The organism is Ruegeria sp. S84, from assembly GCF_056583445.1.
In genome coordinates this window covers 738,233-848,701 of record NZ_CM152618.1, presented here as the reverse complement: position 1 = coordinate 848,701, position 110,469 = coordinate 738,233, and the positions used below count along the sequence as shown (strand labels likewise).

The 110,469-nt window shown below is 57.8% G+C and carries 115 protein-coding genes, 1 tRNA gene, 4 pseudogenes and 1 riboswitch (2 of these 121 only partly in view); of the genes and pseudogenes, 62 read left to right on the top strand and 58 right to left on the bottom strand.

The genetic code is table 11. From position 1 onward, the window contains the following. Together AC1DFB_RS04350 and AC1DFB_RS04345 are read left to right on the top strand one after the other, a co-directional pair. On the top strand, positions 1–207 hold the 3' portion of the coding sequence (locus AC1DFB_RS04350; protein ID WP_170596018.1) for a 2Fe-2S iron-sulfur cluster-binding protein. The gene continues 117 nt to the left of window position 1, outside the view; only the last 207 of its 324 coding nucleotides appear in the window; the start codon falls outside the window, past its left edge; it ends in the stop codon at positions 205–207. Continuing rightward, the gene (locus tag AC1DFB_RS04345; protein ID WP_170735303.1) at positions 207–998 is read left to right on the top strand and encodes an FG-GAP repeat domain-containing protein; all 792 of its coding nucleotides are present in this window, start codon (positions 207–209) and stop codon (positions 996–998) included. Before AC1DFB_RS04350 ends, AC1DFB_RS04345 begins: the two co-directional genes overlap by 1 nt. Before the next feature lie 94 nt (positions 999–1,092). On the opposite strand, the gene purD is transcribed toward AC1DFB_RS04345, so the two are convergent. Beyond that, complete coding sequence (gene purD / locus AC1DFB_RS04340; protein WP_170393534.1) at positions 1,093–2,355, bottom strand: phosphoribosylamine--glycine ligase; 1,263 nt, start codon at positions 2,353–2,355, stop codon at positions 1,093–1,095. 74 nt (positions 2,356–2,429) lie between these two features. Here purD and xseA point away from each other — a divergent pair, with 74 nt between their 5' ends. Both xseA and AC1DFB_RS04330 read left to right on the top strand, forming a co-directional pair. Then, positions 2,430–3,914, top strand: coding sequence for an exodeoxyribonuclease VII large subunit (gene xseA, locus AC1DFB_RS04335; RefSeq protein ID WP_170404956.1), 1,485 nt, complete (start codon positions 2,430–2,432; stop codon positions 3,912–3,914). Between the two features lie 60 nt (positions 3,915–3,974). Beyond that, positions 3,975–4,580 carry a glutathione S-transferase family protein gene (locus AC1DFB_RS04330; protein WP_480922191.1) on the top strand — a complete coding sequence of 202 codons (606 nt, stop codon included), beginning with the start codon at positions 3,975–3,977 and terminating at the stop codon, positions 4,578–4,580. Here AC1DFB_RS04330 and AC1DFB_RS04325 read toward each other — a convergent pair. Next, positions 4,556–4,951, bottom strand: a complete 396-nt coding sequence (locus AC1DFB_RS04325; RefSeq protein ID WP_170421058.1) for a hypothetical protein — start codon at positions 4,949–4,951, stop codon at positions 4,556–4,558. The two genes, AC1DFB_RS04330 and AC1DFB_RS04325, sit on opposite strands and share 25 nt — an antisense overlap. A 141-nt stretch (positions 4,952–5,092) precedes the next feature. On the opposite strand from AC1DFB_RS04325, the gene AC1DFB_RS04320 reads away from it, so the two are divergent. The 5 genes from AC1DFB_RS04320 (at position 5,093) to AC1DFB_RS04300 (ending at position 9,320) form a co-directional block, all read left to right on the top strand. Further along, complete coding sequence (locus AC1DFB_RS04320; RefSeq protein ID WP_480922190.1) at positions 5,093–5,731, top strand: lysoplasmalogenase family protein; 639 nt, start codon at positions 5,093–5,095, stop codon at positions 5,729–5,731. Positions 5,732–5,789: 58 nt separating this feature from the next. After that, complete coding sequence (gene ftsY / locus AC1DFB_RS04315) at positions 5,790–6,929, top strand: signal recognition particle-docking protein FtsY (RefSeq protein WP_480922189.1); 1,140 nt, start codon at positions 5,790–5,792, stop codon at positions 6,927–6,929. Positions 6,930–7,017: 88 nt separating this feature from the next. Continuing rightward, positions 7,018–7,920: a DMT family transporter gene (locus AC1DFB_RS04310; RefSeq protein WP_170393546.1), complete on the top strand. Its 903-nt coding sequence runs from the start codon at positions 7,018–7,020 to the stop codon at positions 7,918–7,920. Between the two features lie 16 nt (positions 7,921–7,936). Continuing rightward, a complete protein-coding gene (locus AC1DFB_RS04305) occupies positions 7,937–8,542 on the top strand; it encodes an inner membrane-spanning protein YciB (protein ID WP_170393548.1) in 606 nt (201 codons plus the stop codon). A 109-nt stretch (positions 8,543–8,651) separates the two neighbouring features. Continuing rightward, positions 8,652–9,320, top strand: coding sequence for a Crp/Fnr family transcriptional regulator (locus tag AC1DFB_RS04300; RefSeq protein WP_170393550.1), 669 nt, complete (start codon positions 8,652–8,654; stop codon positions 9,318–9,320). A gap of 229 nt (positions 9,321–9,549) precedes the next feature. On the opposite strand, the gene AC1DFB_RS04295 is transcribed toward AC1DFB_RS04300, so the two are convergent. The 7 genes and pseudogenes from AC1DFB_RS04295 to rpiA all read right to left on the bottom strand — a co-directional run bounded on the left by AC1DFB_RS04295 (position 9,550) and on the right by rpiA (position 16,232). Beyond that, positions 9,550–10,992, bottom strand: a complete 1,443-nt coding sequence (locus AC1DFB_RS04295) for a Do family serine endopeptidase (RefSeq protein WP_480760313.1) — start codon at positions 10,990–10,992, stop codon at positions 9,550–9,552. Positions 10,993–11,171: 179 nt separating this feature from the next. Beyond that, entirely contained in the window at positions 11,172–11,366 is a 195-nt protein-coding gene (locus tag AC1DFB_RS04290) for a DUF2065 domain-containing protein (protein ID WP_170393554.1), read from the bottom strand. Further along, positions 11,366–12,262 carry a protease modulator HflC gene (gene hflC / locus AC1DFB_RS04285; RefSeq protein WP_480922188.1) on the bottom strand — a complete coding sequence of 299 codons (897 nt, stop codon included), beginning with the start codon at positions 12,260–12,262 and terminating at the stop codon, positions 11,366–11,368. Before hflC ends, AC1DFB_RS04290 begins: the two co-directional genes overlap by 1 nt. Continuing rightward, positions 12,262–13,403 (bottom strand): annotated as a pseudogene (hflK, locus tag AC1DFB_RS04280) (FtsH protease activity modulator HflK). The gene hflC and the pseudogene hflK overlap by 1 nt, the downstream one beginning before the upstream one ends. A 72-nt stretch (positions 13,404–13,475) precedes the next feature. Next, positions 13,476–14,834, bottom strand: coding sequence for a glutathione-disulfide reductase (gene gor, locus AC1DFB_RS04275; RefSeq protein ID WP_480922187.1), 1,359 nt, complete (start codon positions 14,832–14,834; stop codon positions 13,476–13,478). A 60-nt stretch (positions 14,835–14,894) separates the two neighbouring features. Next, positions 14,895–15,443, bottom strand: coding sequence for a hypothetical protein (locus AC1DFB_RS04270; protein ID WP_480922186.1), 549 nt, complete (start codon positions 15,441–15,443; stop codon positions 14,895–14,897). Between the two features lie 3 nt (positions 15,444–15,446). Next, positions 15,447–16,232 carry a ribose-5-phosphate isomerase RpiA gene (gene rpiA, locus AC1DFB_RS04265; RefSeq protein WP_170645840.1) on the bottom strand — a complete coding sequence of 262 codons (786 nt, stop codon included), beginning with the start codon at positions 16,230–16,232 and terminating at the stop codon, positions 15,447–15,449. Between the two features lie 167 nt (positions 16,233–16,399). Between rpiA and AC1DFB_RS04260 the strand changes: the two are divergent. The 4 genes and pseudogenes from AC1DFB_RS04260 (at position 16,400) to AC1DFB_RS04245 (ending at position 19,881) form a co-directional block, all read left to right on the top strand. After that, positions 16,400–17,102, top strand: a pseudogene (locus tag AC1DFB_RS04260) (glutathione S-transferase family protein). A gap of 1 nt (position 17,103) precedes the next feature. Further along, positions 17,104–18,477, top strand: coding sequence for an L-serine ammonia-lyase (locus AC1DFB_RS04255; protein ID WP_480922185.1), 1,374 nt, complete (start codon positions 17,104–17,106; stop codon positions 18,475–18,477). A gap of 27 nt (positions 18,478–18,504) precedes the next feature. Beyond that, entirely contained in the window at positions 18,505–18,921 is a 417-nt protein-coding gene (locus tag AC1DFB_RS04250; RefSeq protein WP_480922184.1) for a GFA family protein, read from the top strand. Positions 18,922–18,966: 45 nt separating this feature from the next. Next, on the top strand, positions 18,967–19,881 hold the full coding sequence (locus AC1DFB_RS04245) for a DMT family transporter (RefSeq protein WP_223118233.1): 915 nt from the start codon (positions 18,967–18,969) through the stop codon (positions 19,879–19,881). Here the strand turns inward: AC1DFB_RS04245 and AC1DFB_RS04240 are convergent. Beyond that, entirely contained in the window at positions 19,826–20,533 is a 708-nt protein-coding gene (locus AC1DFB_RS04240) for a thiamine diphosphokinase (protein WP_480922183.1), read from the bottom strand. The two genes, AC1DFB_RS04245 and AC1DFB_RS04240, sit on opposite strands and share 56 nt — an antisense overlap. A gap of 120 nt (positions 20,534–20,653) precedes the next feature. Here AC1DFB_RS04240 and AC1DFB_RS04235 point away from each other — a divergent pair, with 120 nt between their 5' ends. Continuing rightward, positions 20,654–22,327 carry a hypothetical protein gene (locus AC1DFB_RS04235; protein ID WP_480922182.1) on the top strand — a complete coding sequence of 558 codons (1,674 nt, stop codon included), beginning with the start codon at positions 20,654–20,656 and terminating at the stop codon, positions 22,325–22,327. 98 nt (positions 22,328–22,425) lie between these two features. Here the strand turns inward: AC1DFB_RS04235 and AC1DFB_RS04230 are convergent, their stop codons facing one another. From AC1DFB_RS04230 to nthA, 6 genes are all read right to left on the bottom strand, one after another. Next, positions 22,426–23,133, bottom strand: coding sequence for a YfaZ family protein (locus tag AC1DFB_RS04230; protein ID WP_170626079.1), 708 nt, complete (start codon positions 23,131–23,133; stop codon positions 22,426–22,428). A 79-nt stretch (positions 23,134–23,212) separates the two neighbouring features. Beyond that, positions 23,213–23,455 carry a DUF2842 domain-containing protein gene (locus AC1DFB_RS04225; RefSeq protein ID WP_170511086.1) on the bottom strand — a complete coding sequence of 81 codons (243 nt, stop codon included), beginning with the start codon at positions 23,453–23,455 and terminating at the stop codon, positions 23,213–23,215. Next, positions 23,455–24,747 (bottom strand): adenylosuccinate synthase, encoded by a 1,293-nt coding sequence (locus AC1DFB_RS04220; protein WP_170393577.1) that lies wholly within the window; start codon positions 24,745–24,747, stop codon positions 23,455–23,457. The genes AC1DFB_RS04225 and AC1DFB_RS04220 overlap by 1 nt, the downstream gene beginning before the upstream one ends. Before the next feature lie 219 nt (positions 24,748–24,966). Further along, positions 24,967–25,296, bottom strand: coding sequence for a nitrile hydratase accessory protein (locus AC1DFB_RS04215; RefSeq protein ID WP_480922181.1), 330 nt, complete (start codon positions 25,294–25,296; stop codon positions 24,967–24,969). Then, a complete protein-coding gene (gene nthB, locus AC1DFB_RS04210) occupies positions 25,293–25,970 on the bottom strand; it encodes a nitrile hydratase subunit beta (RefSeq protein WP_480922180.1) in 678 nt (225 codons plus the stop codon). Before nthB ends, AC1DFB_RS04215 begins: the two co-directional genes overlap by 4 nt. Beyond that, a complete protein-coding gene (nthA, locus tag AC1DFB_RS04205; protein WP_170511094.1) occupies positions 25,967–26,581 on the bottom strand; it encodes a nitrile hydratase subunit alpha in 615 nt (204 codons plus the stop codon). Before nthA ends, nthB begins: the two co-directional genes overlap by 4 nt. A 151-nt stretch (positions 26,582–26,732) precedes the next feature. On the opposite strand from nthA, the gene secG reads away from it, so the two are divergent. The 6 genes from secG to AC1DFB_RS04175 all read left to right on the top strand — a co-directional run bounded on the left by secG (position 26,733) and on the right by AC1DFB_RS04175 (position 31,098). Then, positions 26,733–27,101 (top strand): preprotein translocase subunit SecG, encoded by a 369-nt coding sequence (gene secG, locus AC1DFB_RS04200; protein WP_010439184.1) that lies wholly within the window; start codon positions 26,733–26,735, stop codon positions 27,099–27,101. A gap of 159 nt (positions 27,102–27,260) precedes the next feature. Further along, complete coding sequence (locus tag AC1DFB_RS04195; protein WP_170421030.1) at positions 27,261–28,904, top strand: CTP synthase; 1,644 nt, start codon at positions 27,261–27,263, stop codon at positions 28,902–28,904. Between the two features lie 102 nt (positions 28,905–29,006). After that, complete coding sequence (locus AC1DFB_RS04190) at positions 29,007–29,783, top strand: isocitrate lyase/PEP mutase family protein (RefSeq protein WP_170393586.1); 777 nt, start codon at positions 29,007–29,009, stop codon at positions 29,781–29,783. 71 nt (positions 29,784–29,854) lie between these two features. Continuing rightward, entirely contained in the window at positions 29,855–30,148 is a 294-nt protein-coding gene (locus tag AC1DFB_RS04185; protein ID WP_480922179.1) for a DUF1330 domain-containing protein, read from the top strand. Between the two features lie 41 nt (positions 30,149–30,189). Next, positions 30,190–30,639 carry a tellurite resistance TerB family protein gene (locus AC1DFB_RS04180; protein ID WP_170393590.1) on the top strand — a complete coding sequence of 150 codons (450 nt, stop codon included), beginning with the start codon at positions 30,190–30,192 and terminating at the stop codon, positions 30,637–30,639. 21 nt (positions 30,640–30,660) lie between these two features. Next, entirely contained in the window at positions 30,661–31,098 is a 438-nt protein-coding gene (locus tag AC1DFB_RS04175) for a tellurite resistance TerB family protein (RefSeq protein WP_170393592.1), read from the top strand. Between the two features lie 31 nt (positions 31,099–31,129). Here the strand turns inward: AC1DFB_RS04175 and AC1DFB_RS04170 are convergent, their stop codons facing one another. Both AC1DFB_RS04170 and AC1DFB_RS04165 read right to left on the bottom strand, forming a co-directional pair. After that, a complete protein-coding gene (locus AC1DFB_RS04170) occupies positions 31,130–31,708 on the bottom strand; it encodes a disulfide bond formation protein B (protein ID WP_170393594.1) in 579 nt (192 codons plus the stop codon). A 9-nt stretch (positions 31,709–31,717) separates the two neighbouring features. Continuing rightward, positions 31,718–31,837: a DUF5993 family protein gene (locus AC1DFB_RS04165; protein ID WP_480922585.1), complete on the bottom strand. Its 120-nt coding sequence runs from the start codon at positions 31,835–31,837 to the stop codon at positions 31,718–31,720. A 402-nt stretch (positions 31,838–32,239) separates the two neighbouring features. Here AC1DFB_RS04165 and AC1DFB_RS04160 point away from each other — a divergent pair, with 402 nt between their 5' ends. The 4 genes from AC1DFB_RS04160 to AC1DFB_RS04145 all read left to right on the top strand — a co-directional run bounded on the left by AC1DFB_RS04160 (position 32,240) and on the right by AC1DFB_RS04145 (position 35,570). Further along, on the top strand, positions 32,240–33,016 hold the full coding sequence (locus AC1DFB_RS04160; protein ID WP_170393596.1) for an ABC transporter ATP-binding protein: 777 nt from the start codon (positions 32,240–32,242) through the stop codon (positions 33,014–33,016). Between the two features lie 33 nt (positions 33,017–33,049). Next, positions 33,050–33,799: a transporter substrate-binding domain-containing protein gene (locus tag AC1DFB_RS04155; protein WP_170393598.1), complete on the top strand. Its 750-nt coding sequence runs from the start codon at positions 33,050–33,052 to the stop codon at positions 33,797–33,799. Between the two features lie 80 nt (positions 33,800–33,879). Next, positions 33,880–34,767: an ABC transporter permease gene (locus tag AC1DFB_RS04150; RefSeq protein WP_170393600.1), complete on the top strand. Its 888-nt coding sequence runs from the start codon at positions 33,880–33,882 to the stop codon at positions 34,765–34,767. Then, positions 34,764–35,570: an ABC transporter permease gene (locus AC1DFB_RS04145; RefSeq protein WP_170393602.1), complete on the top strand. Its 807-nt coding sequence runs from the start codon at positions 34,764–34,766 to the stop codon at positions 35,568–35,570. Before AC1DFB_RS04150 ends, AC1DFB_RS04145 begins: the two co-directional genes overlap by 4 nt. On the opposite strand, the gene AC1DFB_RS04140 is transcribed toward AC1DFB_RS04145, so the two are convergent. Next, positions 35,567–36,394, bottom strand: coding sequence for a M90 family metallopeptidase (locus tag AC1DFB_RS04140; protein WP_480503122.1), 828 nt, complete (start codon positions 36,392–36,394; stop codon positions 35,567–35,569). The two genes, AC1DFB_RS04145 and AC1DFB_RS04140, sit on opposite strands and share 4 nt — an antisense overlap. A 193-nt stretch (positions 36,395–36,587) precedes the next feature. Here AC1DFB_RS04140 and AC1DFB_RS04135 point away from each other — a divergent pair, with 193 nt between their 5' ends. From AC1DFB_RS04135 to AC1DFB_RS04115, 5 genes are all read left to right on the top strand, one after another. After that, positions 36,588–37,907 carry a glutamine synthetase family protein gene (locus tag AC1DFB_RS04135; protein WP_480922178.1) on the top strand — a complete coding sequence of 440 codons (1,320 nt, stop codon included), beginning with the start codon at positions 36,588–36,590 and terminating at the stop codon, positions 37,905–37,907. A 58-nt stretch (positions 37,908–37,965) separates the two neighbouring features. Continuing rightward, entirely contained in the window at positions 37,966–38,646 is a 681-nt protein-coding gene (locus AC1DFB_RS04130; protein ID WP_170404894.1) for a type 1 glutamine amidotransferase, read from the top strand. Further along, positions 38,646–40,004: a glutamine synthetase family protein gene (locus tag AC1DFB_RS04125; protein ID WP_170731847.1), complete on the top strand. Its 1,359-nt coding sequence runs from the start codon at positions 38,646–38,648 to the stop codon at positions 40,002–40,004. Before AC1DFB_RS04130 ends, AC1DFB_RS04125 begins: the two co-directional genes overlap by 1 nt. Before the next feature lie 12 nt (positions 40,005–40,016). Then, positions 40,017–41,321 carry an NAD(P)/FAD-dependent oxidoreductase gene (locus tag AC1DFB_RS04120; RefSeq protein ID WP_170662150.1) on the top strand — a complete coding sequence of 435 codons (1,305 nt, stop codon included), beginning with the start codon at positions 40,017–40,019 and terminating at the stop codon, positions 41,319–41,321. 112 nt (positions 41,322–41,433) lie between these two features. Then, positions 41,434–42,633, top strand: a complete 1,200-nt coding sequence (locus tag AC1DFB_RS04115; protein ID WP_170610082.1) for a DegT/DnrJ/EryC1/StrS family aminotransferase — start codon at positions 41,434–41,436, stop codon at positions 42,631–42,633. Between the two features lie 9 nt (positions 42,634–42,642). Here the strand turns inward: AC1DFB_RS04115 and AC1DFB_RS04110 are convergent, their stop codons facing one another. From AC1DFB_RS04110 to AC1DFB_RS04095, 4 genes are all read right to left on the bottom strand, one after another. Continuing rightward, on the bottom strand, positions 42,643–43,398 hold the full coding sequence (locus AC1DFB_RS04110; RefSeq protein WP_170801293.1) for a trypsin-like serine protease: 756 nt from the start codon (positions 43,396–43,398) through the stop codon (positions 42,643–42,645). Positions 43,399–43,406: 8 nt separating this feature from the next. Continuing rightward, on the bottom strand, positions 43,407–43,961 hold the full coding sequence (phaR, locus tag AC1DFB_RS04105; protein WP_170404880.1) for a polyhydroxyalkanoate synthesis repressor PhaR: 555 nt from the start codon (positions 43,959–43,961) through the stop codon (positions 43,407–43,409). A 135-nt stretch (positions 43,962–44,096) separates the two neighbouring features. Then, the gene (locus tag AC1DFB_RS04100) at positions 44,097–44,543 is read right to left on the bottom strand and encodes a phasin family protein (protein WP_029621740.1); all 447 of its coding nucleotides are present in this window, start codon (positions 44,541–44,543) and stop codon (positions 44,097–44,099) included. Positions 44,544–44,675: 132 nt separating this feature from the next. Beyond that, positions 44,676–46,478 (bottom strand): class I poly(R)-hydroxyalkanoic acid synthase, encoded by a 1,803-nt coding sequence (locus AC1DFB_RS04095; RefSeq protein WP_170393622.1) that lies wholly within the window; start codon positions 46,476–46,478, stop codon positions 44,676–44,678. A 111-nt stretch (positions 46,479–46,589) separates the two neighbouring features. Between AC1DFB_RS04095 and phaZ the strand changes: the two genes are divergently transcribed. Continuing rightward, positions 46,590–47,861 (top strand): polyhydroxyalkanoate depolymerase, encoded by a 1,272-nt coding sequence (phaZ, locus tag AC1DFB_RS04090; RefSeq protein ID WP_170404873.1) that lies wholly within the window; start codon positions 46,590–46,592, stop codon positions 47,859–47,861. Beyond that, positions 47,858–48,442 carry a DUF6151 family protein gene (locus tag AC1DFB_RS04085; protein WP_480922177.1) on the top strand — a complete coding sequence of 195 codons (585 nt, stop codon included), beginning with the start codon at positions 47,858–47,860 and terminating at the stop codon, positions 48,440–48,442. Before phaZ ends, AC1DFB_RS04085 begins: the two co-directional genes overlap by 4 nt. Here AC1DFB_RS04085 and AC1DFB_RS04080 read toward each other — a convergent pair. From AC1DFB_RS04080 to AC1DFB_RS04065, 4 genes are all read right to left on the bottom strand, one after another. Next, positions 48,439–49,149, bottom strand: coding sequence for an alpha/beta fold hydrolase (locus AC1DFB_RS04080; protein WP_170393627.1), 711 nt, complete (start codon positions 49,147–49,149; stop codon positions 48,439–48,441). The two genes, AC1DFB_RS04085 and AC1DFB_RS04080, sit on opposite strands and share 4 nt — an antisense overlap. Before the next feature lie 73 nt (positions 49,150–49,222). Continuing rightward, a complete protein-coding gene (locus AC1DFB_RS04075; protein ID WP_170406395.1) occupies positions 49,223–49,837 on the bottom strand; it encodes a hypothetical protein in 615 nt (204 codons plus the stop codon). 20 nt (positions 49,838–49,857) lie between these two features. Next, the gene (locus tag AC1DFB_RS04070) at positions 49,858–50,865 is read right to left on the bottom strand and encodes an alpha/beta hydrolase (protein ID WP_480922176.1); all 1,008 of its coding nucleotides are present in this window, start codon (positions 50,863–50,865) and stop codon (positions 49,858–49,860) included. Further along, positions 50,865–51,614, bottom strand: coding sequence for an alpha/beta fold hydrolase (locus AC1DFB_RS04065; RefSeq protein ID WP_170645819.1), 750 nt, complete (start codon positions 51,612–51,614; stop codon positions 50,865–50,867). The genes AC1DFB_RS04070 and AC1DFB_RS04065 overlap by 1 nt, the downstream gene beginning before the upstream one ends. A 216-nt stretch (positions 51,615–51,830) precedes the next feature. Here AC1DFB_RS04065 and thrS point away from each other — a divergent pair, with 216 nt between their 5' ends. The 5 genes from thrS (at position 51,831) to AC1DFB_RS04040 (ending at position 56,515) form a co-directional block, all read left to right on the top strand. After that, positions 51,831–53,789 carry a threonine--tRNA ligase gene (thrS, locus tag AC1DFB_RS04060; protein WP_170393633.1) on the top strand — a complete coding sequence of 653 codons (1,959 nt, stop codon included), beginning with the start codon at positions 51,831–51,833 and terminating at the stop codon, positions 53,787–53,789. A 221-nt stretch (positions 53,790–54,010) separates the two neighbouring features. Beyond that, complete coding sequence (locus AC1DFB_RS04055) at positions 54,011–54,313, top strand: BufA1 family periplasmic bufferin-type metallophore (RefSeq protein WP_010439128.1); 303 nt, start codon at positions 54,011–54,013, stop codon at positions 54,311–54,313. A 71-nt stretch (positions 54,314–54,384) separates the two neighbouring features. After that, the gene (bufB, locus tag AC1DFB_RS04050) at positions 54,385–55,242 is read left to right on the top strand and encodes an MNIO family bufferin maturase (RefSeq protein WP_480922175.1); all 858 of its coding nucleotides are present in this window, start codon (positions 54,385–54,387) and stop codon (positions 55,240–55,242) included. Next, entirely contained in the window at positions 55,239–56,000 is a 762-nt protein-coding gene (locus AC1DFB_RS04045; RefSeq protein ID WP_170510729.1) for an HvfC/BufC family peptide modification chaperone, read from the top strand. Before bufB ends, AC1DFB_RS04045 begins: the two co-directional genes overlap by 4 nt. After that, entirely contained in the window at positions 55,997–56,515 is a 519-nt protein-coding gene (locus tag AC1DFB_RS04040) for a DoxX family membrane protein (protein ID WP_170393639.1), read from the top strand. The genes AC1DFB_RS04045 and AC1DFB_RS04040 overlap by 4 nt, the downstream gene beginning before the upstream one ends. Before the next feature lies 1 nt (position 56,516). Here the strand turns inward: AC1DFB_RS04040 and AC1DFB_RS04035 are convergent, their stop codons facing one another. Together AC1DFB_RS04035 and AC1DFB_RS04030 are read right to left on the bottom strand one after the other, a co-directional pair. Continuing rightward, positions 56,517–56,885, bottom strand: a complete 369-nt coding sequence (locus AC1DFB_RS04035) for a hypothetical protein (RefSeq protein ID WP_170393641.1) — start codon at positions 56,883–56,885, stop codon at positions 56,517–56,519. Positions 56,886–56,927: 42 nt separating this feature from the next. Beyond that, on the bottom strand, positions 56,928–57,245 hold the full coding sequence (locus AC1DFB_RS04030) for an arsenate reductase family protein (RefSeq protein WP_480922174.1): 318 nt from the start codon (positions 57,243–57,245) through the stop codon (positions 56,928–56,930). Positions 57,246–57,459: 214 nt separating this feature from the next. On the opposite strand from AC1DFB_RS04030, the gene AC1DFB_RS04025 reads away from it, so the two are divergent. Then, positions 57,460–57,666, top strand: coding sequence for a cold-shock protein (locus tag AC1DFB_RS04025; protein WP_008758035.1), 207 nt, complete (start codon positions 57,460–57,462; stop codon positions 57,664–57,666). A 115-nt stretch (positions 57,667–57,781) separates the two neighbouring features. On the opposite strand, the gene thyX is transcribed toward AC1DFB_RS04025, so the two are convergent. Next, complete coding sequence (thyX, locus tag AC1DFB_RS04020; protein WP_170393643.1) at positions 57,782–58,693, bottom strand: FAD-dependent thymidylate synthase; 912 nt, start codon at positions 58,691–58,693, stop codon at positions 57,782–57,784. Between the two features lie 177 nt (positions 58,694–58,870). Here thyX and AC1DFB_RS04015 point away from each other — a divergent pair, with 177 nt between their 5' ends. From AC1DFB_RS04015 to AC1DFB_RS04005, 3 genes are read left to right on the top strand one after another with little or no spacing between them, the layout of a single operon-like run. Beyond that, entirely contained in the window at positions 58,871–59,299 is a 429-nt protein-coding gene (locus AC1DFB_RS04015) for a VOC family protein (protein WP_170404844.1), read from the top strand. Then, a complete protein-coding gene (locus AC1DFB_RS04010) occupies positions 59,296–60,000 on the top strand; it encodes a DUF1194 domain-containing protein (protein WP_480922173.1) in 705 nt (234 codons plus the stop codon). Before AC1DFB_RS04015 ends, AC1DFB_RS04010 begins: the two co-directional genes overlap by 4 nt. Continuing rightward, positions 59,997–60,767, top strand: coding sequence for a DUF1194 domain-containing protein (locus AC1DFB_RS04005; protein ID WP_480922172.1), 771 nt, complete (start codon positions 59,997–59,999; stop codon positions 60,765–60,767). Before AC1DFB_RS04010 ends, AC1DFB_RS04005 begins: the two co-directional genes overlap by 4 nt. Here the strand turns inward: AC1DFB_RS04005 and AC1DFB_RS04000 are convergent. From AC1DFB_RS04000 to AC1DFB_RS03990, 3 genes are all read right to left on the bottom strand, one after another. Beyond that, positions 60,714–61,211 (bottom strand): MarR family winged helix-turn-helix transcriptional regulator, encoded by a 498-nt coding sequence (locus AC1DFB_RS04000; protein WP_170393651.1) that lies wholly within the window; start codon positions 61,209–61,211, stop codon positions 60,714–60,716. The two genes, AC1DFB_RS04005 and AC1DFB_RS04000, sit on opposite strands and share 54 nt — an antisense overlap. A 77-nt stretch (positions 61,212–61,288) precedes the next feature. Then, entirely contained in the window at positions 61,289–61,546 is a 258-nt protein-coding gene (locus AC1DFB_RS03995; RefSeq protein ID WP_170393653.1) for a succinate dehydrogenase assembly factor 2, read from the bottom strand. Beyond that, the gene (locus AC1DFB_RS03990; RefSeq protein ID WP_170393655.1) at positions 61,543–61,935 is read right to left on the bottom strand and encodes a helix-turn-helix domain-containing protein; all 393 of its coding nucleotides are present in this window, start codon (positions 61,933–61,935) and stop codon (positions 61,543–61,545) included. Before AC1DFB_RS03990 ends, AC1DFB_RS03995 begins: the two co-directional genes overlap by 4 nt. 92 nt (positions 61,936–62,027) lie before the next feature. Between AC1DFB_RS03990 and AC1DFB_RS03985 the strand changes: the two genes are divergently transcribed. Both AC1DFB_RS03985 and AC1DFB_RS03980 read left to right on the top strand, forming a co-directional pair. After that, positions 62,028–63,230, top strand: coding sequence for a pyridoxal phosphate-dependent aminotransferase (locus AC1DFB_RS03985; RefSeq protein ID WP_170801318.1), 1,203 nt, complete (start codon positions 62,028–62,030; stop codon positions 63,228–63,230). A gap of 14 nt (positions 63,231–63,244) precedes the next feature. After that, positions 63,245–63,646 (top strand): hypothetical protein, encoded by a 402-nt coding sequence (locus AC1DFB_RS03980; RefSeq protein WP_170404825.1) that lies wholly within the window; start codon positions 63,245–63,247, stop codon positions 63,644–63,646. 4 nt (positions 63,647–63,650) lie between these two features. On the opposite strand, the gene AC1DFB_RS03975 is transcribed toward AC1DFB_RS03980, so the two are convergent. From AC1DFB_RS03975 to AC1DFB_RS03965, 3 genes are all read right to left on the bottom strand, one after another. Further along, positions 63,651–65,015: an MATE family efflux transporter gene (locus tag AC1DFB_RS03975; protein WP_170645810.1), complete on the bottom strand. Its 1,365-nt coding sequence runs from the start codon at positions 65,013–65,015 to the stop codon at positions 63,651–63,653. Between the two features lie 129 nt (positions 65,016–65,144). Then, entirely contained in the window at positions 65,145–66,074 is a 930-nt protein-coding gene (gene ppk2, locus AC1DFB_RS03970) for a polyphosphate kinase 2 (protein WP_480922171.1), read from the bottom strand. Positions 66,075–66,241: 167 nt separating this feature from the next. After that, positions 66,242–66,850: a carboxymuconolactone decarboxylase family protein gene (locus AC1DFB_RS03965; protein WP_480704427.1), complete on the bottom strand. Its 609-nt coding sequence runs from the start codon at positions 66,848–66,850 to the stop codon at positions 66,242–66,244. Positions 66,851–67,036: 186 nt separating this feature from the next. Here AC1DFB_RS03965 and AC1DFB_RS03960 point away from each other — a divergent pair, with 186 nt between their 5' ends. The 4 genes from AC1DFB_RS03960 to AC1DFB_RS03945 all read left to right on the top strand — a co-directional run bounded on the left by AC1DFB_RS03960 (position 67,037) and on the right by AC1DFB_RS03945 (position 71,194). Then, entirely contained in the window at positions 67,037–67,591 is a 555-nt protein-coding gene (locus AC1DFB_RS03960; RefSeq protein WP_480922170.1) for an NYN domain-containing protein, read from the top strand. Positions 67,592–67,728: 137 nt separating this feature from the next. Beyond that, positions 67,729–69,687 carry a DNA topoisomerase IV subunit B gene (gene parE / locus AC1DFB_RS03955; RefSeq protein ID WP_170465521.1) on the top strand — a complete coding sequence of 653 codons (1,959 nt, stop codon included), beginning with the start codon at positions 67,729–67,731 and terminating at the stop codon, positions 69,685–69,687. A gap of 8 nt (positions 69,688–69,695) precedes the next feature. Further along, entirely contained in the window at positions 69,696–70,658 is a 963-nt protein-coding gene (locus AC1DFB_RS03950; protein WP_480922169.1) for an MrcB family domain-containing protein, read from the top strand. A 254-nt stretch (positions 70,659–70,912) separates the two neighbouring features. Further along, a complete protein-coding gene (locus tag AC1DFB_RS03945; RefSeq protein WP_170511160.1) occupies positions 70,913–71,194 on the top strand; it encodes a hypothetical protein in 282 nt (93 codons plus the stop codon). 59 nt (positions 71,195–71,253) lie between these two features. Here the strand turns inward: AC1DFB_RS03945 and AC1DFB_RS03940 are convergent, their stop codons facing one another. The 8 genes and pseudogenes from AC1DFB_RS03940 to AC1DFB_RS03905 form a co-directional block, all read right to left on the bottom strand. Next, positions 71,254–72,024 (bottom strand): alpha/beta hydrolase, encoded by a 771-nt coding sequence (locus AC1DFB_RS03940; RefSeq protein ID WP_480922168.1) that lies wholly within the window; start codon positions 72,022–72,024, stop codon positions 71,254–71,256. Between the two features lie 58 nt (positions 72,025–72,082). Then, positions 72,083–73,228 carry an iron-containing alcohol dehydrogenase gene (locus tag AC1DFB_RS03935; RefSeq protein WP_480922584.1) on the bottom strand — a complete coding sequence of 382 codons (1,146 nt, stop codon included), beginning with the start codon at positions 73,226–73,228 and terminating at the stop codon, positions 72,083–72,085. A 67-nt stretch (positions 73,229–73,295) separates the two neighbouring features. After that, entirely contained in the window at positions 73,296–74,678 is a 1,383-nt protein-coding gene (locus AC1DFB_RS03930; protein WP_480921609.1) for an aldehyde dehydrogenase family protein, read from the bottom strand. A 128-nt stretch (positions 74,679–74,806) separates the two neighbouring features. Next, on the bottom strand, positions 74,807–76,159 hold the full coding sequence (locus AC1DFB_RS03925; RefSeq protein ID WP_170594908.1) for a glutamine synthetase family protein: 1,353 nt from the start codon (positions 76,157–76,159) through the stop codon (positions 74,807–74,809). 90 nt (positions 76,160–76,249) lie between these two features. Beyond that, positions 76,250–77,284 carry a TRAP transporter substrate-binding protein gene (locus tag AC1DFB_RS03920; protein ID WP_170391784.1) on the bottom strand — a complete coding sequence of 345 codons (1,035 nt, stop codon included), beginning with the start codon at positions 77,282–77,284 and terminating at the stop codon, positions 76,250–76,252. 51 nt (positions 77,285–77,335) lie between these two features. Beyond that, positions 77,336–78,656: pseudogene (locus AC1DFB_RS03915) on the bottom strand (TRAP transporter large permease). Beyond that, complete coding sequence (locus AC1DFB_RS03910; RefSeq protein ID WP_170625351.1) at positions 78,653–79,237, bottom strand: TRAP transporter small permease subunit; 585 nt, start codon at positions 79,235–79,237, stop codon at positions 78,653–78,655. Before AC1DFB_RS03910 ends, AC1DFB_RS03915 begins: the two are co-directional and overlap by 4 nt. Next, complete coding sequence (locus AC1DFB_RS03905; protein WP_170420971.1) at positions 79,234–80,025, bottom strand: N-formylglutamate amidohydrolase; 792 nt, start codon at positions 80,023–80,025, stop codon at positions 79,234–79,236. The genes AC1DFB_RS03910 and AC1DFB_RS03905 overlap by 4 nt, the downstream gene beginning before the upstream one ends. Before the next feature lie 122 nt (positions 80,026–80,147). Here AC1DFB_RS03905 and AC1DFB_RS03900 point away from each other — a divergent pair, with 122 nt between their 5' ends. Continuing rightward, positions 80,148–81,017 (top strand): MurR/RpiR family transcriptional regulator, encoded by an 870-nt coding sequence (locus tag AC1DFB_RS03900; protein WP_170391793.1) that lies wholly within the window; start codon positions 80,148–80,150, stop codon positions 81,015–81,017. Positions 81,018–81,861: 844 nt separating this feature from the next. Here the strand turns inward: AC1DFB_RS03900 and AC1DFB_RS03895 are convergent. Continuing rightward, positions 81,862–82,536: a TIGR04283 family arsenosugar biosynthesis glycosyltransferase gene (locus AC1DFB_RS03895; RefSeq protein ID WP_480922167.1), complete on the bottom strand. Its 675-nt coding sequence runs from the start codon at positions 82,534–82,536 to the stop codon at positions 81,862–81,864. A 73-nt stretch (positions 82,537–82,609) separates the two neighbouring features. Between AC1DFB_RS03895 and ygfZ the strand changes: the two genes are divergently transcribed. Both ygfZ and AC1DFB_RS03885 read left to right on the top strand, forming a co-directional pair. Beyond that, positions 82,610–83,347: a CAF17-like 4Fe-4S cluster assembly/insertion protein YgfZ gene (gene ygfZ / locus AC1DFB_RS03890; RefSeq protein ID WP_480922166.1), complete on the top strand. Its 738-nt coding sequence runs from the start codon at positions 82,610–82,612 to the stop codon at positions 83,345–83,347. 106 nt (positions 83,348–83,453) lie between these two features. Then, entirely contained in the window at positions 83,454–84,389 is a 936-nt protein-coding gene (locus AC1DFB_RS03885) for an ABC transporter transmembrane domain-containing protein (protein WP_480922165.1), read from the top strand. A gap of 43 nt (positions 84,390–84,432) precedes the next feature. Here the strand turns inward: AC1DFB_RS03885 and efp are convergent, their stop codons facing one another. Then, positions 84,433–84,996 (bottom strand): elongation factor P, encoded by a 564-nt coding sequence (gene efp, locus AC1DFB_RS03880; protein ID WP_170391801.1) that lies wholly within the window; start codon positions 84,994–84,996, stop codon positions 84,433–84,435. A 219-nt stretch (positions 84,997–85,215) separates the two neighbouring features. Between efp and AC1DFB_RS03875 the strand changes: the two genes are divergently transcribed. After that, positions 85,216–85,536 (top strand): DUF6280 family protein, encoded by a 321-nt coding sequence (locus AC1DFB_RS03875; protein WP_008757056.1) that lies wholly within the window; start codon positions 85,216–85,218, stop codon positions 85,534–85,536. Positions 85,537–85,609: 73 nt separating this feature from the next. Here AC1DFB_RS03875 and AC1DFB_RS03870 read toward each other — a convergent pair whose 3' ends face one another. Continuing rightward, on the bottom strand, positions 85,610–86,179 hold the full coding sequence (locus AC1DFB_RS03870) for a cobalamin biosynthesis protein CobQ (protein ID WP_480922164.1): 570 nt from the start codon (positions 86,177–86,179) through the stop codon (positions 85,610–85,612). A gap of 60 nt (positions 86,180–86,239) precedes the next feature. On the opposite strand from AC1DFB_RS03870, the gene AC1DFB_RS03865 reads away from it, so the two are divergent. Further along, positions 86,240–87,697 carry a cobyric acid synthase gene (locus AC1DFB_RS03865; protein WP_480922163.1) on the top strand — a complete coding sequence of 486 codons (1,458 nt, stop codon included), beginning with the start codon at positions 86,240–86,242 and terminating at the stop codon, positions 87,695–87,697. Between the two features lie 3 nt (positions 87,698–87,700). Here AC1DFB_RS03865 and AC1DFB_RS03860 read toward each other — a convergent pair whose 3' ends face one another. From AC1DFB_RS03860 to AC1DFB_RS03850, 3 genes and pseudogenes are all read right to left on the bottom strand, one after another. Further along, positions 87,701–88,438 carry a hypothetical protein gene (locus AC1DFB_RS03860; RefSeq protein ID WP_480922162.1) on the bottom strand — a complete coding sequence of 246 codons (738 nt, stop codon included), beginning with the start codon at positions 88,436–88,438 and terminating at the stop codon, positions 87,701–87,703. A 73-nt stretch (positions 88,439–88,511) separates the two neighbouring features. Further along, a pseudogene (locus tag AC1DFB_RS03855) lies at positions 88,512–89,929 on the bottom strand (TolC family outer membrane protein). 95 nt (positions 89,930–90,024) lie between these two features. Continuing rightward, positions 90,025–90,678 (bottom strand): protein-L-isoaspartate O-methyltransferase family protein, encoded by a 654-nt coding sequence (locus tag AC1DFB_RS03850; protein WP_170401191.1) that lies wholly within the window; start codon positions 90,676–90,678, stop codon positions 90,025–90,027. A gap of 225 nt (positions 90,679–90,903) precedes the next feature. Here AC1DFB_RS03850 and AC1DFB_RS03845 point away from each other — a divergent pair. Further along, positions 90,904–90,977: transfer RNA gene (locus AC1DFB_RS03845), tRNA-Cys, on the top strand. Positions 90,978–91,240: 263 nt separating this feature from the next. Here the strand turns inward: AC1DFB_RS03845 and AC1DFB_RS03840 are convergent. From AC1DFB_RS03840 to AC1DFB_RS03820, 5 genes are all read right to left on the bottom strand, one after another. Beyond that, a complete protein-coding gene (locus AC1DFB_RS03840) occupies positions 91,241–92,008 on the bottom strand; it encodes a citryl-CoA lyase (RefSeq protein ID WP_170420960.1) in 768 nt (255 codons plus the stop codon). Next, on the bottom strand, positions 92,005–93,192 hold the full coding sequence (locus AC1DFB_RS03835) for a CaiB/BaiF CoA transferase family protein (protein WP_480922161.1): 1,188 nt from the start codon (positions 93,190–93,192) through the stop codon (positions 92,005–92,007). Before AC1DFB_RS03835 ends, AC1DFB_RS03840 begins: the two co-directional genes overlap by 4 nt. After that, positions 93,182–94,693, bottom strand: coding sequence for a tripartite tricarboxylate transporter permease (locus tag AC1DFB_RS03830; protein WP_170391820.1), 1,512 nt, complete (start codon positions 94,691–94,693; stop codon positions 93,182–93,184). Before AC1DFB_RS03830 ends, AC1DFB_RS03835 begins: the two co-directional genes overlap by 11 nt. A 1-nt stretch (position 94,694) precedes the next feature. Beyond that, positions 94,695–95,177: a tripartite tricarboxylate transporter TctB family protein gene (locus tag AC1DFB_RS03825; protein WP_170401217.1), complete on the bottom strand. Its 483-nt coding sequence runs from the start codon at positions 95,175–95,177 to the stop codon at positions 94,695–94,697. 66 nt (positions 95,178–95,243) lie between these two features. Then, entirely contained in the window at positions 95,244–96,221 is a 978-nt protein-coding gene (locus AC1DFB_RS03820) for a tripartite tricarboxylate transporter substrate-binding protein (RefSeq protein ID WP_170391824.1), read from the bottom strand. Between the two features lie 108 nt (positions 96,222–96,329). Between AC1DFB_RS03820 and AC1DFB_RS03815 the strand changes: the two genes are divergently transcribed. From AC1DFB_RS03815 to AC1DFB_RS03805, 3 genes are read left to right on the top strand one after another with little or no spacing between them, the layout of a single operon-like run. Then, positions 96,330–96,998 (top strand): response regulator transcription factor, encoded by a 669-nt coding sequence (locus tag AC1DFB_RS03815; protein ID WP_170420955.1) that lies wholly within the window; start codon positions 96,330–96,332, stop codon positions 96,996–96,998. Next, entirely contained in the window at positions 96,988–98,355 is a 1,368-nt protein-coding gene (locus tag AC1DFB_RS03810) for a sensor histidine kinase (protein ID WP_170735384.1), read from the top strand. The genes AC1DFB_RS03815 and AC1DFB_RS03810 overlap by 11 nt, the downstream gene beginning before the upstream one ends. Continuing rightward, positions 98,334–99,332 (top strand): ABC transporter substrate-binding protein, encoded by a 999-nt coding sequence (locus AC1DFB_RS03805; protein WP_170401224.1) that lies wholly within the window; start codon positions 98,334–98,336, stop codon positions 99,330–99,332. Before AC1DFB_RS03810 ends, AC1DFB_RS03805 begins: the two co-directional genes overlap by 22 nt. 123 nt (positions 99,333–99,455) lie before the next feature. On the opposite strand, the gene AC1DFB_RS03800 is transcribed toward AC1DFB_RS03805, so the two are convergent. The 3 genes from AC1DFB_RS03800 to AC1DFB_RS03790 form a co-directional block, all read right to left on the bottom strand. After that, positions 99,456–100,067, bottom strand: coding sequence for a class I SAM-dependent methyltransferase (locus tag AC1DFB_RS03800; protein ID WP_170648128.1), 612 nt, complete (start codon positions 100,065–100,067; stop codon positions 99,456–99,458). Continuing rightward, on the bottom strand, positions 100,060–101,067 hold the full coding sequence (locus tag AC1DFB_RS03795; RefSeq protein ID WP_480922160.1) for a glycosyltransferase family 2 protein: 1,008 nt from the start codon (positions 101,065–101,067) through the stop codon (positions 100,060–100,062). Before AC1DFB_RS03795 ends, AC1DFB_RS03800 begins: the two co-directional genes overlap by 8 nt. A gap of 114 nt (positions 101,068–101,181) precedes the next feature. Next, a complete protein-coding gene (locus AC1DFB_RS03790; RefSeq protein WP_170391835.1) occupies positions 101,182–102,129 on the bottom strand; it encodes an NAD(P)-dependent oxidoreductase in 948 nt (315 codons plus the stop codon). Between the two features lie 144 nt (positions 102,130–102,273). After that, positions 102,274–102,480, top strand: a riboswitch (cobalamin riboswitch). A gap of 85 nt (positions 102,481–102,565) precedes the next feature. On the opposite strand from AC1DFB_RS03790, the gene AC1DFB_RS03785 reads away from it, so the two are divergent. The 7 genes in view from AC1DFB_RS03785 to cobJ are tightly spaced (at most 5 nt apart) and all read left to right on the top strand, a layout consistent with a single transcriptional unit that may run on beyond the window. Further along, positions 102,566–102,946 carry a DUF1636 family protein gene (locus AC1DFB_RS03785; protein ID WP_170391837.1) on the top strand — a complete coding sequence of 127 codons (381 nt, stop codon included), beginning with the start codon at positions 102,566–102,568 and terminating at the stop codon, positions 102,944–102,946. Next, positions 102,943–103,998: a cobalamin biosynthesis protein CobW gene (gene cobW, locus AC1DFB_RS03780; protein ID WP_170662098.1), complete on the top strand. Its 1,056-nt coding sequence runs from the start codon at positions 102,943–102,945 to the stop codon at positions 103,996–103,998. The genes AC1DFB_RS03785 and cobW overlap by 4 nt, the downstream gene beginning before the upstream one ends. Before the next feature lie 5 nt (positions 103,999–104,003). Continuing rightward, positions 104,004–107,297: a cobaltochelatase subunit CobN gene (gene cobN, locus AC1DFB_RS03775; RefSeq protein ID WP_480922159.1), complete on the top strand. Its 3,294-nt coding sequence runs from the start codon at positions 104,004–104,006 to the stop codon at positions 107,295–107,297. Then, complete coding sequence (gene cobG, locus AC1DFB_RS03770) at positions 107,294–108,421, top strand: precorrin-3B synthase (RefSeq protein WP_480922158.1); 1,128 nt, start codon at positions 107,294–107,296, stop codon at positions 108,419–108,421. The genes cobN and cobG overlap by 4 nt, the downstream gene beginning before the upstream one ends. Next, on the top strand, positions 108,421–109,050 hold the full coding sequence (locus AC1DFB_RS03765) for a precorrin-8X methylmutase (protein ID WP_170391845.1): 630 nt from the start codon (positions 108,421–108,423) through the stop codon (positions 109,048–109,050). Before cobG ends, AC1DFB_RS03765 begins: the two co-directional genes overlap by 1 nt. Further along, complete coding sequence (locus AC1DFB_RS03760) at positions 109,047–109,775, top strand: precorrin-2 C(20)-methyltransferase (RefSeq protein ID WP_480922157.1); 729 nt, start codon at positions 109,047–109,049, stop codon at positions 109,773–109,775. The genes AC1DFB_RS03765 and AC1DFB_RS03760 overlap by 4 nt, the downstream gene beginning before the upstream one ends. Further along, positions 109,772–110,469 carry the 5' portion of a precorrin-3B C(17)-methyltransferase gene (gene cobJ / locus AC1DFB_RS03755; protein WP_170609343.1) on the top strand. It continues 61 nt past the right edge of the window, so only the first 698 of its 759 coding nucleotides appear in the window; the start codon lies at positions 109,772–109,774; its stop codon lies beyond the right edge, outside the window. The genes AC1DFB_RS03760 and cobJ overlap by 4 nt, the downstream gene beginning before the upstream one ends.

Genomic DNA, 110,469 nt, shown 5'->3' with positions numbered 1-110,469 from the left:
TGCGGTGGCGCCTGCGCCTGCTCGACCTGCCACGTCTATATCCACGCAGATTGGGTCGAGAGAATCCCCGCCAAGGACGACATGGAAGAAGACATGCTGGACTTCGCCTATGAACCCGACCCGACCCGCTCGCGCCTGACCTGTCAGATCAAGGTCACCGACGCGCTGGATGGTCTGGTTGTGCAGATGCCCGAAAAGCAGATCTAATGCACTCTGATGCGCCGCGTCAGCCCAACCGCCTTTGGCACCGTCGGGCGCGCGGCGCTGTTCTGATGGTTTGCATTTGGCTAACGGGGAATATGCCCGCAGCCAGCGGCGAAACCAAAGTATCTGCGCGCTTCACGGAACCAACAACACGCTACGCCCATGGGGTGCTTGGCGACGCCGTCGAATACGGTGCTTTGGAAATCGACGTCGGAACAAGTATTTCCTCGGCGGCAAAGCGAAAAGCCGATAGCTCCAAACGCTCGACCGTTACAATACGTCTGCCCGAAGACCGCGTATTCGAAGATCTTGCCCCACGCCTGGCCGATATCGATCAGGACGGGTTGCCCGAAGTCATCGTTGTAGAGACCCAGCAGCATACGGGTGCTCAACTGGCGATCTATGACGTCAATGGTCAAAAAATCGCCGCCACCCCCCATATCGGCACGCGCAACCGCTGGCTCGCCCCCATCGGTGCCGCCGATCTGGACGGTGATGGTCATGTCGAGATCGCCTATGTCGACCGCCCACACCTTGCCAAAACTCTGCGCATCTGGCGTTACAAAGACGGTGAACTCATTGAAATCGCCACAATCCCTGGCCTTACCAATCACAGGATCGGAGAAGATTTCATTTCAGGCGGCCTGCACCAATGCGAAACGCACCCAGAGCTGATCCTCGCCAGCGCCGACTGGTCGCGGATCATAGGCGTCTCGTACAGCAAGGGCTGGCGACAAAAAGACCTCGGACCACTCAACAGTCTCACAGATCTTACCAACGCACTAAAGTGCTGATCCGATCTTCATCTGGCCATAAATACCTCGGGGAGCGCGAGGGGCTGGCCCCTCGCCCCGAAATCATCAAGCCGGGCGCAGCCCGACAGCTGAGTTAAAGCGCGCGCCAGCCGATGTCGCGACGGAAGAACCCTTCGGGCCAATCAACACCTTCAACCATGTCATACGCCCGGTCGCGTGCGTCTTTCAGCGTTTCCCCACGCGCAGTCACATTCAGAACGCGTCCACCCGCGGCCTGAACCTTTCCATCAGCCGCCTTTGTCCCCGCGTGGAATACCATGTTGCTACTATCCTCGGCCAGATCGCCCAGGCCGTTGATCACAGTGCCTTTTTCATAAGAACCAGGATACCCCTTTGCCGCCATCACGATCGTGATGGCGTGATCGTCGGCCCAGTTCACCCGCGTCTCAGCCAAGCGACCCTCGGCCGCCGCGTGCATCAGGTCCATGGCCTGAGCGCCAAGGCGCATCATCAGCACCTGACATTCGGGATCTCCGAACCGCACGTTGTACTCCACTAATCTGGGCTGACCATCCTTGATCATCAAACCTGCGTAGAGCACACCCTGAAACGGTGTCCCGCGCCGCTTCATCTCGGCCACCGTCGGACGCACGATCTGATCCATCGCAAGGGCCTCGATCTCGGCGCTCAGCACCGGGGCCGGAGAATAGGCGCCCATCCCCCCAGTGTTCAGCCCGGTATCGCCCTCGCCGACGCGCTTGTGATCCTGCGCTGTGCCGATCGACAGGATATCCTCTCCGTCACAGAGCACGAACAGAGACGCCTCCTCGCCCTCCATGAACTCCTCGATCACCACTTCGGCCCCCGCGCCACCAAAGGCTCCGCCGAACATGTCGTCAATCGCGTCCAGGGCGGTTTGCTCGTCCATCGCAACGATCACGCCCTTCCCGGCAGCCAGCCCATCGGCCTTGACCACGATCGGGGCCCCCTGCGCACGGATGTATTCCTTGGCGGGCTCAGCCTCGGTGAACCGGGCATAACCCGCCGTCGGCGCGCCGGATGCGTCACAGATTTCCTTGGTGAAACTTTTTGAGGCCTCCAGCCGCGCCGCTTCTGCCGAGGGCCCGAAAACCAGCACACCCGCTTCGCGCAGCCGGTCAGCAACCCCTGCAGCCAAAGGCGCTTCGGGGCCAACGATCACGAAATCAATCGCGTTTTCCTCGGCAAAGTTGACCACAGCACCGCCATCCTCGATATCCAACGCCGCGCACTCTGCGATCTGGGCGATCCCGGCATTCCCCGGCGCCACAATCAGGCGATCACATTTGGGGTTTTGCATCACCGCCCAAGCCAGACTGTGCTCGCGTCCACCGCTGCCGAGAATGAGGATATTCATGAAACGCTCCGATCTGCTTGGCCTTGCCTGCGCGGCGTTCTAAGCTGCGCAGAGATTTGACACAAGGCGCTGAAATGACCGACCTGCTAGATGACCCGATTCCGGGTCAGAACACCCCCGAATACACTGTCTCGGACATCTCGGGCGAGGTGAAGCGCACGCTCGAGGGCACCTTTGGCCGAATCCGTGTGCGTGGAGAAGTGGGCCGCGTGTTCAAGGCCCGCTCGGGTCATCTGTATTACGACATAAAGGACGACCGGAACGTGCTGGCCTGCACAACTTGGAAAGGGCAGATTTCTGGTCTTTCAGTTGTTCCCGAAGAAGGCCTCGAGGTTGTCGTCACCGGGCGCCTGACAGCTTTTGGAGCCCAGTCGAAATACAACCTGAATGTCGATGAAGTCGCCGTCGCCGGGCAAGGCGCGCTGATGGCATTGCTGGAAAAGCGCAAAAAGCAGCTCGAATCCGAAGGCTTGTTTGCGGCTGAACGCAAGAAACCCCTGCCCTACTTGCCGCAGATCATCGGCGTTGTCACTTCGCCCTCCGGTGCGGTGATCCGAGACATCTTGCATCGGCTGCGTGATCGGTTCCCGCGCAAAGTACTGATCTGGCCCGTCGCGGTTCAGGGGGCAAACTGTGCCCCCGAAGTGACCCGCGCCATCGAAGGCTTCAATCAACTCACACCGGGCGGGGCCCTCCCGCGACCCGACCTGATTATCGTCGCGCGCGGCGGTGGGTCCATAGAAGACCTCTGGGGCTTCAACGAAGAAAGCGTCGCGCGCGCGACTGCAGCCTCAGAAATCCCGCTGATCTCGGCCGTCGGGCACGAGACGGACACCACCCTGATCGACTATGTCTCGGACCGCCGCGCGCCTACGCCAACCGCCGCTGCCGAACTTGCCGTACCGGTCCGCATGGAACTGCTGGCTTGGACCAACGAACAAGGGGCCCGCCTGTCGCGCGCCTCAACGGATGCCGTGCAACGCCGCAGCCAGCGTCTGCGCGACCTGTCCCGAGCCCTGCCCCGCCCCGATACACTGCTGGAAAGCCCGCGCCAAAGGCTCGACCAAATCTCGGAACGCCTGCCCAACGCGCTGATCCGGGGTGTTCAGAACCGCCGCGTCAAACTGCTGGACAGTGCGGCGCGTCTGCGCCCCTCGACCCTGCGCAGCTTTGTCGAAACCCGCCGCGATCGCTGGCGCAACCTGTCCTCACGCCTGTCACTGCGCCCGATCCAGCGCGAGCTGGAAACACGGCGCGACGCTCTGAATCGCCTATCCGAACGCCTGAACACCGGGCAATCCACGCGATTGGACCGCCTGCGCCAGCAGATGGACGCCACCGACCGCCTACGTGAAACGCTGAGCTACAAGGCGACGCTCGGGCGTGGCTACGCCGTCGTGCGCGCCGAAGGAGAGGTCATCACAACCAAAGCTCAAGCCTCCGGTCACGCTGTTCTTGAGATCGAATTCGCTGACGGTCGCCTCAGGACCGGGGCTGCGGGCAAGGCGCCACCCAAGAAATCCAAACAGGCACCTCCTGATCAGGGATCGTTGTTCTGACCGATGTTGACGATCTGGGGCCGTAAAACATCCTCGAACGTTCAGGCCTTAATGTAGTGCGTGGGTGAGCTTGGCCTAGAATACCAGCGTCACGATCTTGGCCATCGCTTCGGCGGGCTGGACACTGCAGCGTTTCGGGCACTGAACCCAAACAAAACCATCCCCGTCCTGCAAGATGGCGACAACCCACCGCTTTGGGAAACCGGCGCCATCCTGCGATATCTGGCCACCCAATATGGCGATCAGGCATTCTGGCCTTCAGATCCTACCCGGCGCGCCACGATCGACAAATGGGCCGAATGGGCGAAACTCAACGTGGCGATGGCGTTTACCGTTCCGGTGTTCTGGCAAATTGTGCGAACACCCGTTGAACAGCAGGACCAAACAGCGATCCATCGGGCCGTCAGCGATTTGGAAATCAAACTGGCAATCGCAGACAAGGAGCTGGACCAAAACACGTTCCTTGCGGGTGAGCATTTTATACTGGCGGATATACAGCTCGGCCACGTCCTTTACCGCTACTACGATATCGACATCGTCCGCGCTCCGTTACCGCATTTGCGTCGATACTATGAACGGCTAACCGAAAGGCCCGCGTTTCAACATCACGTCATGCTGGACTATGAAGACCTGCGACCATTTCAGACCCCGACATCCGGTCCGTAGCACAACATCTCTTCGCCAATATCCTCGGCCTCGTACAACTCGGTCGCTGTCGGATCGCCCTCGAATTGCGCGATCAATCCGCCCCCAGATTGCCAGAAAACCCAGCATTGCGGCGCCAGTTGATCCTCATAGATGAAACAGATCTGATCTTCCTGCTCGTACCAAACTCCGTTCATGCAATTGCCATCCAGAAATGACCAGATGACTCGGCGGTCTGGCAGATACCGTTCGACCCCGTAGGCCTGCCCATCGAACCCGTAATACAAGGTTTTTCCACGCGTATACGCATCAAACTCAGGCCCTGTCAGAGGCGACTGCGCCGCAACGGGCTGAGCGAAAAGGGTCAGCAGAATCAAGCAAATTCGGATCATGGTCGCACTCTGTCAGAAGCAGCCCACAAGTGCCATTCAACCTTTCCACATTGCGACGATCGGCAAGATAACTCCACGTCACGCCTTGATGCACCGCCGAGATCATGGCGATGATTGCCTCAAAAACATCGGGGACGCACCATGACGACACTTATTTTCTGGATTGCGGCGGCCTGCGCGCTGGCCTACCTGCCACTTACCGCGCGCCCGGCCGGCACCCTGCGTAGCATGCTGAAAACAGCATCGGTCGTGCTGCTGGCAGGCGTCGCCATACTGGCAAGCGCGCCATGGCTCCTGATCCTCGCCCTTACCTTCTGCGCGATAGGCGATGCCCTTCTGTCGCGCGAAACCGACAGCACATTCATGGCAGGCATCGGTGCATTTGCTGCGGGGCATTTGGCCTATATCGCCTTGTTTTTGACGAGCCCCAGCAGCAACCCTGAACTGATCTTCGACCACCCCGCGATCTTCTGGTCCCTGATCATCCTGGGCATCGTTATGGCCACGCTGCTCGCCCCCCGCGCCGGAGACCTCAAGATCCCCGTCCTCGCCTATATTCCAATCATCCTGGGCATGGGCATCACCGTTCTTGCCCTTCCCGAAACTGGAGCCTTACGCTGGGCCCTTCCCGCCGCAATGGCCTTCATCGCCTCGGACCTGGCGCTTGCGACTGAAAAGTTCCTGCTACCTGACAATCACCCGGCCCTGAAGCTTACGCCCTATCTGGTCTGGCCGCTTTACTGGGCGGCCCAAGCCGGGTTTCTGATCGCCTTCACCTGACCCTTTGCAACTGCCTTCAATCCACATTAGGTGAGGGGAACACCTGCGGAGATCAAAAATGGCGTTTTTCTCAAAGCTCAAGGACAAGCTGTTCAAATCCTCATCGCGCCTCGAAGAGGGGTTGGATGCAATTGTCGAGGATGGCGGCGAGGAAACCCCAAATCCTGATCCGGTGATCCCCGAACCAGAGCCCGAACCGCAACCGGTTCCCGAAGTGCCGGAACCCGCGCCCGCGCCCCAACCGGTCGAGCCTCCCGCTCCGATCCCGGCTGATCCCACACCGGCGCCTCCACCCCCAGAGGTTCCGGAATCCAAGGGCTTGATGGGTCGCCTGTTCGGCCGAAATGAATCCAAGACCGTGGTCCGCCGCACGCTGGACGACGACATGCTGGAGCAACTCGAAGAGCTTCTGATCGCCTCGGATATGGGCGTCGACACCGCCTTGCGCGTTACGTCCAACATGGCCGAGGGCCGCTTTGGTCGCAAACTCTCGACCCAGGAAATCAAACAGCTGCTGGCGCAGGAGGTTGCCCGCGTGATGGAACCCGTGGCTAAACCCATGCCGATCTACCCCAAACGCCCGCAAGTGGTGCTGGTTGTTGGCGTCAACGGTTCGGGCAAAACTACGACAATCGGTAAGCTTGCCAGCCAGTTCAAAGACGCCGGCAAGAAAGTCGTCATCGCCGCCGGAGACACATTCCGCGCCGCCGCCGTCGAACAGCTGCAGGTCTGGGGTGACCGCGCAGGCGTGCCCGTACTGACGGCACCCGAAGGGTCCGACCCTGCCTCGCTCGCCTTCGATGCACTGACCAAGGCCCAGAGCGAAGGTGCTGACCTTCTGATGATCGACACCGCAGGCCGCCTGCAAAACCGCGCCGATCTGATGGAAGAGCTGGCCAAAATCGTCCGCGTCATCCGCAAGGTTGACGACACCGCACCGCACAACACTCTGCTGGTGCTGGACGCCACCACCGGGCAAAACGCCCTCAGTCAGGTCGAAACCTTCCGCAAACTGGCCGATGTCTCGGGCCTCGTGATGACCAAACTGGACGGCACAGCCAAAGGCGGCGTGCTGGTCGCCCTCGCCGACAAGTTCGGCCTTCCGATCCACGCCATTGGTGTCGGTGAGCAAATCGACGACCTCGCCCCGTTTGATCCCGAAGAATTCGCCGCCGCCCTGACGGGCCTACAATCCTGATCCGCCCCTTCATCTGGCCGAAAATACCTTCGGGGGGCTTGGGGGGCAGACAGCCCCCCACTCTCTCCGCCCAAGCGAAAGCCCCGATTTGAGCGACTGGCTGATCTCCCTCGAAGGCACCGAAGCAGGCCACCAACTCGCCCTCGCGCTCGCGCTGATGGCGGCCTTCCTGCATGCGGTTTTCGGTGCACTGCAAAAAGGCCGCCACGACCCGTGGATGTCGCGCGGGGCGATCGATGCCTGCTACTGCCTTATGGCGATGCCATTCGCCTTCTTTATCGTGCCATGGCCCGAACCATACATGTGGCCGATCTTTGGCGTCGTTTGGCTGATCCATATCGGCTATAAGGTGCTGCAGGCGATGGCCTACACCAAAGGCTCCTATACCGTTGTCTATCCGGTCGTGCGCGGTACTGGCCCGCTCTTCACCGTGATCGGAGCCTATCTTTTGTTCGGTGAAACCTTCTCGGCCATCCAATGGCTTGGAGTCGCGACGCTTCTTGCGGGTATCTTCGGCCTTGCCGCCTATAACCTGCGCTACCTTGAGACCAATCGAGATACGCTGCAAATCGCGCTGGTGCTGGCGGTCGTCACGGGCCTCTTCGTGGCGCTCTATACGACCTATGATGCCTACGGTATCCGCGCTACGGCCGACCCGTTCACCTTCCTTGCGTGGTTCTTCATGATCGACGGGGCCGCGATGCCGATCTATGCTGCGCTCAGATACCGCGCAATGATCCACCGCCCCGCGCTTGGACCTCTGATGCTTCGCGGGTTTGCGGGCGGCATCATCGCGCCGATGTCCTTCGGTGCCATCATGCTGGCCACGCGACTGGACAAGGTCGGAGAGGCGGCGGTCCTGCGCGAAACCTCCACCGTTTTCGCAGCACTCATCGGCTGGCTGGTGCTGAAAGAAACTGTCGGCCCCAGACGCATTGCGTTGATGGCATTGATTGCACTCGGCGCAGTAATAGTTGAAATGGGCGGGTAAGCAGCAGGTTGGAATCATGGCAGAGAAAAAAGACATCAACCCATTCCTCAAACAGGTACTGGAACTTGGCCCCCCACTGGCCTTCTTCTTCATCTACCTGCGCCTGCGTGATGACAATTTCGTGATCGGCGGCACCGAGTATTCTGGGTTCATCGTCGCCACCATCCTGTTCGTGCCGCTGATGCTGGCTGCCATGGGCATCCTCTGGTACCTGACGGGCAAACTCAGCCGTATGCAGATTTTCACCGCATTCATGGTGATTTTCTTCGGCGGCCTCACCGCGTGGTTCAATGACGAGCGGTTTTTCAAGATGAAAACAACGCTGGTCTATGGCTTCTTTTCCGCCATCCTCGGGATCGGGCTTTTGCAGGGGAAATCCTACCTGGCATATGTTCTGGACGAGATGCTACCCATGCAGCACGAGGGCTGGATGATCCTCACCCGGCGTCTGTGTGCCTGTTTCGCAGTACTGGCCGCAGCTAATGAATTGGTCTGGCGCACGATGTCAACGGACCTATGGGTCAAGATCGAAACCTTCGGCTTTCCCATTGCCTTGATGGCGTTTCTGATGATGCAGTTCAACCTGCTGCAAAGCTATATGGATGATCCCGACAAGCAATAACTGTTCTTGCCCAAGCGTAACAAGCTAACAAAATTTCTTGGCTTAAGCTTGAAGCTGTGAAAAGTTGGGTCACCACCCGCACCACTCAACCCCGGAGATCAGCGCCCGAATGATGGCATTTCCCAACAGTGGATTCCTGTCCGAAGCCTCTGAAGAGCTGCGCACCATGTTGGCAGCCCAGGCCACCGAAGTCACATTGGATCGGGGCGATGTCCTGTTCGAGCAGGACGATGAAGGCGATGCGCTCTATGCCATTCTTTCCGGTGCGCTCGAAGTGTCATTTCTTGCGTCGAGCGGGCGCAAGCTGTCTCTCAGCATGATGCGCCCAGGTGAGGTGTTCGGGGAAATCGCGTTGTTCGATAGCGGTCCCCGCACCGCAACCGTAACAGCAGCTGAGCCCTCCAAAGTCCTGCGCGTTCGCCAGAAAGACATGATGGCGCAAATCCGGGAACATCCTGACCTTGCGGTGGATCTGATCCGCTTGGCCGGTCTTCGCATGCGTTATATGGGCGCTCAATTGAACGAGCAGGTTTTCCTGCCGATGCCGATCCGACTGGCGCGCAAGCTTTTGCACCTGGCAGGACAACAGGACAGCCCAACGGCACGTATCACGCTTTCGCAGAGTGAATTGGCCGAATTTGTCGGTGCGACGCGTGAGGCAGTGTCAAAGACCATTTCGACATGGAAACGCGACAATGTCGTCGAAGCTTCGCGCGGCGGGCTGCAGATCCACGACTTTGACGCGCTGCGGCAACTGGCCGAATCCGATTTAATCTAAATTTTCGGCACAGATGTGATCCGCTTCACATACGCAGCTTTAAGATTGCCCTAAGGTCAATCCCGTTACCGTAGGAGGTCGGTTTTATCATCCCCGATATCTGTCCACCGACCTCTCCCTGTACAGAGCCATATGCCTTCCCCGGCATATGGCTTTTTTCTTAACGAAGTATGAAAAAGGCCGGGAAAATATCCCGACCTTCTAATTTCAGATCTGTTCGCTGAGTTTATTATTCTAGGCTCAGCGCTACGAACCGGGGTTCCCCGCCCCGCCGCACCAGCAGCAGCAGAGATTTGCGTCCTGCTTCACGCGCCTCATCCATCCGCGTCTCCAGATCAGTGATCGAAGTCACCTTCTGCTGCCCCGCCTCAGTGATAAGATCACCGGCGCGCAGACCCTTTTCAAAGGCTTCCGAGGATTCATCAACATTGGTCACCAACAATCCTTCGGCATCGGCATCCAGACCCAATTCCTCGCGCTGGCTATCCCCCAGCGGAGCGATGGTCAGGCCAAGAATATCCTTGTCTTCCTCCGTCGGCGTTTCGGCTTCCGGCTCTTCGCCGTTCTCGGCACGTTCGGCGTCTTCGCGGCGGCCCAGCGTCACCAGCACGGTCTGGGTGCCTCCATCACGGTGCACGACCACACGCACAGATTTGCCAACGGTGGTCTCTCCCACCTGCCGCACAAGACCGCGTGTATCCTCGACCTCGACACCATCAAAGCTGATGATCACGTCTCCGGCCAGCAGGCCCGCTTCTTTTGCCGGGCCGTCCGGTACATCGCTGATCAACGCACCTCCGGGTTTGTCCAGCCCCATCGCCTCGGCCATATCCTCGGTCACGTCCTGAATGCGCACGCCCAGCCAACCACGACGGGTCTCCCCGAACTCACGCAGTTGATCAACGACCTTGATCACCACGTTCGAAGCCATCGAGAAACCAATCCCGATCGAGCCGCCATTGGGCGACAGGATCGCAGTATTCACACCAATCACCTCGCCATTCATGTTGAACAGCGGCCCACCCGAGTTGCCCCGGTTGATCGCAGCATCGGTCTGGATGTAGTCATCATATGACCCGCTCAGCGCCCGATTCCGGGCCGAGATAATCCCTGCTGACACCGAAAAGCCCTGCCCCAGCGGGTTCCCCATCGCGATCACCCAATCGCCCACGCGGGCAATGTCGCTGTCACCGAACTGCACGTATTTCAGCGGCCCTTCAGCCTCGACTTTCAGCAGCGCGATGTCGGTCTTTTCGTCCCGGCCGATTACCTTGGCAACCAAATCTTTCGCGGGCTGGCCATCACCGGGAAAAAACTCGACCAAAATCTCATCGGCTTCGGCAATCACGTGATTGTTGGTGACGATATAGCCGTCTTCCGAGATCACGAAGCCCGAGCCCAGCGCATTGCTGCGACGTGGACGATTTTCATTGTCCCCGCCATTGCGATCCTGAAACTCTCGGAAAAAGTCTTCGAATGGTGAGCCCTCTGGCACGATCCCTTGCGGGCCAGTCTGGCCTTCGATCAGTGTCGACGTGGTGATATTGACTACCGCAGGGCTAATCTGTTCAGCCAGCGGCGCCAGGCTATCACCCCGCGCCTGCGCGGACACCGATTGAGCCAAAACCAGCAGCACCCCCACTAAGATCAGCCACATCAGCCGCATCTTCATAACAAAATCGTCCCGTCGGACGGACACACTGCGCGCCTTAGCCTGCACTTGGGGTCTCCTTGTTGACTAATTCTCTGTTGGCATCACCCGGATGCCCTTCTTTGCAACCAATGTAGTCAGTTTGTCCCGGCCCGCAACTCGGGATCGCGGGGAAATCACCGGTGCGTGAAACCATCGCATCAAAAACCGACCTGATATGCGCCCCACAGCAGCACCAGCCCGCTGACCACGCACAGCAGCCCGACCAGCCTCCGCGCCTGTTCCGGCAGCGCGCGCAGCGCCTCAAGCATGCGTTCTATAAGCGAAGGGGCCAGCGCATAGGCCAGCCCCTCGACAATCAGCACCAGCCCGAAGGCCAGAAGGATCATGCCCATCACTCGGCGGCCGCAGCTGCCGGTGCCCGACGCCCGGTCGGAGAAGCAAGGTAGTTGAAGAACTCCGAGTCCGGGCTCAGGATCAACGAGCTGTTGCTGCCTTGCAGGGCATTTTCATAGGCCGTCAGCGACCGATAGAATTCAAAGAATTCCGGGTCCGCACCATAAGCTTCGGCAAAGATCGCGTTGCGTTCAGCGTCGGCCTCACCACGAGTAATCTCAGCCTCACGACGCGCGTCCGACACCAGTTCAACCACGGTCCGGTCGGCCTGCGCCCGCACACGCTGCGCCGCCTCGTTACCCCGGGCGCGCTCGTCGGTGGCTTCACGCTCCCGTTCGGCCTTCATCCGGTCAAACGTCGCCTCAAGGTTCGCCTGCGGCAGATCAGTCGCCTTCAGACGCACGTCGATGACGGTCACGCCCAGCGCACGTGCCTCGGCAATTGCGCTGTTGCGGATACGCAGCATCAACGCCGCACGGTCCGAACTGAGGATATCACGAGACGATACCGAACCCAGTACTTCCCGCGTTTCAGCGCGCAGGATGCGGTCCAGACGATCTTCGGCCACCGGGATGCCCCCGACACCAACCGCTTGTCGGAACCGCTCCAGATCGGAAATCCGGTAACGCGCGAAGGCATCAACCACCAGACGGCGATCATCCAAAGGTGTCACCTCCAGAGGCTGCACGTCAATCGACAGGATACGGTCGTCGTAACGGACGACTTCCTGAATCAGTGGGATTTTGAATGCCAGACCCGGCTCTTCCTTCACCGCCACAACGCGGCCAAATTGCAGAACCAACGCACGCTCGCGTTCATCAACGATAAAGATCGCGGACAGAACACCAACGATCGCGAGGAAAACGATCGGCAGAATAAATGTCGTCTTACGCATCAGTTGCTCTCCCCTGCAGGGCTACGGCGCAACTCGTTGAGCGGCAGATAAGGCACGACGCCCTGCCCCGATCCTGTCGAGTTTTCATCCAGAATGATCTTGTCCACGTCACCCAATACCTGCTCCATCCGTTCCAGATAAAGGCGTTTGCGGGTCACATCAGGTGCCTTGGAGTACTCCTCCAGAACCGCGCTGAAACGGCTTGCTTCACCCTGCGCACTGTTGATCTGCTGGGCGCGATAGGCCTCGGCCTCTTCCAGAACCTGCGCGGCTTCACCGCGTGCCTCGGCCAGAACCCGGTTTGCATAAGCGTCAGCGACGTTCTGCAACCGGTCACGCTCCTGCGCGGCGGCCTGAACGTCGCGGAACGCGGCAATCACGTCCTGCGGCGGGTCGGCCTTGTCAAAGTTTACACGAACGATGTTCACGCCCGAATCGTAGCTGTCCATCGTCAACTGAATCAGCTCCTGCAGACGGTCTGCAATGATGCCACGATCCCTGTTCAGAATCGGCGCAAGTTCGCTTTGCGCAATAATCTCACGCATCGCCGATTCAGACACCGCCCGAATGGTTTGGCGTGGATCACGCAGATTGAACAGGTACTTGGCTGGGTCGTTAATGTTCCAGACAACTTGATAGTCGATATCGACCACATTCTCGTCGCCGGTCAGCATCAGACCATCGTCGCTGCCACGTGCACCACCCATGTCTTCGTTCTGTTCGCGTGTGACCGGAATCACTTCGGCGGTCACAAACGGCCAGGGTGCAAAGTTCAGACCCGGATTTCCGACAGCCGAGAACTCGCCCAGAAACAGCTCAACTGACTGTTCTTCCGGCTTAACCGTATAGAAGCTTGCCAAACCCCAAAGACCGGCCGCAACAAGCAGACCAATCGCTACCGTTCCTTTGGTAAACGCGGGGCCACCGCCGCCGCCCTTACCATTGGTCCCACGGCCACCGCCGCCACGACCGCCCATGAGGACGCGCAGCTGCTCCTGGCCCTTTTTCATCAGCTCATCGATCTCGGGGATCTGCGGGCCGTCACCTTCGGGGGGCTTGCGCCCATCCCCGTTGTTACCCCGATTTCCTCCGCCTCCGGATGAGCCTCCGCCCCCCAGGGGCCGCCGCTGTTGCCCGCCATATGTATCTTTTCCCTTGTGTTGGACCGTGTGATCACGGGTTCCCTTGTAACGTGTGTGCGCGCGCTTGCAAATCAAGCCGTGCGCACAGGTTGCCGCATTGTCACCAGTTCTTCGGCCATCACCGGATGAACTGCAACCGTACGGTCGAAATCTTCTTTGGTGGCACCCATCTTTACGGCAATTCCGGCAAGTTGGATCATCTCACCCGCGCCCGGCGCAACGATGTGACAGCCGAGGATTTTCCGCGTCTCTTGCGACACGATCAGCTTCATCAGCACGCGCTGTGTGCCTCCGGCAAACGCCTTCTGCATGGGCTTGAATGAGGTCGCATAAACCTCGATCGGTTCCTGTTCCGCAGCCGCTTCCTCGCTGAGGCCCACAGTACCCATTTCCGGCTGGGTAAAGATGGCGGTCGGGATCAGTTCGTGATCAACGGGCGTTGGGTTGCCTTTGAAGACGGTTTCGACAAAGGCCATGCCTTCGCGGATCGCCACAGGTGTCAGGTTCACCCGATCCGTTACATCGCCAATGGCAAAGATCGAGGGCACGCCTGTCTGGCTGTACTCATCCACGATGATCTCACCCTTGCGACCGCGCGCAACGCCCAAAGCCTCTAGCCCCAGATCATCCGCATTCGGCGCGCGACCCGTGGCATACATCACAACGTCGAACAGCTGCTCGGAGCCATTTGTGGCCTTCACCCAGATTTTGTCGCCTTGCTTTTTCATCTCAAGCACGTTGGTGCCCAGATGCAGGTCGATGCCGTTCTGGCACATCTCTTCACTGATCAGCCCGCGCGCCTCATCATCAAAGCCCCGCAGAATCTGCGCCCCGCGATAGAACTGAGTCGTTTTGACCCCCATCCCATTCATGATCCCGGCAAATTCACAGGCGATATAACCACCGCCAACGATCAGCATGGATTCGGGCAGTTCCTCCAGGTGGAAAATCTCATTCGAGGTGATCGCAAGATCAGATCCGGGGAACTCGGGTACAACCGGACGACCGCCCGTTGCGACAAGAATATGCTTGGCTGTCTTGCGGGTACCATCAGCCAGTTCCACCGTATGCGGATCAACGACATGGGCGCGCTGGTCGAAACTCTCGACACCATTGTTCTTCAGGATATTGCGGTAGATACCTTCTAACCGATCGAGCTCTGCGTGCAGCTTGCCCTTGAACGTATCCCAGTTGAACGCGCCGGGCTGCATGTCCCAGCCATAGGCCTGCGCGTCCCCGACCGTATCCGCGAACTCGCTGGCGAAAACCATCAGCTTCTTGGGTACACAGCCACGGATCACGCAGGTTCCGCCGTAACGATCCTCTTCCGCCAAGGCCACTTTGGCGCCGTTTTCACCCGCCGCCACCCGTGCCGCGCGAACTCCGCCCGAGCCGCCTCCGATGACGAACAGATCATAGTCAAAGCTCATGTACCTTGCCTCTTCCAGTTTCCTTGCGATCGCCACCCTGGCGTCGCGAAGCGGTTTATCTCATGGTGCGTCGCTGTCCATAGTTTTCCTATTGGCCATTTGAACTTGCCAAGGTCTATCCAAGTCTGGCCAGTGTTGACGTAACGCCACGATGAATTGGTCAGATATGTTCTGGCGTAGTCGTTTCAACGAAAAATCCGCATACGCTTGTTCATTGAAAAGCCGAACGAGAACCTGTTCACGCGACAGTGGTTTCCACCACTTCCTAGCTTGAACAATTTCGATAGCTCTTAACTGCTCCCAACGAACGGTCACTGCAACCGGCCATCCCCCCGGCCCTGGTCTTGTGAACGAGACACCTTCATCTCCAACCGCCGCAACCAAATCGATCTGACGATACAACGAATACAAATATACCGGGATGCTGATAGCCAGCAGCCCCATCGTCAAGTCGTAGAACAAAGAATACAACGAGCCCTCTCTCGGAGCGTATCCAAAGTACCAGAGGGGCATCAAACCGAGGATAGCCACTCCGCCGCCTTTCAGTACCAAACGAACAACACGCCGAAGTTTGGTCTCTCTGGCTACAAATGCTGGCTTAGTGTTCAAACTTTAGTCCGCCAGATCGGAAAACAGGTTGTCCCCGCCGTCGCCCAGCATATCGGTCAGGACTGTACCCTCATTGATATCACGCAATTCGACCCGGCCATCGCCATAACCAATGACAACCTTGTCGCAAATATCAATGAACAGCCCATTTTCGACCACACCCGGGATCTGATTCATCACCAGTGCCAGTTGGCGGGCATTGCCGATCCGCTTGAGATGCAGGTCCAGAATGTGATTGCCCTCATCCGTAACCTTGGGTGCCTCACCGTTCATGCGCAAAGTGACCGAGGTGCCCAGCACATCCATTGTGTCCAGCGCCTCTTCAATCAGGGTGCGGGTGGTCTGCCAGCCGAACGGGATCACCTCGACCGGCAGAGGGAATGCGCCCAGCGTCTCAACCTCTTTGCCTGCATCCGCGATCACCACCATCTGATCGCTGGCTGTGGCCACAATCTTTTCCTGCAACAGCGCAGCACCACCGCCCTTGATCAGGTTGAACTCGCCATCAAACTCATCCGCGCCGTCGATTGTCAGGTCCAACCAGCCGGCCTGATCCAGCGAGACGACCTCGATCCCTTCTTCCCGCGCCAATTGCGCCGTCGCGGTCGACGTCGGAACGCCCTTGATTTTCAACCCCTCGTCGCGCACCCGTTCACCCAGGCGGCGCACCAACCACGCGGCGGTCGAGCCTGTCCCCAATCCCACACGCATCCCGTCCTGAACAAGATCGGCGGCGCGACAGGCAGCAACGTATTTCGCTTTGTCGATGGGCGACAAGTCTCTGGTCATGGCAGCTTCCCCCAAGAATACTGCCAGACTTATACGGAATGCCCCGCGCAACTGCGAGAGGCAAAACACTCCGCACCTGTGCTAACATGTCGCTGAAATACGCGTTTCCGATAGGAAACGTCGCAATCAGCCTCTATTGTGATCGCCAGACCCCCTAGATAGTCGCCATGGAATCGCCATACCGCCTGCACTACGCCCCCGACAACGCCTCACTGGTGATCCGACTGGCGCTGGAAGAGATGGGCCTGCCCTATGAGACCATACTGGTCGATCGCGCCCGCGATGCACAGAATAGTGCGGCGTATCGGGCGTTGAATCCGAACGGGCTGATCCCGGTGCTGGAGACGCCCCAGGGTCCGATCTTCGAGACCGCCGCAATCCTGCTGTGGCTGGCTGATACGCATGGGCAATTGGCCCCGACACAGGTCAGCCCTGATCGGGCGGCATTCCTGAAGTGGCTGTTCTTCGCCTCTAATACCCTGCATGCCGACCTGCGAGATCCTGTTCTATGCCGAGAAATACATCGCGGCAGAACAGGCCGATACACTACGCTCCGGCATCCGCCCCCGGCTGCGGCAGCACCTGAATCTGCTGGATGCTCAAGCCCAAAAAGCGCCCGACTGGTTCAGTGCTGATCACCCGTCAGTCCTGACGATATATGTCGCCTGCATGATGCGCTGGATGGCGCTTTATCCCGCTAAGGCGGACCGCAGCTGGTATCAACTCGCCGACACGCCTTATCTGCAAAAAATCCTGATGCAGCTAGAATCAAACCCGTCGACCCGCGCCGCCATTGCCGCCGAGGGGCTGGGGGTCACTCCCTTCACCTCGCCGACCTACGCCAACCCTCCAGAAGGCTCAGCTACCTGATATGTTTCTCTCTGTCTTCGATATGTTCAAAGTGGGCATCGGCCCATCTTCTTCCCACACCATGGGTCCGATGGTGGCCGCCGCACGGTTCCTTGACCTGATGCGCGCCTCGCCGTTCGAGTTTTCGGGCCTGCGCGGCTCGTTGCACGGCTCGCTGGCCTTTACCGGCGTCGGCCACGCCACCGACCGCGCTACCATTCTGGGCCTCGCCGGGTTTGTGCCCGACACCTATGACAACGACAAGGCCGAAGCCACACTGGCAGCTATCGCAGAATCCCATACGGTGACACCCGAAGGCCTGCCGACGCTGAGCTTTGATCCCAAAGCCGATCTGATCTTCGACTACGACAACAATCTGCCCGGTCATGCCAATGGTATGATCCTGATGGCCACTGACGCACAAGGCGATGTCATCCTGCGTCAGGTCTACTACTCCATCGGTGGAGGATTTGTTCTTACGGAAGAGGAATTGGCCGAAGGCAAGGCAACTGACGAAGGTGCGCCTGTGCCCTTCCCATTCAAATCCGCCGCCGAAATGCTGCAAATGGCCAAAGACAACGGTAAAAGCATCGCTCAGATGAAGCGCGAAAATGAGATCGCGCGCGGTTGCGCGGATAGCTTTGCCAAAGGCACCGCGCGTCTTTGGCAGGTCATGAATAACTGCATCGAGCGTGGGCTAAAAACGGATGGCATCCTGCCCGGTGGTCTCAGCGTGCGCCGCCGCGCCAAAGGCATTCACGATGCCCTGCTGGCGGAACGCGGCATGAACCTGAATGCCCCGCATACGATCAACGACTGGATGAGCGTCTACGCCATGGCCGTGAACGAGGAAAACGCAGCCGGTGGGCAAGTTGTCACCGCCCCCACAAATGGCGCGGCGGGCGTGCTGCCATCAGTTCTGCGCTACTACCTCGATCACGTGCCCGGCGCGTCCGAAAGCCATGTCGAGGATTTCCTGCTGACCGCCGCCGCCATCGGTGGTCTGGTCAAGTTCAACGCTTCGATCTCGGGCGCTGAAGCGGGCTGTCAGGCCGAGGTTGGCAGCGCGTCAGCCATGGCTGCGGCAGGCATGTGCGCCGTGATGGGCGGTACGCCTGAGCAGGTTGAGAACGCCGCCGAGATCGCGTTGGAACATCACCTTGGCATGACCTGCGACCCAGTCGCGGGCCTTGTGCAGGTGCCGTGTATCGAGCGTAACGGATTGGGCGCGATCAAGGCCGTTTCAGCCGCATCGCTGGCGCTTCGCGGCGACGGCAAGCACTTTATGCCTTTGGACGCGGCCATTGAAACTATGCGCCAGACCGGCGAGGATATGCACGAGAAATACAAAGAAACATCTTTGGGCGGGTTGGCCGTCAACGTGCCGAACTGCTGATCTGACAGCAAGAACAAGTGGGGTGACATGCGCGGACACTGCCTGTGCGGCAAGATTGGATACGAGGTTGATCCTCCGGTTCTGTCCTGTGTCACCTGCCATTGTGACAGCTGCCGTCGCCAATGCGCCGCTCCGATGACCACCTATTTCGGCGTGCGCGACGGCAATTGGCGCTGGATCGGGGAAGAACCGAAACGCTTCAGCTCCTCCCCCGGGGTCGAGCGCAGCTTTTGTCCCCATTGCGGCACACCGATATCCTTCCGGTCGACGGTGATGTCGGATGTGATGCATCTCTACGTCGCGACACTGGAAAATCCCGAAGTACTCAGCCCGACCTTGCATGTCGCGCACGAGGAAAAGCTTAGCTGGCTGCAGCTTGGTGACGGCCTGCCCACCTGCATCGGCCCGGATTACACCAAAGTCCAACCCCTGCCCGACACCTGAGATCAGAGCTTCCCCCTGTGCCGCTAAAGCGCTAGCGTCGCGCACATGACTCAGGATCGTCCCGTTCTCGGCATCATTTTGATGCTCGGTTTTTGCGTGCTCGCACCGCTGGGTGACGGGATGGCAAAGCTGTTGGGTGAAACCACAGCTTTGGGACTGCTGGTACTGGTGCGGTTTGCTGTTCAGGCGATGATCCTGATCCCACTGATCGCAATGACCGGCAAGCCATGGAAGATGATGCCGCGCGTTTTGCGCCTGACGATGATCCGCACCCTTCTGCACATCATTGGTATCGCAGCGATGTTCACAGCGCTGCAATATATGCCGCTGGCCGATACCGTGGCCATCGCCTTTGTAATGCCCTTCATCATGCTGCTTTTGGGCAAATACGTACTGGGCGAACAGGTCGGCCCCCGACGTCTGGTCGCCTGTGTCGTGGGATTCATCGGCACCTTGCTGGTCATCCAACCCAGCTTTGCACAAGTGGGCGCGCCCGCCTTGCTGCCCCTGATCGTTGCGGTGGTCTTCGCCCTGTTCATGCTGGTTACGCGGCAGATCGCCAAGGAAACGGACCCGGTTGCGCTGCAGGCTGTATCGGGGGCCATGGCAACCGCCTTTTTGCTGCCGATTGTCCTGCTGGGTTCCCAGATCGGCCTGCCCGCAATGTCCCTGACAATGCCCACTGGCGAGACACTCTGGCTGCTGCTGGGAATCGGTGTGCTGGGCACCGTGGCGCATCTGCTGATGACATGGTCTCTGCGCTATGCGCCGTCTGCGACTTTGGCCCCGATGCAATATCTAGAGATTCCGGTCGCCACCCTGATCGGCTGGCTGATCTTCCACGATCTGCCAAACGGGCTGGCCGCGCTAGGCATCGGCATCACCATCGCCGCCGGGCTCTACGTTATCCTGCACGAGCGGGCCAACGCTCGGTCCGGCCCGACTGAAACGCCTGCATGACCTGATCCAACGCCGCGCGCGGCAGGATCGTCAGCAACCCGGGTCCATTGACTTCAAGCGTTAGCGCGCCTAGCGCTCGGTTTGAGGTTCCGACCTGCCCGTCCGGTTCCAGCACCAGATCATCAATCGGCCATTCCAGCCCCTCGCTGCGCCCGGTCACCCGCCGCAGCGGAAACAATGAAACCGTGTCTCCTGCTGTGAGCTCCAGACTGATCCTGGGTGGCGCATGAAAGACAATTTCTCGTGCGCCCAACAGGACACAAGGCCGATCCTGCAACCGAACCAGAGTATTGAACGCCACCAACTGATGATCCACGCGCGCGCCCAGAAATCCTGCTGCCAGCACCACAGGCGCATCCATATTGCGCAGCGCCTTGTCAAAATCGGTGCTGTTCTGCTCGGATATCTGGAACAACCGATCCTTGGGAATCCGGGCCCGATATTCTGCCGTAATCGAGTCCAAATCGCCGATCACTGCGTCCGGCATCCGTCCCGAATCAATCAACGCAGCCGCACCGCCATCCGCCGCAACGGCAGAATTGACGCGATTTAGCACCAGATTCACATCCTCTGAACAGATTTCGCCCCCACCAAACAGCCCGATTGGCCCGCCAGAGCGAACAATTGCCCCATTTTCCACAAGATTGACCATAATTTCCAGTTTTGGACATAATGAAACCACAAAATGATAGCTTCATGGCTAGAGTTTCGAGTCGGTTGCCCCTGCTGTGTCTGGTAATCGACCTGGTAGTTTGTAAAGGACATGCGTCTGATGGTACAGAACAACAAGGTACTCACCGTTTCATACGGCACCTTCTCGTGCACCCTCGAAGGCTTTGACGATTCGTTTGAAACAATGAAGGCGATCGCCGAGTATTTCCGGGACCTTGCAGCGGATGACCGATACTTCGGATCGGAACCCCCTCAGCCTGACGCCGAGATGCTGACCCGGATCGCACAACGGGACGCCGCACAGAAGGTTGAAGCCAGCCAGAACGAGACCGGCCTGTTGCTGCGCGCAACGGAAGCCGCCCCGGTTGCAGCACCGACCCCCGCTGCAATTGCGCCAGCCACAACACCTGAACCTGTTCAGCCTGTCGCGGATGTTGTTCCCCCTGCTCCGTCTGTTCCGCAATCCGACGATGCCCCCGCCGCTGACAGTATCGCAGCCAAGCTGCAGCGAATCCGGGCTGTTGTTTCGCATTCCGATGCTGCCCCTGCCGGATACTCTGAAGACGAAGACGTCAGCTATCTGCAGCCCGTGAAGCCAAAGGTCGATGCAATCTCTGCCGCTTTTGAGTCCGGCGCGCTGAGCCCGGCCGATCTGGAAGACACTGCTACGGACGACGCTCCGGCAACGGCCCCGCAGGTCGAACAGCCTGCCGAACCCGAGCAAATGGCAACGATCGCCGAGCTGCCCGTTCAGGACGAAGAACCTATCGCGCCTGCCGCCATCGAGCAGGAAGAAGTCGAAGCAGCCCCGATCATCTCACCGGCGATCACTGCCGAACTTGAAGACGAGGACGAAGCGCCCGAACAGCCGTCAGCCGATGTCACGGACAAGGACGCGTTGTTTTCGGACCTCGACGACGAATCTGAAACTGAAGACGAAGGCCCCTCAAACATCCTGAATGACCAGGACAACACCGACGAAGATGAAACAACACCGGATCTTGCCGGCCTCGCCCATGGCGTCATCTCGGCCGAGGATGAGGCGCTGCTGCTTGACGAAATGGCGCTGGTAGAAACCGAGCTGGCGGCAAACACGACGGCTGAGCTGCCCGATATGACGGGTCTGGATCAGGACGTCTCGCGCCTGATGGACGAAGCGGGCGCCCATATGGATGATCCTGCCACCAGCGGCCAGCGCGAAACATATTCTCACCTGCGCACTGCCGTTGCTGCAACCGAAGCAGACCGCAAAGATGGCGCAGACAAATCTCAGACCCCCGAGGATGATTATCGCGGTGATCTGGCCTCGGTCGTCAATCCACGCCGACCCGAGATCGAGGTCACCAGTGAACGCCCCACCCCGGATGCTGCCGCACCATTGAAACTGGTGGCTGAACAGCGGGTGGATACCGAAACGGCTGACACCGGCCCGGTGACACCGCGCCGTGTCACCTCGGCGGACGAGGAATCTGCAGATGAAGAAGGTGGTTTTGCAGCCTTTGCGCAAGAACAGGGTGCCCAATCACTACTCGACCTGCTGGAAGCTGCCGCGGCTTATCTGTCCTTCATCGAAGGTCAAGAGCAGTTCTCACGTCCACAGCTGATGAACAAAGTTCGCTCGCTCAAGCAGGAATCGTTCAACCGCGAAGAAAGCTTGCGCTCATTCGGTCAGTTGCTGCGGGACGGCAAAATCGAAAAGGCCGGAGGTGGCCGTTTTGCCGCCTCAACCCAAATCGGGTTCCGCCCGAACGACGACGAGCGTGCCGCTGGCTGACTCCAAGATCCCCAAATACCCCCTCAAGACAAAATTGGGCCAGCGGAAACTCTGGCCCTTTTTCGTTCCGTGGCTGGCAGCCAAAAAGCCAATCAAGTTCAGAAGTTGAACGCCAGCGCCACGTAAGGGCCGGTCAGGATCAGATCAATCACATCGCGCCCGTCTTCAAACTCAACATCCAGATGGCGATACCCGCCCGCAACGTTGATATTCTCACGCCACTTCCAACTAGCCTGCACCAGCGCCTCCCACTGGAATTCCGAGCCATAACCGAAGCCGCCGATGTTGCCCATCGCTGTGAGGCTCCAGCGGTCATTCAGCGCGTAGTTATAGCGTGCGCCGATTAACGGGTCAGTCCAGCTTTGATCCGTGCTGAAGGTGCGATCCAGCACGGTGGTCGAAACATCCAGGTCCCAATGGCGCAGCCCGGCCAACGCTTCCAACCGTGACTGATCATCCTGATAGACCGCATAGCTGGCCGCCAGTGAGACCATCGTGCCCTCAAGATCCCAACTGGCTGCATCGTCGAACCGACCGACCGAGACATCGTCACCCAAATTGAGATAATTGAACTCACCACCAATGGTCCAACGCCCATTTCGGGCCTGACCAGCGATCAGGAACGCGCCCTTCAGAATGTCGAAGATCGAGGTATCCCCGTTCACCGGCGGGTTTGGTCCCACGTCCAGTGAGGTTCTGAATTCCGGCCCCCAGAAATAAGGCGCAATGGTATAGCGCCAATCATCGGCCTGAGCGCTGCTCGCGATACATGTTGTGGTAACCGCCGCTAATACCCGGTTTTTCATGCCCTGTCTGCCTCTGGTTGCCGCGAAAGAAAGTCGCAAACATCGTGCCACGCAGAAGACACCAAGACAATCGGGCGGCTTAGCTTTGATCTTGATCCGGGTCCTCTTTGCCCACCCCGCGGAAGACAAATTTGAACGGCAACGCCCAGACAATGCCAAGTGCGACATATACCAGAAGTTCCAGCCAGACCGGCGGGCGATCCAGCCAGTTCACGATTGTCACAACCGCAACGATATAGATGGGGAGCCCGATCAGCAGCAGCACCAATGACCACCGCCGACGTGCCTTATAGCTGAGGCCGGGTTTGTCGTTGCTGCTCATCAATCTGCAAACGGGTCGGTCACCAGAATGGTGTCCTCCCGCTCCGGGCTGGTGGACAAAAGGGCGACCGGACATTCGATCAATTCCTCGACGCGGCGCACGTATTTGATCGCGTTCGCAGGCAAGTCTGCCCAACTGCGCGCGCCTTCGGTGGATTCGCTCCAGCCCGGCATCTCTTCGTAAATCGGCGTGCAACGTGCTTGCTGGTCGGCGGCGGTCGGCAGATAGTCCAGACGATCGCCATCCAGCTCATATCCAACGCAGATTTTCAGCGTCTCGAACCCGTCCAGCACATCCAGCTTGGTCAGGGAGATGCCGTTCACGCCGCTGGTCGCGCAGGTTTGGCGTACCAGACAGGCATCGAACCAACCACAACGGCGTTTGCGCCCCGTCGTGGTGCCGAACTCATGCCCCCGTTCGCCCAGGCGCTGGCCATCTTCGTCGTCTAATTCGGTTGGAAAAGGCCCCTCACCCACGCGGGTCGTGTACGCCTTGACGATGCCCAAAACGAAGTCGATCGAACCCGGCCCAATCCCAACGCCTGTCGAGGCCTGGCCCGCAATCACATTCGACGATGTCACAAACGGATAGGTCCCGAAATCGATATCCAGCAGCGCACCCTGTGCGCCTTCGAACAGGATTCGCTTGCCTGCCTTGCGCTTCTCGTTCAGCACCTTCCATACGGGCGCGGCAAACGGCAGAATCTGTGGTGCGATCTCTTTCAGCTGCGCAATCAACGCGTCACGATCAATAGGTTCCAACCCCAAACCATTGCGCAGCGCATTGTGATGGACCAAGGCCCGATCGACCCGCAGCGCCAGCGTCGCATCATCAGCCAGATCAGCCACCCGGATTACACGCCGCCCGACCTTGTCCTCATAACACGGACCGATCCCGCGACCGGTCGTGCCGATCTTGGCCACCGAGTTCTGGCTTTCGCGCGCACGATCCAGCTCGCCATGGAACGGCAGGATTAGCGGGGTGTTCTCGGCAATCATCAGCGTCTCGGGCGTGATATCGACACCCTGCGCGCGGATCGTACCGATCTCTTTGATCAGGTGCCAAGGGTCCAAAACGACCCCATTGCCGATCACGCTCAGCTTTCCACCGCGTACGACGCCCGAAGGTAGCGCATGCAGTTTGTAAACCTCACCCTCAATGACCAGCGTGTGCCCGGCATTATGTCCACCCTGAAAACGCGCGATCACATCCGCTCGCTCACTGAGCCAGTCGACGATCTTGCCTTTTCCTTCGTCGCCCCACTGGGCGCCGACAACAACCACGTTGGCCATATCCGGTCCTTTTGCGCTGAATATTCAAACCCGGCTCATATAGCCGGGCACAGACGGCAGGGAAACCGATATTTCGCCGCAGATACAAATCGTGCTGCGCGCGATGCCTCCGGCGGAGGTGTTTTTGGCCTGATGAAGATCGGGTCCCCTGCTTCATCTGGCCAAAAGTACCTCGGGGAGTCGCCCGGACGGGCGGCGGGGGCAGCGCCCCCTCTGCTTTTAGCGCAATTGTACGGGATGACCGTGGGGTGTTGTCAGGTAAGCCTCTTCCCATGCATTGCGAAGATCCTGGACATCATCAGTGGGCGCTTCCCCCTGCTCAGCCAGCAGCGCCTCCAAGGTCTCCAACCAAGCGGAGAAGTAATCGTCCCCACCATCCAGATCTTTTTTGAGGCCGTTCCGTTTCAAAGTATTGGAAAACCGTTCCGCCCAGTCCGGCCAATCAAACCGGCCCGCTTCGTTCAAGGCCACTGTGACCGCAAAAACCTGTGCGTGCCAGGGCTCAGCAAAAACCGGCTCGGGGGCCGAGTGAGTGATACAATCGCTCATGCGGGCTCCAAATAAGACTGCCAGAGGTCCAGCACGACTTCATCCGCCGGGTGCTCAGGGTTTGCCCAAAGTTCTGAGGCGGGAAACACGACCGCATATAGCGGCTCGGGGGCTTCACCCAACCCATGGGCGTTGGAATCCGGCAGGACATGAGTGCCATGCAGCCTGAGGATGCGACCCGTCGCAGCGGCGGCATAGATTGGCAACCGAGTGTGGCCGCCATCAACCAGTCGATTGGCGCTCTGGCTCAAGGTTCGGACTGCTTGTCCGGCTTGAAACCGAACTTCGACGTTCGACGGGCGATCTGCGGGTCCACCTTTGGCCAAAGCGACTGCGACGGCGTCAGCCTTCAGGGTACGCTCAGTCAGAGGATGAACACCATCCCCGTCAACACCGCGCAAATCATCAAGCGTCAGGACACCCTTTTCGACCAGAAGATCAGCCAGACCAGACATCCATTTCTCATAGTAAGAAAACCGCGCGTAGTCCGTAGGAGACAACCTTTCCCGCGCGTGGCGTGAGACATCGATATTCCATCGCCCCAGAAACCCCGCAGCGAGCGTTACCGCCAGCGCCCTACCGTGCCAGTCTTCGGCAAACACCGGCGCGTCTTCGGGTTCCGGGTTCACCGGACCATCACCAAAGCGCCCTCCCATATCATGTACGCGCGTCATGACGGCACCTTGGGTAGCCCAGTGCCGATCATGCTGTCGCGGGTGACCAGCGCCGCCAATTCGTCCGCGTTCAATCCTTCTGTGCCCTCTGGGCGCATCGGCAGGACGAGGTAACGAATTTCGGCCGTCGAATCCCAGACGCGAACCGATGTACCTTCGGGCAAGGTAACACCAAACTCAGACAGGACCTTGCGTGGCTCACGCACGGCACGGGCGCGGTAGGCGTCAGATTTGTACCAGCCGGGTGGAATTCCTAGCAGCGGCCACGGGTAACAACTGCACAAGGTGCAGACGACCATGTTGTGCTGTTCAGGCGTGTTCTCGACGACCACCATATGCTCACCCTGACGACCGTAATAGCCCAGATCCGCCACGACTGATGTGGCGTCTGCCAGCAGTGAGGCTTTGAAATCGGGATCACTCCAAGCCTTTGCAACAACATGCGCGCCGTTCTGTGGACCTATCTTGTTCTGATAAGTATCGATGATTTCATCCAGCGCTGCAGGATCAATCAGACCCTTGCGGGTCAGAATCGTCTCAAGCGCTTTGACGCGCAGCGCGGGTTCGGGAGGCAACAGGGCGTGCGGGTGGTCGTGATCATCATGTGGCATGAGGCGCAGCCTGCGCGACAGAACAGCGCTCTGTCCAGTCTCTTTGGTGTGATATGAAACATCACCGCACGTGATGCCAACTCGTGACTTGCCCCCGCTGGCAAACTTGCATAAGTACCACGCGATACACGCCACGCTGTACAGGACCACCATGGAAAACGTCGTTCTCATCATCCACCTTCTTCTGGCCTTGGGCCTGATTGTCGTTGTGCTGATGCAACGTTCCGAAGGCGGCGGCCTTGGGATGGGTGGCGGTGGCGGCGGGGCCATGACGGGCCGCGCGGCAGCAACGGCGTTGGGCAAGCTGACATGGATCCTGGCCGCGTGCTTTATCGTCACCTCGATCACGCTGACGATTCTGGCGGCCCAGAAATCTTCTGGCAGCTCGGTGATTGACCGTTTGGGCGTGCCTGCCCCGGCCCCGGCTGAGGAAAGCGCTCCGGCAGTCCCATCGGCAGATGAATTGTTGCCGCCGGCGCAAGGCGACAATGCTCCGCTGATCCCGCAGGCGGCCGACTAAGCCACAAAACCTAGAAAATCATAAGGGAACTGCAACAGCATCTTGCGGTTCTCTTGCGCTATGTGCGCGAATCCTTTATACGTGAAGTCCCGTGATGCAGCGGTTTTTTCGAACCGCAGGGCAGCTAATAATGACGTCTCACGGGAGCAGCCGAAAAACATGGCGCGTTTTATTTTCATCACTGGTGGTGTGGTTTCGTCCTTGGGCAAAGGACTGGCTTCGGCGGCGTTGGGATCGCTGTTGCAGGCCCGGGGATATTCGGTGCGTCTGCGCAAGCTGGACCCCTATCTAAACGTCGATCCGGGCACCATGTCGCCCTTCGAACATGGCGAAGTATTCGTTACCGATGACGGCGCTGAAACCGATCTGGACCTTGGCCATTACGAACGCTTCACCGGTGTGGCGGCACGCAAGACCGACTCGGTCAGCTCGGGGCGGATTTATTCCAATGTGCTGGAGAAAGAGCGCCGTGGAGATTACCTCGGCAAAACCATTCAGGTGATCCCGCACGTCACGAATGAGATCAAGGATTTCATCGCGATTGGCGAGGATGAAGTTGATTTCATGCTCTGTGAAATCGGCGGCACCGTAGGTGATATTGAGGGCCTGCCCTTCTTTGAAGCGATCCGCCAGTTCAGTCAGGACAAGCCGCGCGGTCAGTGTATCTTCATGCACCTGACGCTGCTGCCCTATATCAAAGCATCGGGCGAGTTGAAAACCAAGCCAACCCAGCATTCGGTGAAAGAGTTGCGCTCGATCGGTCTAGCCCCTGACATTCTGGTTTGCCGGTCTGAGGGACCGATTCCAACCAAAGAACGCGAAAAGCTGGCCCTGTTCTGCAACGTCCGCCCTGACAGCGTGATTGCCGCACAAGACCTCAGCACCATCTACGACGCCCCGCTGGCCTATCACCGTGAAGGTCTGGATCAGGCGGTTCTGGACGCATTCCAGATCAGCCCGGCCCCCAAGCCCGATCTGGCCAAATGGGAAGACGTCAGCGACCGCATCCACAACGCCGAAGGCGAAGTGAAAGTAGCCATCGTCGGCAAATACACCCAGCTTGAAGATGCCTATAAGTCAATTGCCGAGGCCCTGACCCATGGCGGCATGGCCAACCGCGTCCGCGTCAAGATCGAGTGGGTCGATGCCGAGGTGTTTGACAACGAAGACGCCGCACCTCATCTGGAAGGCTTCCACGCCATCCTCGTCCCCGGCGGCTTTGGCGAACGTGGCACCGAAGGCAAGATCAAGGCCGCTCAATACGCGCGCGAGCACAAGGTGCCCTATCTGGGCATCTGTCTGGGCATGCAGATGGCAGTGATCGAAGCGGCGCGCAATGCGGCGGGAATCACCGAAGCCGGGTCCGAAGAATTCGATCATGAAGCCGGGAAAAAGCGTTTTGAACCCGTTGTTTACCACCTGAAAGAATGGGTGCAGGGCAACCACAAGGTCGAACGCAAAGTCGGAGACGACAAGGGCGGCACCATGCGTTTGGGCGCTTATAATGCGGTTCTGGCCGAAGGCTCGAAGGTCGCGGAAGTCTATGGCGGCACCCAGATTGAGGAACGCCACCGTCACCGCTATGAGGTCGACATCAAGTACCGCGACAAACTGGAAAAGGCAGGCCTGAATTTCTCGGGCATGTCGCCAGATGGTCGCCTGCCGGAAATCGTCGAATGGTCGGATCACCCATGGTTTATTGGTGTTCAGTATCACCCGGAACTGAAATCCAAACCCTTCGACCCGCACCCCCTGTTCCGCGAATTCGTGCGCGCCGCGAAAGACACCTCGCGTCTGGTCTGATCACGGGCCGATAACAGATTTGTACCAGTCGGCGCGAAATTTCTTTACGCGCCGGCGGTTTGCACGGTTAACTGCCGCCATAGCAGCGACAGGAGACCGGCCATGACCGATCAGATTACCCAAGCAGAAACATTTGCCGCCCTGCACAAGAAGGGTGATCCGGTCATCCTCTATAACATTTGGGACCCCGGCAGCGCCGTCGCTGTACGCGATGCAGGGGCCAAAGCGCTGGCGACTGGCAGTGCTCCGGTCGCGATGGCGCAGGGGTTTTCGGACGGCCAGAACATCCCGTTTGAGTTGGCGTTAGACAACGCTCGCCGCATTGTCGAGGCGGTTGATATACCGGTCACCATGGACCTCGAAGGCGCTTATGCCGAGGATACTTTTGGCATATCGGCCAATGTCAAACGCGCGCTGGAAACCGGAGTAATCGGCTTTAACTTCGAAGATCAGGTCGTTGGAACTAAAGATCTTTATGACATCGAAACACAGGCAGCACGTGTCGCTGCGATGCGCGAAAGCTGTGACGTGGCCGGTGTTCCCGCCTTCATCAACGCCCGCACTGACATCTTCCTCAAAGCCGCTCCGGACACGCATGATCAAGCGATGCTGGATGACGCCATGGCCCGCGCGGCAGCCTACGCCGATGCCGGAGCCAGCGGGTTCTTCGCGCCGGGCCTGAAAGACGAATCCATGATCGGCCAGCTTTGCGCGGCCACCGACCTGCCGGTCAACATCATCGCCCTGCCCGGCACGCCTGACACGCCGACGCTGGCGAAACTCGGCGTGGCCCGGATCAGCTATGGCCCGGTTCCCTATCGGCAAATGACCGCTTGGTTACAGGATTCAGCACGCGCCGCGCTGCAATCCGGTGGATGATCCACTTTTAGGGGATTGCATTTCAACCTGTTCCTCCGCACCTTGCATCCGATACCAGCGGAGGACACCTTGTGGCCAAAGGATACTGGGTTGCCCATGTCGATGTAGACGACATTGAAACCTACAAATCTTACATTGCTGCCAATGCGGCCCCATTCGCCGATTACGGGGCCAAGTTTCTTGTACGCGGCGGCGAGAGGAGCGAGCCTGAAGGCAAGGCTCGCGCCCGCACAGTTGTCATCGAATTTCCCGGCTATGAACAGGCGCTGGCCTGCTATGAAAGCGATGCCTATCAAGCCGCCAAGGCCTTGCGCGATCCGGTTTCGACCGGCGATCTTGTGATTATTCAGGGCTATGAGGGCTAGCACCGCTTGGCGCGCCTCGAATTACGGAATATCCTGCCGATATGTTGAAAAAATTCTTCCAGGCCTTTCGGCCGCCGCAACATGACAAACTGCCCGATCCTGATGCCGAACTGGCCCTGGGGGCATTGCTGGTACGTGTCGCGCAGGCCGACCGCGACTACAAGCTGGAAGAGATCAGCCTGATCGACCGCATTCTTGCGCGACTTTACCAGCACAATGCGATCGAGGCCGCCAAGGTCCGCGCCACCTGCGAAAAATTGCACGCAGCTGCTCCGGAAACAGATACATTCGGCAAACTGATCCGCGAAACCACCGATCTTCAGGAACGCTTGGCCGCGCTTGACGCCCTGTGGGAGGTCGTGCTGGCCGATGGCAACTCGGACGAGGGCGAGGTCAAGATCGTCGAAGAAGCCCGCATTGCCATGGGCCTCAGCTTCAACGACAGCAAAGCGGCACGCGAGCGGATACAAAGCCGCTTGGAAGCGACCTAGGCTATCTCTATATAAACGCTTATGTTCAGTGATTTCCTGTCCCGGCTCACGCAGCCGCAGCCCGACCCGCTTGTCGAAGATGATGCCCGTCTGGCCCTCACCGCCCTGTTGGTGCGTATCGCTCGGTCCGACAACGACTATGCCGATACCGAAATGGCCCGAATCGACCGCATCTCGGCCGAACGCTACGGCCTGTCGCCATTTGAGGCCGCAGCCCTGCGCGCCCGAGCCGAAGACCTTGAAGCCGAGGCGCCCGACACCGTCCGCTTTACTCGCGCCATCAAAGAGGCGATCGCCTATGACGACCGCCTGGCCGTTGTGCAGGCCATGTGGTCGGTCGCACTGGCGGATGGGCACCGCAGCGGTGAAGAGGATTCTCTGCTACGCCTTGTCGTCAGCCTGCTCGGCGTGAGCGATGTGGATTCGGCGCTTGCAAGACAAAAGGCGGCGAAGGTCTGATCAACCGGCAAGCCTTTGGGCGTTGTCAGCGCTATGAATCGCTGCCTTCAAGCTCATTCAGAAACTTGTAGTCCGTCGGTGGATCGTCACAGATGCCAGGCCCACACTCCAAAAGCGCCGAACCAGCGTTCGCGACGGCCAATGCCAAAATCAGGAAAAACGCTGTTTTGGCCAATGTACTTCCTCCGAAGCGTTCGGTTGCCCGAACGTCCGAGGCAAGATCATACTGCTTCTCGAATACCAGCATGATTGCGGTGCCAAGGATGATCAAACCAAAGGCAACTCCCGCCCAGGTATAGAAGTGTAGGCCCAGAACCGGGGAGCCGTAGTGCCCTGTTCCGGGCACGATATGCAGCAGGATCTGGCGGATCGAAACGCTGATCCCAAATATCGCTGCCACCAGCACGATGCCATAGTTTCTGGCGCGCGTACCCCATAACAGGTTCAGAGCAAGCCCGAACCCAACGGCCACGAATCCCACGCGTTGGAGCAAACATAACGGACAGGGCAGTTCGTAAAGGACAAGCTGAAAGTAGAAGGCAAGCACCAGAACCAGGCAAACCGCCAGTGCACCAATCGCATTCATGTTACGAGCAAATTCAGGTGACATTGGACGACCTCACAGTTGAATCGTTAAGGGGGTCGTGGCGTGAAACTTCAGCCAGTAGGCACTCGCCAAAAGCGTCAGCACGAACAATGCGTATGAAATTCTGACCAGCTTAAAGTATGCCAGCACCATCGTGCCGGCGAACAATGCAAATAATAGCGCGATCACAAGAAGCCCCTTACGTGAATTGAATTCGTATATTTCAATCTTTAACTCAAAACGAATTATTCCCAAATTCAAACAGTTTTGGTGATTGGATCAAGCCAGTTCAATAAATTTGGTTTCGCTGAGGATCACCTCGGTTGATCCGGAATCCTGTGACCTGAATCTCTGGGCCGCAATCAAGAGATTGATCTGGCTGACCTGTCGATAATGGTGCATCGAGTCACAGAATGCGCCCAACAAACTGACAGTTTAGACAGCGCGACCGCCCGATTTGGCAATTTCGCTGCGTGAACTTGTCAATTGCGCATTGCATTAGCCCGATTTTTCAGCCCTATTACCGCACCAACACCAATCATATCTGGACTGCCCGTGACAGACGCCGCTCCCGTCATTGAGATCAAGAACCTGCACAAAAGCTTTGGCCAACTCGAGGTGCTCAAGGGCGTGGACATCACCGCGCATCGCGGCGACGTCGTGTCGCTGATCGGATCATCCGGTTCGGGGAAGTCTACCCTGCTGCGCTGCTGCAATCTGTTGGAAGACAGCCAAGAGGGCGAGATTCTGTTCAAAGGCGAGCCCGTCCGTTGGACTGGCAGCCACAATCATCGCCGTCCCGCCGATCCCAAGCAGGTGCTGCGCATCCGCACAAATCTGTCGATGGTGTTCCAGCAGTTCAATCTGTGGGCCCATATGACCATCCTGCAGAATGTGATGGAGGCTCCGGTCACTGTCATGGGCCGCGACAAGGCCGAGGTCGAAGACAGCGCGCGCAAATATCTGGAAAAGGTCGGCATCGGCGACAAATGCGACGTCTATCCGGCGCAACTATCGGGCGGACAGCAACAACGCGCCGCAATCGCACGTGGGCTGTGCATGGAACCTCAGGCGCTGCTGTTTGACGAACCGACCTCAGCGCTCGATCCCGAACTGGAACAGGAAGTGATCAAAGTGATCAAGGATCTGGCCGCAGAAGGCCGCACCATGATCATCGTGACTCATGACATGAAGATGGCTGCGGATATCTCCAGCCACGTTGTGTTCCTGCATCAGGGCCTGATCGAAGAAGAGGGTTCAGCCGAAGACATTTTCACTGCCCCTGAATCCGAACGGCTTCAGGGCTTTCTCTCCGCCACTCAGGCGGCTTAACCAACGGACAGAACCAATAAAGGGGAGTAACTCATGAAAAACCTGATTCTGACCACCGCAGCGCTGGCGTTGACCGCCGGTATCGCAATGGCCGAAACTGTGCGCATGGGCACCGAGGGCGCCTACCCTCCGTACAACTTCATCAATGATGCTGGTGAGATCGACGGCTTCGAGCGTGAAGTCGGTGACGAGCTGTGCAAGCGCGCTGGTCTGGAATGTGAATGGGTCAAGAACGACTGGGATTCGATCATTCCGAACCTGGTTTCAGGCAACTACGATACCATCATCGCCGGCATGTCGATCACTGACGAACGCGATGAGGTCATCGACTTCACCCAGAACTACTACCCGCCGACCGCCTCAGCTTACGTAGCTGCTTCAGATGGCGCTGACACGAAAGGTGGCATCGTCGCTGCACAGACCGCAACCATTCAGGCCGGTCACGTTGCTGAATCCGGCGCGACTCTGGTCGAATTCGCCACCCCCGAAGAAACCATCGCCGCGGTGCGCAACGGCGAAGCGGATGCTGTGCTGGCTGACTATGACTTCCTGGTCCCGATTGTTGAGGAATCCGGTGGCGAGCTGGTCTTTGTCGGCGATCTTGTCCCGCTGGGCGGTGGCATCGGCATGGGCCTGCGCGAGAGCGACGCAGAACTGCGCGGCAAGTTCGATGACGCGATTTCGTCCATGAAGGCAGACGGCACGCTCAACGAGATGCTGGTCAAATGGTTTGGCGAAGGTATCGCTACATACAACACAGACGGCTCGGTCGTAACCAACTAAGCCCTCCGTCCAATTGTCCGGCGCGTGCGCGCGCCGGACCTGCCGGACCTGAGACCGGCCAGACGTTCGAAAGACGCCTTATGTTCTCCTACTGCGCTGATCCTGACACGCTGGGCACGTTCCGCTGGTTCTCGTGCTATCTGACCAATGGCGTCCACTGGTCGTTCTACCTTTCTTTCTTCAAGGTGCTGGGTCTGCTGGCCGTCACCGCCCCGGTCGCCCTGAGCTTCGGTTTTGCCGGCGCTATGGCAGCGCGATCGCATTTCCCGCCGCTTAGCTGGCTGGGTAAGGCCTATATCGCCATCGTGCGTGGCGTGCCTGATATCGCTTTCTTTCTGTTCTTCGTGATCGCTCTGGATCAGGGCTTTGAATGGCTGCGCCATAAAGTGCTCTGCCCCGAATGGACCGATCCGGTGCGGCAGGGCAACGACTTCATCGTCTGTCAGGCCGCCAAGCTGCCGCTGGGCACTGCACCCGAATGGGTGCATGAAACCTACGGCTTCTTCCTTGCTGTCGTCACATTCTCTATCGTGTTCGGCGCGTTTGCCGCCAACGTCCTGTTCGGCGGCATGCGCGCTGTACCACACGCCCAGCTTGAGACGGCCGCAGCCTACGGCATGACACGCCGCCAGACCTTTTGGCGAATCCTGGTGCCGCAAATGTGGGTCTACGCCCTACCTGGCCTATCGAACCTGTGGATGGTGCTGATCAAGGCTACACCACTGCTTTTCTTGCTGGGCATCGAAGATATCGTCTATTGGGCGCGCGAGTTGGGCGGCACAAAAACATCCCGCTTTACCGATTACCCTCATGGCGACTGGCGCATGTGGTACTTCCTCGCCCTGCTGATCTTCTACCTCGGCATGACCCGCGTCTCGGAAATCGGGCTTGAGAAACTGATGCGCCGCCTGTCCCATGGTCAGGCCACATCGGGCGGAGAGCTTCTGCGCAAGGAGACCACCGCATGAGCTGCATCCAGACCATTCAAGACTACGGCCTCCGTTCGCTGGGCTTCGGGGAACGCCTGCTGCCCAAAACCGATTTCACCCTGTGCGAGCACTTCACGCTGATCGGCTCGGGCATGATCTGGAATATCTATTTCGGGATCATGGCGATGGTCACGGGGTTCTTCCTCGCCACCGCGTTGGCCGTCGGCAAAGCCTCGTCGAATAAATGGCTGCGCAAACCGTCCGAGTGGTTCATCTTTTTGTTCCGCGGCTCGCCGCTGTTCATCCAGTTCTTCTTCGCCTATTTCTTCTTCCTTTCGCTGAAGAAGCCCTATCCGATGTTCGACGCCTTCACCTCGGCCTGGCTGGGGGCGCTGATCGTGCTGTTCCTGAATACTTCCGCCTATTCGGGCGAGATCTTCTATGGCGCCCTTCGTTCAATCCCCAAGGGCGATATCGAAGCCGCCGACGCCTATGGCATGTCCGGTTGGTCGCGCTTCCGACGTATCGTTTGGCCGACAATGCTACGGCTGGCGTGGCCCGCCTATACGAACGAAGCGATCTTTGTCTTCCAGTCCACCACACTGGTCTTCTTCTCGGCCTTCCCGGCATGGCAGCAAAGGGGTGATGCGCTCTATTACGCCAGCTACTTCGCGGACAAGACGTTCAACCCGTTCATCCCCTACCCGATTCTGGCGTTCTATTTCATCCTGCTGACGCTGGTCATCGTTTGGGGCTTCGGAAGGGTCAACAAACGCCTGAACCGCCACCTACCTGCCGAGCGGAAAGCCAAGATGCGCTTCCGTCTGAATCTGGCGCGCTAAGCCCACTCCACCGGGTTCAGCCGGAACAGTTTCGAAAGCTGCTCATAGACCTCGGGCACCTCGTGCTTCAGTGCTTTCGGGCGCTCAAAGAACACTTCGACCGAGACGGCAAAGAACTCTTCATGCCCGGTTGCGCCATAGGGGTCGATAACCGTGTGCCGCCCGCTTTCAACCGCGTGAACATGCGCGTCATAGGCGGTCAGGAATACCTTTTCCCATTCGGCAAAGCTCTGCCCTTCACTCAGGATCGGTACGCCATTTGTACCCCCGGACAGATCATCGATCTGATGCGCAAATTCATGCAGCACTACGTTCTGCCCGTCGCGATCATCCAGAGCGCCCTGCTGGCTGTGTGCCCATGATAAAATGACCGGTCCGCGATCCCAGCTTTCCCCGGTCCGCACGATCTCTTTCTCGGACACGACATAGCCCGAGCGTCGCTGCTGCTTTGACTTGAACGCATTGGGATAGATCAGAATGGTCGTCAGATTGTCATACCAAATGTCGCTATTGATCACGAGCAAACAGGCCTGCGCCGCAATCGACAACTCCATCTCCTCAGTCACTTCCAACCCGTCGCAGCCGTAGAAGCTCACTTGATCCAGAAACAGGTTCACCTTGCCATCCAAGTGGCTGCGCAGCCCGGCGGGCAGCCGCCGGATGATGGGAACTTGCTGATCAATGATGTCCTGTTGATCCGAGGTCAGACGCGTCGCCAACAGCGCCGCGCGGGCCTGTCTCTTGGACCAGACGTAATAGCCGACCCCGCCTGCGATCAGTAACACTATGGTAAGAAAGATGAACATATCTGAGACTATAGGCATCGCTACGCCCGGCACAATCGGGCACCTGAATGTTGTACAACTCGGAAGACAGCGGTCTCGACCACTGTACAAGTCGGTTGATTTTCAACATCGCGCCCCACCGCAAGCGACGCCTATTCGTAATTTGATCAAATTTCGTGACAAGACGCTAATCCTGATTTAAACCTCTCGTGACTAGACCACGGAGCCCCCAATGGACCTGAGCGCCCTGCATACATTCCGCGTCGCCGCCTGTGACCTCAACGGTCAGATGCGTGGCAAACGCGTGCCACCCTCATACGGTGCCAAGTTGGACAAAGGCGCCGTACGCATGCCGTTCTCTGCGCTCAATGTCGATCTCTGGGGCGCTGATATCGAAGGCAGCCCGCTTGTCTTCGAAAGCGGTGATGCAGATGGTGTGTTGCGCCCCACCGGGCGTGGACCGGTTCCTATGCCCTGGCTTGATACACCCACCGCGCTGGTGCCCATGTGCCTGTACCACGATGACGGCACGCCTTTTGCGGGCGATCCGAGACACGCGCTTTCTGCGGTTCTAGATCGATTTTCCGAACGGGGCTGGTCGGTCATCGCCGCCACCGAACTCGAGTTCACTCTGCTTGACGCCTCAGGCGACCAACCGCAGCCTCCGATCAACCCGGTCACGCGCCGCAGGCTGCGGGACGAAGCCGTTCTGTCGATGGCCGAAATGGACGCGTTTGATGCGTTCTTCACCGACCTCTATGATGGTTGCGCCGCTATGGGTATTCCTGCTCAGACTGCAATATCTGAAAGCGGGATCGGTCAGTTCGAGATCAATCTGAACCATCAGGACGCCATGCGCTGCGCCGATGATACGTGGCTTTTCAAGACCTTGGCGCGTGGCGTGGCACGCAAGCATGGCTTCACAGCGACCTTCATGTCCAAGCCCTATGCCGAGGATGCGGGCAACGGAATGCATGTGCATTTCTCGGTCGTCGATGTCGATGGACGCAATGTCTTCGATGACGGAGGGGCCGAGGGAACCGATGAACTGCGCTCGGCGGTTGCTGGATGTCTGACCGCGATGCCCGGCTCTACGCTGATCTTCGCACCGCATGGCAATTCTTACACGCGCCTGGTGCCTGGTGCCCACGCACCCACCGGAGCAAGCTGGGCCTATGAAAACCGCACGGCGGCCCTGCGCATTCCGGGTGGTGCCCCTGCCGCCCGACGGATCGAACATCGCGTTGCTGGCGGTGACATCAACCCCTATCTCATGCTGGCCGCAGTTCTGGGCGCGGCAATGGTTGGGATCGAGGATGGCCTGCGACCGCCCAGCCCGATTTCGGGCAATGCCTATGAGTTGACGGATCTGCCGCAGCTGGCAGCAGACTGGCCGTCGGCCATCTCTGCTTTCGAAACTGACCCGGTAGTTGCGCGCATTTTCCCGGACGATCTGATCCGCAACCTGGTAATGACCAAACGGCAGGAAATTGCGCGATTCGCATCCCACCCTCCTGACGAGCACTGGCTCAGCTATCTTGAGAGCGTTTGAACCTCTTGCCCAGCTCGCTTCGCTCCGTTAGAATAAATTTGATCAAATTTGGTGAACTATGAAAATCGGCATCCTTGTAACCGGCCACCCACCCGATGAATTGCATGAACAATTCGGGGAATATGATGGCATGTTTCGCGCATTACTGGGTGGGAACGGCTTTGAATTCCAAACATACGCAGTGGTCGATGGTGAGTTTCCGGAAGACGCGCATCAGGCCGACGGGTGGATCATCACCGGATCTCGTCATGGCGCATACGAAGATCACGTTTGGATTCCCCCGCTTGAACAGCTGATCCGGGATATTCGGAAGACAGGGAACCCCTTGATTGGTGTCTGCTTTGGACATCAGATCATCGCGCAAGCGCTTGGTGGAAAAGTGGAAAAGTTTGATGGTGGCTGGGCTGTAGGACGCACGGAATACAGCTTTGGCGATCAGACTGTCACCCTGAATGCTTGGCATCAGGATCAAGTGACCAAACTGCCCGCAGGTGCGGTGGTCACCGGTACGAATGACTTTTGCCAAAACGCCATGGTCACCTATGGCGATACGATCTGGACCGTGCAGGCCCATCCTGAATATGGAAATGACTTCATACAGGGCTTGATGGAGACCCGAGGCAAAGGCGTGGTTCCCGATGCGTTGATGCAGGCGGCAGCGAACCGGAAAGATGCCCCGGATGATAATGCCAAAATCGGACACCACATGGCAGAGTTCCTAAAGAAAGCGAGGGCCTGATGGCCGACTGGACAGATCAGCTGCCTGAGGCGGCGCGCACCTACTTTGAAGGCAAACGGCTGGATGAGGTTGAATGCATCATCTCTGACCTGCCCGGCATCGCCCGCGGCAAGGCAGTCCCGGCGTCAAAGTTTGCCAAGCAATCCTATTTTCACCTACCCGACAGCATTTTCTACCAGACCATCACAGGGGATTGGGGCGAAGCTGCAGGTGAGGACGGTTTCATTGAGCGGGACATGATCCTGAAACCCGATTTCTCAACTGCGTCGGCCGCTCCTTGGACGGGTGACTGGACCTTGCAGGTGATTCACGACGCGTTCGATCGAGATGGAGAGCCGATCCCTTTCAGCCCCCGCAATGTGCTCAAACGCGTTGTGAAGATGTATCACGACAAAGGTTGGAAGCCGGTTGTCGCCCCCGAGATGGAGTTTTTTCTTGTCGCGCCAAATGTAGACCCGGCGCAGGGTATCAAGCCGATGATGGGCCGCTCGGGCCGACCTGCGGCGGCGCGGCAGGCTTACTCGATGACAGCGGTGGATGAATTCGGGCCGGTGATCGACGACATCTACGACTTTGCCGAATTTCAGGGGTTTGAGATCGACGGGATCACGCAAGAAGGCGGTGCCGGACAACTAGAGATCAACCTGCGTCATGGCGATCCGGTGAAGCTGGCGGACGAGGTATTCTATTTCAAACGCCTGATCCGCGAAGCCGCGTTGCGTCACAACTGCTTTGCAACATTCATGGCGAAACCGATCGAAGATGAACCGGGCTCGGCCATGCACATCCATCACTCGATTATCGACATGGAAACGGGTCAGAATATCTTCTCGGGCCCTCAGGGCGGAGAAACGGACGCCTTCTACAACTTCATCGCCGGCTTGCAGAACCACCTGCCTGCAGGGCTGGCGGTGATGGCACCGTATGTGAATTCTTATCGCCGCTACGTCAAAGACCATGCGGCCCCGATTAATCTGGAGTGGGCACGCGACAATCGCACAACTGGCATTCGCGTACCTCTGTCCGGCCCCGAGGCGCGCCGGGTTGAAAACCGCATCGCGGGCATGGACTGCAACCCTTATCTTGGTATCGCATTGTCGTTGGCCTGTGGCTATTTGGGCCTGACTCAGCAAGAACGCCCACGCCGCCAATTCTATGGCGACGCCTATGAAGGCGACGGCGATATCCCTCAGATCATGGGTGAAGCTCTGGATCTGTTTGATGAAGCCACTGCCCTGCACGAAGTTCTGGGTCCCGAGTTCGCCCGTGTCTACGGCATCGTCAAACGTGCTGAGTACGAAGAGTTCCTGCAGGTCATTTCCCCGTGGGAACGCGAGCATCTGCTGATGAACGTCTAGGGCAAAGACGCGATGAACCTGCTGTATTCTAATGACCGCAAGGCGGAGTACCCGCCAAGCTGGTATGCCGCGACGGCGCACGCCTTTGACCGCCACCCGGCGCTTGAAGGCGACCATACCGCAGACGTCTGCATTGTCGGAGGCGGATACACGGGCCTTTCGGCAGCATTGCACCTGGCTGAGGCTGGGTTCGATGTTGTCCTGCTGGAAGCTCATCGCGCGGGCTTTGGGGCTTCGGGTCGCAACGGAGGCCAACTGGGCAGCGCGCAGCGTTTGGATCAAGAGGATCTTGAACGGCTTGTCGGCGATGAAGATGCGTCAAAGCTTTGGGATCTGGCCGAAGAAGCCAAGGATCTGGTCAAATCTCTGATCTCAAAACATCAGATCGATTGCGACCTGAAGCCCGGCATTGCGGTTCTGGGCTTTAACAACTCGGAGCGCGCAGAGCTACATGATCACGCAGCGCATCTGTCGGGTAAATACAAATACGACCAAATCGAAACTTTAGATGCCGATGCCGCGCGCGGGCTTTGCCCCTCACCAGCCTATGCGGGTGGGTATCTGGACAATGGTGCCGCGCACCTACACCCGTTGAACTACGCCCTCGGCCTTGCGCGTGCCGCTGTCAGAGCCGGGTTAAGACTGCATGAAGACACCGAAGTTCTTGGCATCGATCAGGGCGCTCGTGTTACTGTACGCACTGAAAAGGGCACGATCACTGCCGATCACGTTATTCTGGCCTGCAACGGATACCTCGGAGATCTGAACCGGCAAGTTGCATCGCGCGTGATGCCAATCAACAATTTCATCGCGGCAACCGAACCTTTGGGCGCTGAAGTGCAAAAAGTTCTGGCCAAAGATATCGCCGTTGCTGACACCAAGTTCGTGATAAACTATTTCCGGCTAAGCGCCGATGGCAGGCTGCTGTTTGGGGGTGGCGAAAGCTATGGTTATCGTTTCCCCGAGGACATCGCCGCAAAAGTCCGCAAGCCGATGACCGAGATTTTCCCGCATCTGCGTGACGTCAAAATCGACTACGCATGGGGCGGAACGCTGGGCATCACCATGCGGCGCATGCCCTATTTGACCCGGGTTGCGCCAAATATCCTGTCCGCCTCGGGTTATTCTGGCCACGGCGTCGGCACCGCGACCCATGCAGGGCAACTCATGGCATTGGCGATCCAGGGGCAGGCTGAGGGGTTCGATACCATGGCCCGCGTTCCTGCAGTGCCCTTCCCGGGCGGTCCTGCTTTGCGGACGCCGTTGCTGATACTGGCCATGACTTGGTATGCGCTGCGTGACAGGCTGGGTATCTGAACACATTCTTTACGACGAATTGGTGAAATCTCGCTGACGATGCGAATTGGGACTTGGCTTGCCTGCACATCGAATTTATATTTCCCAAAGATAAAATTCGGGAAATCCAAATATGACGCTTGTACCCAACGTTCATGAAGCCGAACCCATCCCCGCAGCCGCCCGAGACGCAATCGACGCCCTGATGAAGTCAGGCGATCTGTTTCGCTATACCGCACCTCAGGATGCGCCCGTTGCCCTGCTGGAGGCAGAGTTTGCCGAACTGCTCGGCACAAAATACGCGCTGGCAGTCTCTTCCTGTTCTGCCGCGCTATTTTTGTCGCTCAAGGCGCTTGGGCTGCCCCGCGATGCGCGGGTTCTGATCCCCGGATTTACCTTTGCCGCCGTGCCGTCATCGATTGTTCACGCGGATTGCATTCCGGTTCTGTGCGAGGTCGGGGACAATTATCGCGTCGATATGGCCGATTTCACGGCTAAGCTGGACAGCGTGCAGGCAGTGATCATCAGCCATATGCGCGGCCATACCTCGGACATGGACGCGATCATGGAGCTGTGTGAAGCGCGCGATATCCCGGTGATCGAAGACGCCGCCCACTCATTGGGCACAACCTGGCATGGGCGCAATATTGGCACCATCGGTAAGGTCGGCTGCTTCTCGTTCCAGTCCTATAAAATGATCAACGCAGGCGAAGGTGGCATTCTGGTCAGCGACGATGCGGATCTTGTAGCGCGCGCGGTCATCATGTCGGGCGCATACGAGCACAACTGGAAAAAGCACTCTGGCTCACCAGAGCTGGAACAGGCCTTTGCCAAATGGCAGAACCAGTTGCCACTGTATAACCTGCGCATGAGCAACCTCAGCGCCGCAGTCATTCGCCCACAAATCCCCGAACTGGCCCGCCGTGTCCGCGACGGGCTGGCAAACCATGACTATGTGGCTGATCGTCTGAACACATCGCCCTACATCGATGTCCCTGCCCCCCTGACACCCGAGCAGCGCGCACCAGATTCGATCCAATTCAATCTGGTTGACCTCAGCGACGATGAAATCCGCGCCTTTGCCGCCGCAGCCGAGGCACGCGGTGTCAAGGTGCAGGTCTTTGGTCTGAGTCAGGATAACGCTCGTGCCTTCTGGAACTGGCAGTTCCTACCCGAACAGTTCGACCTGCCACAGACCCGTGCGATGCTGATGAAGGCCTGCGATGTACGTCTGCCCGTGCGTTTGACGCGCGATGAACTGGACGTAATCTCGGACATCCTGCTGGCTTCTGTTGGCGAGGTTGTCGGCCCGGTGCCAGTCTACGGGACCTGATCGTCAGTTCTATTGCAGATCAAGGTCGTTAACTGAAAGTAACAATGCGTCGATCCCGTCGGGGGTTGGCGCGACGCGTGACAAAATCCCGGCAACGGCGAGCCCGGTTTCTGTTTGCGTCAGAAACGGTGCACCGGAATCCCCCATCATGACGGGGCAGATCGCGCGCATCAGCCCCTGGCCGGCCTGTGCGGCATTACAGCTATCGGTGCGACTGAGCACGTGGGGCCGCAATCCGGGATAGCCCGCGAACGTGCCCATCTGCGGGACAGTCCGGGAAACATCGAAAAAACCAACCTGCTCTCCAATTGGCTCGGCCAACTCCAACACGGCCCAATCCAGATCGGCGCGATTGTTGAATACACCGTCGCGCCCCTGTTCCGAATCCAGCCGATAGGCCAATACATTGGACACGGCGGCAGCCTCGCCGCGCTGATACCCTGCGGCAAACCGGATACTGGCCGGAGGAATCCAGCGGTTGCGCGCGCTGTTGTACAAGCAATGTGCCGCGGTCAAAACCAGCCGCTCAGACACCAGCACGCCTGTACAATGGGACCGCTGACTGCGGCTGGCAAAATTGACCCGGCCAATGGCGCGCCAGGGCGGGGTCGTTGCATCCAGAATTTCGCGCGCGCGAATCTCGTCGCAGCCCGCAGCCGTATCCCGACCCATTGTGCAGATAGGTTCCCACACGGATGTAAACTGGCCTTGGGCCTGTGCAGTCTGGGCCCAGATCAACGCGCCCAGAACAGACAGCCAGCGCATCGGTCAGGCTAGCTCAGCTTCGATAGTTTTTGCTGCAACTCGGCAAGTTGCTTTTTGATGTCGTCCAAATCCTCTTTGGGTTCGGGCGATGTTTCTTGTTCATCATCCGGCCCCGACCAGTTTCCCGACAGACCACCGGTCATGGCTTTTAGAAAGGCCTTTTGCTGCGCCTGCATCGCCTCGAACCCCGGCATCTGGGACATTGGGTTCATGGCGTTCATGTTTTCCATCATCTTGGACTGGCTCTCGCGCAGCATGTCGAACGAGCTTTGCAGGAATTGCGGCATCATGCCCCCGCCCGGCACCATGTAGCTGCGCACCAGATCGTTCAGCACATTAATCGGCAAAACATTTTCGCCGCGGCTTTCGTGTTCGGCAATGATTTGAAGCAGATACTGACGGGTCAGGTCATCACCGGTTTTCAGGTCGATGATCTGAACCTCGCGGCCATCGCGTATGAAACCGGCTATATCTTCAAGCGTCACGTAATCGCTGGTCTCGGTGTTATACAGCCGACGGCTGGCATAGCGCTTGATCAGCAGCGGTTTGTCTTGTTCCGACACCCTGTACCCTCCCCAAGGATGATGCGTTGCAGCAGAGGTTATGCGACTGCAGAACAAAAAGAAAGGGCAGGTCAAGCGACCTGCCCGAAGCGATTACACCATTTGGGAGGAATGGGTGCTATATCGCAGCCTTACTTACTTGGCGGTTGCTGCTTTCTTTGCGGCAGCGGTCACCTCGTTGGTGGCTTTTTTGACGGCTGCGGTTGCATCTTCTGCAGCGTCTTTGCCAGCCGCCATCAGCAGCTCAACTGTTTCGGTCTGAACTTTTTTCGCGATCTCAGCGAAAGCAGCCAGGTTTTCAGCGGCAACTTCAGCCGACGCGCTTGCGAAGTCGGTTGCAGCTTTTGCGTAATCCGCAGGCTCGGTTTTTGCTTTCGACATCTCGGTCAGTTTGGCCAGGGTTTCTTTGGTCCATTTGTTCGAGATCTCAGCTGATTTCTCAGCTGCGTCCAGAGCAACACCCGACAGCTTTTCGTTCAGAGAAGCGGTCGATTTGAATGCGTCTTCCAGAGCGGTTGTGTCAACCGGGAACGCGCCCATCATGTCTTTCAGGGTCGCGGTAAAGTCTTGGGTCTTTGCCATTGTCCTAAATCCTTCTAGCCGTTCCGGGCCCACCCCGGTTCTCATCAGCTTGAAGGCAATATGATTGCTGCATCGCAGCATTGCAAGCTTTTTCTTGCTGCAACGCAGAAATTTTTGAGTTTCAAAATGATATCAGCGGTTTGCCTTGACCAAAACATAGGTACCCGGAGCCGGGCAAAGGCGTGGATGATCCGAATCGCCGGTATCGCGCGCGGGAACCTGCTTGCCTGATCGCTTCTTTAACCACGCTTCCCACATCGGCCACCACGAACCTTCGTGGAAGTCAGCTTCTTTCAGCCATGTATCGGCATCACACTTCAGCTCAGGATTGGTGTAATGGCCATATTTTTTCTTACTGGGCGGATTTACGATGCCCGCGATGTGGCCGGACTCGGACACCACAAAGGTCTTCGACTTCGCGCCCATCTGCTGCACCCCGCGATAGCAATCCTTCCATGCGGCAATATGATCCGTCTCGCAGGTGATCGCCATCAAAGGCACATCGACATCCTTGATATGCAGCTTATGGCCAAGCAATTCGAACCCGTCGTTGACGAAATCGTTGCTCTGACACAAACCGCGCAGATACTGGATCGCCATCCGGCCTGGCAGGTTGGCCCCGTCGCCGTTCCAGTACAACAGGTCAAACGCTGGCGGTGTTTCACCCATCATGTAGCTGCGGATCGCCGGCGTATAGATGAGATCTCTGGATCGCAGGAAAGACATCGTTCGCCCGATGATCCATGCCTTTAGAATACCATCCTTCGAGACCTGTTCTTCGATGCCATCTACAAAGTCATTTTGCAGGAACGGCGTGAACTCCCCCTGCTCACCAAAGTCTGTCAGGGTGGTGAAGAAAGTGGCAGATTTGATCGACTTGTCGCCGCGCTGCTTCATCAGCGAAAGCGTCAGGCTCAGCGTCGTACCGGCGATGCAGTAACCCACTGCGTTGACCTGCTTGACCTTGCAGATTTTCTTCGCCTCTTCGATGGCGGTCAGGAACCCTTCCTGAATATAGTCCTCCATCCCAATATCGGCGTGTGAACTATCGGCATTCACCCAGCTGACCACAAACAGGGTATAGCCCTGCTCGGTCACCCATTTAATCAGGCTGTTCTGAGCCTTCAGGTCCAAGATATAGAACTTGTTGATCCATGGCGGGAACAGAACGATCGGCGTTTCGTGCACCGTCTCGGTCACCGGTTTATACTGGATCAGTTCCATCATTCGGTTGCGATAGACGACGTCGCCGGGTGTAGTTGCGATATTCCCGCCAATCTCAAAGGCACTTTCGTCAGCCAGCCTGACAACCATTTCGCCGTCATTGGCCTCAAGGTCCGACACGAGGTTCTCCAGCCCCTGTATCAGGGACTGCCCTTCGGTCTCGATGGCCTTTTCCAGCGCATCGGGGTTGGTGGCCAGAAAATTCGTTGGCGCCATCATATCTATGATCTGCTGCGAGAAATACTGCAGACGCTGCTTATCCTTGGTTTCCAGATCGTCAACCGATGCAACGGCCTGCGCGATCGCTTCGGCATTGGTTTGGTACTGCTGGCGAATGAGGCGAAAGTAGGGGTTGGTTTCCCACATTGGATTGGCAAACCGTTTATCTTTGGCAGCGGCTGGGGGTACATCCCCGTCGCTTTGGGTCATCGCTTTCTGCGCTTCCGCAAAGTTGAGAACCGATTTTCCCCAATACTCAATTTGCTGCTCCAACAGCTTTGTGGGGTTTTGAAACGCTTCAGCCCAATACGCAGTTGCTGCTTTTGCAAAAAGCTCTTGATTCGGGCCATCCAGAGCGGGGGTGTGCGGCGTTTTTCCGGCCATGACCTCGACCAGGCGTTTGGACAGTTCTTCTACTTTGTCCATATTTTCTTTAAGTCGTTCAATATGTTCTTCGGTCAGTTTTGGCGTCTGGTCTTCGGTAGTTGTCATTTTAACAATTCCCCCCTAGTCTCGCTGCTGTGCAGAATAACGTCGTTGGCGTCGGGGGGCAAAGCGGCGAATGGTCCGAATTCTCAGGCTGATACTCAGGAGGCACATTCGATGCGCTACATGATGACCTATGACCTGATGGAAACCATGCGTAACACCAACCAATGGCTTGGTGCAACCGCAAGCGCGATGGCATCCTACCCCCTGTTCTCGATGACACCCAACCCGGCCTTCAACTGGATGGCCGCTTGGGGCGAAGTAACCGAGCGCACATTTCAGCGTATGGTCGTCAAGCCTGATTGGGGCATCCGCACCTTTACCTGCGAAGACGGCAAGGACCATCTGGTCGATATCACAACCGTGCTTGAGCGTCCTTTCGGCGACCTGATCCATTTCCGCGTTAATGGACGCAAAGAACAGCCACGTAAGGTGCTGCTGGTTGCGCCGATGTCGGGGCATTACGCGACCCTGCTCCGCTCGACCGTCAAAAGCCTGCTTGTCAATTGTGAGGTCTACATTACCGATTGGCATAACGCGCGCGACATTCCCGTGTCCGAAGGCAAGTTCGATGTAGAGGATTACACGCTCTACCTTGTCGATTTTATGAAAGAGCTCGGCCCCGATACGCATGTTATTGCGGTTTGTCAGCCCGCACCGCTGACTCTGGCCGCAACCGCCTATCTGGCCGAGGTCGAGCCGAAGGCGCAGCCAAGTACCCTGACCCTGATCGGCGGTCCCGTCGACCCCGACGCAACTCCGACCGAGGTTACGGATTTTGGTCGCCGTGTAACGATGGGTCAGTTGGAAGAAACGATGATCCAGCGGGTTGGCTTCAAATACAAGGGCGTAGGCCGGATGGTGTATCCCGGCTTGCTACAACTGGCTTCGTTCATGTCAATGAATGCCGAACGTCACAGCAAGGCGTTTTCGGATCAGATCCAGCGCGTTATTCGTGACGAGGCATCCGACCACGATGCCCATAACCGGTTCTATGACGAATATCTGGCGGTGATGGACATGACTGCCGAGTTCTATCTTTCGACCGTTGAACGTGTCTTCAAAAACCGTGAGATCGCGCGCAACGAGTTCGTTGTAGCCGGCCACAAGGTGGATATCGGCAAGATCACTGATGTGGCTGTGAAATCGGTCGAAGGCACGAATGACGATATCTCAGCCCCCGGGCAATGCATTGCGGCGCTGGATTTATGCACGGGTCTGCCCGACAGCAAAAAGGCCAGCCATGTTGAACCCGGCGCGGGTCACTATGGCATTTTTGCGGGCCGCAGCTGGCGCGACAACATCCGTCCGCTAGTGATTGATTTCATGAATGAAAACAGCCGCAAACCCCGTCAACGAGCCGCCAATAGCAACAAAGTTGCATGAGCCGCGCAGCGGCAGGAGACTTTCCTTTCCGTTGCAATTGCGGCGCCCTTTCGGGGCGCATTACTGAACACGGCGTCGTATCCGGCACTCATGTCGTGTGTTTTTGCCATGACTGCCGCGCAGCTCAGCTGTATTTTGAACAGCCCGACCCTGCGCCCGACCCAGTCGAGGTGTTTCAGATGTCACCGGAAGACATTAAGATCGATGCAGGGGTCGAGCACTTGGCAGCTATGCAACTTAGCCCCAAGGGCATGTTGCGATGGTATGCCAGATGCTGCAACGCGCCGCTGGCCACGACGCCGACAACTCCAAAATTTCCGTTCGCGGGTTTTATCGTCAAACGTATTCCCCACCCCAGCAGTTTGGGTCCCATTACTACGCGTGGATTTGTGCCAAGGGCTGACGGCAAGCAGTCTCATGAGAAAATCCGCTATGCCGCTATGGGTCTGCTTAAACGCGTACTAAAATCGCGTCTGTTCGGGAGCTGGAAGAAAACGCCATTCTTTGACTCTGAAACCGGTCGGCCGGTGGTGCAACCAACTGTTCTGACCAAGAACCAGCGCGCGGTTTTCTACGACTAGGTCAGCCGCAGTGGTTTCCGGAGCCAATCCTGCAGCATCGCAATCACGGATTCGGGTGCTTCCAGTGTCGGATAGTGCCCGGCCTCATCAATCACGCGCAACTCTGCATCCGGAATGAGATCAGCCATGAAGGTATTCTTGCGGACCGGATTCTCCGCATCATGGGCACCGCAAATGATCAGCGTGGGCATCCTGATCCGGCGCAGCGTGCCTTGTTGGTCCGGACGGCGTTGCAGGGTTCTTATCTGACGCACAAACACATCCGAGCCCAATTCCTCGGCCATCTGCAACACTTCGTTCAAAATCGGGATGCGTTGCGGACCGGGAGACAACATGTCCGAGCCGATCAGCTTGCGCATCACTTCGTCCAACCTCCCCGCCTGCGCGCCAACGATCAGGTCTTCGCGACTCGCCGCGATATGAGGTGTGTCGGCCTGCGCATCCGTCGCCAGCAAGGCCAGTCGTGTCACCCTCTCAGGTGCTCGCCGCACGATCTCAAGCGCGACGCCACCACCCAGACCAAACCCGCACAAAGCAAACCGGTGCGGCAGTTGATCCAGCAAGCCCGGCGCGATTTCTTCGAACCGTTCACCGCCGGTGATCGGTGCGACCATAACTGCACGTTCACGCGACAGCGCGGTGATCTGCGCCTGAAACAACCGTGCATCGCACATCAATCCGGGTAGCAAAACCAACGGCTCGATCACCTCGGTGCCCTCCGCTCGTTGTTATTGTTTTGTTACAGGATGAGAGGTTTGCCAACGGCGGGCAAGCAAAACTTCACGGATAGCTGATCGCCCGAAACGGTGGGAAATCCGCATAGCGTTCCTGCCTTTGGCCCAGCGGTTCATCTGGCTCCGCCCCGGCCCGCAACAAGCAGCCGCGCGGGGCGATGTAGCTGTCGATCCGCCGTACAGGCTTGGGCCGCCAAACCAGATTGAACGCGCATAGTTTGGGAAAGAACCAAATCTCGGAATAATCCAGATGGTCATGCATCCACCACGCCAAATCGCGCCAATCGCGCCCCTGCGCATAACGGTCTGCAATCCACGGAATTACCACCGACGCCCCTGCTACACGTGCGTCACCTTCGCCCCAATCCCAAATGTGGCACTCCAACGGGTTGTCATTGCGGGCACAGTTCAACCTGTTCTCGTTCCCGAACCGGTTCAGTGATCGCGAGCGATAGCCCGAGCGCACCGCGATACGACCAAAGGTTTCTTCCAGCGGGTCCAGCAGGGTCTCGCAAAACGCGCGCCCGGTCTCGATCGCAAGATCAGGGTTGTCGGGAATATTTTGCAATTCGTGAAAGTTCCCGATCTCGGAATATAGAAAATCACGCATGAAAAAATGCCGGGATAGTCGCACGCGACCCAACGTCTCAAGGCTCCACATACTGCCCGGTCTACGCATATTCAGCCCCCGCTTTGCTTCGGAATCCCCTGCTCTGACAGCCATTCCAATATGCCCGCGACCGCCGCGTCAGTCTGACCCGGTGACATCAGACGCCCCGCGACCACGTGTGAGGTCGGATCATCCCCGGGCCCCATTGTCACCAATGAAACCATCGCCTGACCACCCCAGGTCTTGGCCGCCTCATGCATTTTATCCGGACGCACCACCTGATCATCATCAGAAAACCAGAACAGCGCCGGAACCCGCGCGCCCGAGAAGTCAAGCGCATTGACCGCATCTACAAGGGCAAACATCGGCACGACCGCCTCCCATGGATAAACAGTTGTCCAAAAGATGTTCTTCTCGGGATCAGTGCTTGAGACATCCCGGTCCTGTCCCATCAATGGCGGCAGCCAATGCCGGGCCCACGGCAAGGATGGCACCCAGGAACCAGCCGAGTTTACGCCAAAGTTCGGCGACACCAAAACCAATGCAGCCACATCAGTGCTCAGTTCCGTATCCATCGCAGCCGCGGCGGCCAATGTCGCCCCCGTCGAGGTTGCGATCACAATGACTTGCTCACCAACAGCCCGGGCAGCAGCCAACGCCTCGGCTGTATCCTGCATCCAGCCCGACGCCGTACCTTCGGCCATTGCGTCCCCATCGCGGCCATGCCCCTGAAGCCTTGTGTAGACAAGGTTGGCACCCAACGCGTCCGCAACGCGATCAGGTACTGGCCTGATCTCTTCGGACGTGGCGGAAAACCCATGAATGTAGAGCACCGCATAAGCTGTCCGCTGTTCAACAAAACCATCCTGCCAGACCACGCGCTTTTCAACACCTGGCACGATGTCATCATAGGCGGATTCGATGCTTTCAAAGTAAACCTGAACGCCTTCGCCAAATTTGCGCGGATCGAAACGCGGATGCAGGTCCACTGGCTCGCGCGGGCCAAAGGCGTAGATCAACACACCAACCAGCGTCAAACCCACCAGCACCCGCGCCAAAACCCAGCCCAGGCGACGCATCAGGTGCCTTCCAGGACTTCTCGCAGAGCCTGCTCAATCAGCCCGAGGCATCGCTCATCCGAGAACCTGTGATCCGCATCTTTGACCAGCAGCAGTTGCATGTCCGGACCAGTGGCATGATCCAGCAGGCGCACTGCCGTATCGGTCGAGACGGCCGTATCTGCTGTCCCCTGCAGGAGACGCAAAGGGAAAGGCAGATCAAGCGAAGCACGCAAAACCAACCGCTGCCGCCCATCCTCAATCATCCGCTTGGTGATGACGTAGGGCTCCATGTAGTCCGATGGCAGTTCCACATGTCCAACCGTCTCTAGTTCAGATTTCTGCTCGTTCGAAAACGACGCCCAATACCCATCCTCGGTAAAATCTGGGGCCGCCGCAATTGTCACCATACCTGCGATCCGTTCGGGCATGACACGCGCCAGCAACAGCGCTTGCCACCCGCCCATCGACGATCCCACAACAACCAGCGGACCATCAGTTAACCGAGAAACTGCGGCCAGCGTATCCTCGTGCCAGTCCCCGATACACCCGTCAGTAAAGGCGCCTGAGCTTTCACCGTGCCCCGAATAGTCAAACCGAAGGAACCCCTGCCCGCGCGCGCGCGCCCACGCTTCCAGATGCACCGCCTTGGTGCCCTCCATATCTGATTTCAAGCCACCTAGAAAAACGATGGTCGGCCCGCGCCCATCACTCTTGTGATACGCCAGACGTCGTCCCTGAGCGGTTTCCAGAAATTCTGCCTCTGCCATGCTACCCTCATTGCTTGTCAGCCCATCATGCATGTCACGCACCTCTCTGCAATTGCCCGATCCTTCTTCATCTGGCTAAAAATACCTCGGGGAGTGCGAGGGGCTGGCCCCTCGCTCCTGCCCTTGACACCTGTGTCCCCACCTGCCACATGAGCCGAGCATACATAACCCGCAACCGGGCGTTCAGTGGGCGCCAAACCGACGAGGAGAGCCGATATGGCCCTGGACTCACAGTCAGTCTCCCTTACCTTTCCCGATGGCAATTCCCGATCCTATGAAGCAGGCGTTACGCCAGCACAGGTCGCCGCCGACATCTCGACCTCGCTGGCGAAGAAAGCCATTTCTGCCACGGTGAATGGACAGCATTGGGACCTGCAATGGCCCATCGAAGCCGACGCGCAAATCGCTATTCACACCATGAAGGACGAGGCGCAAGCCAATGAGCTGATCCGACACGATCTGGCGCATGTCATGGCCCGCGCCGTGCAAGAGATTTGGCCCGCAACCAAGGTCACCATTGGCCCCGTCATCGAAAACGGCTGGTACTATGACTTTGACCGTGAGGAACCGTTTACGCCCGAAGATCTCGGCCTCATCGAGAAAAAGATGAAAGAGATCATCAACAAGCGTGACCCGGTGACCACCGAGGTCTGGGATCGCGATCGCGCAATCGAGTTCTACAAGGCCAATAATGAGCCCTATAAAGTTGAACTGATCGAATCCATCCCGGGTGACGAACCGCTGCGCATGTATTGGCACGGTCACTGGCAGGATCTCTGCCGTGGCCCGCACTTGCAGCACACCGGTCAACTGCCAGGCGACGCGTTCAAGCTGATGTCAATCGCCGGGGCTTATTGGCGCGGCGACAGCGACCGCGCAATGCTACAGCGCATCTACGGCGTGGCCTTCACCGGCAAGGAAAAGCTTAAGGCTCATCTGCACATGTTGGAAGAAGCCGCCAAGCGCGACCACCGCAAGCTGGGTCGCGAGATGGATTTGTTCCACATGCAGGAAGAGGCCCCAGGGCAGATTTTCTGGCACCCTAATGGCTGGACCATCTACACTCTTCTGCAAGATTACATGCGTCGGCAACAGCGCAAAGGTGGCTATGTTGAGGTCAACACCCCTCAAGTCGTCGACCGCAAGCTGTGGGTAGCCTCGGGTCATTGGGACAAATACCAAGAGAACATGTTCATCGTCGAAGTGGACGAGGAACATGCACGGGAAAAGGCGGTCAACGCCCTGAAACCGATGAACTGCCCCTGCCACGTGCAGATTTTCAATCAGGGTCTCAAATCCTACCGCGACCTTCCTCTGCGCATGGCCGAGTTCGGATCGTGTAACCGGTACGAACCTTCCGGCGCGCTGCACGGCATCATGCGCGTACGCGGCTTTACCCAGGATGATGGCCATATCTTCTGCACCGAAGACCAGATCGAATCCGAAACCGCTGAGTTCATTCGGTTCCTGTCCGGGATCTACAAAGACCTCGGGTTTGAGAACTTCTCGGTCAAATTCTCGGACCGGCCGGAAAAACGCTCAGGATCGGACGAAGTTTGGGACAAGGCTGAAGCCGCCCTGCTCAGCGCAACACGCGCGGCTGGGATCGAGCCGGAACTCAATCCGGGTGAAGGGGCATTCTACGGCCCGAAACTCGAGTTTGTTCTGACCGATGCGATCGGGCGGGATTGGCAATGCGGCACGCATCAGGTGGACTTTGTTCTGCCCGAGCGTTTGGACGCCACGTATATCGGCGCTGATGGTGGCAAACACCGCCCAGTTATGTTGCACCGCGCGACCTTGGGCTCGTTTGAACGTTTCATCGGCATTCTGATCGAAGAACACGCGGGCAAGCTGCCGTTCTGGCTGGCCCCGCGCCAGGTCGTTGTGGCCTCGATCACCTCCGAGGCCGATGAGTATGTGGCCGAAGTGGTCAGCACCCTTCGCGCAGCAGGCATCCGCGCCGAGGCGGATATTCGCAACGAGAAGATCAACTATAAAGTCCGCGAACATTCGGTTGGCAAAGTGCCGATCATTCTGGCTGTTGGTCACCGTGAAGTCGAAGATCGCACGGTCAGTGTCCGTCGCCTTGGCGAAAAACAGACGCGGGTCCAATCGCTTGAGGCTGTAACAAATGAGTTGAGCGTCGCTGCAACGCCCCCCGATCTGCTGTAACATTCGGCAGCAAACCGCTAGAAATCCGGCCCGTTGTTTTGGGCCGGATTGAAACAAATATCATTTTTCAATTCAAAAACAATTTGTTAACGTTCAAGGGTGCATGACGACCTTTGACGGGGTTGTGAGACACGGGCTCGTGAATTCAACTGCTGCCCCTGAACCATTACCTTGTCGTTGTCACAAGCAGACATACGCAGTCATTAACAAGGATTACCAAGATGTCGAACACCGCAAAAACACTGGTTATCGCAAGCGCAGTTGCTGCAGCTGTTTCCGGCGCGGCCACAACCGCAACTGCTCAGGCCAAAGAAAAGTGCTATGGCGTTTCTCTGGCGGGTCAGAACGACTGTGCAGCCGGCCCCGGCACAACCTGCGCGGGCACCTCGACCGTCGATTATCAGGGCAACGCATGGACCCTGGTTGACGCAGGCACCTGCGCCGACATCGAGCTGCCTAAAACAGCAGACGGTGCAGATCGCAAAGGTTCGCTTGAGCCGCTGGAGCGTGACCTGCCTGCATAAGGCTTTTCCGAATGAACCAGAAAGGGCGGGCAGGATCGCCCGCCCTTTCCACGTGATCAGGGGATTTGCAAATGTTGGACAATGCGCTCAGATCGAACCGGCTGCCTGCAGCACCGGGCGTTGGTTACAAACCACAGCATTTCTCGCAGATTCTTGAACAGGCCAAGCCTGTGGCGTGGCTAGAGATTCATGCCGAAAACTATATGGGCGATGGTGGCAGACCTCTGGCACAACTGCGTCACCTGTCCGAACAATTCCCCATTTCAGTGCATGGTGTCGGGCTGTCGATCGGCGGCGAAACGCCACTTGACCCAGATCACCTGGAGCGCCTGAAGCATCTTGTCGGCTGGTTGAACCCGGCCAGCTTTTCGGAGCATTTGGCCTGGTCAACCCATGACAGCCACTTCCTGAACGATCTACTTCCTCTGCCCTATACTGATGCGACTCTGGACCGTGTTTGCGACCATATTGATGAGGTGCAAGAGATTGTCGGGCGGCAAATGCTGTTAGAGAACCCCTCGAGCTATTTGGCTTTCGAGGAAAGCACATGGTCCGAACCTGATTTCTTGCGAGAAATCACCCGGCGCACCGGATGTGGGTTGCTGCTGGACGTGAACAACGTCTTTGTTTCAGCCACCAATCTGGATTTCTCACCGCAGGGCTATATTGATGCCTACCCGCTAGACCAAGTCGGTGAGATTCACCTGGGCGGGCATGATGAGGACGAGGACGATCATGGGCATCCCTTGCTGATCGACAGCCACGGGCGCGAAGTGGTGGACCCGGTCTGGGCGCTGCTGGACTACGTACTAGACAAATCCGGCCCCAAACCCCTGTTGATTGAATGGGACACCGATGTACCGGACTGGCCGGTGTTACGGGCCGAAGCCGAGCGCGCGCAAAAAGCGCTGGATCGCGTGCCCGCATGAGCGTGTCGCAAACGACATTCCACACCGCGCTGCTGGATGCCAGCCAGCCCATCCCTGATGGCCTATTGGACGCCGAGGCGCAGCCCGCCGGTCGTCGCTTCAGCGTCTATCGCAACAACGTCGCCGTCTCACTGACCGAGGCGATGCGTCAGGCCTTCCCGGTCATCACAAAACTGTTGGGACCGCAGAATATGGACGGGCTGGCTGGAATATTCTTACGCCAGCACCCGCCCTCCTCACCCCTGATGATGTTTTATGGCGAGGAATTCCCTAAATTTCTGGAAGGAATGGAGCAGTTGTCGCATCTGGGCTACCTGCCGGATGTTGCCCGTCTGGAACTGGCGCTGCGTAGGGCTTACCACGCCGCTGATCGACAACCCATAGATGCCGAAGCGCTCAGCTTGCCACCGGAAGATTTGATGCAAGCCAAACTGACCCTCGCGCCGTCGGTGCAGGTGTTGCGTTCAAGCTGGCCCGTACATGCGATCTGGCTATATAACACCGAAGAAGGCGCGCCGAAACCTGAGGCGGGCGCTCAGGATACTTTGATCATGCGTCCCGAATACGACCCTGCCCCACACCCATTGCCACCCGGTGGTGCGGCATGGATCGCGCTGATTCAAGATGGCAAATCCATCGGTGAGGCATTTGAATCCACCATGGCCGAAACACCCGAATTTGATCTTGGAACCACTCTGGCACTGCTTTTGCAGGGCGGTGCAATAACTTCTGTGACTATCGAAAGGCTGGACACATGACTGCCCTGATCTCAACTTACAATAATGCGATGGAAAAAGCGGATCACGCGTCCGGTTGGCTGACACCAACCCTGGCTCGGGTGGTCTTTATCGCCGTGTTGTTCGTCTACTACTGGAACTCGGCCACGCTGAAAATCGACGGCTCAATCTTTTCGCCATCGGCCGGAGCCTTCGGTCAGATCTTTCCCAAAGCGGCCGAAGCGGTGCTGTATGATGTGACTCAGATGACCTTTTTCCAGCGGGTCGTCATCTTCTTTGGCACAGTGGCCGAATTTGTCCTGCCTGTGCTTTTGCTGGTCGGCCTGCTGACGCGCCTTGCCGCGCTTGGCATGATCGGATTTGTCTGGGTTCAAACACTGACCGATGTCACCGGGCATGGCATCAAACTGGGCGGCTTGTTCGACAACGCAATTACGTTGATGGATCAGCGCGTGATGTGGACATTCCTGCTGCTGGTGATTGTGATCAACGGCGCGGGTCCGCTGTCTCTGGATCGGTTATTACGCCTGAAGTGACCTAGAAATGTGCCTTGGGCTCGTCCGGTTTTCCTGCGGCGAGCCCGAGCAACCCTGCTACGCCTGCAAAGGCAATCGGGAACATGGTGAAAACACCGAAGCCAAAGGCGTAGTACATCCCAGCGGCAGAAATCAGCAGCAAAATGCCTGCAATCAGAGCCCGCGAATGGGCCATCGCCCCGCCAACGATTGCCAACAAAGGCGCCACGATCGAAGCCGTCTGGATCAACTCGGGGTTCTCTACCTGCTCGGCAATGCCTTCGATCTCACCAAACTGGTCGATCAGTTCCACAAAGCCGTAGCCAAAAAAGCCGACGATCATCCCGATCAGCCCGGCAATGACGCCTAAAATCATGGCAGCGTTTCGCATTCACAGGTCTCCGCTTGTTGCCCGTGTCACATAAGCAGTTCTTCAGGCAACACCAAGGGCCTGACGGGTTTCAGGCGTCCAGCCCAGATACATCTGACCATTGGATACTATCAATGGGCGTTTCATCAGGGTCGGATGATCAGCCAACAGCGCGAGCACCGGTCGATTGCGTGTGTCATCATCCAATCCCCGCCAGGTTGTTGATCGCGTATTGAGCAAGGCTTTGCCGAAAGCCTCGTACGCCTCGGACAGCACATTTTCGGGAACCCCTTGCGCGCGGACATCAACGAAAACCGCATCTGGAAGCAGTTTCAATGCCTTACGGCACGTATCGCAAGTTTTTAACCCATATAGCTGCATTATCTAACTAATCCTGTAATCGCTGCAAATTTAGACAAACCCATCAGGCTGCCCCAGTTATTCTTGATTTTTTACTTCACCGTGTAATGTTGAAAAAGGCGAAACACGCGACCCGGGCTGTATCGTGAGGGCGAACAGTGACGTGTGGCGGTTTTGCCAGCCAAGGCCCCCACCAATTTGTGGGACAACTTGTAAGTAGAAGGAGACACGGGAAATGCCAACCGGCACCGTGAAATGGTTTAATACAACCAAAGGCTATGGTTTTATTGCGCCCGACGAAGGGGGCAAAGATGTGTTTGTTCATATCTCGGCCGTAGAACGATCCGGTCTGACCGGACTCGCTGACAATCAGAAAGTCTCGTACGAGTTGCAGGACGGACGTGACGGCCGCCAAATGGCTGCTGATTTGAAGCCGCTGTAAGGCACAGCCCGCCCCGGCGGGAAAGATAAAAGAAGGTTGACGGCCAATTTCAGGCCGTTAACCGCAAACCCTAGTGAACGCGCCCACCTTGGGACGTGCTCAGTTTTCTGTTGAATCAACCCTCTCGGATAACAGCCTCAAACTCACGCCATTCCCGTGCGGTCATGCCTGAGTTTTCCTGAGTGACATCTTCACCGCTGAGCATCCGACGCAAGCAGGTCACCATCTGCGCCGAGAGGTTGACTGCGCCAAGGCGGTAGTCCTCAAACGCACGGTAGGCAAACGGTACCCAGTCGGCGACAATCTTGCACATGGTATCTGCGTAAACGCGGATTTCGTACTGCGCGTGCGGGTCGGCACGCAGACGCAAGAAGTGGAACAAGTTGTGCAAGTCCACCTTCCAATACCATTGCGTATAAATGTTGGCTGGAAGGTTCATCCGCGCCAGTTCACGCGCAAGCCCTTGCTGGCCGTCCTGACCGATCATCGCCTCGTAGTTGTCATAGCAGCGCGCACTGTCCGCTTTCAGAATCTCCAACACACGCGCGGCCTCTTCGCCTTGCAATGTGTCTCCACGGCCCTGATTGTTAACCTCGGATTGCGCGGCGACATGTTCGGGTGCCGGGATATAGAACTCTCGATCCAGGATCGAATACCGCGCCGAATATTCGTTCACATTCGCCGTGCGGTGGCGGATCCACTGGCGGGCTACGAATACGGGCAGTTTAACGTGCAACTTGATCTCGCACATTTCAAACGGGGTCGAATGCCAGTGGCGCATTAGATAGCGGATCAGACCTTCATCATTTTGCACCGACTTGGTGCCTTTGCCGTAGGAAACACGCGCGGCCTGACAGATCGCTGCATCGTCGCCCATATAGTCGATAACGCGGACAAACCCGTGATCCAGAACCTGATGCGCCGTGTACAGATGATCTTCCATACCTTCGGCAACGACGCGGCGGGTCGGGCTCGACTGTGCGCGCTGAGCTTCGATCTCGGCCAGTTGGTCGGCAGACAGAGGCATGAAATTATCCTTTCCAGCAATGAGTCGCCGACCACTATATATCGGCAAGCTTGCCATCGGAACCGCGATATGTGCGGCGCATTGCGCTAAATCGGAATTGTGTCCGGCCAGCCCCTCGACATGGGATGAAGGCGCGCTAAGGTGCTTGGCATCACAACCAATGCAAGGAAAGTCGCGATGGGGCTGACATATCTCCACACCATGGTCCGCGTGAAGGATCTTGAGAAATCCATAGCGTTTTATGAACTATTGGGCCTGAAGGAAACGCGTCGTTATGAAAGCGAGGCTGCGCGGTTCACACTGGTATTCCTCGCCCCACCGGGACAAGAGGACGCGCCCATTGAACTTACATACAACTGGGATGGCGACGACGCACTGCCAAGCGACAGCCGCCATTTCGGGCATCTCGCCTATGGTGTCGACAACATTTACGAGACCTGCCAGCACCTTCAGGACAATGGCGTTGTGATCAACCGCCCGCCGCGCGACGGGCGCATGGCATTCGTCCGCTCGCCTGACAATATCTCAGTTGAGTTGCTGCAAAATGGTGAAGCGCTGGCCCCGGCGGAGCCTTGGTCTAGCATGGAAAGCACCGGCCACTGGTGATCCGCTGGCTGGGAGCACTGGGGCTGGCTGTCACGGGCAGCCCCCTTTGGGCCGAGACCTGCCGCCTGGCGCTGGCGCTGGCAATGGACATCTCGACCTCGGTGGACGCGACCGAGGATGCGCTGCAACGACAGGGGCTGGCCAACGCATTGATTGCGCCCGAGGTGCAGGAGGCTTTCTTCCTTTCACCTCAACCGGTTGCATTAGCCGTCTATGAATGGTCCGGCAGTTTCAACCAGACATTGCTTTTGGATTGGACGATAATCGATACTCGGGCCAATTTGATCTCCGCCGCGCATCGGATCGGCACATCGAAGCGATCGGAAGACGAGTTCCCGACTGCGATGGGTCACGCACTGGCTTTTGGGGCAACCCTGCTGGCGAGCGCCCCGAATTGTCTGTTCCAAACCATCGATATCTCGGGCGATGGCAAGAATAACGATGGCTACGGGCCACAGATCGCCTACAAGCACTTTCCATTCGAAAACACGACCGTGAATGGTCTGGTGATCAATGCAGCTGATTTCGAAGGAGAAATCGACTTGATCCCGTTCTTTCAGAAAAATGTACTACACGGACCCGGTGCTTTTCTTGAGATCGCCGCCGGGTTCGAAGATTTTGAGCGTGCCATGCGTCGCAAACTGGAACGGGAATTGAAAGGATTGGAACTTAGTGCGTTGCAACCGGATAATGCGAAATGATCCGCCTGTGTGCGACACTTCTTTGCCTGCTGGCCAACCCGCTTTCAGCGCAATGTCGACAGGCTTTGGCGTTGGGAATGGATGTCTCTGGTTCGGTCGACAGTCGTGAGTACAGGTTGCAACTTAGTGGCCTTGCGGCCGCGTTGCGCCATCCCAAGGTGGTTCAACTGATCCTTCCAAACCCGTCTACCTTTATACGGATCGCTATCTACGAATGGAGCGAACCTGGCCACCAACGCCTCTTGCTTGGTTGGACAGATGTTCGCTCGACTGCTGATCTGCGTCGAATTCAGCAACATTTAGAAAGCACAACACGCTCATCAGCGCCGCAGGGAACGGCGGTCGGGTCGGCCATGTTGTACGGTGCTGAGATGTTGGAGAGCCAAAGCGATTGCTGGCGGCGAACACTGGATCTGTCCGGTGATGGTAAACACAATCTCGGACATCACCCGCGGGACATAAAAGCCGCTTTGCAAAACGCTGATATTACAATCAATGCCCTTGTAATCGGTATCGACGACCCCAATCCAGGAGACACCCGCCAGGTAGAGATTGGGGAGCTATCTGCTTATTACCACGCGTGGGTCATCCGAGGCCCCGATGCTTTCGTCGAAGTCGCCCTTGGCTTCGAAGCCTATGAAGATGCGATGACACGTAAACTGATCCGAGAGCTTGAGGGGCTGTCGCTGTCCCAAACTCAGCCATCAAAGCTATCAGTAGATATACCGAATCTGATCGGTCCAATATCGTTCGACCCGACGCAGTGAACCGGTGATCTCTTCAATCCCATCGGTCCCGATCACGCCGCGGTTTTGCAGCCCTTCGGCATGGCGGGCGAACAGGTCTGACACGATATCGCGAATCTCACGCCCGCGCGGCGTCAGGCGTACTCGTACCGAGCGGCGGTCAATCTCGCATCGTTGATGGTGCATATAGCCCATCTCGACCAGTTTCTTAAGATTGTAGCTGACATTACTGCCTTGATAGTAACCACGGCTCTTCAACTCTCCGGCGGTTACTTCATGGTCGCCTATGTTGAACAACAGCAGAGCCTGCACCGCGTTGATCTCAAGTACGCCGACACGCTCGAATTCATCCTTGATGACGTCCAGAAGCAAGCGATGCAGACGCTCGACCAGCGCCAACGCCTCAAGATAGCTCGTCATGAACCCCTTGGTCCCGGGCGCGGTGACCTGTAACTCCATACTCATTCAATCCTCCGATTCATCGCGCTGTTTCTGAAAACATGACGCGAATTCCCGAAAAATCGGTTAAGCCTGATGATTGCTTATTTTTGAAAGGTTTGCGCGATATCCGCGATCAATTCGGCCAGCGGTTCCGGCGGGCTGGCCTGACCAGTGACCCATTGATAAAGGTCCTGATCATTTTCATGCAGCAAGGCATCGTATGTGTCCAATCCCGCCTCGTCCATCGAAGACAGATTGCGATCGGCATATGCCGTCAGGATCAAATCCATCTCTTTGATGCCCCGCCGCATCGAACGCATTTTCATGCGCTTGATCCGGGTCTCGCGCGGCTCGGTCATTGATTGCGTTCCAATTTCAGACGCAGCGCTTTTTCGACGCGGGCCAGCCGCTCGGAGTTGGCTCGCATCTCACCTCGGATCGTGCGGAGCTCTGCAACAAGATCGCGCAATTCCGAGTCCGTATCGCCATGCAGGCTTGTTTCGTCCATGCCGTCGCCCTCGCCCGTCAGAAGCCACATGATCGAGACATTCAGTAGCCCCGCCATCATCGACAGCTTATTCGCACGGGGTTCCGACAAATCATCTTCCCACGAGGTGATCGTGGCTTTTTTGACACCAAGCCTGCGGGCCAATTGGGTCTGCGTCATACCTGCGGCTTCGCGTGCGCCAGCAACGCGATCCCCGAAGGTTGCGGTGTCCGGTCCGAACCAGTCTGTTTCGTCGTTCATCGGGGTCTCCAAAGGGTAAAACTCAATTGGCTTGATCGTTATTTCGGCGCACCCTATGACAGTCGGGCTGAACATACAAACCGAGGCCGACCATGAGTTTCCTGTCTGCGACACTGTCACGCGTAAAACCCTCGCCCACCATCGCGATGACGTCCAAAGCAGCCGAGCTGAAGGCCGCCGGGCGCGATGTGATCGGGCTGAGCGCAGGCGAGCCCGATTTCGACACGCCTCAGAACATCAAGGACGCCGCCGTGGCCGCCATCGCTGCGGGCAAGACCAAATACACTGCTCCGGACGGCATCCCCGAGCTGAAACAGGCGGTTTGCGCCAAGATGAAGCGTGACCACGGATTGGACTATACGCCCGCTCAGGTCTCGGTCGGGACCGGGGGTAAGCAGACGCTTTACAACGCGCTGATGGCTACGCTGAACGAAGGCGATGAGGTCCTCATCCCCGCGCCCTATTGGGTCAGCTACCCAGACATGGTGTTGCTGGCCGGTGGCACACCCGTGATCGTCGAAACTTCGCTGCAGACCAATTTCAAACTGACAGCGGATCAACTGGAAGCCGCGATCACACCTAAAACGAAATGGTTCATCTTCAACTCACCCTCGAATCCCACCGGAGCGGGCTATAGCTGGGCTGAACTGAAAGAACTGACAGATGTCCTGATGCGGCATCCGCATGTTTGGGTGATGACCGATGATATGTATGAGCACCTGGCCTATGACGGGTTCGAGTTCTGCACGCCCGCACAGGTGGAACCGAGACTTTATGATCGGACGCTGACCTGCAATGGCGTCTCCAAAGCCTATGCCATGACCGGTTGGCGTATTGGCTATGCGGCAGGCCCGGTCGAGTTGATCGCCGCGATGCGCAAGGTGCAATCTCAATCAACTTCGAATCCCAGTTCGGTCAGCCAATGGGCAGCAGTCGAGGCTCTGAATGGAACTCAAGCATTCCTTGCGCCGAATAATGAGATCTTCAAACGCCGTCGCGATCTGGTCGTCGACATGCTCAGCCAAATCGACGGTATCTCGTGCCCGACACCCGAAGGCGCGTTCTACGTCTATCCATCAATCGCAGGCTTGATCGGGAAAACCACACCCGCGGGCACAGTGATAGATTCGGACGAAACCTTCGCAATCGCCCTGCTGGAAGAGGCCGACGTGGCGGTTGTGTTTGGCGCAGCTTTTGGTCTGTCCCCCAATTTCCGCGTCAGCTATGCGACCTCTGATGAAGCCCTGACTGAAGCCTGCACACGCATCCAACGTTTTTGCGCCGCGCTCACCTGATACCGGAGTTTGTTATGTCCACAGCCCTGCCTGAATACTATTTCCGCGTGCGCGAAAATGGGGCAGCGGTGTTCAGGATCGACACGGAAAATCGCCATCGCCGGATCGAGATGGAACAGATCGCGGTCATCAACATCCGCAATGGCGAGGTCAAACCGCAGGGCCAGCGTGTACTAAGCGACGCCGACAACGATGAAATCGCGCGCTGGATGGAAGAGCGCAAAGCCCTGCTATCCCGCCGTGATATGGATGATATACACCGTGCGGTTGACTACCTGAATCTGACCACGCAATGGGCTCAGTCTAAAGCAACGGATGCGCAATTAGAGGACGTGACCGACCCATTGCTGATGGCAATGCACGACTTGCGGTCGGTACTTGTTCGAAAGAAATCCGACCGGATGAGCAAAGAATGATCCCCTAGGCGGGAACTTCTCCTACATCGCGCACCGACCTTAGCCAGAAGCGCGCCATCAACAATACGGCAGCACAAGCGAGGCCAATCACGAGGCCAAGCCAGACTCCGATCCCCTCCATACCTCGAACAAAGCCGAAATAGTACGAAGCGGGGATACCGATCACCCAATAGCTGAGTGCGGCCATCACCATCGGTATTTTTGCATCCTGCAAACCTCGCAACAGGCCTAGTGCGATGACCTGCGCCCCATCGACCAGCTGGAACAACGCAGCCATCGCCAGCAGGCCAGTGCCGATTAGCAGGATCTGTGGCCGCTGCGGATCATCGGCCTCCATAAACAGCGAGATCAGGGGCTCAGCGCATGTCAGGAATAGAACAATCGTCAAGACCGACACGATCAACGACATCCCGGTCACCGTAATCGCGCCTTTCTCAAGATGCGCCCGATCCCGTCGACCCAACGCGTTGCCCGCCCGAATAGTCGCCACATTAGACAGGCCCAAATGAACCATGAACGTCGCCGAGGCGAGGTTCAACGCAATCCCATGAGCTGCCAGCGGCACTGGACCCAACCAGCCCATCATGACAGCAGAGATCGCGAACAACGACACCTCCGCCAGTGTCGTCAGACCGATGGGAACGCCCAAACGCAGCACGCTCATGAACATCTCCCAATCCGGGCGCCAAAACCGCTGAAACAAGCTGTGTTCCGGCAACGCACGCACCGCATAGATCACGACCGCCACCAATGATACGATCTGCGTCACCACTGACGCGATAGCCGCACCAATCACCCCAAGTTCGGGCGCGCCCCAGTTTCCGAAGATCAGCGCATAGTTGGTCACGCCATTGACCACAGCTGCAACAATCGTGATCCACAGCACAATCTGCGTCCGCTCAAGCGCGGCCAAATAGGACTTCAGTACCATCACCAACAGCGCCGGGAACAAGCCCCACCCCGCGACCCGCAGGTATACTGACGCAGTTTCAGCGACTTGCGGCTCTTGCTTCAAAGCAATCAGGATCGGATGGGACCACCACAAAAGGGGCATCATCACCGTCGCATAGATCAGTGATAGCCACAGACCCATGCGAGTGGAGCGGCGAATGCTGGTCTCATTTTCCTCGGCGGCAGCGGTCGCTACCATCGGCATTACAGCCCACCCAAACCCGGCACCAAACAGGAACAGGACGAAATAATAGCTGTTGGCCAGCGTCACGGCAGCCAACGCCTCGACACCGTACCAGCCCAGCATGACTGTATCGGTCAAACCAATCGCATACTGTGCCAGATGCCCGCCAATCAACGGCAGGCCCAGCACCGCGATTGCGCGCAAATGGCCGGGATATGTCATCACCTTGTTCATTCCGCCAGCCTTAGGCTTGCGCGCTGCCCGAGACAAGAGCGGAACAAACTTATTTCATAATGAGACTAACGAGAACAAAGCGACGCAAGCCATCACCTTTGGTGCAACTGCTTTACAGTTTATCGATTTTCAGCCGATCTTCGCGTCAGGATGCAGCGCTGTCCCCAGAATATGGTCCGAGTTATGAATTACGTGATGCGCCTGCCCAACTATCAACGGATCAGGCTCACCAACGATCCTGAGGTCTTTGTCCGGGTAGTCCAGCGTCGACAGGAAATGCCGCATGCAGTTCAGACGCGCGCGTTTCTTGTCGTTGGATTTGACAATCGTCCAGGGCGCATCAGCGGTGTCGGTGTAGAAGAACATCGCCTCTTTCGCCTCGGTATAGTCATCCCATTTGCTCAGGCTAGCCTTGTCAATCGGTGACAGTTTCCATTGCTTCAACGGATCAGTTTCACGACTCCCAAAGCGCCGCTGCTGCTCTTCCTGCGTGACCGAGAACCAGTACTTATAAAGTTGAATGCCCGAGCGCACCAGCATCCGCTCCAACTCGGGCGTCTGCCGCATGAATTCCAGATACTCATTGGGTGAGCAGAAGCCCATCACCCGCTCGACGCCCGCACGGTTGTACCAGGACCGATCATAAAACACCATCTCGCCCACGGTGGGCAGCTGCTGCACATAACGCTGGTAATACCACTGCCCCTTCTCCTCATCCGTCGGCTTGTTCAATGCGACCACACGCGCCTGACGCGGGTTCAGATGCTCCATGAACCGCTTGATGGTCCCACCCTTGCCGGCGGCGTCGCGGCCCTCGAACAACAGCACAAACCGCTGCCCGGTCTCCTGCGACCACAATTGAACCTTCAGCAACTCTGCCTGCAGCTCGGCCTTTTGCGCCTCGTAATCCTTGCGTGCCATCTTGCGGCCATAGGGGTACTTGCCGCTCTCAAAAGCTTGCCGGATTTTCTCGGATGTTGGTGCCGAAGCATCCGCCTTCAGGTCAGTTACAGCATTGATCTGCGATGATTTTTGTTTGATCTGGGGTGCCGCATCCATACATGTTCTCCTCGGTTTCACTGTCGAGGAGATGCTTAGCCGATTGTCACACGGCGCGCTTTGATTGGTGTCAAATTGACATAGGTTTTATCGGGGCGTCAAAGAACAGGCCTATGCCCGTTCTTTACATGACCCGAAAATACATAGGGGAGCGGCCAGCCCCGCATTTACCGATGTCCCCAATCATCAGGATTGTCCGAGTTGTTCGGCGACAAGCCCAAAACGTCTCCGTCAGTCGAACACCCCAACCCCAAAACGGTTCTGTTCGCATAGGAGAAATACGAACACACCTGATTGATCTCAAGAATCTCGCCATCTTCCCACCCCGCCTCTCGCAGAGCGATCACATACGCCTCAGTCAGATCGCCGGGTGCCTCGGTCAGCTTGCGCGCATATCTCATCGCTTCGACCTGTGCCGCGTCCAGCGGGGCCGAGGCCGGATCACGCGCCTCAATCGCCGCACGGATCGCATTGCCGCGCACCTCATCATGCAGCAACCGCTGCAATCCGGAAAAGTGATGTTCTACGCAATATCCACACTTGTTCAGAGAGCTGACCCACACGCCCAGCACCTCAAGAAACCACTTCGGTATCTTGTTGCCCGAGTGATGCAGCACGGCCTTATACATCGCCATATGGCCTTCCATCGAATGCGGCCGCAGGCTGTGCGCCATCATAATGTTGTCCACATTGTTGTCCGGCCCGGTGACCCGGTCATAAAGCCTCCTCAGCTTTCCCGTCGCCTCTTCGAATGGAATGGTTCTGATCCAGCTCAATTCTTCTGCTCCCTAATTTCTGCTTCCGGAACAAAGCCTAAACGGGATTTCGAAACATGACGAGACCTTGGAAAGCTCGCGGTTTAATATCAATCTGTTTTGCATCACTGATATATGCTGGGCAGCCACCCCTACTGTCTGCTACGTCCCTATTGAAACAACTTTCTGACCTAAGACTTTTCAACTGTGCGCCCTCTCATCTGTATTTTTGCCCTGTCTTGTTTTGGCTCTGCTTTAGCTATGTTCAATCCAGCGTTCTCAGATTTGTTATTGCTGACAGGACCGTGCGCATTGGCAAGTTTGCTGCTGCTGTTCGGAAAAAGGCTACGCCGGCTCAAAACTTCGAAAAACTGGGCTGTCGTCGATGGATCAAATGTTTTGCACTGGAAAGGCGGTGTTCCTAATATCGCCACAGTGCGCGAGGTTGTCGACGAGTTGAAGACAAAGGGGCGGACACCGGGCGTCGTCTTTGATGCCAATGTAGGATACAAAATCTCAGATCGCTATATGAACGACAGTTCCCTTGCGGCTTTGCTTGGGTTGCCATGCAGCCACGTGATGGTTGCGCCGAAGGGTACTCCTGCCGACCCGCTGGTTCTTCAGGTAGCGCGGGATCTCGGTGCTGCTATCGTCACAAATGACCGGTTCCGTGATTGGGATGACGAATATTCGGATGTGCTTGAGAAAAGTTCTCTTGTTCGAGGTGGCTTTAAAGACAAAACTCTCTGGCTGTCATTGTAAACGCGCTGCAATACAGCGCTGAATATCGCTCCGGTTCCGTTGGCCCCGACAAACCGGATACAACACCTCGCGTCCCTCTTCCCCCGGACCACATCACCTGCCATAATGGGGGAAACTCAAAAACAAGAGCAGCACCCATGCCCGACGATCTGTTGACGCCAGAAGCGACCTCCACCTATGACGCCTCGTCCATCGAGGTGCTCGAAGGGCTGGAACCGGTGCGGAAACGCCCCGGCATGTATATTGGCGGCACCGATGAGCGCGCATTGCACCATATGGTGGCCGAAATCCTCGACAACTCGATGGACGAGGCCGTCGCGGGCCATGCCAACCGGATCGAGGTGGAACTGCACGCAGATTACGCTCTGACCGTGCGCGACAACGGGCGCGGTATTCCGATCGACCCCCACCCGAAATTCCCGGACAAGTCCGCGCTAGAGGTGATCCTGTGTACACTGCACGCAGGCGGCAAGTTCTCGGGCAAGGCGTATCAGACTTCGGGCGGTCTGCACGGTGTGGGTGCATCGGTGGTGAATGCCCTGTCGGATTCGATGGTCGTGCAGGTGGCACGCGACAAACAGCTATTCGAACAACGCTTCTCGCGCGGTATCCCTCTAGGTCCGGTGGAAAAAGTAGGCGCAGCGCCCAACCGGCGCGGTACAACCGTCACGTTCCACGCCGACGCCGACATCTTCGGCCACCACAAATTCAAACCCGCGCGCCTATTCAAATCCATCCGCTCCAAGGCCTATCTGTTCTCGGGCGTCGAAATCCGCTGGAAATCCGCCATCGACGACGGGGAAACCCCGACCGAGGCGAGTTTCCACTTCCCCGGCGGCTTGTCGGATTACCTGAAGGAGACGATGAACGGCTCGTCGACCTATGCCGAGCAGCCCTTTGCCGGCACCGTGGACTTTAACGAGAAGTTCGGCACCCCCGGCAAAGTCGAATGGGCGATCAACTGGACGCCTTCGCGCGATGGGTTCATCCAGTCCTACTGTAACACCGTCCCCACCCCCGAAGGCGGCACACATGTCGCCGGTTTCTGGGCTGCGGTCCTCAAGGGGATCAAGGCCTATGGCGAGCTGATCAACAACAAGAAAGCAGGTCAGATCACCCGTGACGACCTGATCACCGGCGGCTGCGCGCTGGTGTCCTGCTTTATCTCGGAACCGGAATTCGTCGGCCAAACCAAAGACCGTCTGGCCACGGTCGAGGCGCAGCGGCTGGTCGAAAACTCGGTCCGCGACCATTTCGATAACTGGCTGGCGGCTGATACGAAATCCGCCGGGGCGATCCTCGACTTCCTCATCCTGAGGGCCGAAGAACGCCTGCGCCGACGGGCCGAGAAGGAAACACAACGCAAGTCCGCCACTAAGAAACTTCGTCTCCCCGGCAAGTTGGTGGACTGTAGTAGTTCAACACGGGACGGCACGGAATTATTCATTGTTGAGGGCGATTCTGCGGGCGGCTCGGCCAAAATGGGCCGTGACCGCAAGACACAGGCCCTGCTGCCCCTGCGCGGCAAGATCCTGAATGTGCTGGGCGCGGCAAGTTCGAAACTGGGCACCAATGCCGAGATCAACGACCTGACCCAAGCGCTGGGTGTGGGCCTTGGCACCAAGTTCAACGTCGACGACCTGCGCTATGACAAGATCATCATCATGACCGACGCGGATGTGGACGGGGCGCATATCGCCTCGCTTCTAATGACGTTCTTCTTCACCCAGATGCGTCCCATGATCGACGCGGGTCACCTGTACTTGGCTTGCCCGCCCCTCTATCGCCTGACCCAAGGCGCAAAACGCGTCTATTGTCTGGACGAGGCCGAGCGCGACGAATGGCTGGAAAAAGGTCTGGGCGGCAAAGGCAAGATCGACGTCTCGCGCTTCAAGGGTCTGGGCGAAATGGACGCCAAGGACCTGAAAGAGACCACAATGGACCCGGCCTCGCGCAAGCTGATCCGCGTCACCATCGACGAGGACGAACCCGGCGAGACCGGCGACCTGGTCGAGCGCCTGATGGGCAAAAAACCCGAACTGCGGTTCCAATACATTCAAGAGAACGCGCGGTTTGTGGAGGAGTTGGATGTCTAGGAGAAATAATGCTTCACCAAATGCTCGCCAGAATGGCGAGGGAGTTCGTTTTTGAACGAGCCAAATCTTTTGCCGGCAGCGATTTTGGGAATTTTGTTCGACACGACGTATCAATAGAAGCCAAGAAACACTTAATATTTCTACCTTACGCGTTAAAGGTCAAATCTAGCGTTGGTGCAGGCAACTGGGCAGCTGTACCTTGGTTGGCTTTTTTTGACCCATTAGTTACTGAGAGCGCCACAAGAGGTTTTTACGTAGTTTACCTGATTAACGCACAATCAGAAGAAATTGTGCTGTCGATGAACCAAGGGACGACGGAAGTATACATCGAGTTTGGCGAGCGCAAAGGTCGTCAAGTTCTGCGCCGAAGAGCAATTGGCTTGGCAGAAAGGGTGCCAGAATTTGCCAAGCTGTTCTCTGTGGAACCAATTGATTTAGGCTCCTCAGAATCCCTACCGCTTGGGTATGAATCTGGCCATTCGTTTGGGCGCACCTATTCAGCAGATCAAATCGATTCCGATCGGTTCTACAAAGACTTAGATAGAATGCTGTCTGCCTATAATGCACTTGTAGATCGCGGTGGCACTACTCCCACAGACACCATGATGGAAGAAGCGGGAACAACAGACATAACAGAAACCCGCAAGTACTTTCTTTCACGTCGCATAGAACGGACGCCGAATATTAGGAAGACCGTCCTTCAAGCCAGGGGTACTGTTTGCGAAGCATGCGGTATGGATCCTAAAATACACTTTGGCTTTGACGGTCCACTACAGAACACTCCGATAGACGTACATCACGCGAAGCCAATTAGCGGCTTGGCTGAAGGTGAAAGCCGTAGATATAGAATACCAGATGATTTCTTGGTTCTTTGTCCAACGTGCCATCGAATGATCCACAAGCAAACGGACTCTTCGGATGTAAATCTGCTGATAAACTCAATTCGATTTGAATATACGATCAAGAAGTAGATACGTCCGCCTTACAACTGGCTAACGACACCAGGTTTCATGTAACTGAATTGACCCATATAAATGGAGTGGTTTATGCTGGCCAAAATTCATAGTTGACGCGTGGCAACAGCCACCCTCCAAACACACCGCTTGCCTAACTCTTTGATCCCGTTCACACTTACCCTCAATCCGTCATCCAAGAACGACATTTGAGGTTCCGAGCGTCCAAGACCCAATTAGACCACGAACAAATTTCCGAACGGGAGGACGACATGAAAACACTTACCCTCGGGCTGGCCCTGACCCTGCTGGCCTCGGCGGCCCCCGCGCAGCAGATGCTCAGCACTGCATCGCCCATTCCAGACGGGGCCGAGACGCGGTTTTGCTACTATGGCGGGATGGCCTATTCGCCAGACGCGTTCATCCTGCTGACCGGTGACAACACCGTAACCTCAACCATCAGCACGCGCGAGGAACGGCTGCTGCGGTGTCATCGCAATGACGATGGCTCTCTGGTCTGGAAACCGCAGAGCACGTTTCAAACCAACAACTGACGTAGGATGGGTTTCCAACCCATCAAAGCGGAGCGGGGACGATGGGGTGAAACCCCATCTTACCCAACATTCCGATCCAACCAGTCGGCAATCTGTTCGGCTGGGCCTTCCCAGCCCGGCTCCATGAACAGAAAATGCGCGTGGTTGTCGACAGGCAGGAAAGTCGCACGGTCTCCGTAAAGCTTCGCCAGAGCACGGCAGGTGTTGGGGTTCACGGCCCGGTCCTCGGTGCCTGAAACAATCAGCACCGGGCAGTCGACCTTGTCGATATCCACCTTCATCGCGTGGTGGTCGTCGAACATCCAGAAGAACATCTCGAACATCACCCGCCCGCTTTCGGGGCCGAGTTGGTCATACACCTCATGCTGCTGCGCCTCGGGCATCTTGTTGAGCGCAAAGGGGGCCATCAGGTCGAAATCGACCCGCATGGGCTGTTTCCAGAACGCCCCACCCTCCATCAACGCGCGCGGCACAGCGCGTTCGTCGTCGGTTTCCGGCAATGTGCCCCAAGCCGCGTTTGGGTTGATCAGGACAATTGCGCTGGCCAACCCTCGAGACGCCACCTTCTGCGCCACTACCCCCGCAATGGCATGGCCCAGTAGAACAGGTTTGCTCTCCAACCCCTGCACGAAGTCTGCAATGTCATTGGCGTAATCTAGGACGCTTGTGTCGGTGAGGCCGGGATCGGGATCTGCCTTGGGGTCGCCACCATGATAGCGTAGCGCGGGCGTATGCACCGTCCAGCCACGTGCACGAAAGAAGCCCGCATAATCCTCCATACACCACGGTCCGGCAAAAGCACCGTGGATCAGAACAATCTCTTTTGTCATGAAAATCTCCCTCACCTCCGACCAGTATGAGAGGTGAGGGATCGGTTCGGCAAGCCCGTTAGTGTGCTGCGTTGAAGAGCGTTGTCAGGTTTTCTTCGGTCAATTCGATCGGATTCCCTCCGCATGAGGGGTCGATGATAGCGCCTTGGACCAGTTCGGGGATGGCGGCTTTGGTGACGCCGAGGTCGGAGAGATTGCGGGGGATGGCGAGGCTGTCGTTAAACTCTTGCACGAAGCTGCGGAAGCCGTCGAAGCCGCCGTCGATGCCCAGATAGGCGGCGGCTTGCTGGAAGCGGTCGGCGATGACTGGCGCGTTGAACTCGAGCACGGCGGGCATGCAGACCGCGTTGGTGGTGCCGTGGTGGGTGTTGAACACCGCGCCGACGGGGTGGCTCATGGCGTGGATGGCGCCCAGGCCTTTCTGGAAGGCGGTGGCCCCCATCGCCGCCGCGCTCATCATCTGGGCGCGGGCTTCGATGTCGGTGCCGTCCGCATAGGCACGTGGCAGGTAGTCCTTGACCAGCCGCATCCCTTCCAGCGCGATGCCCTGAGACATCGGGTGGTAATGCGGGCTGCTGAACGCCTCGACACAATGCGCGAACGCATCCAGACCGGTGCCTGCGGTGATGAACTTGGGCATGCCCACCGTCAGCTCGGGGTCGCAGATCACCACGGTCGGCAGCACCTTGGGATGGAAGATGATCTTCTTGGCGTGGGTTTCAGAATTGGTGATGACGCTGGCGCGCCCCACTTCGGACCCGGTCCCGGCAGTTGTGGGCACGGCGATGATCGGCGCGATGGCATCGGCATCCGCTCGGGTCCACCAATCGCCGATGTCCTCAAAGTCCCAGACCGGGCGCGTCTGACCACACATGAAGGCGACCATCTTGCCCAGATCCAGCCCCGAGCCGCCGCCAAAAGCGATCACCCCGTCATGGCCGCCCGCGTTATAGGCCGCAACACCGGCCTCGAGGTTCTGTTCATTGGGGTTCGGGTCCACATCCGCGAACAGACCCCGGCCCAGACCGGCGGTCTCCATGATATCCAGCGTCGCGGTGGTGATCGGCAGGTCGGCCAGCCCCTTGTCGGTGACCAGCAGCGGCTTCTTCATGCCGGCCGCCGCACAGGCTTCGGGTAATTCATTGATCCGCCCGGCCCCGAATTTGATTGCGGTTGGATAAGACCAGTTTCCAACAAGTGACATGTTTGCTTTCCTTCGTGTCAAAAGGCCTGCCCCGGCGAGGGGGTCATTCCGAGGCAGGCCGGCGTCCTTAGCCCGTGACCTTTTTCAGGTGATAGGATTTGGGACGTGTCAGGTTGTGATAGCCAATGACCGAGAGACCGCCGCCGCGCCCGGTATTCTTGCAGCCGGTCCAACACAGGCCGGGATCCAGATAATCGGCGCGGTTCATGAAGACGGTGCCCGTCTCAATCTGGTCGCCCACCCGCGCAGCACGGTCCAGATCGCTGGTCCAGAGGCTCGCTGTCAGGCCAAACGCGCTGTCATTCATCAGCCGGATGGCCTCGTCATCCGTGGACACTTTCATAATGCCCACTACCGGACCAAAGCTTTCATCCCGCATCACCCGCATGTCATGGGTGACATTGGTCAGGATCTGCGGCGTCAGATATGCGCCGCCATCATCCTCGGGGAAGATGTCGATATGGGCCACCGCACCAGCCTCGACCGCCTCGGCAATCTGCGCCCGCACCTCATCGGCAAAGCGCACATTGGCCATCGGGCCAATGGTGGTCTCAGCGTCCAGCGGATTGCCCAGCTTATAGCCCTTCACGATCTCCACCGCCCTGGCGACGAAGTCGTCATACAGGCTTTCATGCACATAAATCCGCTCGATCCCGCAGCAGCACTGGCCCGCGTTGAACATTGCCCCGTCGATCAGCGTCTCAACCGCCGCCTCCAGATCGGCATCGTCCATCACATAACCCGGATCCTTGCCGCCCAGCTCAGTCCCGACGCCGGTAAAGGTGCCCGCCGCCGCGCGCTCCATCGCCTGGCCGCCGCCGACCGAGCCGGTGAAGTTCACGAAGTCGAACGCATTGCCCGCGATCAGATCGTTGGTCACGTCATGGCTCAGAAAGACATTCTGGAACACGTCTTCGGGCACACCCGCTGCATGGAAGGCCTGCGCCATACGCTCGCCCACCAGCAGGGTCTGCGTGGCGTGTTTCAGGATCACCGTATTACCCGCGATCAGCGCCGGGGCCACCGTGTTGATCGCCGTCATGTAGGGGTAGTTCCACGGCGCCACCACAAACACCACCCCATGCGGGATGCGCCTGATATAGCGCTTGAACGTCTCATCTTCGCCCACCGCGATATCAGCCAATGCGCTTTCGGCAATCCCGGCCATATGGCTTGCGCGCTCGTTGAAGCCGCCAAACTCACCGCCATAGCGCACCGGGCGACCCATCATATGCGCCAACTCGGGCACGATTTCCTCATTCATCGCGCCGACAGCAGCCACACCCGCCATCACGAGATCAATGCGTTCCCGCAAGGGCCGCGCCGCCCAAGCCGCCTGTGCGGCCCGCGCCCGGCCCGCAACCTCAAACGCGGCCTCCCGCGACAACACCTCGCGTTCGGCATAGACCGACCCATCAATCGGCGAGACACATTGCAACATCTGCCCCATAGTCACTCCATCTCTAAAGAGAGCAGGATCCCTGCTTCATCTGGCCATAAATATCTCGGGGGCCGCCATTGGTGCGCCATTGGTTCGAGCGCCAATGGCGGCGGGGCTGGCCCCTCGCTTTCACCCTCTCAAGCCCGCTCGAACCCGCGGGCAATTTCCCAATCGGTCACCACGCGCTCAAACTCTTCGATCTCAACCTCGGCCGCGCGCGCATAGTGATCGACAACGTCATCTCCCATCGCAGCCCGCAACATCGCCGAGCCATGCAGCGCATCCCGCGCCGCGCGCAGATTGCCCGGGATCATCCCCGTCTCTCCCTGATAGACGTCGCCCGTGGTCGGCGGCTGCAACTCCAGCCCTTCTTCGATCCCAGCGATCCCCGCCGCCAGCATCCCAGCCATCGCCAGATAGGGGTTCATATCCGAGCCCGGGATACGGCATTCCACCCGCACCGCCTTGGTGCCGTCACCGCACAGGCGGAACCCGGCGGTGCGGTTGTCCACCGACCAGATGATCCGCGTCGGCGCAAAGGTCCCCTTCATGAACCGCTTGTAGCTGTTGATGTAGGGCGCCATGAAACAGGTGTAATCGGCGGCGTATTTCAAAAGACCCGCCATGTAGCTTTTCATCACATCCGACATGCCGAGCGGATCTTTTTCGTCGAAAAAGATCGGCCGCCCCTCGGACCAGAGCGACTGATGCACGTGGCTGGAACTGCCCACCTTCTCATGATGCCATTTCGGCAGGAAGGTCGCGGCATGCCCATGCTGCCAGGCAATCTCTTTCACCGCGTTCTTGGCGATCGAGTGATACTCGGCCGTCTCCATCGCAGGCGCGTATTTGATGTTCAGTTCTTCCTGCCCGGTCTCGGCCTCACCTTTCGTGTTCTCGACCGGTATCCCCGCATCCCACAGATGGTTGCGGATCGGGCGCATCACATGCTCTTCCTTGGTGGTCTGAAGGATGTGATAGTCTTCGTTGTACCCCGAGATCGGCTCAAGGTCGCGAAAGCCTTCCTTGCGGATCTGATCAAAGCTTTTCTCGAACAGGAAAAACTCCAGCTCGGTGGCGCACATCGCGTCATAGCCCATCGCCTTCAGCCGGTTCACCTGACGTTTCAGGATCGAGCGCGGCGCGTGTGGCACTTCTTCATGCGTGTGATGATCCAGCACATCGCACATCACCATCGCCGTGCCTTCCAGCCACGGTACAGGGCGCAGCGTGCTCAGATCCGGCTTCATCACATAATCGCCATAGCCCCGCTCCCAACTGGTCGACGCATACCCATCCGGCGTCCCCATCTCGAGATCCGTCGCCAGCAGATAATTGCAGCAATGCGTCTCTTCCCACGCCCCCGCAACAAAATGACCCGCATGAAACCGCTTGCCCATCAAACGGCCCTGCATGTCAACCAGACAAACCAATACCGTATCAATCTCGCCAGACGAAACCTCAGCCTTCAAATGCTCAAATGTCAGCATACAATACCTCTGTGATATGCGAGAATTTTCGACGAAAATTCTTTGTCCCTGTAACGACCGGCCCGCGAAAGAACGGGCCGGTCCAGTATTTTATCCGTAACGATAGGGCCGCCCGGCCTTGAGCATTTCGGCGTTGTAGCGCTTGAAGATATCCACGACCTTTGCCTTGGTCTCGGATTCCGCAGCAATTTCGTCCCAGAACTTAACAGCAGCTTCTTCAACCGTCGCCCACTCTTCATCCGGGATGGTCGTCAATTGCATCTTGGTACCGTTAACCCGCAGGTTGGCTTCGCCGCCCCAATACCACCACTGGCGGTAGTAGTGCGACTGGTCACAGCAGACCTTGAACAGAGTTTGCAGATCTTCCGGTAGCTCGTTCCAGCGATCCATATTGGCAAAGAAGTGGCCGGCCCAGGCCCCCGAAATGTTGTTGGTTAGGAAGTAGTTAGTCACATCCGCCCAACCCACGGTGTAGTCTTCGGTGATGCCCGACCAGGCAATACCGTCCAACTCGCCGGTTTGAACTGCAACTTCGATGTCTTCCCACGGCAGTGTGACGGGTACCACGCCAAACTGGCTGAGGAACCGGCCTGCTGTCGGGAAGGTGAAGATGCGTTTGCCCTTCATATCCTCCAGCGAATTGATCGGATCCTTGGTCGCAAAGTGACACGGGTCCCACGCGCCGGCGCTGATGTGTTTAACGCCAACCTTCGAATACTCTTCGTCCCAGATTTCGTTCAAGCCCCACTGGTTGAACAGTACCGGTACGTCCAGCGAATAGCGCGAAGCGAACGGGAAGTAGCCGCCGAACACAGTGACTTCGGTGGGCGAAGCCATCGAGTCATCATCCGATTGAACCGCGTCGATGGTTCCCTTCTGCATAGCGCGGAACAGCTCTCCGGTCGGGACCAGTTGATCGGCGTAGAACAGCTCGATCTGCATACGGTCACCGGCGATCTGGTTGAACATCTTGATAGCCGGGTCGATCACATGCTCGGCCAGTGCAGGACCGGCATATGTCTGCATCCGCCATGTGATCGTGCTTTGCGCCAGTGCAGGCGTTGCCAAAGGTGCCGCCGCAACCCCTACCCCCGCAGTTTTCAGAAACTTACGTCTTGTCGTCATGTCAATTTCCTCTCCGTTTAAGTTTGGGTGCCCGTGTGTCGGGCCTTCTGGTTAATTTCCGTAAACATACCCGGGCAGCCACAAGGCGATCTCGGGAAATATCATGATTATTGCGAGCGCCAGGATCATCACCCCGACAAAGGGCACGATTGAGCGGTAAATGTCCCGCAGGCTGATTTCTGGTGGAGCCATTGCGCGCATCAGGAACAGGTTGTAGCCGAAAGGCGGCGTCATATACGCGATCTGGGTGGTGATGGTGTAAAGTACACCGTACCAGATCAGATCGAAACCAAGCGCCCCCACGAGCGGCACATAGAGCGGCGCCACGATGACGAGCATTGCGGTGTCGTCCAGGAACGTGCCCATGATGATAAAGCTGAGCTGCATCAGGATCAGGATCAGCCACGGTGACAGCCCCAACTGCTCGGTGAACAGGTTCTCGATGGCCTTGACCGCGCCCAGCCCGTCAAACACCGCGCCGAAGCCCAGCGCCGCAAGGATGATCCACATGAACATGCACGAGATAGCCAGTGTTTGCTTGGTACAATCCTCGAAAATCTTCCACGTCATCCGACGCTTGAGGACTGACGCCACAAGCGCCGCCAACGCTCCGATGGCCGAACTTTCTACCAATGAGGTCCAACCGTTCACGAACGGCAGCATCATCGCAGCGAAAATCATCAATGGCAGTGCCCCGGCCCAGAGCAGACGGAGTTTCTCGGACCTCGGGACCTCGTGCGCGTCTTCCATCGCTGGTCCCAGATGCGGTTGAAGCCGGCAACGAATCCAGATGTAGAGGATGAACAAAGACGCCATCAGCAGCCCCGGCACAATGCCTGCCAGCCAAAGTTGACCGACGGGTTGCCGCGCGATCATGGCATAAAGCACCAGAACTACCGAGGGCGGCACAAGGATGCCCAAGCTCGACCCGGCCTGAATGACCCCCGTCACCATGGTCTTGTCGTATCCGCGCCGCAGCAGTTCAGGCAGTGCAATCGTCGCCCCGATGGCCATACCTGCCACGCTGAGCCCGTTCATCGCCGAGACCAGCACCATCAGGCCGATGGTGCCGATGGCAAGCCCACCGTTCACCGGCCCCATCCAGACGTGGAACATGCGATAGAGGTCATCGGCCAGACGACTTTCGCTCAGGACATAGCCCATGAAGATGAACATCGGCAGGGTCAGCAGTGGGTACCATTTCATCAGCTTCATCGCCGCCGAAAACGGAATGTCCTGCCCGCCTGTCCCCCAGAGCGCCAGTGCCGCAATGGCTGCGACGGCACCAATGGCACCAAAGACGCGCTGCCCTGTAAACAGCATCAGCATCATCAGAAGCGAACATGAAGATTGCGATAAATTCCTGGCTCATGCCCGCGCTGCCCCGATCTCTTGCCCGTTGATCCGCGCAATGTCCTTGAAAAATTCTGATATCGCCTGCAGCAGCATCAGGAAGAAGCCGAAGACCATGATCGCCTTGACCGGCCAGATGTATGGCCGCCACGCGGTGGAGGATCGTTCTAGCCGTCCGACCTCTTCGCTGCCGGTCAGAAGGCCTGTGAAATAGGTGACAGGCTCATCACCCCAATAGCCCAGGCTGTACGCCGTGGATCCAAGCCCACCGTAGAACAGTACACCCAGATAAAGGATCAGCAGCAGCACCGTGAAGGCATCGAACCAGGCTTTCCGGCGATGGCTCCAATTATGGTAAAACAGATCCATCCGAACGTTCGAACCCAGTTGGATCGAATATGGCCCCCCCATGATGTAATAAGTCACCATCGCAAACTGCGCCATTTCTAGCGTCCAGAGCGAAGGCAGAAAGAAGGTCTTCGAGATCGAGGACCACAGCAGGATGCCCATCATCACGAACAGGCCCCACATCATGACCCGCCCGATCCGGTAGTTCACCGCATCGACTACACGCACATATGCTGACATTGCCTTGATCATTCGCCCACCCCGCTACAGAACGGAGCAATGGTACGATTGATCCACGGGGCCAGACAATCGGCCATGACCCGCTGCTGCTCGGCTGTCTGAATCAGATCATTCCGGATCTCGATCATGACGTTCAACAATCCGTTGGGCGCTGCGTGAAGATCCAAAGTGTGCGCCACCCCGTCTGCCGCCGAATAGGGTTCGTTCAATCGAGTAACCAGGGGCAGCTCGTGCGCGGCGCTGGCCAACATCGCCTTGGCAAAGCGGGCGTCCTGGCCATGCAGCAAACCAAGCTCAACATCGCGCGGTGTTCCGCGGTATATCGGCGTGAAACTATGAACCGTCACCATGAGTTTTAGCGTGCGGTGATGACGGATCAGAACATCCTCTAGCCCTTGGCAAAACGGTACATATACGCCTTCGATCCGCTGCTGACGCGCATTGGCGCTCAGTTCAAGGTTCGCCGGGATCGGTGTGTCTTCACTGCATTCCGGCATAGCATCGGGGGCTTCGGGAGGGCGGTTGCAGTCATAAACCAGCCTCGACACCCCGCCATGCACCAGCACGCCGTTCAACTGCTGGGCCAGTGCCTGTGCAACCGGCAGCGCGCCCGGGTCCCACGCGATATGGCTGCGCAGTGCCTCGGCACTTAGCCCCATGTCCCCCAGTCCGTCCGGGATACGATGCGAGGCGTGTTCGCACACCACCACAACCGAAGGCTCTTCCGGCGCGTCGTCGATGTGAACGACGGGACCGAAATCAGGCTGAGCAGAGGTGAGAGTGGCGCTACGTGATTCCATTTGGAAAAAATTCCACAGAGGTTCTTAACCTGTCAATAAATTTCCTGTATAAAATTCCCCAAGTCAGATTGCATTGTCAAATTTTCCACATAAACATGGGTAGAAAGGGAAAGGAGTATTCCGTGCGAGTGACAGAAAGGCTCCTTGCGCATCGCGAAATGATGACACCGACCGAGCGGCAGTTGGTCAACGTGCTGCTGGATGATTACCCCATGGCAGGGCTTGGCAGCATTACCGAGCTGGCCAGTATCGCCTCGGTTTCCACCGCCACGGTTGCGCGGATGCTTCAGAAAACCGGCTTTGATGGCTATCCGCAGTTTCAGTCCGCGATACGTAGCGAAGTGAAAGAGATGATCTCGGGGCCCGTCGCCAAACGGGATGTCTGGCAGAATGACTTACCTGAAGAACACATTCTCAACCGCTACTCCCGCCAAGCGCTTGAGAACCAGCGGCGTTCGATTGATGAGGTCGACCCGGATGAGTTTGACAGTTTCTGCCGTATGCTTTGCGATCCCAAACGGCGTGTTTTCATCACCGGCGGACGCATAACCGGGACCCTGGCGCAATATCTCTACCTCCACCTGCAGATGATCCGTCCTGATGTGAAGCTGCTGTCAGATGCAGCGTCGTGGACTCACGATCTGCTCGAAGTGCGCGAAGGCGACGTGCTGGTGGCCTTGGATGTGCGGCGTTATGAGAACACTACTTTGTTGATCGGGCAGCTTTGCCATGAACGCGGGGCCGAGGTTGTCCTGCTGACGGATCAATGGCGATCCCCCATCCACCGGCTGGCGAAACACACCTTTGCGGTAAGGATCGCAGTGCCTTCGGCATGGGATTCCATGACTTCGCTAATGGTGCTATTGGAATGCGCCATTGCCGAAATGCAGGAACGTCTCTGGGACAGTGTCAAGCAGCGCACGGACGAGTTAGAGCAGGCCTTTGACCGGACGAAGCTGTTTCGCAAGTTCGGCCAAAGCTCGGGGTCCTGACGTCAGGTAGCGACGTTTCATAAGGTACAACTGCGCGTGAGCCCTGTTGTCAGACGCTGCGCAGACCGTACACTCCAGCGTATGACATTCATCGCTGAAAACCAATTACCTCTGCTGATACTGGCCTTTATGATCGGCCTGTTTGGCACAGGATTTCTGTTCCGCAAACCTGCAGGGCATCGGGCGTGGAAACTGGCGGATCTGGTCTGGGTCGTATTGGGTGGGATCGGTGCGCTGGTCGCCGTGTTGGCCGGGCTTTACACCTCGGACAGTTCGCGGCTGGACCGGCAGATCGACGTTGCTTATGCCGCCACGCTTGCATTCGACCGTGATGCCGCGCGGTTTCGGCTGAGGTTCTGTGACCCCGCTTACGACCCGGATACAGCTGTTTTGTGCGAAAAGGTAGAGTTTCTGTCAGCCTCAACCGCAAGCAATGCCGATTTACCGTTGTTCATCGCGGTCACGAACGAAGTAGCCCCGCTTCAAGGCCTGCATTTTCTATTCGGCCGCACGTCGAGTGATGACATGGATGAGGCCCGCGAGATGGCCGCGAAAGCGGACGCCTTCAGCATCGATCAATTTCTCGTCTTCACATCTCTGGACGATGATACACAAACAGCAATTGACAACATGCGGCGCAAGGTGCCTGCGATTGCTGGTGATTATCTGATCCTGGCCCAAAGCTATGACGATCTGATCGAACAGGTCGGCAAGCTCAAGGATGAATGGGAATATCTGCAGGCGAATGCGCATATTTTGGTACTGCAGATCATTGCCCTATGTCTGGTAAGTTTTGCTGCACCGTTCCGTCTGGGCAAATCCATCGTTGAGCTACGCACGGCCTTCAACGCCGATACGACTGCGCCAGCAGATGCGGATCAGCCCCCAGAAAGTACCGCGCCAGAGTCCAAAGGTTCCGCGCGCCCCGCCGAAACCAACCCTGACGGATATAGCGTTCCGCACTCGTAACCGCGTCCGCTTTCAACAGCACCGGGCGCGGCAACACGCGGATCAAGGCGACATCTTCCATCAGTGGCTGATCTGGGAATCCTCCGACAGAGTCATAATCCCTGCGGCGTACCAACAGCCCCTGATCGCCGTAGGGCAAACCAAACACTCTGCTACGCAGGTTGGCCCAACCAGCAACCCAGCGGGCACCAATCCCGCTGACGCGAAACCGCAATCGGAAGGCTGCTGGCCTGTGCGAACGCAGATGCTCTGCCACGATGGCGCTCCAGCCTGACTGCAACTCGGTGTCGGCATGCAGGATCAGCAGCCAGTCGCCAGATGCTTTGGCACACCCCCTTTGCAACTGCCCTCCCCTTGACGCCGGGCCTGTTACGATCTTGGCTCCGGCTTCATCCGCCATCTCAAGTGTTGGGTCCTCTGAGCCGCCATCGGTCACGATTAACTCTCGGATCAGGCCTGAATGAAGCCCTTCCATCAAAGCCTGCAGCGTTCCCGGCAGGGAATGCCCCGCGTTAAGGGTCGGAATCACAATGCTGATCGGGGCGGACACGTCTGAAACCCTCTGGTCATGGCGGCGCGATTTCCTATATCACGAAGCCAGACGAATTGACGAGGATCAACCCATGTCCAATCGCCGCATTCTACGCCTGACCGGCAACGATACTGATAGCTTTCTGCAGGGGCTGATCACAAATGACGTGCAGCGGCTGGACGACGGGCTGGTCTACGCCGCCCTTCTGACCCCGCAGGGCAAGTACCTGGCTGACTTCTTTCTCAAACGAGACGGTGAGTCGGTGCTGCTGGATGTGGCCGATGTGCTGGCCGACGGGCTTGCCAAACGACTGACGATGTACAAGCTGCGTGCAGATGTGACCATCGACCAGACCGACCTGAACGTACAACGCGGCACCGGCCCCGCGCCCGAGGGCGCCCTACCCGACCCGCGGCATCCTGATCTTGGATGGCGCGCTTATTCTACCGCTCCGGAAGGTGATGACGGTACGGACTGGGATGCTATCCGCGTCCGTCACTGTATCCCCGAAACCAGCATCGAACTGACGCCAGACAGCTATATTCTTGAGTCCGGGTTCGAGGCGCTGAATGGCTTGGACTTCAAGAAGGGCTGCTATGTCGGACAAGAGGTCACCGCGCGCATGAAGCACAAGACTGAGTTGCGCAAAGGTCTGCGCGTTGTCGAGATCGCGGGCACCGCTCCGGTCGGGACCGAGATTCACTCCAGTGGTAAACTCGCCGGGGTGTTGTTTACACAGTCTGGCGGAAAGGCGATCGCATACCTTCGGCTGGATCGCGCGGGGGACGAGATGCAGGCGGGTGGCGCGACGCTAAAACTGACAGGTTGATTTTGTTGCTGAACCGGCACGCCCATTCTTTTGAAACTGTTTGCGTATTTGACGCTGCCGGGCCGCGCGGTATCACTGACTGCAATTGGCCTAACGGGATACGTGCATGTTTCGCCTCTATACCGCGATATGGCGTGTCAGCGCCGGACGGCAAATCATCCTTATTCTGCTGTCATTGGCGGTGGCTGCGCTGGCGGCTGCTCCGCTTGAGTTCCAGCGCGACATCGTCAATCACCTGACATCTGATAGCATCGAAGTGGATCGCCTGCTGTTGCTGGGCGCTGGGATGATGGGCGTCATCCTGTTGAGCCTTACGTTAAAATGGGTGCTCGGGTATCGCTCTGGAACGCTGGGCGAGGACATCATTCGACTGATCCGGGGACGGTTGCTTGCCCGATCAATCGATCTCAGCGAAGAGGGGCAAGACCTTCGTTCGGGCACGATGACAACGGCCGTATCCGCTGAGGCGGAAGAGCTGGGTAAGTTCGCAGGCGGTGCATTTTCTGACCCCGTGGTGCAAATCGGCACATTGATCAGCGTAATCGGCTACATCTCTTCCACCCAACCGGGGCTGGGCTTGATCGCACTTTCCATGATCGTTCCGCAGATCATTATCGTTCTGGCCTCTCAGCGAAAAGTGAACATCTTCGTGGCCGAGCGTGTTCGAATCCTGCGCAGCGCGACCGACCGCTTGACGCACGAGGATATCGAGGCGACATCGCGAGCGATTGAGAAACAGTTCGACGAGATATTCGAGACCCGCCGCAAGATGTTCATCTGGAAACTCTCGGCCAAGTTCCTGCTGAGTGTCATCAATGGCGCAGGGACTGTTGGGATTCTGATGCTGGGCGGCTGGCTGGTGTTGCAGGGTAAAACCGATGTCGGCACCGTCGTGGCCGCGATAAGCGGTCTCGGACGCATTCAAGGCCCGACCGCTTTCTTGATCGCTTTCTACCGACAGGTCAGCGCCAATCGCATCAAGTACGAACTGATGCTGGAGCTGTTTGGCGATCATCCCGAGCGTTATCGCATTCGGACCTAAAAAGGGCCGCAGAGCGACCCTTTTGCACCGAACTATCGTCCGCTTACGCGCGTTCGGAATACTCCATGGTCTCGGTATTCACTACGATCATCTCATCCTGCCCGATAAAAGGTGGCACCATGACCTTGACGCCATTGTCCAGAACCGCTGGCTTAAACGAGTTCGCCGCAGTCTGACCCTTCACAACCGGCTCGGTCTCGACGATCTTGCAGGTCACTTTTTGGGGCAGCGTGGCGTTCAGCGCCTCGCTTTCGTAAAACTCCACTACGATGGTCATGCCGTCCTGCAGAAACGGGCGGCGCTCACCCAGCAGTTCCGAAGGCAGTTCGATCTGCTCGTAGGTCTCGGAGTCCATGAACACCAGCATGCCATCGGATTCGTACAGGAACTGCTGATCCTTCTGCTCAAGGCGCACGCGTTCGACTTTGTCGGCCGAACGGAAGCGTTCGTTCAGCTTTGAGCCATTGCGCAGGTTGCGCAGCTCGACCTGGGCAAAAGCTCCGCCTTTGCCGGGCTTTACGTGATCCACTTTGACCGCCGCCCACAGTCCGTCATTATGCTCAAGCACATTGCCGGGGCGAATTTCGTTCCCATTTATCTTGGGCATGACTTAAATCCTTCACAAACGGTTGATGCGTCAGTTCTCGTCCCTATATCTGGCGTGACCACACCTGACAAGACAACGAAACCTAGTGCTGCACCTGCAGCGAGCCATGCAAATGACGCAACGCAACTATGCATTTTAGGTGTATCCGAATCGCATGTAATAGGTCATAAGGACCGTCACGCCGAAAATTGCAAGAGCAAGAAAAACAGGAAAGACGAGATGAGAGATTTCGTTGACGGCACTGCCTTTAACAACGAACAAGGCAATCGTGCACGCAAACTTTTCGCAGCCGTTGTACTGGCTGCTCTGGATGATGCCATCGCCGACGACAAGAAGTATGGCAACGGACCGGAACAAATTGCCCGTTGGGCACGTTCGCGCGATGGGCGCGAAGTACTATCGTGCGCCGGCATCGACCCCAATGAGCGGGTTGTAGGCGGGCTGATGGAATTTGTTGGTCGCGGCGTACGGACGTCTGTCGCCCTGTCCCGCGAAGAAAGCGAACGCCGGAATGCGGCTCAGCAGGCCGAAGCTGCCTGATTGTTCCCCGCATCCGATTGAAAAAACGCGCCCTGACATCGGGGCGCGTTTTTCTTTGGGCTGATTGGTCAGATCAAAAATACATGATCCATTGCCACGCCACCCAAAGCTCGGCCGCCAGTAACAGCGCAAAGAACAGTTTTGCCGAAACCGATAGGCCGCGCTGCCAAAGCACCACATAGGCGGCAATGCAAATCGTCACTGAGATCGGCGCGATCCAAGCCGCATGATGTGTGCTGTCCCAATAGCTGATCGGACTGTGAAAGACCCATGAACTGATCGGCCAGAACTGCGGTCGGCCATCGCCTGCGTGCAATAAGAAATCCATCACCAAATGAAGTATCCCTGCGGATGCGCCAATGGTTAGCAGGTGCCAGCCGCGCCACAGCCCGAGTGCAAGTGCCACTCCCCACAAAATGAACGAGTTATCGATGGCGAATACGGTTTGCCACGCGGGTGAAAAGTAATGCTGATCAAACACCACCTGTGCCGGGATGTTCAGGATGTACAGCGAAACGCCGGCCATCAGGTATAGCGACAAATCCGGCAACAAGGACCCAAACAGAGCTGCCCATAGCGTCGCGCCCCGGGCCGGGCGGGCAAAAACAGCAGCACCAATCAAAAGATGCGCAGGCGTATTCATATGGGGCTTTTCCTTTGGCCTTAAATCAGGTCATCTGCGCCCGAGCATAGGAGACAGGCCATGGCGCGGTCCATCATGATTCAAGGCACCGGCAGCAATGTCGGCAAATCGGTTTTGGTGGCCGGGTTGGCCCGCGCCTATACGCGACGCGGGTTGCGCGTGGCTCCGTTCAAGCCGCAGAACATGTCGAACAATGCCGCTGTTACGGAAAACGGCGGCGAAATCGGGCGCGCGCAAGCCCTGCAGGCGCGGGCGGCCAAACGACCGACGCATACGGATATGAACCCAATCCTGCTCAAACCCGAAACTGATACCGGCGCGCAGATCATTCTTCAGGGCCAGCGCGCAGGTACAATGAAGGCGGGCGATTATCGCAAGGACAAGTCTAAGCTGCTGGGGGCGGCTCTGGAAAGCTTTGAAAGGCTTTGCAGCGACGCTGATCTGGTGTTGATCGAAGGCGCGGGTAGTCCGGCAGAAACTAACCTGCGCAAGGGTGACATCGCCAATATGGGATTTGCTTGTGCCGCACAGGTTCCGGTGGTTCTGGTGGGCGACATTCATCGGGGTGGCGTGATCGCTCAGATCATGGGGACGCAAGCCGTCTTGGAGGCCGGGGACCTTGCGATGATCCGGGGCTTTGCGATTAACCGCTTCAAGGGCGATGTCTCCCTGTTCGATGCAGGGCGCGACGATATCGCATCCCGGACCGGCTGGCCCTGCCTGGGCGTGGTGCCCTGGTTCCATGACGCATGGAAGCTGCCGGCAGAAGACATGATGGACATCCGCTCTCATGCCGGAGGGGCATGCAAGATCGCTGTGCCTCAGCTTGAGCGGATGGCCAATTTCGACGATCTCGACCCGCTTTCCGCCGAACCAGGCGTTACGGTCGAGATCATCCCAGCAGGCCGCCCCCTGCCCGGAGATGCCGATCTGGTGCTGTTGCCGGGCAGTAAGTCTACAATCGGCGATCTGGCCTATTTCCGGGCGCAGGGTTGGGATATCGACCTTTATGCCCATGTCCGCCGCGGGGGTCATGTTCTGGGCCTGTGCGGGGGTTATCAGATGCTGGGCAAAACCATCTCGGACCCCGATGGCGTCGATGGACGCCCCGGTCGGGTCGAAGGGCTGGGATTGCTGGATGTCAGCACCACAATGGCCCGAGAAAAGCAGGTTATCCTGCGCTCAGCAACCGCCCTGCCCGGTCATGAACCCGTCAGCGGATATGAGATCCACATGGGCCGTACTGATGGCCCGGATTGCGCTCGGGCCTGGCTGCAGATCGAAGGTCGCCCGGAAGGTGCCGCCAGCGCCAATGGGCGCATACGCGGCAGCTATCTGCATGGGATTTTCACCTCGGACACGTTTCGCGCCAGCTATCTGGCAGAACTTGGCGTGACATCGGAAACAGCTTACGAAGACGGCGTCGAACAAGTGCTGGACGACCTTGCCGACCATCTGGAACAGCATATGGATCTGGATCTGCTTCTCGCGATGGCGCAGACGCCACGCACCAGTTAAGCCTCAGTCAACATCCGCTGCGGCGATCGCCCGCGTGATCTCACGCCGAACCATCTTGCGCAGGTTTTTCGTGATCCGTTCGCCCAGCGCGCCCTGCAGCTCTTCCCGGACGATCTGGGCGACGAGTTCGCGCAATTCCTCTTCTCCGATTGTAACATCGGTCGGCTTCTGTGCCATATCTTCCACCACCTCCGGGTCGCGAATAAATGTGGCTTCGGATTTTGGTTCAGCCGCCTGAGACTGCGCAAAAGCCCTGTCTACCGGCCATTCAACAGCCTGCGTCTTGGTGCCAGAGTAGTCGTCATCGCTCTCGCCATCGGGCTCCCACTGATCCTCGGTGCGCGCGATAGCAGCTTCCAAAGCTTCAATCTTGGCGCTGAGGCTTCCCGCTAGGTCGCGCTTTGGTGCGTCTGCCTTGGCGTCGACATCACCAGCGCGCACAATATCGCTGGGTTGCAGCCGCATCGGTTCGGCAGGGTTGCTTGGCGCATTTGCGGCCTGCTTTGGGGTACTGTCACCCGCGCTATGCTGGGGCATCAGTTTCAAGGGCCCGGCCTTCTTGGCGATCAGCGGTTCATTGCTGACGCGCAGCGCATCCGTTAAAACCAACCGGCCCGGCTTGGCAGCCGGGGCCGTCGGAACAAATATGAATTCTGATTCGTCATGCGCGTCCTCGTCGACCATTCGCTTAACCGACGAAAGAACGTCCTGAATATTGGCGCTTACAACACGATCTGACATTATTTTCTACCGCTCTAACCTAGGCCCGATTGTAGCCAATCTGAGCCAGCGCCACAACAGGTAGCGATGCCCTTTAGTCGCGGCGCAATGCCTTGAGCACTCGATCCAGATCGCGGCTTTGCTTACTGACCTGCGACGGCGCCTTTTTCACAAGGTTGTAATACAGGGTCGGATCATAGATCTGCACTGCAAGACCCAAACGCTCTGCCGTCAACAGCCCCTGGGCTTGCAGCAGTTCATATGCAGCCCGCGACCGCTCGGTTCGGGATGCTACCTCGGCCAATTGCGCGTCCAGCAAATCCTGCTGGGCATTCAGGACGTCCAAGGTCGTCCGTGCACCCAACGTTGCTTCTTCACGAATACCGTCAAACGCCACCTGCGAAGCACGAACCCGTTCCGTTGACGCCCGCAGGCTTGCAGTTGCCGCCTGAAACGCAGCATAGCGATCGGCAACACCTTGTGTGATGTCTTTCTGAACGTTCAGAAGGTTGGCACGCGACGCATCACGAGTTGCCATCGCACGACGCACCGCTGCCGCCAGACCGCCACCAGAATAGATCGGCTGATTGAAGTTCAGTGAGATCGTCGCATCGTTGATGTAATCGTCATTGTCGTAGCTCTCGGTAATGCCCGCATCCGCATTCAGGCTAACATTCGGACCCAGATTTGCACGCTGCTGCTGCACGATCAGGTCCAGCGCACGCACCTGATGCTGTGCGGAAAGAATCGCAGGGTGGTTACGCTGAGCCAAATTCACCGCATCCGCCTCTGAACGCGGCAGGTTGGGCAGCCTTGGCTGGCCAGCCGTCCGCCCAGGTGTCTTGCCAACGGCGTTTACGTATTCAGCCTGAGCAATGCTCAGGTTACCACGTGCGACCGCCAAATCAGCCTGAGAGCTGGCCAATTGTGCCTCGGACAGGGCAACGTCTGTACGTGTAACCTCACCTACTTCAAAGCGATCCTGCGATGCGCGCAGTTCTTCCGCCGACACTTCCACGTTGTTCTGGCGGATCGCAACCGTCTCTTCCTGCAGCAGAACACCCAGATAGGCGTTCGCGGCTCTGATCAGGATTTGTTGTTCAATATCAATAAGAGACTGGCGGGTGGATAGCACAGTTTCCTGCGCCGATTGCTTGCCAAGGATGGAAGCGCCACCGTCATAGATCAACTGGCTCAGCGTGAGACCGGAAAAAAGCTCGAAGGCTCGCGCGTCGTGATCAAGCTGCTCGTGTTGGTGCGCGTGTAATCCCGGCTCACCCGCACGGTCCAGTTGATGATCGGACGCAGCGCTGAGAGCGCAATGGCGACATCTTCATCCGCTGCGCGTAACAAGGCACGGTTCTGCTCAAGCAGGCCGCTGGTGTTATACGCGCCGATGAATGCATCGGTCAGATTATCTGCCCAAACCGACCTTCCGGGCATCACACTTAATGCAACACCAGCAGCCAAAGTCAGGCCTTTGACCAGCTTTCCTGTCGTCGTCCCGCGCATAACTAAGTCCTCTCAAATCGAAATTACGCAACCACCAGCGCAGTTTGCGCCGGTGTTTTCAAGTAATCAAGGCATCAAAATACTTCTATTGCCAACTATAGCGAAAATGCACACTCAGCGCAAAATGCGGGCAAAATCGGTGCGCTAGCATTGAACGCAAATCGCCACGAGACACGGCCTGAGGACTTGAGACCCATACGAACCGTGCCAAGATCACCCTCCATAAACAGGCAAATGATCCGGCCCCCATCCTTGAGTTGATCCAGCAAAGTGTCTGAAAGCTGCTCGACCCCACCCTGAATCATGATCACATCGTAGGGTCCATGCTCAACCGCGCCTTGTTCAAGCGGTCCTTCATGAACAATAGCGTTGTCTACGTCAGCTTCCATCAGAAGCGTCTGAGCTTCAGCCGCCAATGCCGGGTCGGATTCCACTGCCACAACCAACTCTGCCATTCGCGCGGCAATTGCGGTTGAGTAACCCAGCCCCGGCGCGATATCCAGCACCACTTCATCATTGGAAATGTTGACTGCGTCCAACATCTTAGCCAGCGTCCTGGGCTCAAGCAGACAACGTCCATCACCCAACTCGACCAGATCACCAACATAGGCTGCCTCACGTTGCGCATCCGGCACGAAGTTTTCGCGCGCAACGCTCAGCATCGCATCAATGATAGGGAACTTGGTCACATCCGAGGGCCTGACCTGAGTATCAACCATCGTAAGGCGCCGGGCTGCGAAATCTGTCATGTGATCGCTCATTCCTTATCAGACTGTTATCTGGCTTTTGCCACATCCGCCTGCCTGCAGCAACGGGCCAGATTGCATTTCCGGGCGCGGCAAAAACGTACCATTGGGGTATTGTCAAATTTCCAAACAAGACAGAAATAATCGCCCTCAAGGCTATGGACGTTCATCCTGAAAGCTGATAGAACGCCCCTCACACCACGGCAAGTTATTGATATTGCTTAAAAAGGCGAGTTGGCGGAGTGGTGACGCAGCGGATTGCAAATCCGTGTACACCGGTTCGATTCCGGTACTCGCCTCCAATTCACTCTAGATCATTGACTTAGGGCGATTACGTTGTCCGCCTTGTGCGCATTTTCCTGGAAAACGACAACACGCTACGCCAGTCCCACCTGCGCCAGCTGTTTCGGCACTTCACCAAAATTCTCCGGCTCCTGTACTACGCAGTTCTAGACGGTGTTGGCTGCAAAGCGAAGGCGCTGGCGACAAACTATGTCGCCGTGTTTCAGAATCTGGATAAAAGGCACCTGAAGCCATGAGGAACGACAGGCGGCATACCTCAACTTCAATCGCCTAGATAAGTCCAGCGGTAGTGGGGTGGCGTAGGGCCTTTGTTGCGTCCGCCTTGCTGGGTCTGCTCCCAGGCATGGGCCAGAATGCCGACCGACCGCGAAAGGCAAAACAAGCCTCGTGCCAATGGCGGGGCAAAGCCTAGCTCTGCATAGATCACTGCCGTGACACCATCGATATTCATCGGCACCGGCTTGCCTTTCCGGCGCATCAGGTCGGTTTCCACGGCTTGCCCGACTTTCATGAACCGACCTTCGCAGGCGTCCTGTTCGACTGCATCAGCAACCAGGGCCATCAGCCGGGGTGCGCGCGGGTCCGTCGGTGTATGGAACCGATGCCCGAAACCCGGCAGTATCTTCCCGCGTTCGGCGATCCAGTCGTCCAATGCCTGTTCTGGGCCTTCGGCATGGGCGTCTACAAAGTGATAAAGCTCCATCGCCTGCTCGCCGGCACCACCATGGATGTCACCCAGCATGTTAACAGCACTCGCCATCGCGTTGTTAAGAGACAGCCCGCAGGTCACCGCCATTCGTGCAGCCGCGATCGAGGGGGCTTGCGGGCCGTGATCCACGGCGGCGACCAAAGCGGCCTCGAACAATCGAGCCTGCGCAGGTGTCGGTCTGTCACCCCGCACCATCAACCAAATCATTTCAGCGAAACCCAGATTGCCGATCAGGTCTTGAATCGGCTGGCCACGCAGTTCAATGCGCCCGGGCTCCATATCGATGATGGCGGTGCGCCACCAATCGGCAACATCGCTCATATCACCCTCTCATGTCGCAACGTTTTGATCTCTGCGTCCGACAGTCCAAGCTCGGCCCAAATCGAGAGGTTGTCGGCCCCAAGATCCGGTGGTGCGGATCGTGGCATGCAGCGTGCGCCATCAATAACCACTGGGCTGCCCGCAAGGCGTAACCTCTCTCCGTGCGCCGACAGAGTTCCAATCAGCCCGCGACCTGAGAGTTGGTCGTCGGACAAAGCCTGCGGCACCGTCATCACCGGCCCGGCCGGTACACCCAACGCATTCAACTCTTGGACCCAATCACTGGCTGGACGGGTAGAAAGAGTGCGTTCCAGTTCTTGGCGCAATTCATGCCGGTTGGTCTTGCGATCCTCGCGGGTTAGGTAGTCCGGATGCGTCAAAAGGTCGGCGCGGCCCAGATGTTGGGCGAGCGCATGCCATTGTTCGTCGCGATTGGCGGCGATATTAATAGGGTTGTCGGATGTGGCAAAAGTTCCGGACGGGGCCGAGGTTGTGTTTTCGTTCCCATGCGGCGCAGGAGTCACACCACCGACCAGATAGTTGGACACCACCCACCCCATGGTCGAAACCACCGCCTCGTTCATTGCGACATCAAGGAATGCCCCGCGCGGGTTGGCATTCAAGGCCGCGCTTATGGCAAAGGCCGCCGTCATCCCGCCGACGGTATCTGCCAGAGGATAGCCGACCCGGTAAGGCGCGGTATCCGACGCACCTGTGATTGACATGACACCGCTGATCCCCTGCACGATCTGGTCATAGGCCGGGTCATCCCGGCGTGGTCCATCCTGACCAAACCCGCTGATGGCACAATAAATCAGTCTGGAGTTCTCGGCGCGCAGAACCTGATACCCCAGCCCAAGCCGGTCCATCACGCCGGGTCGGAAGTTCTCGACCAGCACATCGGCAGTCTTGACCAGCCGCTTGAGCAGAGCCTTTCCCCGATCAGCCTTCATATCCAGGGTCACGGATTTCTTGTCTGCATTCTGCGCCAGAAAGCTGATGCCCATGCCGGCCTTGTTCCGATCAGGATCCGCCCCCAGCACACGGGCCAGATCTCCGCTGCCGGGCCGCTCGACTTTGATCACTTCGGCCCCCATCAGGGCCAGTTGGTAGCAACAATACGGCCCGGCCAGGACATTAGTCAGGTCAAGAACCCGAATGCCTGAAAGTGGCTCAGTCGCCATCGGCCACGCCTGCCGCTCGCGCCTTGGCGCGACGTGCGCGGTAACTGGGCAACAGCACCAGAAGGAGGGCAATCACCAACAGGCCCAGCGTCATCGGACGTTCCCAGATAAAGGCGATGCCGTCATACAGCTGCATGGAACGGGCGAAGTTATCCTCCATCATGCCACCAAGGATGAAACCGATCAGCAGTGGTGCCAGAGGGTAATCGGCAAATTTCAGTGCCGTGGCGCAGACGCCAAAGCCCACCAATATCAGCAGTTCCGTGGCATTGTTCTGCCCGATATAGGCCCCCATGAGGGTGAAGAACAAAATGAACGGGATCAGATAGTTGCGCGGTACTGCAAGCACCTTGGCGATATAGGGGATCAACGGCAGGTTCAGGATCAGCAGCACCAGATTGCCAATGAACATCGACATGATGACAGCCCAGAACACCTGAGGCTCGTCGATCATCAGGCGCGGACCCGGTGTCACATTCAGCGCGATCAGTGCGCCCAACAAGATGGCCGTAGTTCCGGAACCTGGAATGCCGAGCGTCAGCAACGGAACAAAGGAACCGGTACAGGCAGCATTGTTGGCTGTCTCGGGTGCTGCCAGACCTTTGATCGAGCCTTTGCCGAACTCCTCCTGCTCTTCTTTCGGGGCAATATTGCGTTCAACCGCATAGCCAAGGAAACTGGCAATCGTTGCCCCTGCCCCCGGAAGCACACCGATAAAGAAACCCTGCACAGATTGGCGACCAACCACCGGAGCGATGGCCTTTGCCTCGGATCCTGTGATGCGCAAGTCCTTGATTTCGCCTTCGTCGCCTTGCAGGTCCTTGGGTTTGAGAACCAGAAACAGCGCTTCGGGCAGGGCAAACATCGCCATTGCAAGCGTGATGAAACCAAAGCCGGACTGCAGATCCATGATCCCCATCGTGAAACGCGGCAAGTTGAACAGCGCGCCCTCGCCGACGGTGGCCATGATCAGCCCGAGAATGGTCATGACAATTGCCTTGGCCACCTGCCCGGTTCCCGCAAAAGCGGCGATGGCGGACAGACCCACTACCATCAAGGCAAAGTACTCAGCCGAGTGGAACAGCAGTGCGACCGAGGATAATGCAGGCGCAAAGACCATCAGCAGCAGCGCGCCTATCGTACCCCCGGCGAAACTGGCGATAGCGGCAACTGTGAGCGCCTTCCCGGCTTTGCCCTGACGAGCCATCGGATAGCCGTCGAAGCTTGAGGCCACGGTTCCCGCGACCCCCGGCGCGTTCAGAAGAATGGAAGATGTCGAGCCACCAAAGATCGCGCCGTAATAGACACCGGCAAGCAGGATCAATGCGGCGGACGGATCGCCCATCGAAATGGCGACCGGAATCATAATGGCGATGATCGACATCGGCCCAAGACCGGGCAGCATGCCGATGAATGTACCAATCAGACAGCCCGCTATGACCATCAACAAGTTTTGGATGGAGAATGCCGTTTGTAGGCCGATCAACAATCCTTCAAGCATGTCAGCCTCCGAAAACGCCCGGCAAGGGTCGCATGTAGATGCCAAGAACCTCTTGCACGAGGTACCAGACTGAACCTGTAGCGATTACGGCAACCGGCAGCATGACGTGCCATTTGCGTTCGCCCAGAATGAAAGAACCGAGGATCAGGAACCCGGATGTCGAGATCAGAAATCCAACCGGACGCAGGCACAGCGCATAGGCAACCATCAAAGCCAGTAACAGCAGCGCCTGGCCTAGGTGATATTCGCCCAGCCTCCGATAATCGATATCAGCCTCTTTGGGCTCAGCCTTTTCAAAGCCCAACAGAATAATCGTTGTGGCAATTATCCCCAAAATCGACAGCACCTTGGGAAAGGTGCTCGGCCAAATGGGGTTGCGCTGCATGAAGGGGGGCAGACTGCCATCCATCGTGAACCAAGCAGTGTAGCCATATGTCAGGCATATGCCCAGCAAAACGAGCGCGATCCAGCGATCCAGCGCCATGTTTCCCCCTCCTTTGATTTATTGTTGGTTGAGGCAGAGCGGTTGCCCGCTCTGCCCGAGGTATCCTTACAGGAAACCCAACTTTTTCATCAGATCGCCGATCTGTTTTTCCTGCTGTTCCAGGAAGGATTGGAAATCAGCACCCGAGTTGTGGATGTTCACCCAACCGTTACGGGCGCGGACCTCTTCCCATTCAGGTGTGTCATACATCTTGGCGATGGCTTCTTGATAAGCGACCAGCTTGTCCTCTGGCAGACCAGGAGCAGCAAAGAACCCACGCCAGTTCACGAAAGTTGTGTCGATGCCCTGCTCTTTCATGGTCTGCGCATCAGGGGCTGCATCCACGCGCTCTTCCGCGGTGACGCCAATGATCTTCACCTCACCCGCATTCGCCAGATCGACAGCCTCCGAGAAACCGGTCGACAGCGCGGCAATCTCACCGGACAGAAGCGCGGCCATCGCTTTGCCACCTGCATCATAGGGGATGTACTTCACGCCCAAAGCGTCCTTGCCTGCCGCTTCCATAACCATCGCCGCGACCAGATGGTCCATCCCACCCGGCACAGAACCGCCGCCGATGGCCGTTGTACTTGGATCGGCGTCATACGCGGCTAGCAGGTCCGCCATTGAATTGATGGGGCTGTCTTTGCCCACAACAATCGCCGCGTAATCACCGATCGTGCCCGAGACCAGTGTCAGGTCGCGGAAATTGTGCGGGAACACTCCGGTCAGAGAGCGGATCACGATCGGGGTCGAGTTGACCATGAGCGTGCCGTGGTTGCTGTCGGCGTTTTCGATCAGATATCCGATGGCTTTACCACCGCCGCCGCCCGACATGTTTTCGTAGGATGCAGTTCCCACGAGACCCGCATTCGTCAGCGCCTCACCTGTGCCACGGGCAGTGCCGTCCCAGCCGCCCCCTGCGCCACCGGGGATCAGAAAGTGGATGCTATCTACGACCTCTTCAGCGAAAGTCGGTCCAGCCAGACCAATAGCGGTCACAGCCGCGATCAGGGCGCGACGGCCCAGTTTGATTGTCGTCATGAATTCCTCCCGTTTGACAACCGGCCGCAGTGCGGCTCAGATTATTCGAAACCTAAACACATCAACCTGACATCAACCTGTCATGGGTGAAATTACTATTGGATCCCGATGAAATTCCTCTTGGTCGAAGACAATCTGGACCTCGCCAATGCCATAAGCTCGCGCATGCGGCTTGACGGGCATGTGGTTGATCACGCAGAGAAAATAGAAGATGCTGTGGCCTTTGTTGAAATCGATGAGTATGACCTGATCCTGCTGGACATCATGCTTCCCGACGGGGACGGGCGGGATTTCCTCAAACGGCATCGCGCCAGCCATCTGGACACACCTGTCATCGTTCTGACCGCCCGCAGTCAAGTGTCGGATCGAATCGGCTCACTCGATCTTGGGGCGGACGATTATGTCACCAAGCCCTTCGACCATGCCGAACTTGAGGCGCGCTGCCGCGCAGTGCTGAGACGCAAATCCGGCAAGACCAAAACGACGATTGAAATTGGCGGCGTCGTCTTTGATCCCGTTGCGGGTCATTTGACGGTGGGCGACGATATCGTCTCGCTTCGCAACCGTGAACTGCGCTTGTTGGAACTGCTGATCAACGCCCCCGGTCAGGTGTTTTCTAAGCAGAAGCTGGCGGACCGGTTGTTCTCCTACGACGACAATGTTTCGGACAATGCCATCGAGGTCTATGTCGGCCGACTGCGAAAGCATCTGGAAAAATCGGACCTCAGGATCACAACGTTGCGCGGTTTGGGCTACAGGCTGGATCATGGCAACTAATCCAAACGTTTCCGGATCACTACGAAACCGTCTTGCGCTAACGCTAATCGGCGGTGCCGCGATTCTGGCCCTTGTGCTGTTCTTTGCTGTCCGCGACTATGCAGTTCAGGTTGCCCAGCAAGGTCAGGACAACATTCTGGGTGCCTCAGTCACCTCGATCCTCGACGCCGCGGCGCTGCGCGGAGGCGAGCTTGAAGTCGATATCCCCTATGCTGCCTTTTCAATGCTGAGCACGCCGTCGGACGACCGGGTGTTTTATGCGATCTTTCAGGATGGCGAGTTCCTGTCCGGCTACGAAGACCTGACCCCAACTCAAGGACCCGCTGATGGAAAGTGGACCTTTCGCTTCGGTGAGGTGCGCGGTGAAAACGTTCGTCAGGTCAGTGCCAGCCGCACACTGGTTGGGCTGGGAAATCAGACAGAAATCGAAGTGGCCTTGGGACAGACCCAAGATGCGCTGTCGGAGACGCTGGATCAAATCTCACGCAATGCCGGCCTTTTGGGATTGGGGTTCTTTGTGCTTGCGGCTGTATTGTCCTTCTGGGTGAGTTCGGCCACCATCGGCCAGCTCGACAGATTAACGACATCCGTCACCCGTCGGGGACCGCAAGATCTCAGCCCATTCAAAAAACCAGTACCGCGTGAAATGGCGCCTTTGGTGTCATCGCTGAATTCGCTGATGGGACGCCTGGACCAGTCTCTCAGCCAATCCGAGGACTTTATCGCCGAGGCCGCCCATAGGGTCCGCACCCCGCTGGCAACGGTCAGGTCTTATGCCGAGGCGACGCTGCAACGGGTCGAGAGAGAAGACAACCGCGAGGCGTTACGATCAATGATGCGCGCCATCGACGAAAGCTCTCGGGCTGCGGGGCAACTACTGGATCACGCCATGATCACATTCCGCGCCGACCATCTGGAGCGCGAGGATATCGATCTGGTGACTCTGATCCGTGAGCTTGTCCAGCGCTTGACGCCCATCGCTGAAATGAAAGACCTTTCGCTTGCTTTGAGCGGCGAACCGCAGGTCATGTATTCGGGCGACCCCATCCTCATCCAAAATGCGGTGCGGAACATGGTAGACAATGCGCTTAAATATGCGCCAGCGGACAGTACCGTAGTCATCGATGTCGCAGGGTCACCCACAGCCCGGATCACGGTCAGTGACCAGGGGCCAGGCTTTCCGCCAGATGAAATCGAAACGCTCACAAGACGTTTCGAACGTGGTCAGAACGCGGCGGGAACCATCGGATCGGGCCTCGGGCTAACCATTGCCCAGGACGTCGCGGTCGCCCATGGCGGCACGCTGGTACTGTCAAACAAAGCGGAGGGCGGCGCATGCGTTATCTTGTCACTCTGATCCTGTGCCTGTTCGCCAGCGGCGCAGGGGCTCAGGATTGGGAAGACCGACAAATATTCAACGAAAGTGCCGACGGCCCCCGACTGCGGGTCATTTCCAGCACCGATACCGCCCTGTTTGCGCCGCTGATCGAGGATTTCGTCGCCCAGAATCCAGCGATATCGGTCGAATATCTGGTGACCGGCACGGCCGATATCGACCGACGCGTCCGAGCCACGCCAGAAGCGTTCGACGTTGTCGTTTCCAGCGCGATGGACCTGCAACTGAAGCTCGCGAATGACGGATATGCGCTGGCGCTTAACGATCTTCCGCACCCCCCTTGGGCGCAATGGCATCAAAGCCTGTTCGCCTTCACTTCGGAACCCGCAACCATCGTTGTCAACCGCACCGCGTTCGAAGGACAACCAATGCCGCAAACGCGGCAGGAACTGATCGAAGCGCTGCGCGCCCGCCCGGATGATTTTCGGGGCAAAGTCGGCACTTATGACGTGCGCCAGTCGGGATTGGGCTATTTGTTCGCCACGCAGGACGCCCGCGCCTCGGAAACCTATTGGCGCTTGATGGAGGTTTTGGGCGGCCTGGACGTGCGGCTGTATTGTTGTTCGGGCGACATGATTAACGACCTGGCGGATGGTACGATCGCGGTGGCCTACAACGTGCTTGGCAGTTATGCGGCGGTACGAACAGAAGGAAAGGATGCCCTTCAGATCATTCTGCCTTCGGATTTTCAGACGACGATGATGCGAACCGCCATGGTAACTGGCAAAAGCCGCTTGCCGGAGGAAGCGGAGACCTTTGTCCGGCACCTGACCACGCTGAATCCGGAATCAATGGCAGCACTGCCACTTCTGGACACGCAGGACTCCACGACCGAAAGCGCAGCGATAGCGCTGGACCCTGCGCTGTTGACGTTCCTCGATACGCTGAAGCGCAGAAAGTTCCTGTCTGCCTGGGAAAGTGCCGCTATTCAAAAATGATCGGACTTAGACAACAACCCTATCCGTCATCGCTGAACTTGTTGCTTAACACTGTTGACGCTGGAAGACATCAGCCAGCCCAGATTACGTCGCACGAATCTATAATCAGAAAATGATCTCGGCTCAAAGTTTCTCGACGGCCACTTGCGCCCCCATGATGGCCTTGAGCCGCAGCCCCGCAGAATGTGCCCCGAGGAATTCGTGGAACGCACGCATCACGTCATCTTTCCACCAACCGCGCCTGTGATAATCGTCAAGCATGATTACGCCGCCTTCGATCATCTTGGGCAGCAAAGCACTCAGATCCGTTTTTACGCCCTCGTAGGAATGGTCGCCGTCCAGATAGGCGAACCCGATGCTTTGATCTTCAAACAAACGCAGCGCTGGTCGCGAATAGTCGCGAATGATCGAAATTTGCCCCTTGGCAATCTCGGTGCTGTATTTGCCCGTCACTGCCTCGTAAATTCGATCCATATCCTTTTGAGTGCGCGCTCCGGCAAGCGAAGCACCGCCATCCGGGTCTTGCTGTACTTGCCAGGGATCGATGAGGCACAATTTCGAGGGCTGCAGCTCTTCCAGCAGAATCCGCGAAAACTCGCCCTTCCAAACGCCAATTTCAACGCTCAGCCGTCCATGCGGCATGGTCTTGAGCATTTCGCGCCGCAGGGAATCCTTCCGCTCGCGCTGCTCAGCTTGCTTCTTGCGGCGATCCTCAGCAGATACAGCTTCACCCATAGACGTCTTCTCCGGTAGAGGAATTTTGCAACGCTTCAACCAGATCAACCCAGTCCGGTCTGGCTCTCAATTCTTCGGCTTTCGATCTGTGCCACTCACATGCTTGGTGATGGAGGTCTGCCAATTGCGGATCTGCCATCATCTCAGCTTTGATGTCGTGCATAGCCGGCATGTGTTCCAGAATTGAGCGATCCTCAACATCATTGTGGTTCATCATGAGCCAGTATTTGAGCCCTTGATCCTGCCCCACATGATTGGTGCGCCCACGGTCGCGCTTGACCAAAAAGCTATCAGTGCTGCGCACAGCATAATGATGAATGCGCGCGAATTCATGGCTGAAACCACGCCATGCTTTCCATTTCACTTGGTCTGCTGGGTAGAGGTTCCCGCCCGAATCCCGCCACAACACGCCTTCGTATGGCGCGTCAGGGTTCGGTGCATCTTCTGGATTGATCCTGGGACGATGGGCGCGAAAACGGCTGAATTTTCCGTTGTTGCGGAACAGCGTTTTGAACCCTTTGGTCCGGTGATGCGGATAGCCGTCTTCGTTGGCGGCCAGAAAGAAAGTCTCAGGTACAGGTCGATCAACGAAATCGTTCTGACCCGCGTTTCCGAACATGCGCCAGCAGATCGAGATCGCGTCCGCCACGCCGCTGGCCTCAACGAGGCTTCTTATATCACTATTGGGTAAACGGATATTGATATACTCGTCCACATCCAAACTGAGAATCCAATCCGATGACAGATAGCTTGGGTGATTCCGCGCAAGCGAAAATGCACGAACCTGCGGCGCGGCGCGCGGACCCAGCCTGTTTCGTTCGTGGTGAGCCCAGCCAAGCGCTTGCAACCGTTTGCCCATGGCATCGGTACCATCAGCGCAATCATTGGTATAAATCAGAATGTCATCAAAACCGATTGCGTGGTTGTAGGCCACCCAATCGATCATGAAAGGCCCTTCGTTTTTCATCGTTGTTACGATGAGAAAGGTCTCATTCGTCATAAGTTGTTCTCTTGCCTGTGCCGGTGTCGGACTCCTGTCGACCTGTTTAGAATAGCCCCAGAATTTTGTCCAACCAGGTCGCCAGACAGCCGCAACGCTTGCCGATTATTTGATCTACCGATTCTGCGGGATCACCTCGTAACCCGGTTCTTCTGGCTCGTCGTCCAGCATCTCGGTTGGGAACCCTGGCGCCTGGATCTCCAGTCCGGTCGCGTCCTCTAGCCGCCTGATGATGTTCGGGGACAGTTCACGCTCACCATATCGCGCGATGCCATCTTCGAAAATCTTAATCATCAATGGGTTTATCTCAAGGGGAACTCCGGCACGGTCGGCGACCTCCTGAAACAGACCGATATCTTTTTTCACCAGGTCCATGGTGAAGGAAATATCGCGCGAGCCGTTCAGGATGACCTGACTTTCGGTCTCGTGCACGAAGGATGTGCCTGACGATATCTTGATCGCCTCATAGGTGGTTCCAAGGTCCATGCCGGCGGCCTTGGCTGTCACCAATGCCTCGGCACAGGTGATCAGGTTGGCGGTCGCCAGATAATTGGTCAACACCTTCAGAACAGAGGCCGAGCCCAGATCGCCCGTGTGCAAAATGCGCCGCCCCATGGTGGTCAGGAATGGCAGGATACGTTCAAAAGTCTCACGATCACAGCCTGCGAAGATCGAGATATTACCCGTCGCTGCCCGGTGACATCCGCCCGAAACCGGGCAATCCACCGCTGCGCCGCCTCGTTCGATGACCATTGCGCCAAGGCGTTTGACTTCGGCTTCGTCGGTGGTCGACATTTCCATCCAGATTTTGCCAGGGCCGACCTCTGGCAACATTTCCTGCATCACCGCATCCGAGGCCGCAGGAGAAGGCAAACAGGTTATAACAGCATCGCAATCGCGCATCAGTTGCGCCGGGCTTTTGGCGGCTTTGGCACCCTTGGCGACGAATTCGGTCACCAGATCCGGGTTCAGGTCATGAACCGTCAGATCGATACCGTTTCGTAGCAGCGATCCAGATAGCTTGCCCCCTACATTCCCCAGCCCGATAAACCCTACTTTCATGCGCGGTATCCTCCTGTTCGCATCTTGCTGCCATGCCAGCACGTCGTTGCAGAAGTATCATGCCGCCCAGCGACCCCGACAGGTCGCTTTTTATCCGCTTTTTCACGGATCGGCGCGACTCGCTTGACAAGCAACCCTGCCCTGCCGCATGTCCCTTTCGTTGGTGTCTGCGAGAGCAGATGAAAAGGGAATGCGTCAGCGGTTTTTGCCGTCAAACGCAGCCGCCCCCGCGACCGTGACCGGAGAGGGTGCCCAAAGCCACTGGCAGTATGGCCGGGAAGGCGGGACATCCGACAGAGGCCTCCTCTGACATCCGCAAGCCGGGAGACCTGCCAACGCCCGAAGATGAAACCGGACGGGGTGTTCCGGTGTGGGGCTGTGATCGGCCCGCATGAAACCCCGTCCCCCACGAAGAGGATTTGGGGGGATGAGAGACATGACCGAGACCGCACCGGTCGAACTGTTGGTTTGCACTACCTGCCGTCGCGGGCTGCCTGTCGAGGATGACGCCCAGCGCCCCGGCACGTTGCTGCACAAGGCGCTTGAACAGGCGGGCCTGCCCGAAGGCATTACATTGAAAGCTGTGGAATGCCTGTCGAATTGCGATGAAGGCTGCTCGATCGTGCTACGCGGAGGACCGGATCGCTGGACTTTCGTGTATGAGCATTTGAACGAGATCGACCATGTCGAAACCATCGTCGAAGGCGCAGCCAAATACCTCGCCACCGAGGACGGTTTGGTCAAATGGCGCGAACGTCCCGAACATTTCCGCAAAAACTGTGCGGCCCGCATTCCCCCGATTGGAGCCCTGAAATGAGCAATCTTGAGAAACTCCCCGTCACTGTGATCACCGGCTTTTTGGGCTCGGGCAAAACCACTTTGGTGCGACACCTGATGCAGAACCCGCAGGGCAAGCGTCTGGCGGTGGTCGTCAACGAATTCGGCGATGTCGGCGTCGATGGCGATATCCTGAAATCCTGCGCCATTCCTGATTGCCCCGCGGAAAACATCATGGAACTGGCCAATGGTTGCATCTGCTGCACCGTGGCCGATGATTTCATCCCGACCATCGAAGCCCTGATGGCACTAGAGCCGCGCCCTGATCACATCCTGATCGAAACCTCCGGTCTTGCCCTGCCAAAACCGCTGCTGAAGGCGTTCGACTGGCCCGATATCCGCTCGAAAATCACCGTCGATGGCGTGATTGCTCTGGCCGATGCCGAGGCTGTGGCCGCTGGTCGGTTTGCTCCGAATGTCGAGGCGGTGGATGCGCAACGCATGGCAGATGACTCGATTGATCATGAAACTCCCTTGTCCGAGGTGTTCGAGGATCAGATTTCCTGCGCCGACATCATTCTGCTGACCAAGCCCGATCTGGCTGGCCCGGAAGGCGTTGCGAAAGCGAAAGAGATCATCGCCGCCGAAGCGCCCCGCCCCCTGCCCGTAGTCGAAGTGGCTGAGGGTGCCGTGGACGTCCGCGTCGTGCTGGGTCTAGAAGCCGCGGCCGAGGATGACATGGACGCGCGTCCCAGCCATCACGACGGCCATCACGATCACGAGCATGACGATTTCGAAAGCATCATCGTTGAACTGCCCGAGCAAACCGATCCGATTGATCTGGTCGCCAAGATTGAACGATTGGCCAACGAGTTGAATATCCTGCGCGTCAAAGGCTATGCCGCCGTTCAGGGCAAGCCCATGCGCCTACTGGTTCAGGCCGTCGGTGCGCGCGTGCGTCACCAATATGACCGCCCGTGGGAGCCCGGCGAAGACCGTCGCTCGCGCCTTGTGGTCATTGCCGAGCATGACGATATCAAAGAGGCCGAGATCCGCGATATCCTCGTGGGTGTAACCGAGGCTGCCGAGTAAGACCTATGCACGTCGTCTTCCGCGAAAGCCATGGGCTCGAAGAAACCGAGACCCCGACCGATCTGGGCCAGAGCCCGGCGGACCTGGTGGTGCTGTCCTTTTCCGACAGTGACCTTGGCGCTTTCGCGGCGGGATGGCATCGTGGAGGTGGGCCTGAAGGACGCATGCCAACGATGCGGCTGGCCAATCTGACGGCGTTGAAGCATCCCCTCTCAGTCGACACATATGTCGAGCAGACACTGGAGGGCGCAAAGGGCATCCTGATCCGTCTAATTGGCGGTGTGCCTTATTGGGCTTACGGACTGCAACAGGTTCTGGCACTGGCGCAAGCCAACGGAATTGCGCTGGCCGTTCTGCCTGCAGACGGGCGCGAGGATACACGACTGGACGACTACTCTACCCTACCCGTCTCGACCCTGCGGCGGCTGGCGCATCTGTGCGACACCGGCGGAGAGGTCGCGGCGCAAGCCGCTCTGGCGCAGATGGCACTGGCAGCGGGGTTGTATGCAGGTCCGGTCATGGGCGCGAAGACCATCCCCGAATGCGGCGCCTGGTGCCCGGATCGCGGTGTGATCCCGGCAGAAAACGCTCTGTCAGGTGATACGAAACGTATCATCGTGACCTTTTATCGCGCATACCTGACCTCGGCAGATACCGCCCCAATTGCGGCGTTGATCCGCAGCTTGCGGGCGCGGGGTTTTGAGGCCGTCGGCCTGTTTGCCTCGTCGCTCAAAGCACCAAATGCCGCCGATTGGCTGCGCGAGACTATTGTGGCGCTGAAGCCTTCGGCGATCGTCAACGCCACCTCATTCTCAGGCAAGGGCGCATCAGGCACCTCACCTCTCGATGTGGCAGAGGTGCCGGTCTTTCAGGTGGCGCTGGCCACCTCACGCCGCAAAGCGTGGGCTGACGCAGAACGTGGCCTTTCACCAGCTGATCTTGCCATGCATGTGGTCCTTCCGGAAGTGGACGGGCGGATCAACGCGGGCATCGTATCCTTCAAAGAGCCGGGCAAACGCGACCCGCATCTCGAGTATTCTCGCTTCGCTCATCGGGCTGAACCCGAACGGATCGAAGCCATCATCAACCGCATCTCCGGCTGGCTGAACCTTCACGACAAACCCAAAGCGGAGCAGGTTCCGGCGCTGGTACTATCGACCTATCCCGGCAAAGACTGGCAGATGGCACATGCAGTGGGTCTGGATGCGCTGGCCTCGGCTGAGGCAATGTTGCTCGATCTGCAAGGCGAAGGGTATGACACCGCGCCTGCCGAGCCAATTGCTGAAACTCTTCTTGATGCCCGGATTTCATGGCCGCTAGAGGATTATCAGGCGGCGCTGGCGGCGCTGCCGGAAACACTCCGCGCCGATCTCAATAAGGTTTGGGGCACTCCCGAAGACGACCCTGCTTTCACAAACGGCGCATTCCACTTCACTGCGCTGCGTCGCGGAAAGGCTCTGATCGCGCTGCAGCCCGAGCGCGGCACACCCGAACTGCGCGATGACGACTATCACGATCTGTCGCGCACACCGCGCCACGCCTACGTCGCCTTTTACTTGTGGCTGCGCAAAGGATTGGGCGCGGATGCGCTGATCCATATCGGCGCGCATGGCACGCTGGAATGGTTGCCGGGAAAATCAGTCGCCTTGTGCAACGAATGTTGGCCCGAGGCGTTAATCGGCGATCTGCCGGTGATCTACCCCTTCATAGTCAACGACCCCGGCGAGGCCGCGCAGGCCAAGCGTCGGATCGGGGCGGTCACGTTGGGCCATATCCCACCCCCGATGAAGGAAAGCGGCACACCAGATCGCATGGTGCGGCTGGAATCGCTGTTGGACGAGTTCTCGAACGCGGACGGGCTAGACCCCAAACGCCGCGATCGCCTGCAGGAAGATATCCGGGACGAGGCGCAGGCGATCGGGCTGGAAAGCGATCTTGGCCTCGATCAGGCCACCTGTACCGCCGAGGCGATCACGCGCATTGACCGATTTGTCTGCGACATCAAGGAAAGCCAGTTCGGTGATGGGCTGCATATCTTTGGGCGCGTCCCCGATGAGACGGGCAATTTCGACGCTGCCCCCTCAGCCCAAGCTGAACGCTCTGCCCTGATTGACGCTTTAGCGGGCAAACGGATCGAGGCCGGGCCGTCCGGATCCCCCTATCGCGGGCGTACGGATGTTTTGCCGACCGGGCGGAATCTATATACGACCGACCCACGCTCGGTTCCCACGCGCGCGGCCTACACACAAGGCGTCAAGCTCGCCGAAGAGCTGGTTCGGCGGCATCTGCAGGAAGAAGGCGACTACCCCAAGGGCTTGATCGTCGATCTATGGGGTTCGGCCACTATGCGCACAGCGGGCGAGGAATTCGCCATGGCGCTACACCTGCTGGGAGTGAAGCCGGTTTGGGATAAAGGGTCTGAGCGGGTCTCGGGCATCGAAGTGTTGCCGATCACCGATCTCAGCCGCCCGCGTCTGGACGTAACACTGCGCGTCTCTGGCCTGTTCCGGGACGTGTTCCCGACGCTTTCAGCGCTTTACGGTCAGGCTGTCCGCGCATTGACCAAACGAGATGAAGCACCCGACTGGAATCCTTACGCCGGTCAGGAGCCTGCGGCGCGGGTCTATGGGCCAGCCCCCGGCAGCTATGGTCTGAACATGACTCATCTGTCCGAAACCTATACGGATGAGGCACGCGTGCAAGCGGGTGAGGCTTGGCTTGATGCCAGTTCCTTCGCTTTGGAAGGCGAGCATATAGCGCAAGATAAGGACGGTATCTCGCAACGCGTCGCCAACGCCGACAGCTTTGTGCACCTACAGGACCTGACCGAGACGGACTTGTTGCTGGCCAATGATTATGCAACGCACGAGGCCGGATTTGCTGCCGCCAAGAAAATCACTGGTGGTACTGCGCAGCTTTATCATCTGGACAATACCAACCCGGACAACCCGCGCGCCCGCACCCTGCCCGAGGAAATCAGCCGCGTCGTCTATGCCCGCGCCGCCAACCCGGGATGGATTGCCGGAATGCAGCGGCACGGGTTTCGGGGTGCCGCTGAAATCGCGGCGACGCTGGATCATATGGCATCTTTCGCGCATCTGTCCGGCACAGTCGCACCGCATCTGTTCGATCTGTACCACGACGCCACGCTGGGCAATGAAGAGGTCGACGCCTTCCTGCAACAGGCAAACCCGCAAGCACATCAGGCCATGCAGGATCGGTTCCGGGCACTGCTGGAGGCAGGGCTATGGCATACCCGCCGGAACTCGATCCGCGCCGTCCTGGAGGGGTTGGGATGAGTGCGCCCATCGTGCAGGGCTGGTGCCCAGGTGCCCATCGCCCGATGATGTCCGGTGATGGGCTGGTCGTGCGTGTGCGCCCTCGGCTGGCGCGCCTGGATGCCCAACAGGCGATAGGGCTGTGCGAATTGGCGGAACGGTTCGGCAATGGCACGATCGACCTTACCAACCGCGCCAACCTTCAGCTGCGTGGAGTAAAGGAAACCGACCATCAATCCTTGTTGGCCGCGCTTTCCTCGCTGAACCTGCTGGACGCCGAACCCGGAATCGAAATTCGCCGCAACATTCTGGTCTCGCCACTCTATGAAGCCGGTGATCTGACCGCTCGGCTGACACAGGAATTGATCCAGCGTCTGGCCGAGCTTCCGGATTTACCTGCCAAGTTCGGCTTTGCCATCGACACAGGTTCCGAGCGTTTATTGGCCGATGACTCGGCGGATATCCGGCTTGAACTCGGTTCGGGCAGCCTGATCCTGCGCGCGGACGGGGCCGAAACCGGGCGAGCGGTGAGCGAAGCCCAAGCAATCGACCAAGTGATCGCGTTGGCGAAGTGGTTTGCGCAAACCCACACAACCGAGACCCGCCGCATGGCGCGGACCGTTGCCACATATGGTTTGCCCAACGAGTGGCAAGGCAGCGCGCCCGGCCCCATTGGCGTGCCTCTTCAACCGGGAGCCTGCGTGCAGGGGACACTCTATGGCGCTGCCTTTGGGCAGCTACCGGCGCGGCAACTCCATTTGCTGATCGAAAACAGCAACGCCACTGCCCTGCGGGTCACACCATGGCGGCTGTTCCTGTTGGAAGGCGGGGCGGCGATACCCGCCCTTGACTTTGTCACAGATGGCACCGACCCGCTGAGAACAACCGACGCCTGCCCCGGCGCGCCATACTGCCCGCAGGCGCAGGTCGAAACCCGCGGTGTGGCGCGCGCCCTGGCCGCGCGCGTTGCAGGCAGCCTGCATGTATCGGGCTGCGCCAAGGGATGCGCCCGAATGGGTCCGGCCGATGTCACTTTGGTTGGCAATTCCGGACGATTTGACCTTGTCAAACAAGGCCGTGCGGGGGATGAGCCCTGCCAACGCGGCCTGACCGAAGAAACACTCATGACCATGGACTTCACCTGATGCCCTATGAATACGAAACCGACGGCGCGGCGATCTACAAGCAGAGCTTTGCCACCATCCGATCCGAGGCTGATCTGGCCCGGTTCGATGCCGATGAAGAACAGGTCGCCGTTCGGATGATCCACGCCGCAGGGATGGTCGGGCTGGAAGAGTTCGTCCATTTCTCGGACGGTTTTGTCTCGGCAGCGCGTTCCGCGCTGGAAAATGGCGCGCCGATCCTGTGTGATGCCCGCATGGTCAGCGAAGGCGTCACCCGCTTTCGCCTGCCCGCTGATAACGAAGTGATCTGCACCCTGCATGACGAGCGCGTGCGCCCTCTGGCTGCCGAAATGAGCAACACGCGCTCTGCCGCCGCGCTAGAGCTGTGGCGTCCGCATCTGGAAGGAGCACTGGTCGCGATCGGTAACGCCCCTACCGCGCTTTTCCACCTTCTGAACATGTTGGAAGATCCCGACTGCCCACGCCCCGCTGCCATTATCGGCTGCCCGGTGGGCTTCGTCGGAGCGGTCGAGTCCAAGGATGCCTTGTGGGAAGCGCAGCCAGTACCATCCTGTATCGTCAAAGGCCGTTTGGGAGGCAGTGCGATCACAGTTGCTGCCATCAATGCTATCGCGAGCCGCACGGAATGAGCGGGGGTAAAATATACGGCGTGGGCCTCGGCCCCGGCGATCCGGACCTGATGAGTGTCCGTGCGGACTGCCTGCTGCGCAATGCCCGCCATGTGGCGTTTTTTCGCAAACCTGGCCGCACAGGTCAGGCCCGCAAGATCGTTAATGGAATGATCCCCGGCGACGCCATCGAGTTTCCAATGGAGTACCCGGTAACAACCGAAATCCCGGTGACGGATCCAAGGTATAATGAACTCCTTTCGGTGTTTTACGAAGACTGTGCCGCACATCTGAAATCGCTTACCGAAAATGGTGAGGATGTAGTGGTCCTGTGCGAAGGCGATCCGTTCTTCTATGGATCATTTATGCACCTTTACAATCGATTACGAGACATATCTGAAGTCGAAGTCGTACCTGCCATAACTGGCATGTCCGGCGCTTGGACCGCAACCGGTGACCCGATAACTTGGGGCGACGATGTCCTCACGGTTCTTGTTGGAACCTTGCCCGAGGATACGCTGACTGAACGCATGACCCAGACCGACGCGCTGGTTGTCATGAAGATCGGGCGGAACTTCGACAAGGTAAAGCGCGCGCTGAAACAGGCCGGGCTGTATGACCGCGCGTGGATCGTCGAATACGCTCAGATGCCGAACCAACGGGTCTGCAAACTGTCTGATAATTGCGAAGGAATCACGCCCTATTTCTCAATCATACTGGTTCATGGACAGGGACGCCGACCATGAGCGGTTGGGTCAAGATCGCTGGCCTTGGGCCTGGAAACGAAGCACTGGTCACTCCCGAAGTCACTGCCGCTCTGGCAGAAGCGACGGACGTGGTTGGCTACATCCCTTATGTTGCTCGGGTGGCCGAGCGAGAGGGGTTGACCCTGCACGCCAGCGATAACCGGGTCGAGATCGACCGCTCTCAGCACGCTTTGCAAATGGCGGCCGACGGTAAGCGCGTCGTTGTAGTCTCGTCAGGGGATCCCGGCGTGTTTGCAATGGCCGCTGCGGTGTTTGAAGCGCTTGAAAACGGGCCGAAAGACTGGCGCGACATACAGATCGAAGTGTTGCCAGGGATCACTGCGATGCTGGCGGCTTCGGCCCGTGCCGGGGCACCATTAGGGCATGATTTCTGCGCCATCAACCTGAGCGACAACCTGAAGCCATGGCCACTGATCGAAAAACGCCTGCGACTTGCCGCGCAGGGCGATTTCGCCATGGCGTTCTATAACCCTCGCTCGAAGTCTCGACCGGAAGGGTTTGAAAAAACGCTGGAAATCCTGCGGGAGGAATGTGAGCCGGAACGCCTGATCCTGTTCGCACGCGCTGTATCCCGCGAGGATGAAACTTTGCGGATTTCAACTCTGGAAGAAGCCACGGCAGATATGGCGGACATGCAGACTGTCGTCATCGTCGGCTCGTCCCTGACCCGCAT

What these genes read in the sequence shown, in the direction of transcription:
- AC1DFB_RS04320 (WP_480922190.1), top strand. Translation starts at nt 5,093, where the DNA reads ATGACGACACTTATTTTCTGGATTGCGGCGGCCTGCGCGCTGGCCTAC.
- AC1DFB_RS04005 (WP_480922172.1), top strand. Translation starts at nt 59,997, where the DNA reads ATGATCCGCCTGTGTGCGACACTTCTTTGCCTGCTGGCCAACCCGCTT.
- AC1DFB_RS03865 (WP_480922163.1), top strand. Translation starts at nt 86,240, where the DNA reads ATGGCGCGGTCCATCATGATTCAAGGCACCGGCAGCAATGTCGGCAAA.
- AC1DFB_RS04150 (WP_170393600.1), top strand. Translation starts at nt 33,880, where the DNA reads ATGTTCTCCTACTGCGCTGATCCTGACACGCTGGGCACGTTCCGCTGG.
- AC1DFB_RS04095 (WP_170393622.1), bottom strand. Translation starts at nt 46,478, where the DNA reads ATGACAACTACCGAAGACCAGACGCCAAAACTGACCGAAGAACATATT.
- AC1DFB_RS04000 (WP_170393651.1), bottom strand. Translation starts at nt 61,211, where the DNA reads ATGAGTATGGAGTTACAGGTCACCGCGCCCGGGACCAAGGGGTTCATG.
- AC1DFB_RS03925 (WP_170594908.1), bottom strand. Translation starts at nt 76,159, where the DNA reads ATGCTGACATTTGAGCATTTGAAGGCTGAGGTTTCGTCTGGCGAGATT.
- AC1DFB_RS03825 (WP_170401217.1), bottom strand. Translation starts at nt 95,177, where the DNA reads ATGGCGCTGGATCGCTGGATCGCGCTCGTTTTGCTGGGCATATGCCTG.
- AC1DFB_RS04290 (WP_170393554.1), bottom strand. Translation starts at nt 11,366, where the DNA reads ATGGGCATGATCCTTCTGGCCTTCGGGCTGGTGCTGATTGTCGAGGGG.
- AC1DFB_RS03805 (WP_170401224.1), top strand. Translation starts at nt 98,334, where the DNA reads ATGCGTTATCTTGTCACTCTGATCCTGTGCCTGTTCGCCAGCGGCGCA.
- AC1DFB_RS04130 (WP_170404894.1), top strand. Translation starts at nt 37,966, where the DNA reads ATGAAAATCGGCATCCTTGTAACCGGCCACCCACCCGATGAATTGCAT.
- AC1DFB_RS03980 (WP_170404825.1), top strand. Translation starts at nt 63,245, where the DNA reads ATGTCCACAGCCCTGCCTGAATACTATTTCCGCGTGCGCGAAAATGGG.
- AC1DFB_RS04305 (WP_170393548.1), top strand. Translation starts at nt 7,937, where the DNA reads ATGGCAGAGAAAAAAGACATCAACCCATTCCTCAAACAGGTACTGGAA.
- AC1DFB_RS04110 (WP_170801293.1), bottom strand. Translation starts at nt 43,398, where the DNA reads ATGCGCTGGCTGTCTGTTCTGGGCGCGTTGATCTGGGCCCAGACTGCA.
- AC1DFB_RS03810 (WP_170735384.1), top strand. Translation starts at nt 96,988, where the DNA reads ATGGCAACTAATCCAAACGTTTCCGGATCACTACGAAACCGTCTTGCG.
- phaZ (WP_170404873.1), top strand. Translation starts at nt 46,590, where the DNA reads ATGCGCTACATGATGACCTATGACCTGATGGAAACCATGCGTAACACC.
- secG (WP_010439184.1), top strand. Translation starts at nt 26,733, where the DNA reads ATGGAAAACGTCGTTCTCATCATCCACCTTCTTCTGGCCTTGGGCCTG.
- AC1DFB_RS04120 (WP_170662150.1), top strand. Translation starts at nt 40,017, where the DNA reads ATGAACCTGCTGTATTCTAATGACCGCAAGGCGGAGTACCCGCCAAGC.
- AC1DFB_RS04235 (WP_480922182.1), top strand. Translation starts at nt 20,654, where the DNA reads ATGGTACAGAACAACAAGGTACTCACCGTTTCATACGGCACCTTCTCG.
- rpiA (WP_170645840.1), bottom strand. Translation starts at nt 16,232, where the DNA reads ATGACCAGAGACTTGTCGCCCATCGACAAAGCGAAATACGTTGCTGCC.
- AC1DFB_RS03840 (WP_170420960.1), bottom strand. Translation starts at nt 92,008, where the DNA reads ATGAGCGATGTTGCCGATTGGTGGCGCACCGCCATCATCGATATGGAG.
- AC1DFB_RS04145 (WP_170393602.1), top strand. Translation starts at nt 34,764, where the DNA reads ATGAGCTGCATCCAGACCATTCAAGACTACGGCCTCCGTTCGCTGGGC.
- AC1DFB_RS03790 (WP_170391835.1), bottom strand. Translation starts at nt 102,129, where the DNA reads ATGAAAGTAGGGTTTATCGGGCTGGGGAATGTAGGGGGCAAGCTATCT.
- AC1DFB_RS03875 (WP_008757056.1), top strand. Translation starts at nt 85,216, where the DNA reads ATGAGAGATTTCGTTGACGGCACTGCCTTTAACAACGAACAAGGCAAT.
- AC1DFB_RS04230 (WP_170626079.1), bottom strand. Translation starts at nt 23,133, where the DNA reads ATGAAAAACCGGGTATTAGCGGCGGTTACCACAACATGTATCGCGAGC.
- AC1DFB_RS04170 (WP_170393594.1), bottom strand. Translation starts at nt 31,708, where the DNA reads ATGTCACCTGAATTTGCTCGTAACATGAATGCGATTGGTGCACTGGCG.
- xseA (WP_170404956.1), top strand. Translation starts at nt 2,430, where the DNA reads ATGACCGACCTGCTAGATGACCCGATTCCGGGTCAGAACACCCCCGAA.
- AC1DFB_RS03990 (WP_170393655.1), bottom strand. Translation starts at nt 61,935, where the DNA reads ATGAACGACGAAACAGACTGGTTCGGACCGGACACCGCAACCTTCGGG.
- AC1DFB_RS04250 (WP_480922184.1), top strand. Translation starts at nt 18,505, where the DNA reads ATGCGCGGACACTGCCTGTGCGGCAAGATTGGATACGAGGTTGATCCT.
- AC1DFB_RS03830 (WP_170391820.1), bottom strand. Translation starts at nt 94,693, where the DNA reads ATGCTTGAAGGATTGTTGATCGGCCTACAAACGGCATTCTCCATCCAA.
- AC1DFB_RS03920 (WP_170391784.1), bottom strand. Translation starts at nt 77,284, where the DNA reads ATGACGACAAGACGTAAGTTTCTGAAAACTGCGGGGGTAGGGGTTGCG.
- AC1DFB_RS04055 (WP_010439128.1), top strand. Translation starts at nt 54,011, where the DNA reads ATGTCGAACACCGCAAAAACACTGGTTATCGCAAGCGCAGTTGCTGCA.
- AC1DFB_RS04070 (WP_480922176.1), bottom strand. Translation starts at nt 50,865, where the DNA reads ATGCGTCGCCTGGGCTGGGTTTTGGCGCGGGTGCTGGTGGGTTTGACG.
- AC1DFB_RS03935 (WP_480922584.1), bottom strand. Translation starts at nt 73,228, where the DNA reads ATGTCACTTGTTGGAAACTGGTCTTATCCAACCGCAATCAAATTCGGG.
- AC1DFB_RS03950 (WP_480922169.1), top strand. Translation starts at nt 69,696, where the DNA reads ATGCTTCACCAAATGCTCGCCAGAATGGCGAGGGAGTTCGTTTTTGAA.
- AC1DFB_RS04075 (WP_170406395.1), bottom strand. Translation starts at nt 49,837, where the DNA reads ATGTGGAGCCTTGAGACGTTGGGTCGCGTGCGACTATCCCGGCATTTT.
- AC1DFB_RS03910 (WP_170625351.1), bottom strand. Translation starts at nt 79,237, where the DNA reads ATGATCAAGGCAATGTCAGCATATGTGCGTGTAGTCGATGCGGTGAAC.
- purD (WP_170393534.1), bottom strand. Translation starts at nt 2,355, where the DNA reads ATGAATATCCTCATTCTCGGCAGCGGTGGACGCGAGCACAGTCTGGCT.
- parE (WP_170465521.1), top strand. Translation starts at nt 67,729, where the DNA reads ATGCCCGACGATCTGTTGACGCCAGAAGCGACCTCCACCTATGACGCC.
- AC1DFB_RS04155 (WP_170393598.1), top strand. Translation starts at nt 33,050, where the DNA reads ATGAAAAACCTGATTCTGACCACCGCAGCGCTGGCGTTGACCGCCGGT.
- AC1DFB_RS03785 (WP_170391837.1), top strand. Translation starts at nt 102,566, where the DNA reads ATGACCGAGACCGCACCGGTCGAACTGTTGGTTTGCACTACCTGCCGT.
- AC1DFB_RS03975 (WP_170645810.1), bottom strand. Translation starts at nt 65,015, where the DNA reads ATGAACAAGGTGATGACATATCCCGGCCATTTGCGCGCAATCGCGGTG.
- thyX (WP_170393643.1), bottom strand. Translation starts at nt 58,693, where the DNA reads ATGCCTCTGTCTGCCGACCAACTGGCCGAGATCGAAGCTCAGCGCGCA.
- AC1DFB_RS03820 (WP_170391824.1), bottom strand. Translation starts at nt 96,221, where the DNA reads ATGACGACAATCAAACTGGGCCGTCGCGCCCTGATCGCGGCTGTGACC.
- AC1DFB_RS03800 (WP_170648128.1), bottom strand. Translation starts at nt 100,067, where the DNA reads ATGGGTGAAGCTGTATCTGCTGAGGATCGCCGCAAGAAGCAAGCTGAG.
- AC1DFB_RS04100 (WP_029621740.1), bottom strand. Translation starts at nt 44,543, where the DNA reads ATGGCAAAGACCCAAGACTTTACCGCGACCCTGAAAGACATGATGGGC.
- cobG (WP_480922158.1), top strand. Translation starts at nt 107,294, where the DNA reads ATGAGTGCGCCCATCGTGCAGGGCTGGTGCCCAGGTGCCCATCGCCCG.
- cobW (WP_170662098.1), top strand. Translation starts at nt 102,943, where the DNA reads ATGAGCAATCTTGAGAAACTCCCCGTCACTGTGATCACCGGCTTTTTG.
- AC1DFB_RS04300 (WP_170393550.1), top strand. Translation starts at nt 8,652, where the DNA reads ATGATGGCATTTCCCAACAGTGGATTCCTGTCCGAAGCCTCTGAAGAG.
- ftsY (WP_480922189.1), top strand. Translation starts at nt 5,790, where the DNA reads ATGGCGTTTTTCTCAAAGCTCAAGGACAAGCTGTTCAAATCCTCATCG.
- nthB (WP_480922180.1), bottom strand. Translation starts at nt 25,970, where the DNA reads ATGACGCGCGTACATGATATGGGAGGGCGCTTTGGTGATGGTCCGGTG.
- AC1DFB_RS03760 (WP_480922157.1), top strand. Translation starts at nt 109,047, where the DNA reads ATGAGCGGGGGTAAAATATACGGCGTGGGCCTCGGCCCCGGCGATCCG.
- AC1DFB_RS04225 (WP_170511086.1), bottom strand. Translation starts at nt 23,455, where the DNA reads ATGAGCAGCAACGACAAACCCGGCCTCAGCTATAAGGCACGTCGGCGG.
- AC1DFB_RS03815 (WP_170420955.1), top strand. Translation starts at nt 96,330, where the DNA reads ATGAAATTCCTCTTGGTCGAAGACAATCTGGACCTCGCCAATGCCATA.
- AC1DFB_RS03985 (WP_170801318.1), top strand. Translation starts at nt 62,028, where the DNA reads ATGAGTTTCCTGTCTGCGACACTGTCACGCGTAAAACCCTCGCCCACC.
- AC1DFB_RS04295 (WP_480760313.1), bottom strand. Translation starts at nt 10,992, where the DNA reads ATGAAGATGCGGCTGATGTGGCTGATCTTAGTGGGGGTGCTGCTGGTT.
- hflC (WP_480922188.1), bottom strand. Translation starts at nt 12,262, where the DNA reads ATGCGTAAGACGACATTTATTCTGCCGATCGTTTTCCTCGCGATCGTT.
- AC1DFB_RS04065 (WP_170645819.1), bottom strand. Translation starts at nt 51,614, where the DNA reads ATGGCAGAGGCAGAATTTCTGGAAACCGCTCAGGGACGACGTCTGGCG.
- ppk2 (WP_480922171.1), bottom strand. Translation starts at nt 66,074, where the DNA reads ATGGATGCGGCACCCCAGATCAAACAAAAATCATCGCAGATCAATGCT.
- AC1DFB_RS03905 (WP_170420971.1), bottom strand. Translation starts at nt 80,025, where the DNA reads ATGGAATCACGTAGCGCCACTCTCACCTCTGCTCAGCCTGATTTCGGT.
- AC1DFB_RS04175 (WP_170393592.1), top strand. Translation starts at nt 30,661, where the DNA reads ATGTTCAGTGATTTCCTGTCCCGGCTCACGCAGCCGCAGCCCGACCCG.
- AC1DFB_RS04345 (WP_170735303.1), top strand. Translation starts at nt 207, where the DNA reads ATGCACTCTGATGCGCCGCGTCAGCCCAACCGCCTTTGGCACCGTCGG.
- AC1DFB_RS04140 (WP_480503122.1), bottom strand. Translation starts at nt 36,394, where the DNA reads ATGCCTATAGTCTCAGATATGTTCATCTTTCTTACCATAGTGTTACTG.
- AC1DFB_RS03795 (WP_480922160.1), bottom strand. Translation starts at nt 101,067, where the DNA reads ATGACGAATGAGACCTTTCTCATCGTAACAACGATGAAAAACGAAGGG.
- cobN (WP_480922159.1), top strand. Translation starts at nt 104,004, where the DNA reads ATGCACGTCGTCTTCCGCGAAAGCCATGGGCTCGAAGAAACCGAGACC.
- gor (WP_480922187.1), bottom strand. Translation starts at nt 14,834, where the DNA reads ATGAGCTTTGACTATGATCTGTTCGTCATCGGAGGCGGCTCGGGCGGA.
- AC1DFB_RS03945 (WP_170511160.1), top strand. Translation starts at nt 70,913, where the DNA reads ATGAAAACACTTACCCTCGGGCTGGCCCTGACCCTGCTGGCCTCGGCG.
- AC1DFB_RS04015 (WP_170404844.1), top strand. Translation starts at nt 58,871, where the DNA reads ATGGGGCTGACATATCTCCACACCATGGTCCGCGTGAAGGATCTTGAG.
- AC1DFB_RS04255 (WP_480922185.1), top strand. Translation starts at nt 17,104, where the DNA reads ATGTTTCTCTCTGTCTTCGATATGTTCAAAGTGGGCATCGGCCCATCT.
- ygfZ (WP_480922166.1), top strand. Translation starts at nt 82,610, where the DNA reads ATGTCCAATCGCCGCATTCTACGCCTGACCGGCAACGATACTGATAGC.
- AC1DFB_RS04165 (WP_480922585.1), bottom strand. Translation starts at nt 31,837, where the DNA reads ATGGTGCTGGCATACTTTAAGCTGGTCAGAATTTCATACGCATTGTTC.
- AC1DFB_RS04040 (WP_170393639.1), top strand. Translation starts at nt 55,997, where the DNA reads ATGACTGCCCTGATCTCAACTTACAATAATGCGATGGAAAAAGCGGAT.
- AC1DFB_RS04085 (WP_480922177.1), top strand. Translation starts at nt 47,858, where the DNA reads ATGAGCCGCGCAGCGGCAGGAGACTTTCCTTTCCGTTGCAATTGCGGC.
- AC1DFB_RS04045 (WP_170510729.1), top strand. Translation starts at nt 55,239, where the DNA reads ATGAGCGTGTCGCAAACGACATTCCACACCGCGCTGCTGGATGCCAGC.
- nthA (WP_170511094.1), bottom strand. Translation starts at nt 26,581, where the DNA reads ATGCCACATGATGATCACGACCACCCGCACGCCCTGTTGCCTCCCGAA.
- AC1DFB_RS04135 (WP_480922178.1), top strand. Translation starts at nt 36,588, where the DNA reads ATGGACCTGAGCGCCCTGCATACATTCCGCGTCGCCGCCTGTGACCTC.
- AC1DFB_RS04025 (WP_008758035.1), top strand. Translation starts at nt 57,460, where the DNA reads ATGCCAACCGGCACCGTGAAATGGTTTAATACAACCAAAGGCTATGGT.
- AC1DFB_RS04115 (WP_170610082.1), top strand. Translation starts at nt 41,434, where the DNA reads ATGACGCTTGTACCCAACGTTCATGAAGCCGAACCCATCCCCGCAGCC.
- AC1DFB_RS03870 (WP_480922164.1), bottom strand. Translation starts at nt 86,179, where the DNA reads ATGAATACGCCTGCGCATCTTTTGATTGGTGCTGCTGTTTTTGCCCGC.
- AC1DFB_RS04195 (WP_170421030.1), top strand. Translation starts at nt 27,261, where the DNA reads ATGGCGCGTTTTATTTTCATCACTGGTGGTGTGGTTTCGTCCTTGGGC.
- thrS (WP_170393633.1), top strand. Translation starts at nt 51,831, where the DNA reads ATGGCCCTGGACTCACAGTCAGTCTCCCTTACCTTTCCCGATGGCAAT.
- AC1DFB_RS04215 (WP_480922181.1), bottom strand. Translation starts at nt 25,296, where the DNA reads ATGAGCGATTGTATCACTCACTCGGCCCCCGAGCCGGTTTTTGCTGAG.
- AC1DFB_RS04220 (WP_170393577.1), bottom strand. Translation starts at nt 24,747, where the DNA reads ATGGCCAACGTGGTTGTTGTCGGCGCCCAGTGGGGCGACGAAGGAAAA.
- AC1DFB_RS03995 (WP_170393653.1), bottom strand. Translation starts at nt 61,546, where the DNA reads ATGACCGAGCCGCGCGAGACCCGGATCAAGCGCATGAAAATGCGTTCG.
- AC1DFB_RS03930 (WP_480921609.1), bottom strand. Translation starts at nt 74,678, where the DNA reads ATGGGGCAGATGTTGCAATGTGTCTCGCCGATTGATGGGTCGGTCTAT.
- AC1DFB_RS03765 (WP_170391845.1), top strand. Translation starts at nt 108,421, where the DNA reads ATGCCCTATGAATACGAAACCGACGGCGCGGCGATCTACAAGCAGAGC.
- efp (WP_170391801.1), bottom strand. Translation starts at nt 84,996, where the DNA reads ATGCCCAAGATAAATGGGAACGAAATTCGCCCCGGCAATGTGCTTGAG.
- AC1DFB_RS03940 (WP_480922168.1), bottom strand. Translation starts at nt 72,024, where the DNA reads ATGACAAAAGAGATTGTTCTGATCCACGGTGCTTTTGCCGGACCGTGG.
- AC1DFB_RS03835 (WP_480922161.1), bottom strand. Translation starts at nt 93,192, where the DNA reads ATGGCGACTGAGCCACTTTCAGGCATTCGGGTTCTTGACCTGACTAAT.
- AC1DFB_RS04240 (WP_480922183.1), bottom strand. Translation starts at nt 20,533, where the DNA reads ATGGTCAATCTTGTGGAAAATGGGGCAATTGTTCGCTCTGGCGGGCCA.
- AC1DFB_RS03850 (WP_170401191.1), bottom strand. Translation starts at nt 90,678, where the DNA reads ATGACAGATTTCGCAGCCCGGCGCCTTACGATGGTTGATACTCAGGTC.
- AC1DFB_RS04190 (WP_170393586.1), top strand. Translation starts at nt 29,007, where the DNA reads ATGACCGATCAGATTACCCAAGCAGAAACATTTGCCGCCCTGCACAAG.
- AC1DFB_RS04035 (WP_170393641.1), bottom strand. Translation starts at nt 56,885, where the DNA reads ATGCGAAACGCTGCCATGATTTTAGGCGTCATTGCCGGGCTGATCGGG.
- AC1DFB_RS03860 (WP_480922162.1), bottom strand. Translation starts at nt 88,438, where the DNA reads ATGTCAGATCGTGTTGTAAGCGCCAATATTCAGGACGTTCTTTCGTCG.
- AC1DFB_RS04030 (WP_480922174.1), bottom strand. Translation starts at nt 57,245, where the DNA reads ATGCAGCTATATGGGTTAAAAACTTGCGATACGTGCCGTAAGGCATTG.
- AC1DFB_RS04245 (WP_223118233.1), top strand. Translation starts at nt 18,967, where the DNA reads ATGACTCAGGATCGTCCCGTTCTCGGCATCATTTTGATGCTCGGTTTT.
- AC1DFB_RS04325 (WP_170421058.1), bottom strand. Translation starts at nt 4,951, where the DNA reads ATGATCCGAATTTGCTTGATTCTGCTGACCCTTTTCGCTCAGCCCGTT.
- AC1DFB_RS04125 (WP_170731847.1), top strand. Translation starts at nt 38,646, where the DNA reads ATGGCCGACTGGACAGATCAGCTGCCTGAGGCGGCGCGCACCTACTTT.
- AC1DFB_RS04180 (WP_170393590.1), top strand. Translation starts at nt 30,190, where the DNA reads ATGTTGAAAAAATTCTTCCAGGCCTTTCGGCCGCCGCAACATGACAAA.
- bufB (WP_480922175.1), top strand. Translation starts at nt 54,385, where the DNA reads ATGTTGGACAATGCGCTCAGATCGAACCGGCTGCCTGCAGCACCGGGC.
- AC1DFB_RS03885 (WP_480922165.1), top strand. Translation starts at nt 83,454, where the DNA reads ATGTTTCGCCTCTATACCGCGATATGGCGTGTCAGCGCCGGACGGCAA.